Consider the following 115,343-nt stretch of genomic DNA (forward strand, 5'->3'; position numbering starts at 1 on the left):
GGGCTCGCCCGGGTCCAGCACCACGTTGTCGAAGCGCCAGTCGTTGTGGATGACGCAGGTGGCGATGTCGTCGGGGATGTGGTCCTTGAGCCAGTCGCGCACGTACTTGAAGCTCGGCACGTTCCACGTGCGCGCCTTCTCGTAGCGGTCCGACCAGCCCTCCACCTGGCGGCGGGGATAGCCCGCGCCCTTGCCGAGCGATGACAGGCCGACGGCCTGGGCATCCACCGCGTGCAGCTCCAGCAGCTTGTCGATGACGTTGACGCACAGCTTGCGCGTCTCGCCGGCGCTCAGGTTCATCCCGCGCGGCATGTTGGCGCGGGGGATGATGCCCTCGATGCGCTCCATGACGTAGAAGTCCGCGCCGATGACGGACGCGTCCTGGCACAGCGCCACCATCTCCGGCACGAACGGGTAGGCGGGCCGGAGCGCCTTCTGCACGCGGTACTCGCGCGACATGTCGTGCGCGGACTTCGCCTTGGTGCCCGCGGGAGGGCGGCGGAGGATGAGGTCGCGCTTGGGGTACTTGAGCCGGTAGGTCCAGTTGGACGCGCCGCCGGAGAACTGCGTCACGGTGGGCAGGCCCTCGAGCGTCGGTACCTGCTTCTTGAGCCAGGCATCGACGGCGGGGACGTTCAGCTCCTCACCGGCGCGGACGGAGCTGGGTGAATCCAGGGTGGATTTCGGGGCGGCGTGGGTGGCCATGGTGCGTCACCTCTTGGAGAAGCCGCGCTTGGCCAGCTCGATGCGGGCGATGACGCCCTTGTGCACCTCGTCCGGGCCGTCCGCGAGCCGCAGCGTGCGCGCCTGGCCGAAGAAGCCCGCGAGCACCGTGTCGTTGGACACGCCCGCGCCGCCGTGAATCTGGATGGCGTCGTCGACGATGCGCTGGAGCACGCTGGGGGCCACGACCTTGATGGCGGAGATTTCGGTCATCGCGCCGAGGGCGCCCACCTGGTCCATCTTCCACGCCGCGTAGAGCGTGAGCAGGCGGGCCTGGTCGATGGCGATGCGGGCCTCGGCCACGCGCTCGCGGTTGCCGCCCAGGTTGAGCAGGGGCTTGCCGAAGGCGGTGCGGTTCATGCCGCGGTCGATCATCAGCTCCAGCGCCCGCTCGGAGGCGCCGATGCAGCGCATGCAGTGGTGGATGCGGCCGGGGCCCAGGCGCCCCTGGGCGATCTCGAAGCCCATGCCGGGGCCGCCGATGATGTTGGAGACGGGGACGCGGACGTTGGTGAAGTGCACCTCGCCGTGGCCGTGGGGGGCGTCGTACTCGCCGAAGACGGGGAGCATGCGCTTGATGGACACGCCCGGCGAGTCCAGGGGCACGAGCACCATGGAGTGCTGGTGGTGGCGGTCTCCGCCGGTGTCGGGCGTGCGCGCCATGAAGATGGCGATCTTCGCCTTGGGGTGACCCAGGCCGGTGGTCCACCACTTGGAGCCGTTGAGGACGACCTCGTCCTTCTCGACGACGGCGGTGGCCTCCATGTTGGTGGCGTCGGAGGAGGCGACGCCGGGCTCGGTCATGCAGAAGACGGAGCGGATTTCGCCGGCGAGCAGTGGGGTGAGCCACTGCTTCTGCTGGGCGGGGGTGCCGTACTTCCAGAGCACCTCCATGTTGCCGGTGTCGGGGGCGTTGCAGTTGAAGACCTCGGGGGCCATGAGGCTGCGCCCGGTCTCCTCGGCGATGGGGGCGTACTCGAGCGTGGACAGGCCCGGGGCGAGCTTCTCGTCGGGGAGGAAGAGGTTCCAGAGCCCGGCCGCGCGGGCCTTGGCCTTGAGGTCCTCCATGACGGAGGACACGGGCCAGGTCTTCCAGTCACCGCCGCGCGAGGCCTCCATGACCTCCTGGTAGTAGCGGGCCTCGTTGGGCTCGATGTGCTCGCGCATGAACTGCTTCACGCGCTCCAGGTAGTCCTTGCCTCTGGCGCTCGGCTCGAAGTCCACGGTGCTGCCTCCTCTCACGAGAGGCGCTCATCCTTGGCACCCGGCCCTTGTTGAATCCACTGAATGTTGGTCATGTGTCGTCATGAGCCCAGTTCAGGATTCCACTCGGCGCCCCGGGCCTCCGGACCTCAACCTCTTCCGGGTGTTCGACGTGGTCTATCGGGAGCGGAATCTGACGCGCGCGGCGGAGGTGCTGTTCCTGAGTCAGTCGGCGGTGAGCCACGCGCTGGCGAGGCTGCGCGAGCAGTTGGGGGCGCCCCTGTTCGTCCGGCAGGGGAGGGGCGTGGCGCCGACGCCGTTGGCGGAGCGGGTGGCGCCGGAGATTCGGGAGGCGCTGGCGCTGCTCCAGCAGGCGGTGCACCACACGCGAGGTTTCGAGCCGGCGCGGGACGTGGGGACCTTCACCCTGGCGATGAGCGACATGCTGGAGCCGTCGATCGTGCCCCGACTGGTGGCGCGGCTTCAGGAGCGGAGTCCGGAGGCGCGCATCAGCAGCGTGCGGTTGGAGCGGACGCGGCTGGAGCGGGACCTGGCTTCGGGGCGGTTGGACCTGGCCATCGACGTGGAGCAGCCGACGAGCGCGGAGCTGCGGCATACGGCCTTCACGCGGGATGCGTTCTGCGTGGTGAGTCGCAAGCGCAGGCGGTTGGACGTGGCGGCGTACATGGCGGCGAAGCACGTCACGGTGTCCTCGCGGCGCACGGGGCTGGCGGTGGAGGACCTGGTGCTCAGCCGGCTGGGGTATCAGCGGGAGGTCACGGTGCGATGTCGGCACTACGAGACGGCGTGCCGCATCGTATCGGGCTCGGATTTGTTGCTGACGATGCCCCGGCGGAGAGCGGAGGAGATCAACGGGGTGCTTGACGATGACCTGCACCTGCTGCCCATGCCGCTCGCGCTGCCGCGACTGGAGCTGCATTTGTACTGGCACCGCTCCGAAGACAGCGAGCCTCGGAGTCAGTGGTTGCGTTCGGAACTGCAGTCCCTGGCGAAGGTGCTGATGGGGCCGCGGCGTGGCGCGTGATGGAAGTGAAGGTCTCTTCAGTTCACGCAGTCCAGGTTGCAGTCCGCGAAATCGCCCGCGCAGGCGTTGAAACAGATCATGAGTGGGAGTGGGTCGGTCAGCGTGAGCTTGCAGTCCGCGATGCACTGGATGGACTCTTCTCGACATTCATTGGTGCAGTTCACCAGCCCGGTCGCGTGGACGGTTCCGTCCGCGACGGGGGCGTCGTCCAGGACGGGCACCTCGGCGCGTTCATCCTCGATGGGGCCGCAGCCCATCGCGAGCAGCAATGCGCCCACTCCAGCCAACCACGACATGCGATTCGACATGGTGATTCCTCCCTGCGCGAGTGAAGAGAGGATCGTCGCAGTCGCATCGGTGGGATATTGTACGCAGGTTCACTCGTCGGAGGACGCTGCCGTGGGTGCGAGCTTTGGGGGTGCGGAGGCAGGTGTCCGGCGGTTCTTGCATCGATGACGCGGTGAGGGAGGGGGCGGGCAATGCCTCCAGGCAGCACGATGGAACAGTTCTTCACGGCATCAGGCGTTCGGCTCCGGCGACGAGGTGCCCGTCCGGGGGCCTTCAACTGGCTGTTCCTCCCGGGCGGGCCAGGGATTGGCGCGGAGAGCCTGTTCGGACTGGCGGACGCGCTGGATGTCCCGGGGACGTGCTGGATGGTGGACCTGCCAGGAGACGGGTCCAATGTCTCGCCTCCGGGGGCGCCAGCGAATCCCCATGACGTGTGGCCCAGGGTGCTCATCGAGGCTGCCCAGGCGCTTCCGAACTGTGTCTATCTGGGGCACTCCACGGGAGGTATGTATCTGCTGTCCGTGCCGGAGCTGGAGTCGCTCCTGGTGGGGCTCGTGCTCGTGAGCACGGCGCCGGACGCGGGCTGGCGTGCGCCGTTCTTCGAGATGACCCAGCGGCATCCGCTGCCCGAGGTCGACGCGGCGACCCAACGCTACGAATCCGAGCGCACGGATGAGCGGCTGCGAGACATCGCGGTGGCGTCGGCGGAGTGGAACTTCACGCCGGAGGGCGTGACGGAGGGGCGAGAGCTGCTGCGACGGATGCCCTACAACCGCGCGGCGGTGGACTGGTCGGACCGGAACTTCGACGAGACGTATGTCCACACGTGGTGGCCGCGCACGCTGCCCACGCTCATCATCAGCGGCGCCGAGGACCGCATCGTCCAGCAGACACCGTGGTCACGGGCCGCTTTCCAGGGACCGCACATCCTCCACAGGACCGTGGCAGGAGCCGCGCACTTCCCCTGGATTGAACGTCCGGAAGCCGTGGCCTCTGCGATGCGAGAATGGGTGCCGAGGATGACTCCGCGCCAGTGACACCCCCAAGCTGCTTCGCTGGGGTTGTCGGACCCTGCTGCTAGTTCTCCCCCTGCTCTTGTCGTGAGAACTCGATTGCGGGAGCGAGAAGATGCTGCGTTGGGTCTCGGTGTTGCTGGCGTGCCTCTCGTTCGGCTGTGCGACCTCTCGAGTGGTTCGCTTGGATACAGGGGAGGGTGAGCCCCTCCTCTACGCACCTCCTGAGCGGGTCAGTCCCATTGATGTAGACCCTGGCGACTTCCAGCGTGCGATGACCCGCCTCGTCCTGGAGATGCGCTTCTCGGTACGTCCCGAAGAAGCGAGCCGTTCACGACTCCAGCGGGCTACGTGGGCGGCGGAATCCCCCTCGCGTGGAAGGGACTACGGTGCCTGGTGCTCTCGTCAGGATGATCCTGGCGAATGCCTCACGTTGTTGGAGGACGGCTTTACCTTCCTGGATGCCGATGTGCGCCGGAAGATGGCTTTGTCCTTTGCCTGGGACGGGGTCTGGGATGGGGTTCAGCAGGCAGTGCAGGAGTTTGTCAACCCACTGGTGCTCAAGGCGATGATCACCTCGGCCATGGCTGCCTACATGCTCCTTGTTGTGGCGCCCGAGCCGGTGACGAAGCTCGTGGCCCTCGCCTTGACGACCTATGTCATCGCGTACATCGGCTTGGACGCATTCACGAACCTCGTGATGGGCTGGCAGCGGTTGTCCGCCGATTCAGCGCGTGCGACGTCTTTTCGGGGACTGGAGGATGCAGGGCGTGATTTTGGAGAGGTGATGGGCGCGAATGGCGCACGTGTCCTCATCATGGCCCTCACCGCGGCTTTGGGCGGCGGTGCGGCGAACCTGGCATCGAAAGGCCCCCTGCTTCCTGGCTTCGCACGTGCGGTGCTGGCGACGGAGGTCAATGCGGGTTTCCTGTGGTCCGCGGTGATGTCTGGGGGAGTCCGCTCCATTGCTGTCGCGGAGGGCGTCCTGACGGTGGGGCTCGCCCCCAACGCGGTCGCGATGTCTGCTCGGACACGGGGCGGCCAGGACGAAGCGAGTCCTGGCAGGCCGTCCCAGGAGCCGCTCCATGAGAATCAGATGCCAGAGCAGCTCGCCTCGGAATTGGAGATGGCCGAGCAATTGGGTGTCCGGCCTGTCCGCGTCGATTCTCCAGACTTCATGCGCTACGCGAGCGAGGAGCGCATCAAGTGGGTGGTCACTGCGGACAATCAGCTCCAGGTCATCCCGTACAGATGGCAGGGCGTCGAAATCTCGCATGCTGTCGCGAGTGGTGGGCGGCCCGTGTTGGCTGCCGGCGAAGCCGAACTCGCGGTCCATGGCACGACCCGTTTCGGGATCCGGATTGAGCCTTTGAGCGGGCATTTCCTGAACGGGGTGTCGAAGGCCGTGAGTGACAGCGCCCTCGAAATCGGACGGAGGGCATTTGCGCGGCACGGGATTACATTCCCCCCGTGAGGACGACCATGGAACCGAAGACCTCCCAACTTCAAACCGTCCTGGGGTGGCCGCTTCCCCAGGTTCGGACATGGCTCGACGGGCTGGTCATCGGCGCGCCCGTGCAGGGCGAGAGCTTCAACTGGGTGGGCTTCGCGTTCACTGCGGCTGCTCGGGCCAGGGAAGAGCGGAGCCTGGACTGGGCACACGTCGCCCTGCACATCTATGGCGTCCTCGCAGGACTGGAGGCTGGTGACAACGCCCACTCCGTCCGACTCTCGGAGATGAGCCTGCGAGCGTGGATGATTGGAGAACTCGGTGCACGGGCGGGAGATGCCGTCCTGGACCCGGACGTCATCTACAGATGGTTCCAAGGACTCATCGTCATGTCGATGGACGAGGCGGCCAAGCTCCTGGCCACCCCAGACTGGCGCACCATCCCGACGCAGACACTCCTCAAGCTGCGGTACATGAAGAGCGCGCTCAATACACTGGCGCACATCTCTGAGTCCGGAGTGGTGGAGAAGCACCCCGAGCTGAAGGACTGGCTCCAGTTCAGGAGCCGCTTGCCCTGACCGAAGTCCGTTACACCTCGATATCGAACGCGAGCGACAGTCGCTCATCGGGCTGCACGTGCAGCAGCCCCTCGCCCGTCGCGAGCGCACCCGCCGCGGCGGTCCACGGCTCCACGCAGACGAAGTCCTTCCCCTTCAGCGTCCACACCACCATCACCTTGAACTCAGGGCTCCACGACAGGTGGATGGGGCGCAGCCCCGGCCCACGCGACAGCCGCGTCTCCTGCTTCGAGTGGTCTCGCAGGTGCAAGTCCACCTCGTCCGCCGTCAAATCCCACCCGGTGAACGGCACCTCGCGCTTGGTCCGGTTGTCCCAGCCGTGTGTCGCGTCCGTCTCCACCGTCGTCACCGACTTCGCCGCGTCCGGCACCCGGAAGTAAGGATGGAAGCCCAGGTGCACGGGCAGCGGCTCCATCCCGGGATTCTGGATGTCGAAGTCGATGGTCAGCCTCCGCCCCACGAGCGAGAACGTGAGCTGCGCGTCGAACTCCCACGGATAGACCCGCAGCGTCTCCTCGTTGGACTTCAGCCCCAGCACCAACAACGAGTCCTCCGCCTGCCGCACCGCCCACGCCATCTTCCGGGCGAAGCCGTGCTGCGACAGGCTGAAGGACTTGCCATGCGCCGGATACGTGTCCCCAGGCAGCGGACCCGCGTTGGGGAACAACACGGGGATGCCCCCGCGCACGTTCTTCGTCGGGTCCGCCACGGTGGCTTCATCCAGGTAGAGGATGTCCTCGTCCCCCACCATGAAGCTCGTGACGAGCGCGCCGCGTGAAGGGATGACCTCCACGCAGCAGTCGTCACCCTTCAGCGAGTACGTCTCCAGCCCCGCGATGCCCGGGAATGCTCGGCTCATGCGAGCCTAGATACCCCCATCGTGGGGGTCGCTGTCCATGAACGGATACGGCACCTTCGTCGGCGGGGCGAAGTTCTCCTTCACCGTCCGAGGACTCGTCCAGCGGATGAGGTTGAGCAGCGAGCCCGCCTTGTCGTTCGTCCCCGACGCACGCGAGCCTCCGAAGGGCTGCTGTCCCACCACCGCGCCCGTGGGCTTGTCGTTGATGTAGATGTTGCCCGCCGCGTGCCGCAGCTCGCTCATCGCCGTGTCGATGGCCTTCCGGTCCCGCCCGAAGATGGCCCCCGTCAGCGCGTACGCCGCGCTCTGGTCCACCTCGCGCAGCGTCTCCACGTACTTCGAATCCGGATACACGTGCACGCCGACCAGCGGCGCGAAGACCTCCTCGCGCATGATGCGGTGACGCGGGTCCTGCAACTGCACCAGCGTGGGCTTCACGAACCAGCCCTCCTTCCGGTCCGTCTCGCCACCCGCGACGATGCTCGCGTCCTTGTCCTGCTTCGCCAGCTCGATGTACGAGGAGACCTTCTTGAAGGACTTCTCGTCGATGACCGCGCCCATGAAGTTGCGGAAGTCCGTCACGTCGCCCATGCGGATGTCGCCGATGAGCGCCTGCAGCCGCGGCTTGAGCTTCGTCCACAGCGATTCCGGCACGTACACGCGGCTGGCCGCCGAGCACTTCTGGCCCTGGTACTCGTAGCCACCGCGCACGATGGCCACCGCGAGCGCCTCCACGTCGTCCGCCGCGGACGCGTGCGCCACGATGAAGTCCTTGCCACCCGTCTCACCCACCAGCCGGGGGTACTGCTTGTACTTGCCGATGTTCTCTCCCACCGTCTTCCACATGGTGTTGAACGTCGGCGTGGAGCCGGTGAAGTGGATGCCGCCCAGATGGGGGCTGGCCAGCGTGGGGTTGCCCACCGTGGGCCCGTCGCCGTTGAGCATGTTGATGACGCCGTCGGGCAGGCCCGCCTCGCGCAGCATCTCCATGAAGTACCAGGCGCTCAGCGCCGACGTGGACGACGGCTTGAACAGCACCACGTTGCCCATCAGCGCGGGCGCCGTGCACAGGTTCATCGCGATGGACGTGAAGTTGAACGGCGCCACCGCGAACACGAAGCCGTCCAGCGGGCGGTAGTCCAACATGTTCCACGTCTGCGGCGAGGACTCCGGCTGGATGGCGAGAATCTGCTCGGCGAAGTGGACGTTGTAGCGCAGGAAGTCGATGGCCTCACACGCGGCGTCGATCTCCGCCTGGTGGGCCGTCTTCGACTGCCCCAGCATGGTGGACGCGTTGATGATGGGGCGGTAGCGCGTGGCGAGCAGCTCGGCTGCGCGCAGGAAGATGGCCGCGCGCGAGGCGAACGGCATCCGCGCCCAGTCCTCCTTTACCGCGAGGCCCGCCTGGATGGCCTGCTCCACGTGGCTCGCGTCCGCCTCGTGCAGGGTGGCCAGCACGTGCGAGTGCCGGTGAGGCATGCGCACCGTGTCCGTCTTGCCGCTGCGCACCTGCTTGCCGCCGATGATGAGCGGGATGTCGATCTGCTCGCCGCTCATGCGCTTGAGCGTCGCCTGCAGCTCGCGGCGCTCGGGCGAACCGGGCGAGTAGGGGAGGATGGGCTCGTTGCGGGGAGCCGGGACGCGGGGGAAGGCGTTGATCACGCGAATGACCTCGGGACGGAGCGAAAAGGGCGGGGGAGCATAACCAACCGGCTCCTCCGGGGAAGCGTCGAAGCGGGCCGTCGTCAGCGCTCGGACACCCGCTGTCAACCCCTGACGCGCCCGGCTATTTCCCTCGGGAGCCCCTTGTCAGCCCACACCCAGGGAGGGGGGCACATTGACCGGGCGACATAGCGCGCGGTTACGATGGAGGCATGCGCATCCCGCCTCCGAGCCCCGCGATGCCGCCTCCTTCCGGCCTCCCCGCCCTGGAGGACGCGCTCCGCAGGGACCTGGAGCGGCTGGAGTACCCGAAGCGCTCCTGGGTGCTCCCGCGACACACCCGTGACGGCAAGGCCGTGCTGGACGTGCTCATCATCGGAGGCGGGCAGAGCGGCCTCACCGCGGCCTTCGGGCTCTTGCGCGAGAAGGTGACGAACCTGCTCGTGGTGGACGACGGCGAGCAGGACCTCGCGGGGCCGTGGAAGACGTTCGCGCGCATGCACACGCTGCGCACGCCCAAGCACCTCACCGGGCCGGACCACAACCTGCCCAACCTCAGCTTCCAGTCCTGGTTCGAGGCCCAGTACGGCGAGGCCGCCTGGGCGTCGTTGGAGCGCATCCCCAAGGAGCTGTGGGCGGACTTCCTCGGCTGGTACCGGCGCACGCTGAACATCCCCGTGCGCTGCCGCTCGCGCGCCGGAGCGCTGACCTGGAGCGCCGAGGACGACTGCTTCCACGTGCCGCTGGAGGACCTGCGCACCGGCGCCACCGAGGTCCTCTTCGTGCGCAAGGTGGTGCTCGCCACGGGCATCGACGGCTCGGGGCGCTGGGAAGTCCCATCCATCGTGGCGAACCTGCCGCGCGAACTGTACGCGCAGACACGCGAGGACATCGACTTCGAGGCCCTGCGCGGCCGCAAGGTGGGCGTGCTCGGCGCGGGGGCGTCCGCGTTCGACAACGCCTCCGTCGCGCTGGAGCACGGTGCCGGCGAGGTGCACCTGTTCTACCGGCGCAAGTCGCTGCCGTGCATCAACCCGTACCGCTGGGCGGAGTTCGTCGGCTTCCTCAAGCACCACGCGGACCTGCCGGACGCGGACAAGTGGCGCTTCATCCACCGCATCTTCGAGATGGGGCAGCTGCCCCCGGCGGACACGTACCGCCGCGCGTGCGCCTTCCCCCAGTTCCACCTGCACGCCCAGAGCCCGTGGCTGGACGCCGAGGTGGTGGACGGGCAGGCCCGCATCACCACCCCGCAGGGGCAGTACACCTTCGACAAGCTCATCGTCGGAAGCGGCACGGTGACGGACCTGTCGCTGCGGCCGGAGCTGGCGAACGTGCACACGGACATCGCGCTCTGGAAGGACCGCTTCACGCCGCCCGAGGGGCAGTCGCACGCGGACCTGCTGCGCCACCCGTACCTGGGGCCGGGCTTCGAGCTGCAGGAGAAGCAGCCGGGCCGCGCGCCGTACCTCCGCTCCATCTTCAACTACACCTTCGGGTGCCTGCTCTCGCTGGGCTTCGGCGGGGCGAGCATCTCCGGCATGAAGTACAGCCTGCCCAAGCTGACGGCGGGCGTGACGCGGCAGCTCTACCTGGATGACCGGGATGCGTTCTTCCGCTCCCTGGAATGCTTCGACGAGAGGGAATTCGAGCCATGAGCAGGGGTGAGTTCGGGCTGCGCAGTCGCCGCGTGCTGGCGGGCGGTGGGCTGCGCGAGGCGGTGGTGGTGGTGAAGGACGGCCGCGTGGAGAAGGTGGCCGGGCCCTCCGAGGCGCTCGGCGCGCTGGCGGTGACGGACGTGGGCCATCACGTGGTGATGCCCGGCGTGGTGGACTGCCACGCGCACATCAACGAGCCCGGCCGCACCGAGTGGGAGGGCTTCGAGACCGCCACGCGCGCGGCGGCGGCCGGAGGCATCACCACCGTGGTGGACATGCCGCTCAACTCGCTGCCGCCCACCACCACGCTCGACGCGCTGAAGCTCAAGGCGGACGCGGCCCGGGGCGCAAGCCAGGTGGACCATGGCTTCTGGGGCGGCGTGATTCCCGGCAACGCGGACGAGCTGGAGGCGCTCATCGACGCGGGCATCGCGGGCTTCAAGTGCTTCCTGTGCCCCTCCGGCGTGGATGAGTTCCCTCCCGCGGACCGCGCGGTGCTCGACGTGGCCATGCCGATTCTCGCGCGGCGCGGCGTGCCGCTCATCGTGCACGCGGAGCTGGAGTCACCGCTCCCGGAGGTCCGCGCAGAGGGGGCTCGCACGTACCGTGCCTATCTCGAGTCCCGGCCTCGCAGCTGGGAGCAGGACGCCATCCGGATGATGATGGAGCTGGCGCGAAAGCACCGCTGCCGCGTGCACATCGTCCACCTGTCCTCAGCGGACGCACTGCCGCTGCTCATCGATGCGCGGCGCGAGGGGTTGGACGTGTCGGTGGAGACGTGTCCGCACTACCTGAGCTTCACCGCCGAGGAGATTGAGGACGGCGCGACCCACTTCAAGTGCGCGCCGCCCATCCGCGAGGCGGAGAACCGCGAGCGGCTGTGGGAGGGGCTCGCGCGCGGAGACATCGAGCTGGTGGTGTCGGACCACTCGCCCTGCACGCCCGCGCTCAAGCTGCTGGAGCGCGGTGACTTCGGCGCGGCCTGGGGCGGCATCGCGTCGCTGCAGCTCAGCCTGTCGGCGGTGTGGACCGAGGCGCGCAGGCGGGGCCACGGTCTGGAGTCGCTCGTGCGCTGGATGTGCGAGGCGCCGGCCCGACTGGTGGGCCTGAGCGGGACGAAGGGCTCGCTCGTGCCGGGCGCGGACGCGGACCTCGTGGTGTTCGACCCCGAGGCCACCTTCACCGTCGAGCCGTCACGGCTCCAGCACCGTCATCCCCTGACGCCGTACGCGGGCAGGACGCTCGCGGGCGTGGTGGAGCGCACGCTGCTGCGCGGAGAGACCATCTACGAGCGCGGGCAGCCCTTCCCGCGTCCCACGGGAAGCTGGGTGCGCCGGCCGTCCTCGGCGCGCATCGCCGCCTGACATCATTCCATCGGGAGAACACACGAAAATGCATGCACCCGAAGAGGGGAAGCTGCGCGTCGGCTTCACGGAGCTCATCGACCTGGCCGCCGAGAAGGTCGGCGGACAGGCCCTGCTGGCCAGTGACGAGTTCTTCGCCGGCAAGGAGAACCTGCTCAAGCCCGGCCGAGGCGTCTTCATCCCGGACAAGTACACCGAGCAGGGCAAGTGGATGGACGGCTGGGAGTCGCGCCGCAAGCGCGTGCCCGGCCACGACTGGTGCATCCTGAAGCTCGGCCTGCCCGGCGTGATTCGCGGCGTGGACATCGACACGAACCACTTCCTGGGCAACTTCCCCGAGTACGCCTCGGTGGACGCGCTGGAGGTCGAAGGCTCGCCGTCGCCCGAGTCGCTGGTGGACGCGGCGTGGACGCGCATCCTCCCGCAGCTCAAGCTGCAGGGTGGCACGCGCAACCTCTTCGCCATTGCCGACGAGCGGCGCTGGACGCACCTGCGCCTCAACATCTACCCGGACGGCGGCGTGGCGCGCTTGCGCGTGCACGGCGAGGTGCGGCCGGACCTGGCGCGGCTGACGCGCGAGAAGGGCGCGGTGGACCTGGCGGCGGCGGAGAACGGCGGCACGGTGGTGGCGTGCAACGACGCGTTCTTCGGCACCAAGGACAACCTCATCCTGCCCGGCCGCGCGGCCAACATGGGCGAGGGCTGGGAGACGCGCCGCAAGCGCCTGCTGCCGGGCTTCGACTGGATTGTCGTGAAGCTGGCCGTGCCCGGCACCATCGAGCGCGTGGAGGTGGACACCGCCTTCTACAAGGGCAACTTCCCGGAGAGCGCGTCGCTCGAAGGCCTCTACCTGCGCGAGCCGCTGGTGGACTTCGCCAACGCGCACGACCTGGCGTGGACGGAGCTGCTGCCGCGCACGAAGCTCCAGGCGGACCACCGTCACCACTTCGAGGCCGAGCTGAAGGCGAAGGGCCCCTTCACCCACGTGCGCCTCAAAATCTTCCCCGACGGCGGAGTCAGCCGGCTGCTCGTCCACGGACGTCCGGCGTGAGCGCGCTCGAGCGACTCAACACGCTGCCCCCCGACGAGGCCCGCGCGGAGCTGAAGCGCTGCTGCGGTGCCTCGCGTTGGGCGGAGGCGATGACGAAGGCGCGGCCCTTCCGTGACGCCGAGCACCTGTTCTCCGAGGCCTCCCAGCAGTGGAGCCGCACGGGCCCGGAGGACTGGCGCGAGGCCTTCACGCACCACCCGCGCATCGGCGACGTGGCCTCGCTGCGCGCGAAGTTCGCCGCCACGGCGAGCTGGTCCTCGCAGGAGCAGGGCGGGGTGAGCGGCGCGGGAGAGGAGGTGCTCCAGGGCCTGGCCGATGGCAACCAGGCCTACGAGGAGCGCTTCGGCTTCATCTTCCTCGTGTGCGCGACGGGCAAGAGCGCCCAGGAGATGCTCGGCCTGCTGCGCGCGCGCCTGGGCAACGCCCCGGACGAGGAGCTGCGCATCGCCGCCGGTGAGCAGGCGAAAATCACCCGCATCCGATTGGAGAAGCTGCTGGCGTCATGAGCACCCTGTCCACCCATGTCCTCGACACGCACCGCGGCCGCCCGGCCTCCGGTGTTCCCATCACCCTGGAGCTGCAGGGGGCCCACGGCGACTGGAAGGAGCTGGCCCGGGGCGTCACCAACGACGACGGGCGCGTGCGCGACTTCCTGCCCGCGGGCGCCCGCGTGGAGACAGGCGTCTACCGGATGTCCTTCGACACGGGCGCGTACTTCCGCTCGCTCGGTGTGAAGGGCTTCTATCCGTCGGTGTCCGTCGTCTTCGAGCTGGGGGCGCCCGACGAGCACTACCACGTACCGCTGTTGCTCAGCCCCTTCGGCTACTCCACCTACCGGGGGAGCTGACCTCAGGCCTTGGTGACGACCTGCGCGGTGGGGGCCGCCGCCGACACGGGCGCGCTCCCCCGCTGCAGCAGCGCGTGGATTTCGGCGATGAGCAGCGCGGGCTTCACGGGCTTGACCAGGTAGGCATCCGGCACGGGCAGGCTCGCGTCGCTGTCCGAGCGGGGCGCGAAGCCGCTGACGAAGACGACGGGGATGTGCTGGAGCGAGGGCTCCTGACGGAAGCGGCGGCACAGCTCGTACCCGTCCATGCCCTCCATGTTCACGTCGGACAGGAGCAGGTCTGGCGGCTGGGCCAGGGCCTTCTCCAGGCCCTCCTCGCCGCTCGACGCCGCCGTGCAGTCGAAGTCCCCGGACAACAGCAGGCGCAGTGTCTCGCGCATCGTCCACGAGTTCTCGACGATGAGGACCTTGGGCTTCACGGTGCTCGGGCTCCTCCGGTGCCGGCGGCGCGCCGTGGGGCGACGACCGTCCGAAACCACGAGCATCACCGCACCGCGCCCGCCGTCGCAAGGGGTCTGCCCCCACCCCTGGACGGAGGTACAAGGCCGAGCGGGCGTGGGAGGCCTACTCCTCGGGCGGGGGATTCTCCAGGCCGCGCCGGGACACCTCCGAGTCGGGCTCCTCGTCGCCGCGGGCCTCGCGCTCGGGGACCTGCTCGTTTGTCCACTCCTCCCCGCGCTCCACGCGGGCCTCCCAGTCCGTGTCACGCGTGGGGTCCACGTCCCCGGCGTCTTCGTCCGCGAGCCGACGGCTCACGTCGCGCGCGCCCTCATCCTGCGCGTCCTCCACCTCGCCGCGATTCCTCGGCTGGAAGTCCCCGCGCGTCGGCCGCGTGTCGTTGGGTCCTCGAGGAGTGCCCGCCATGTTGCACCTGCCTGGGTGTGGGTGTTGCCTGCCCGACTCAACCTCCGAAGTCCCGATGCGCGGGACAAGTGCTGGCAGATATCAGGCCGCCTGCCTGGGCGGTGGGGGGCAGGGGTTTCTTCCGTGTCGTCGGAGCGTGTCCCGATACATGGAAACGTGATATTCCATCGACTTCTGGATTCTGCCGACCTTCCGGTCCCGCCTTCGTGAGCGACGAAGAGAAGACAACCGTCCTGGACGAGCGCAGCCGTCCTCCGAGCAGCACGTGGGGGGAGCGCATCCGCACGCCCGTCACCCTGCCGGGGGACGCCGCGGGCGTGCGACGCTCGTTGGAGCTCGGAATGGTGGTGACGGGCCGCTACCGGGTGGAGGGCCTCTTGGGCGAGGGCGGCATGGGCCGCATCTGGCTGGCGGAGGACCTGCACGAGCGGCGCAAGGTCGCGCTCAAGGAGATGCAGGTCCCCGCGGGGCTGACGGCGGCGAAGACGGAGGAGCTGGTGCTGATGTTCCGGCACGAGTTCTTCGCGATGAAGAAGCTGCAGCACCCCGGCACGCTGAAGGTGTTCGACTGGGGGATGACGGAGGCCGGCAACCGCTTCATCACCATGGAGGTGGTGGACGGGCAGGACCTGAGCACCCTGGCGCGCGAGTCCCCGCTGGACACGCGCACGCTGTACCGGGTGCTCCTCCAGATGGCGCAGGTGCTGGCGTTCATCCACTCGCGCCTGTACGTGCACTGCGACATCAAGGCGAGCAACGTGCGCATCACCCGCTCCGGCGCGGTGAAGCTGATGGACTTCGGGGTGATGCACCAGCTGGGCACCCCGAGCCCCGGCAAGCTCAAGGGCACGCTGGAGTACCTGGCCCCCGAGTGGCAGCGCGGCGCGAGCATCGACGGGCGCGCCGACCTCTACTCGCTGGGCGTCATGGCGTACTACCTGGTGACGGGGAAGCTGCCCTTCAAGCGCAACACGCCCGCGGCGCTGCTCGCCGAGCACCTGACGCGGCCGCCGCCCAAGCCGTCCTCGCTGGGGCCGGTGGACCCGCAGCTGGAGGAGATCATCCTCCTGCTGTTGGCGAAGGACCCGCGCGAGCGCTTCCAGGACGCCGCCGAGCTGATGGAGGCGCTGTGCCACGCCAGCGGCGAGCCGATGCCGGAGGAGCCCCTGTCGGCGCGCTCCAGCTACCTGCACGTGCCGGAGGTGGTGGGGCGCGCGGCGGAGCTGGAGTCGCTGATGAACGGCCTGGCGGAGGCGGACTGGGGCCAGTCGCGCGCGGTGCTGCTGGGCGCTCCGGCGGGTGTGGGCAAGACGCGGCTGCTGCAGGAGTTCGAGCTGCAGGCGAAGCTGGCGGAGCTGCCGTTCGGACGGGGGCAGTGTCGCGCGGAGGGGCAGGCGCCGCTGACGCCCATCGCGCAGGCGCTGCGCGCGCTGATTCCGCACACGCCCACGGAGGTGATGGAGCGGCTGTCGCCGAGGCTCGCGAGGCTCCTGCCCGCGATGTCGGCGGAGGGCTCGGGCGTCGCGCAGGTGCCGGGCGAGGAGAAGCTGGGGTTCTTCGGCGCGCTGGCGGAGTGGGTGCAGGGGCTGGGCAAGCGGATGACGTTCGTCCTGTGCTTCGAGGACCTGCACTGGGCGGACACCGCGTCGCTGGAGGTGCTCAACGTGCTCATCCGCGCGCTGCACGGCACGCGCGGCATGGTGGTGTGCACGTTCCGCTCGGGGGAGCTGAGCCGGCTGAGCCTGGCGTTCCAGACGGTGGACGAGAAGCTCACCTGGCGCATGGACCTGGAGCCGCTCGGGGCCGAGCACGTGGGCACGCTGGTGGGGCTGGCGCTGCCGGGGCTGGAGGTGCCGGAGAGCTTCGTCGCGCGGCTGCACGAGACGACGGGGGGCAACGCGTTCTTCGCCACGGAGTGTCTGCGCGCGCTGGTGGAGGAGGGCGCGCTGACGCGCGTGGGTGGACGCTGGACGGCGGAGGAGGGGCTGGACACGCGGCCCTTGCCCGCGAGCATCCAGGCGGCGGTGCTGGAGCGACTGTCCTCCGCGCCGGTGGAGCAGGTGTCGCTCTTGAGGCGTCTGGCGCCGGCGGGGCGCAGCCTGGAGCTGCCCATGGTGCGGGCGCTGGCGGACCTGCCGGAGTCGGAGCTGTTCGCGGTGCTGGATGGAATCGTGGAGCGGCAGTTCCTCCAGGAAGAGGAGGGCCGGTACGTCTTCACGCACGACACCGTGCACCAGGCCGTCTACGACAGCATGTCGGAGGACGAGCGGCGCGCGGCGCACGCGCGGGTGGCGCTGGCGCTGCAGACGCTCTACTCGCAGCGGCCGGACCTGACGCGCACGGTGGGGTGGCACTACCTGCGCTCGTCGGAGCCGGAGCTGGCGATCGGTCCGTTGCTGGACGCGGGGCGCGCGGCGATGGAGGCGCAGGCGTTGCTGGAGGCGACGCTGCTCTTGAAGGAGGCCTCCACGCTGCTGGAGTCCGCGCCGGACTTCCCGGGGCGCGACAGGCTGCTGTTGCGCATCTGGGTGACGCTGGTGGAGGTGGGCTACGCGAGTGACCCGCCCAGCTCGCTGGCCTTCGCGGAGAAGCTCTTCGCGCACTGGGCGTCGACGGTGGACCTGGAGGAGGGGCGGCGGGTCGCGCTCGCGCAGCTCGACGGGGCGTGCTCGGCGCCCGAGGACGAGCGGCCGGCACGCCTGAGGGAATTGTTCCGCGAGCGCGAGGCGGACGCGCAGGTGGCGCCGGCGGACATCTTCTGGAAGCAGGCGGAGCTGCGCATCCTCCAGGCGATGGCGCTGGCCATCGTCGGGCGCACGAAGGATTTGGACGCGTTGCTGGAGCGGGTGCGGCGCGAGCAGCCGGAGGTGTCGCCGTACCGGGCCGCGACGTTGTTGGCGCCGGCGGTGCTCAGCGCGTACACGGGCCGCTCGGCGGGGGTGGTGGAGGCGCAGTTCGAGCAGCTCACGCGGCTGCGCGGGCTGCGCGAGGTGATGGGCCGGCTGCCTCGGCGCCTGGCGTGGGCGTTGGGGATGGGCGGCTACATGATGAACATGAACCTGGCGCTGCGCGGCGAGCCGCTGGACGCGCAGGCGACGCGGGATGGCTACGCGGTGGCGGAGGCGCACGGCTTCACGGACGTGCGGGCCTTCCACCTGTTCACGGTGGTGACGCGCGCGGCGTTCACGGGGGATGCGGCGGCCTTCGTGCCGGCGTTCACGGAGAAGAGTGATTTGGTGCGCCGGCTGGGCAACCCCCGGTTGATGGAGCGCAACCTGGCCATCTTCACGCCGCCCTACTACCTGGAGCGCGGCGAGCACGAGCACGTGGCGGCGGTGGTGGCGCGCGGCGAGGCGCTGGCGCGGGTGCTGCCGGAGGACCGCTGGTTGCAGTGCCACGTGCAGACGTACCAGGCGTGCCGGGACGTGCTGTTCGAGGACGCGGCGGCGGTGCGCCAGTCGCTGCCCCGGGCGCTGGCGGCGGCGCGTGAGAGTGGCCTCCGGATGGAGACGCTCTTGCGTGTCTACCAGTCGCGCTTCGAGCGCGAGCAGGGCCACCTGGAGGCGGCGCGCGAGGCGGCGCAGACGGCGCTGTCGCGGTCGATGGACCCGGTGCTGGCGAATCCCTGGGACGAGGTGCTGGCGCGCCGGGCGATGGCCGCGCTGCTGCCGGGCGAGGACGGGCTGACGCACCTCAAGCGTGCGCTCGCGCTGGCGGAGCTGACAGGCAACGTGCTGCAGGTGGGGCACGTGCGCCTGGCGCTCGCGGAGCGGGCGATGACGATGGACGCGGCGGTGGCGGAGTTGACGGCGGCGGAGACGGCCTTCACCGAGGCGCGGGCGTCGAACCTGCTGGCCCAGGCGACGTCGCTGCGTGGCGCGCTCCAGCGCAGCGCGGAGTCCCGACGGAGCGCTTGAGACGGCTCGCGTGAAGTGACCGCATCATGGACGGAACGCTCCGGCGACGTGCGGGCGCGCGAGCCCACGTGAAACGCAGCACCGCTGAGGGAGCACTGCGCGCTCTGGCAACGCACGGGACGCGATGCTCTCTTGGAGGGGTGTGGTGCCGCGCTGCGCGGGAGCCGGAAGGTACGCCGCCTCACGTCACGCGCAGGTGTCACGGCGAACAGCCGGCGCCAGGAGGGTAGAGTGCGCGGCATGGCCCTCCCGCCCCTGCGCTTCTGTTTCGACTATCTCTCCCCCTACGCCTACCTCGCGTGGACGCGCATGCCCGCCCTCGCCGCGCGCCATGGCCGCGTGCTGGAGCCCGTCCCCGTGCTGCTCGCGGGCGTGCTCAACGCCACCGGCAACATCGGCCCCGCCGAGGTCCCCGCCAAGCGCGGCTATATCTTCAAGCACACCTTCCGCATCGCCCACGAGCTGGGCGTGCCCTTCGACCCTCCTCCCTCGCATCCCTTCGTCCCGCTGCTCCCGTTGCGCGTGACGGCCGCCGTGGATGACCTGGAGGCCCGCGCCCGATTGGTGTCGGCCCTCTACGCGGAGGCCTGGGGCGGCGGGAAGGGCGTGGAGTCGCCCGAGCAGGTCACCGTGGCCCTCCGCGCCGCGGGCCTGGATGCCCCCGCGCTGCTCGAGGCCGCCGGCCGCCAGGACATCAAGGACCGCCTGCGCCGCAACACCGAGGAGGCCATCGCCGCGGGCGCCTTCGGCGTGCCCACCGTGCTCGTGGGCGACGAGCTGTTCTTCGGCGTCGACTCGCTGGGGCACCTGGAGCGCTTCCTCGAGGGCAAGGATCCGCTCAAGGGCGTCGACCTGGAGCGCTGGCGCTCCCTGCCGTCGACCGCCTCCCGACGCTGAACGCGGGTGGTGCGAAAGCACCTGGAGTTTGGGCTAGGGTGCCCCGCTGGCCCAAGCCCCAGGGGCGGGCCACGTCTCCAGGTGCTCACCGAATGAACGTCCTCGCCGAGCTGGGCATCGTCGTCGCGGGTCTCGTGCTCGCCATCGTCCTCCTGGCGCTCAACTTCTGGCGCGCCGTGCTGTTCCTCTTCCCCCACACGGTCCGCGTGGAGCCCGAGGCGCCCGCCGACCAGATGGACCTGCCCCTGGAGCTGGCGCAGGTCTCCATCCACCTGCAGGCCCTGGGCTTCGTGGCGCTCGGCAGCCACGAGGAGAAGCCGCCGCTCCAGAAGGCCACGCGCTCCTACGACTGGGCCCACCCCACCGAGCGCGTCTTCGCCACCGTGTACCAGACGGCGGACGGCGAGCCCCGCCTCTACTTCCTCACCCCCCTGGCCCCGGAAGGCTTCGTCATCACCGCCGGTTATCGCCGGCCCGCGCTCGACGTGCCCGGCGTCTACCGGAGCGGTTCACTGGCGGACGCTCCGCCCGAACGCCTGCTGCGCGCCCACCTGCGCCGCATGGAGGGCCTGACGCCCGCCAGCGACTTCTCGTGGGAAGGTCGGGTGGAGGCCGGACGTTCCTGGTATCGCGGGCTCGGCCGGAAGGAGATCCGCCGGCAGAACCTGCAAGGGCTGTTGTGGACGGTGATGGCGCTTGCCATCGTCGCCAGCGCCTTCCTGGGACGGCGCGCGGCCTGAAACCCCGCCAGGACCATCACTGCGCGCGTGCACCGCGCGCCCCTTGGGAGTAGGTAGACGAGCACCATGAAGAGCGTGTCCAAGACCGAGGAAATCTTCTTTCTTTCCGGCAAGCGCACCCCGTTCGGCACCTATGGCGGCAGCCTGAAGGACCTGAGCGCCACCGACCTGGCCGTGGAGTCCGCGAAGGCCGCTTTCGCCCAGTCGAAGGTGTCCCCGGAGCTGGTGCAGCACGTCGTGTACGGCAACGTGGTGCAGACGAGCGCGGATGCCATCTACCTGCCCCGCCACGTGGGCCTGAAGACGGGCGTGCCCGTCCCCGTGCCGGCCCTGGGGGTCAACCGCCTGTGCGGCTCCGGCTTCCAGGCGTTCGTCACCGCGGCGGAGCTGATGCTCACCGAGCAGGCGAGCTGCGTGCTGGCCGGCGGCACCGAGTCCATGAGCCAGGCGCCCCACGTCATCCGCGGCGCGCGCTGGGGCCTGCCGCTGGGCAAGGGCAGCCTGGAGGACATGCTGTGGACGGCGCTGACGGACAGCTACACCGGCCAGCCGATGGCGCTCACCGCCGAGCAGCTCGCGGTGGACTACGCGCTCACCCAGGACCAGGTGGACGAGTACGCGGTGCTCACGCAGAAGCGCTTCGCCGCCGCGCAGGAGGCGGGCCGCTTCCAGGATGAAATCGCGCCCATCACCCTCAAGGGGAAGAAGGGCGACGTCGTCGTCTCCAAGGACGAGCACAACCGCCCGGAGACCACGGTGGAGGGCCTGCGCAAGCTGCCCAAGGTCTTCAAGAAGGACGGCGTGGTGCACGCGGGCGCGGCCAGCGGCATCTGCGACGGCGCCGGCAGCATGGTGATGGCGACGGGCAGCTTCGTGCAGAAGCACGGCCTGAAGCCCATCGCCCGGCTGGTGAACTGGGGCGTGTCCGGGTGTGACCCGAAGGTGATGGGCATCGGCCCGGCGCCCGCCATCCGCCAATTGCTGGAGCGCGCGCAGGCGAAGCTCTCCGATGTGGACCTGTTCGAGGTGAACGAGGCCTTCGCGCCCCAGTACCTGGCGGTGGAGAAGGAGCTGGGGCTGCCGCGCGAGCAGACCAACGTCAACGGCGGCGCCATCGCGGTGGGCCACCCGCTGGGCGCGTCCGGCGCGCGCATCACCACGACGCTCGTCTATGAGCTCAAGCGTCGCGGTGGACGCTATGGTATCGGCTCCGCCTGCATCGGGGGCGGTCAGGGCATCGCCGTGTTGGTCGAGGCGCTCTGATGCCCGAACACGACTTCCAACCGGGACGCGAGATGACGAACGAGGTGGATGCGAAGACGGCCCGCGAGCGGGCCAAGGCCATCGCCGAGCAGCGTCGGGCGGAGCGCCGCAACCGCAAGCGCAAGTGCGTCGTGTGCGGCGTGGAGGAGAGCGACAAGACGCCCCTCACCGCCCACCCGGAGGGCATCGGCCCGGCCTGCAAGGACGAGGTCTCCTGCCAGAACCGCCGGGCCGCCGCCTCGCGCCCGTGACCCGACACGGGGCCTGGCGGGGCGTCCACCCGCGCGAGGCCCTCGCCCGCAGCGCCGCCACCCGTTGTCGACTGCGTGACGGTGGGAGCCCTGGCGCCACGCGGGGTCGGGGTGGGGCCGCCAGGACCGCTCAAGGCCGGTAAATCGGGCCCGTTTCTTGATAGCGGAATCGTCTCGGGGTAAACGTCCAGAATCTCAGCTTGAGACGAGGGTCGGAATGGGCGTTACGAGCTTCACGGGAGTCAAGGTGTTCTCCACCACGCTCGCGCGTGATCGCGAGAACATGGGTGAGAACATCACCAAGTGGCTCAAGGAGAATCTGGTCAACATCGAGGTGGTGGACAAGGTGGTGACCCAGTCCTCGGACAAGGAGTTCCACTGTCTGACCATCACGATTTTCTACCGCGCGAAGACGGCCTGATTCGGCGGTTCTCGACGCTGGACGTCGACGTACGAGGGCGCTCTCCCGGGACCGGGTGGGGCGCCCTTCGTCGTTTGGGGTTGCGAAGCCGGCGGGGTTCCACCACCTTTGGTCGACTTGTCGAGCCCGTAGTGGAGGAATGAATGCGACCGATGCGCAGCTTCGGCGGCCGGGGTGGCGGTGGTGGGGTCCCCGGCCTGGAGACCACGGCGTCCAAGCTGGCGGTGGGCCTGGTGGCGGGCTCCGTGCTCTTCCTGGTGCTGCGCTACCAGGGCGCGGGCAACAGCCTGCTCCTGCTGCTGTCGCCCAATACCGTCTTCGGCAACCTCTTCCTCTGGCAGCCCTTCACCTACGCCTTCATCGAGAGCGAGCCGTTCAGCATCCTCTTCGGCGCGCTGCTCTTGTGGTCCATCGGCGGGTGGCTGGAGAGCTACTGGGGCTCGAAGCGGCTGTTGATGGTGGCGGTGGGCTGCACGGCGCTCGCCGGCTTCGTGCTGGGCGTGGTGGGGCTCTTCATGCCGCTGCCGGCGGGCTACCAGGGCGGCTGGGTGATGGGCTCGGTGCTGTGGGTCGCCTACGGCCTGGTCATCGGCAAGGGGCAGACGAACTTCTGGGGCATCCCCCTGTCGGGCAACGCGTTCGCCGGCATCGGCGCGGGCTTCGTGGTGCTGCGCGTGCTGACGGCGGGCTTCTTGAGCCAGCTGCCGCACGTCGTCGCGCTGCTGCTGGTGTTCGCCTACGTCAAGGGCGCCAGCCCCAAGCGGTTCATGCTGCAGCTGCAGCACTGGCGGCTGCAGCGACAGCTGAAGGACCGCTCCAAGCACCTGCACGTGGTGGGCAGGAACAAGGACAAGCCGGACCGCGACCAGTACCTGAACTGAGCCGAAGGGCTCAGTGGGCCGCCTCCGGGTGGCCGTACTGCTTGAGCTTGCGGTAGAGCGTGGCCACGCCGATGTCGAGCTGCTCGGCGGTGCGCGCCCGGTTGCCCGCGTTCTGCGCCAGCACCGCGAGGATGTACTCCTTCTCCATGTCCTCGAGCCTGCGCGGGTTGCCGCTGGGCATGAGGCTGGGCGGCGCGGCGCGGACCTCCTCCGGCAGGTCCTCGCGCTCCACGCGGCTGCCCTCGCATAGGGCCACCGCGCGCTCCAGGGCGTTGCCCAGCTCGCGCACGTTGCCGGGCCACTCGTAGCGCAGGAGCTGGTCGGCCGCGTCCGGTGACAGGCCCGACACCTTGCGGCCCAGCCGCTCCGCGGCCTCGGCGAGCAGCAGCCGGGCCAGGGGCAGGATGTCCTCGCGCCGCTCGCGCAAGGGGGGGATGCGCAGCTCGATGACGCGCAGGCGGTAGTAGAGGTCCTGGCGGAAGCGACCGGACTTCACCTCCTCGCTCAGGTCGCGGTTGGTGGCGGCCACCACGCGCACGTCCACCTTGCGGCTGGTGTTCTCTCCCACGCGCCGCACCTCCTTCTCCTGCAGCGCGCGCAAGAGCTTGGCCTGCATGGAGGCCGGCACCTCGCCCACTTCATCCAGGAAGAGGGTGCCGCCGTGCGCGGCCTCGAAGAGGCCCGGCCTGTCGTGGGTCGCGCCGGTGAAGGCGCCCTTCACGTGGCCGAACAGCTCGCTCTCCAGGAGGCTCTCGGTGACGGCCGCGCAGTTGACGGCCACGAAGGCCTTGTGCGCGCGCGTGGACTCGTCGTGGATGAGGCGGGCGATTCTCTCCTTGCCCACGCCGCTCTCGCCGGTGACGAGCACCGTGGAGTCCACCTTCGCCGCGCGGCGGCCCAGGTTGATGACCCGCTGCATGGCCTCCGCGCGCGCCACCATGCCGGCCGGGTCCTCCGTCACGCCCACGCGCGCGAGCGACTGGCGCTTGGCGCGCAGCTTGCGCTCCGCCTGCTTCAGCGCGTCCGTCACCTGCGCGAGCACGCCCTCCATGCACTGCGTCTCGTAGAAGCGCAGCACCTCCTTGCACTCGGTGGTCCACTCCTCCGAGGGGCGGCCGACGATGTGGCACGCCGCGTCCCCCTGGCCCACGCAGCGCAGCTCCGTGCAGTAGATTTCCCGGCCGTTGACGTAGCTCATGTACCCGGACGCGAAGCCGGTGAGGCTCCAGCACACCGGGTGGTCCGCGCGGCCCAGGTGCAACAGGTGCTGCTCGGCCTCGTACGAGTCGCGCCACTGCGCCTCGGCGAAGGGCTCCGGGCCCTCCTCGGGCTTGCGCTCCATCCGCTCCACCCGCACCTGGCCCTGCAGCGTGTGCAGCCGCCCGCCCGCGCGGCGCCACAGGGACTCATCCGTCCAGGGCACCGCCCCCTTCATCGCCTCCGCCGTGCGCCAGCCGTGCGCGTAGCCCAGCCGCGTGAAGATGCCCCGCGCGGCCGTCATGCCCATCAGGTTCACCAGCTCCTTGCGGAGCAGTCCCAGCGCCACCGGGTCCATGAGCAGCACCCGCTGCCCCGCGAAGTGGATGAGCCCGCCCCCCGGTTCGAAGGACAAGAGCTCGCCCAGCCCCAGCTCGAATTGACCCGCCACGGTGTCCCGCTCCTTCCAAAGTGATGCCTCTCTCTATCGTTTTGAGATGTTTCCTGCACGACAGGTTGTGGGGTGGGAGTCATTTCAGGGGGTTGGAATCCCGGGGACGTTGGTCCTGGGGTTGCAGTAGAAGGCGCCATCATGGGAGGCGGCTTGGACAGGCGAGGAGTGCTGCAGGGCATGGCGGCGGCCGGGGTGGCGGGCGCCCTGGGCACGGGCTCCGCGAGCGGGCAGGCGAAGGCCCCCGCGCTCTTCGTCTCCCATGGCTCGCCGATGGTGGCGCTGGACACGGACGCGTACCCGCGGGCGCTCAAGAGCTTCGGTGAGGGCGTGTCCACGGCGAAGGCGCTCGTCGTCGTCTCCGCGCACTGGGAGACGCCCGGCGAGGTGCGCGTCACCGCCAGCGAGCGGCCGCCGCTCGTCTATGACTTCCACGGTTTTCCGAGCGCGCTGTACCAGCTTCGCTACGCGGCGCCGGGCGCGCCCGCGCTGGCCACGGACGTGGTGGGCCGGCTGAAGTCCGCGGGCCTCGAGGCCGTCGCGGACGGCGAACGCGGGTTGGACCATGGCGCGTGGGTACCGCTGCTCCACACGTTTCCACGCGCGACGTTGCCGGTGGTGCAGGTGTCGATGCCGCTGGGCGCGCGCGCGGCGGACATCGCGAGGATGGGCGAGGTGCTGCGGCCGCTGCGTGAAGAAGGCGTGCTGCTGATGGGCAGTGGTGGCATCGTCCACAACCTGCGCCGGGTGAATTTCCGAGAGAAGGATGCGTCCCCGGAGCCGTGGGCGCAGTCGTTCGACACGTGGGTCGCGAACAAGTTGGAGGCGCGCGACTTCACGGGGCTTCAATCATGGTTGGATGCACCCAATGCGACGCTCGCGCATCCAAGGGCCGAGCATTTGTTGCCGCTGTACTTCGTCCTCGGAGCCGCCCTCCCCGAAGACCGCATCACCCCCGTGTTCGAGGGCTTCCATCACGGAACCTTGTCCATGCGCAGCTTCGCGCTGCGCGCCTGAACCCGCAGTTCATCATTCGAGGAGCACACCCCTATGAAGACGACCCTGAAGAGCGCGATTGCCCTGCTGGTGGCCCTGCCGTCCCTCGCCTTTGCCGCCACGTGGGACGTGGACCCGGCCCACTCCAGCGCGGGCTTCACCGTGAAGCACATGATGGTGTCGAACGTGACGGGCTCGTTCAACATCAAGCAGGGCGCGGTGAACCTGGACGACAAGGACATCACCAAGTCCACCGTGGAGGCCACGCTCGACGCGGCGACGGTGAACACGGGCAACGCCAAGCGTGACGAGCACCTGAAGGCGCCGGACTTCTTCGACACGGCGAAGTACCCCACCATCACCTTCAAGTCGACGAAGGTGGAGAAGGCGGGCGAGGGCAAGCTGAAGGTCACCGGCAACCTGACCATGCACGGCGTCACCAAGCCGGTCGTCCTGGACGTCACGGGCCCGTCGAAGGAGTCGAAGGACCCCTGGGGCAACACCCGCACGGGCGTGTCCGCCACGACGAAGCTGAACCGCAAGGACTTCGGCCTGACCTACAACACGGCGCTGGAGACGGGCGGCGTGGCGGTGGGTGAGGAAGTCACCGTGAACCTGGACCTGTCCCTGACGAAGAAGGCGGACGCCGCCGCCCCCGCGAAGAAGTAGTCCGCGGGTCGCTCGACAGCGACTGAAGTGAATGAAGGGCCTCCACGGTGTGGGGGCCCTTCTTCGTTTCGTGCGTGGGCGCCTCGTGTCGGCGCGCGCGCGGAAATGAAAGAGGGGCCGCCACGGTGGTGGGGCCCCTCGGGTGTGGCTTGCGTGGAGGGCTTCAGCCCTCGGCGACGGCCTGCACGCTGGCGCGGTAGATGAAGATGCGCGCGGTGTTGGTGCGCTGGTCGGCGGGGACGACGAAGAAGCCCGGGGTGGTGCTCTTGAAGTCCTGGGAGAAGCCCGCGACCTGGCGCCCGTCGTTGAAGGTGACGCGAATCTTCTGGCCCTCGGCCTGGGGCTGACGCGCGCCGGCGGGGAGCATGAAGAAGATGGCCTTCACGCGCTTGCCGGGAATCTGCTCCGGGGCGAAGCCGCTCTGCTGCTCCAGGCAGATGACCTCGTCGAGCAGGTCCGCGTCGCGGATGGTGCCGCGCTTCACCTGGCCTTCCACGGTGTGGATGATGACGCGGTGTTCGCCCTCGATGAACGAGGTGATGGAGTCGGCGTGCAGGGGCACGGCGGCGGCGAAGAGCGGCTCCCTCACGGCGGCGAGCGGCTGCGGGCTCGAGGCCAGGGAGGGCGTGGCTCGCGCGGGAGGCGCGGGGTAGGGCGAGCGCAGGGCCGCGCTCATCGCCGCGGCGGCCACGGCGGTGGCGGGCGTCGGCGTGGGCTCGGGGGCCTCTTCCACCAGCTCGATTTCGGCGAGCTCCTGCTCTTGTTCCTGCTCGAGCTCGACGGGGACCTCCTCCTCGATGGAGGCGGAGAGGTCCGTCGCGGGGGCGCCGAACGCGTGGCCGTTCTGAGCCTGCCAGGAAGAGGCGGGCGCGGCGGGCTGCTCCTCGGCCCAGGAGACCTCCTCGGCCTGGATGGGCTCGGCTGGGCGCTGCTCGGTGGCGGAGAGCTCGACCATCGGCTCCACGTCGACCGGGGCCTCGCTCCACTCGGCCTGCGCGTTGGACGGCTCCTCCGTGGCGGTGTTGTTCCAGGTCGACGAGTCCTGGGCGGAGGACCACTCGGACTGGACGGCGTCGGCCGGGAGCTCTTCGGTGGTGGACCACTCGGGCTGAGCCGTGTGGGGCGCGTCGGTCGAGGACCACTCGGCCTGGACGGCGTCGGCAGGGAGCTCTTCGGTGGCGGACCACTCGGGCTGAGCCGTGGGGGGCTCGGTCGAAGCAGTGGGCTCTTCAGAGAGGACGGCGTCGGCGGGGAGCTCTTCGGTGGCGGACCACTCGGGCTGAGCGGTGGGGGACTCTGCGGCCGACGCGGACCAATCGGTCTGCACGGCGTCCGCCGCAATCTCCGGCGTCGCGGACCACTGGGACTGTTCGAAGGGGGCCGCCGTGGCGTTGGCGGACCACTCGGCCTGGACGGCGTCTGCGGGAAGCTCTTCCGTCGTGGAGGCCCACTCCGGTTGCGCGGCAGTTGACGAGGCAGACCAGTCGGTCTGCACCGCGTCTGGGGCAATCTCCGGCGTGGAAGCCCACTCGGGCTGCGCCGCGTCCACGGGAATCTCTTCGGTGGCGGACCAGTGGGGCTGAGCGGCAGGAGCCTCCGTCGAGGCTGCGGACCAATCGGACTGCACGGCGTCCGCAGGGAGCTCTTCCGTGGCGGACCACTCGGGCTGCACCGCATCCGCGGGAAGCTCTTCGGCGGCGGCCCACTCGGGCTGCGCGGCAGGCGCCTCCGTCGAGGATGCGGACCAATCGGTCTGCACGGCGTCCGCGGGAAGCTCTTCTGTCGCCGCCCACTCGGGCTGCGCGGCGGGAGTTTCCGCGGAGGTCTCGGACCACTCGGGCTGCACCGCATCCGCGGGAAGCTCTTCGGTGGCGGCCCATTCGGGCTGCGCGGCGGTCGACGAGGCAGACCAGTCGGTCTGCACCGCGTCTGGAGCAAGCTCCGACGTGGCCGCCCACTCGGGCTGCGCGGCTGGAGTCTCCGCGGAGGTCGCGGACCAGTCAGTCTGCACCGCATCCGCGGGAAGCTCTTCGGCGGCAGCCCACTCGGGCTGAGCGGCGGGAGTCTCCGTCGAGGTGGCGGACCACTCGGCTTGCACTGCATCCGCGGGAAGCTCTTCCGTGGCGGCCCATTCAGGCTGCGCCGCAGGGGGCTCCGCCGTGGACGAAGACCACTCGGCCTGCACCGCGTCCGCGGGAAGCTCTTCCGCGGCAGACCAGTCAGTCTGCGCGGCAGGCGTCTCCGTTGATGACGCAGTCCACTCCGTCTGAACGGCGTCCGGGGCAATCTCCGGCGTGGTCGCCCACTCGGGCTGCGCGGCAATTACATCTGTCGAGGAGGATGACTCTGCCTGCACGGCGTCCGGGGCAATTTCCGGCGTCGCCTCCCACTCGGGCTGCGGAGCGCTCGCCTCTGTCGCGGACCACTCGGACTGCACGGCGTCGGCGGGAAGCTCTTCCGTGGCGGCCCACTCGGGCTGGGCGGCGGGCGTCTCCGTCGAGGTGGCGGCCCACTCGGCTTGCACCGCATCGGCGGGAAGCTCTTCCGTGGTGGCCCACTCGGACTGCGCGGTAGGCGTCTCCGTCGAGGACGAAGACCATTCGGCCTGCACCGCATCCGCAGGGAGTTCTTCGGCGGCGGCCCAGTCGGGCTGGGCGGCGGGCGTCTCTGTCGACGTGGCGGACCACTCGGACTGCACGGCGTCGGCGGGAAGCTCTTCGGTGGCGGCCCACTCGGGCTGGGCGGCGGGCGTCTCCGTCGAGGTGGCGGCCCACTCGGCTTGCACCGCATCGGCGGGAAGCTCTTCCGTGGCGGACCACTCGGCCTGCACGGCGTCGGCGGGAAGTCCTTCGGCGGCGGTCCACTCGGGCTGAGCGGCAGGTGCCTCCGTCGTGGACGAAGACCACTCGGCCTGCACGGCGTCGGCGGGAAGCTCTTCGGTAGCAGCCCACTCCGGCTGAGCGGTAGGTGCCTCCGTCGTGGACGAAGACCACTCGGACTGCACGGCGTCGGCGGGAAGCTCTTCCGTGGCGGCCCACTCGGGCTGCGCGGCGGGAGTCTCCGTCGTGGACGAGGACCACTCGGCCTGCACCGCGTCGGCGGGAAGCTCTTCCGTGGTGGCCCACTCGGGCTGCGCGGCGGGAGTCTCCGTCGACGTGGCAGACCACTCGGCCTGCACCGCGTCGGCGGGAAGCTCTTCCGTGGTGGCCCACTCGGGCTGCGCGGCGGGAGTCTCCGTCGACGTGGCAGACCACTCGGCCTGCACGGCATCGGCGGGAAGCTCTTCCGTAGCGGCCCACTCGGGCTGCGCAGCGGGCGTCTCCGTCGACGTGGCCGACCACTCGGACTGCACGGCGTCGGCGGGAAGCTCTTCCGTGGCGGCCCACTCGGGCTGAGCGGCAGGCGTCTCCGTCGACGTGGCCGACCACTCGGACTGCACGGCATCGGCGGGAAGCTCTTCCGTGGCGGCCCACTCGGGCTGAGCGGCGGGAGTCTCCGTCGTGGACGAGGACCACTCGGCCTGCACCGCGTCGGCGGGAAGCTCTTCCGTAGCGGCCCACTCGGGCTGCGCGGCGGGAGTCTCCGTCGACGTGGCCGACCACTCAGCCTGCACGGCATCGGCGGGAAGCTCTTCCGTGGTGGCCCACTCGGGCTGCGCGGCAGGCGTCTCCGTCGACGAGGCAGACCCGTCGGTCTGCACCGCGTCCGGAGCAATCTCCGGCGTGGCCGCCCACTCAGCCTGCGTATCAGGCGTCTGCGCGGAGGACGCAGACCACTCCGACTGCACGGTGTCCGCGGGAAGCTCCTCGGCCGCCATCCATTCGGGCTGCGCTCCAGGCGACTCCGTCACGGGCGCGGACTCATCCGTCTGCACGGCGTCAGCAGGAAGCTCTTCCGTGGCGGCCCACTCGGACTGCGCGGCGGTGTTCTCCGACGTGTCGTGTGCCTGCTCCGTCTCGGACGCGCTCCACGCGGCCGAGGTCGCGTCCGCCGCGGCGTCGGTCGCCGGGGCCTCTGCTCCCGCCTCACCCGTCGACCACTCCGATGACGTGGTCGCCGCGAGTTCGCCCGCCGAAGCGCCTTCGCTCGTCGCGCTCCACTCGGGCTGTGCCTCGGACGTCGACCACTCGGTCGATGCGGCCTCCGCCGTCTGCTCTCCCGTCGCGTCCCAGGTGGGCTGCGCGGCCTCGGCGTTGGCCGAAGCCCATTCCGGCTGCAGCTCGATGACCTCCGAGCCCTGCGCCGCCGCGCTCCACTCCGCGGAACCACCCTCGGCCGGCGCCTCGCTGGAGGACCACTCCGCGCCGCCCGTCGTCTGTGACGCCATGCCCGCGCTGCTGGCCAGCGGCTCCAGCTCGCTCGACTGCGTGCTCCAGTCCTCCTCCGCGCCGCCGTAGGCCGGAAGGTCCAGGCTGCGCTCCGCCGAGGCGGTGAACTGCCCGGGCTCCAGGAAGTCTCCCGCGGTCGCGAGGGGAACGGCCTCCTCGGGGCTGCCGCTCAGGTCGAACGCATCCTGCGACGCGGGCGCGGCCTCCGTGTCGACCTCGATGGTGTCCGCCTGGAGGTCGGGTCCCACCTGCACGGAGCGAAGCTCCAACGAGGGAACCGTGCTCGAGCTGAAGGGCAGCGGCGTCGTCGAGACCGCCTCCGCTCCAACCTCCGCGACGTCGAGCGTGGGCGACTCGCCCGCGGATGCGCCGTCCTCGCCCGAGGTCGCCTGCGTGGCCGTGGAGGCCATCCACACCTCGGCGTCCGTCGCCTCCTGCGTGGGCTCAGGCTGCGTCGAGGCAGCCGTGTCATCCGTGGACGCGGACACCTCGCTGACGTCGGAGGCGTCGAGCGAGATCTCCTCGGCCGTGCCCGCATCGACGTCCCCAGCCGAGAGCTCCACGGTGGAGGACGACGCGTCGCTCACCTCCGAGGCCTCGAGCACCAACTCCTCCGCCACATCACCCGCGTCGAGCGCGATGGGCTCGGCGGACTCCATGGCGCCGACATCGATGATGTCGTTCGCGTCGGCGACCTCCGTCGGCGAGGACTCGAGTGGATCCACCGCCAGCGGAGCCGAGGCCCACGCCTCGTCCACGGGGGCCGACGAGAGGTCCTCCGCGAGCACCGGCTCGCTCTCCGCCGAGGCATCGAGCAGCTCGACCTCGGACGAGGGAACCTCCACATCGGAGGACTCGAGCGAGGTCTCCTCGACGGGCTGCGCCTCCAGCACCGGCGTCTCGGCGACGTCCGGCGTCGTCTCGACCTCCAGGGAGAGGTCAGCGAAGGACGACTCGAGCGAAGACTCGGGCACCTGCGCGGCGGCCGCGGGCTCCTCCGCGCCACCCAGCGCGCTGAAGTCATCCTCGGCGCTCGTCGGAACCTCCACGGGCGTCGCCGCCTCGGACCCCGACGCGACCTCCGCCTCGGAGACCTCCAGCACGTCCTCGAAAGAGGTGGCGTCAGAGGCGGGCGCGCTGACCTCGGGCGTCGCGGCGGGCGCCATCCACGGCGCGGGCTCGCTCAGCGCCGGGATGTCGATGTCGTCCGAGCTGAGGTGCAGGTTCTCCGGCTCGGCGGCGGGCTGCGGCGCGTAGGCGCTCGGGTCCTGCCCAGCCCAGCCCTGCTGCTGCGCATAGGCCTGGTTCGGATCGTACCCCTGCTGCGCATACGCCTGGTTCGGATCATACCCCTGCTGCTGCGCGTAGGCCTGGTTCGGGTCGTAGCCCTGCTGCGCATAGGCCTGGTTCGGGTCGTAGCCCTGCTGCGCGTAGGCCTGATTCGGGTCGTAGCCCTGCTGCGGGTAGCCCGCGTAGGCCTGGTTCGGATCGTACGGCTGCTGGGCGTAGGCCTGGTTCGGGTCGTACCCCTGCTGGGCGTAGGCCTGGTTGGGGTCGTAGCCGGCGGGGTAGGCGTACCACTGGCCATCGGCGCCGTAGTAGCCCTGGGCCTGGTTGGGGTCGTAGCCGGCGGGGTAGGCGTACCACTGGCCGTCGGCGCCGTAGTAGCCCTGGGCCTGCTGGGCATAGGCCTGGTTGGGGTCGTAGCCGGCGGGGTAGGCGTACCACTGGCCATCGGCGCCGTAGTAGCCCTGGGGCGCGGCCTCCGGCTGCTGCCACGCGGAGGCGTCGGCGGGCGCATCCTGGATGCCGAGGAGACCACGCAGCTCACCCCAGCGAGCCTCCTCCACGGGAGACAGGCTTCCCAGCTTTCGCTTCTCGTCGAGGAAGCGAAACTCTCTCATTGCCGCGCGCGTGTCCGACATCCGTCACCTTGCTGCGGACGGCGGACTGCCCGGTTACCGTCGCAGCGCAAATGGGGGGGCTGCGAGTGTAGGTGACTCCCGGGGAGGGGTAAACCAAATGGACCGAGCTTGCCCGGCCGCTACCTCTTCTGGACCGACTCCTCGACCTCTTTTTCGAGGTCATCCATGGTCATCCCATAGTGGGTCAGTAACGCCTTCTCGAAGGAGGGCTGCCCCCGGCCCCTGCATACGGCTCGGGTGAGGGTCATCAGGCGGTAGGCCCCCTCACGGCGCATCAGCTCCTTAACCCCCAGTCCGGAGATGTCGTACGCCATCCCCGCGTTCCCCATCCGGATAGGGGGGATCTTCGTCATCGACCGGAGGCTCATGACGCGAACGTCCGACGTGGAGAGGAGGGCGTGAATCTGCTCCATCATGTCCGGGGTGGGGCCCGGGATGTCCAGGTACTTCCACTCCACGAACATGGCCACGCCCTCGCTGAACCACATGGGGAGGAAGGCCGTGTCGAGGTCACCACTGCCGCAGATCTCCGCCATGACGGCATGGACGTACTCATGGACGATGGTCGCCTTGTTCTGGCTGTTCAGTTCGGCGGCGTTGTTGATGTGGATGGCGTTGGTCTTGTAGATGCCCGCGACGCTGTTGGCGACCCTGTCACCGAACACGACGCGGAACTCCGCCGACGTGTAGAGGACGACCGTCACGGGCTGCTCACGCGTCTCGCCCAGGACCTTCTGGACGAAGTGGTGCGCCGTATCGAGTATCTCGACGATGCGGCCCTCGTACTCGGCGCGCTGGGCGAAGTCCCGGTCGTTGTTGAAGTAGGTGATGACGTACCGGCTGTTGGCGCGCACGCGCATGCCCAGGGAGTTCACGCCGGACTCGAAGCCGACGCGCGGCGTGCGCACGCTCATCCCTGGCCGCGTCTCCAGGGCCACGACGGTGGAGTCGTCGCCCGCCTGGGCGCTCGCCGGCCGTGTCTCAGCGCCCCGGGAGGGGGAGCCCCCGAGCTTCTTCTCGATGCGCGACGCCTCCGCCCGCGCCGAGTCCTCCTGCAGCGTCTGCTGCCGCGCCTGCTGGAGCAGCTTCTTCGCCTCCGCGGCCTCGCGGCTGCGCGGGGGCACCTTCTCCAGCGCCGCCTGGGCGCCCGCCGAGTCCTGCTCCTCCAGCAGCAGCTTGCCCAACTCCAGCGGGAAGGCGCCGTCCTTGGGGAAGAGCGTCACGCCCTTGACCAGGGTCGCCTCGGCCGCGGCGCGCTGCTCGGTCTTCCGGGCCGCGCTCGCCAGGCAGCGCAGCGCGGGAGCGGACTCCTGGAACACCACGGCGCGCTCGCCCAGCGAGTACGCCATCACCGCGTCGTCCTTCAGCAGGGCCTGGCAGCCCTTCACGAGCGCGCCGGACACCCCGGCGCGCTGCTCGGGGGGCACCGCCGTCGCGTCACCGGAGGAGAAGGCCAGGTACAGCTCCTCCCAGGCCTTCTGTCCGGAGAGCTCCTTCGCCTTCTGGGCGGGGGTTTGCGGAGTGGCGGCGACCAGCAGCGCGACGAGCAGGGAACGCATGGGCCCAGTATGGCCGACCCCCTCGGGCCGCGTGCAAGGCCCCCTCCCTTTACTTCCGGGCCACCTGCCAGCCCAGCTCCTCCAGGGCCTGCTCCAGCTCGCGGATGTGAGAGGGGCCCGTGGTCTCCAGCGTCACCTCCACCATGGCCTCGCCCAGCCCCGCCTTGGAGAAGGCGCGCTCGTGGTGCAGGTCCACCACGTTGGCCCTCAGGTCCGCGATGCGCGTCGTCAGCCGCGCGAGCATGCCGGGCCGGTCCGGCAGCCGCACCTCGAGCTGCACCAGGCGGCCCGCCTTCACCAGGCCCCGCTCGATGATGCGGCTGATGACGTTCATGTCGATGTTGCCGCCGCTCAGGATGATGGCGGTGCGCTTGCCCTTCGCCTGGGGCACGTGCCCGTTGAGCACCGCGGCCACGCCCACCGCGCCCGCGCCCTCCACCACGCTCTTCTCCTGCTCGAGCAGCGTGAGGATGGCGGCGGCGATCTCCTCCTCGTCCACCGACACGATGGTGTCCACGTACTTGCGCACCATCTCGAAGGTGAGCTCGCCCACCCGCTTCACCGCGATGCCGTCCGCGATGGTGGTCCCCGCCGCCGGCAGCTCCATCAGCTTCCCCGCCGCGACGGAGGCCTTCATGCTGTCGATGGTGGACGTCTGCACGCCGATGACCTGGATGCCGGGCTTCTTCTCCTTCAGCGCGCAGGCGATGCCGGAGATGAGCCCGCCGCCGCCGATGGGCACCAGCACCACCTCCACGTCCGGCCACTGCTCGAGCAGCTCCAGGCCGATGGTGCCCTGGCCCGCGATGACGTGCGGGTCGTTGAAGGGGTGCACGAAGACCAGCCCCTCGGCCTGCTGGATGCGCAGCGCCTCCGCGTAGGCCTCGTCGTAGTTGGTGCCCTTGAGCACCACGCGCGCGCCGTAGTCGTCGCGCGTGCGAGACACCTTGATGAGCGGCGTGCGCTCCGGCATGACGATGGTGGCCTTCACCCCCAGCCGGCGCGCGTGGTACGCGACGCCCTGCGCGTGGTTGCCGGCGGACGCGGCGATGACGCCCCGCTGGCGCTCCTCCGGCGACAGCGTCAAGAGCTTGTTGAGCGCGCCGCGCTCCTTGAAGGCGCCGGTGCGCTGGAGGTTCTCCAGCTTGAAGTACACCGCGCCGCACTCGGTGCGCTCGGTGAAGTAGTCCGAGGCGGGGCAGGGCGTGGGTCGGATGGCGTCGCGCAGACGCTCCCGCGCGGTGAGGATGTCCTGGAGGGTGACCATGAGCGTGCGCGTCTAGCGGAAGCGCGCCCCGGGCGGAAGGGACAGCCTGCACCGGACCTGGGGCCCCGACGCGTTGCCGCGATGCGGCAGGCTCGCCCGCCCGGGGGACGGACGGGCGCCCGGAGTATCAGATGCCGCGCAGCACGGTGGCCTTGCCCACCCGGCCGATGGCGAGGATGTAGGCCGCCGTCCGCATGGAGACCTTGCGCGAGCGGGCAATCTGCGCCACGCGCTCGTAGGCCTCCTTCATCGTCTTCTCCAGCTCCGCGTTGACGCGGTCCTCTTCCCAGGACAGGTGCTGGAGGTTCTGCACCCACTCGAAGTAGCTCACCGTGACGCCGCCGGAGCTGGCGAGCACGTCCGGCACCACGAAGATGCCGCGCTTCTCGAAGATTTCGTCCGCCTCCGGCTGGGTGGGGCCGTTGGCGCCCTCGATGATGAGCCGCGCGCGGACATGGTTGGCGTTGTCGCGGGTGAGCACGTGGCCCAGCGCCGCGGGGATGAGCACCTCGCAGTCGGCCGCGAGCACCTCCTCGTTGGTGCACGCCGTGCCGCCCGTGAAGCCCGTCACCGTGCCGGTGCGCTTGACGTGCTCGAAGAGCGACGGGATGTCCAGGCCCGCGGGGTTGCGGATGCCGCCCAGCACGTCCGCCACGGCCACCACCACGCCGCCGTCCTCCCACAACAGCTGCGCGGTGTGGCTGCCCACGTTGCCGAAGCCCTGCACCGCGAAGCGCGTGCCCTTCACCGGCAGGCCCAAATCCCTCAGGATTTCACGGCACACGTACAACAGGCCGCGCCCGGTGGCCGCCTCGCGGCCCTTGGAGCCGTAGAGTTCCAGCGGCTTGCCCGTGACGACGGCGGGCGAGTGGCCGTGGTAGCGCGAGTACTGGTCCATGATCCACGCCATCACCTGGGGGTTGGTGTTGACGTCGGGGGCGGGGATGTCCCGCGTGGGACCGATGACGTCCTGGATCTGGTCGACGAACTTGCGCGTCAGCCGCTCCAGCTCCTTGAGGCTCAGCTGCGACGGGTCGCACGCGATGCCGCCCTTGGCGCCGCCGTAGGGCACGTTCACCACGGCCGTCTTCCACGTCATCAGCGACGCGAGCGACGAGGACTCGTCCTGGTTCAGCGCGGGGTGGTAGCGCAGGCCGCCCTTCATGGGGCCGCGGCTGTTGTCGTGCTGGATGCGGTAGCCGAGGAAGGTGCGAATCTCCCCGGAGTCCATCTCGATGGAGACCTGGACCTTCACCTCGCGCAGGGGCGTGGCGAGCAGCGTTTCGATGGGGGTTCCCACGTCCATGATCCGCGCGGCCTTGCGGAAGTAGTAGTTGGTACCCTCGACGGCGCTCATGATTCGCAGGGCTCCTGGTGGCGGTGGACCCGGGTGGGCCCGCACCGCGCGCGAGACCTTAACAGAAGGGGTGCGCTACCATAGGAAACTGCCATGTCACCCGGTCCCCCGGATGCTTCCACGGTGAACGGACACCTGCAGGGCCTGGCCCGACGGATTCGCGCGCTGAGGGAGCGCCGGGGCCTCACCCAGGAGGACTTCGCCGTCCGGTGCGGCATCTCCGTGTCCTTCGCGTCGCTGCTGGAGCGCGGGGAGCGCAGCCCCAGCTACGAGACGCTCCTCCAGGTGGCCTCCGCGCTGGAGATGCCCCTGTGGGAGCTGCTCCGGGTGGAGGACGTGGACGACGCCGGGGGCCACCGGCTGGAGGGCTTCGCGCGCACCCGTCACCTCTCCCGTCCGGACGTGGACCGGCTGCTCGAGGTGGCGGAGGTGATGTTCAGCGGCGGCCCGTCGGCGACGCGGCCCGCGCGGCCCGAGCCCGTCCCGTGCTCGCAAGCGGGCTGCGAGCGGCCCGTGCTGGCCCGGGGCCTGTGCACCGCGCACTACCACCGGGAGCGGCGCAGGAAGGCCGCCGCGTCCGAGGAACCCTGAGAGGAGGGCTTGGGCACGGCCCGCCTGGGACTGACGCGCGGCACGCCTCGCGCGGGGCCCTTGTCCGAGCCCTCCGCGCCCATGGCGTCCGGCATGGCCCGAAGGCCCGCCGGACGCCCATGCGGTGCGACTACTTCTTGCGAGCGCGCTCGACCTTCAGCGTGCGCTCACCGTGCTGCTTGCCGTGCGTCGCCTCGAAGCCCGCGGCGTCCTCGTCCGCGACGAACACGTACGCGTACGTGGGGCGCAGGTCCATGCGCACCACCTTGCCGGCCGGAGCCCCGGCGGCCTCGAGCGCGCTGGTGACGCCCGCCTCGTCCAGGCCGTCCTGCTTGCCCAGGCCCACCCACAGGCGCACCTGGCCCGGCAGGTCCGGCAGCGCCTCGTGACGCGGGCGACGCTCCTCGCGTGAACCGCGCGGACGGTGCCGTTCAATCTTCAGCACCTTCTCGCCGTGCTGCTTGCCGTTGAGCGCCTCGAAGCCCGCCGCGTCCGCCTCGGCCACGTACGCGTAGCCGTAGGTGGGGCGCAGCAGCGCCTTGAGCACCTTGCCGGCGGGAGCCCCCGCGGCCTCCAGGGCGGCGGGCAGCTTCGCCTCGTCCATCCCGTCGTCCATGCCCAGGTTGGTCCACAGCTTCACCTCGCCGGGGCCCGCGTCCGGGGACGGGGGCGGACGGGTGCCGGGCTCACGCTCGGTGCGCGGCTTGCTCTTCTCCACGCGCAGCGTCTTCGTCCCGTGCTGCTTGCCGTTGAGCGTCTCGAACGCCGCGCTGTCCTCCTCCGCGACGAAGACGTACGCGAACGTGGGGCGCAGCTCCGCGCGCACCACCTTCCCCAGGGGCGCGCCCGCGTCCTCCAGCGCCGTGGCGATGCTGCCCGGCCCCAGGCCATCCGCGGTCCCCAGGTTCACCCACAGCTTCGCCTCGCCGGGGCCCGCCTCCAGCGCGGCGGCGCCGCCACGGCCGGAGTCACGCTCCCGCCGGGGCTCGTCGCGGCGCGGACGGCGCTCGCGGTCCGGATGCTCCGGACGCGCCATGGGCTTCTCACCGCGCTCGCGACGGTCCTCGCGCTCACGACGCTCGCCCCGGCCACCGCGCTCCTCGCGGTCCCGACGACGGCCCTCGCCGCCGCTGGACTTGCGCTCGGGCGCGGGCTCGCGGCGCTCCGTCTCCTGGGCCGCCTGCAGCTTCTCCATGCGCAGGTGGCTGAAGAAGTACTTGAGCAGGAACGCGACCAGGTCATCCGCGTTGGGGCGGTTCTTCAACTGCGCGGCCAGGGGCAGGAAGCCCTCGAAAATCGAGCCGCCGGCGGCCTCCTGGATTTCGCGCACGTGGCGCTCGGTCCAAAGGCGCATCGCCTCCTCGGGGGCGGGCATCTCCTGCTTGTCGAACTTGATGCCGTACTTCTTCTCCAGCGCGGTGTACGTGGCCAGCTCGCGCCCGGAGAAGAGGTTGATGGCCGTGCCCTTGTTGCCGATGCGGCCGGTGCGGCCCACGCGATGCAGGTAGACGGCCGGGTCCTCGGGCAGCGAGTAGTTGATGACGTACTCCAGCCCGGAGATGTCGATGCCGCGCGCCGCGATGTCCGTGGCGACCATGAAGGCCACCTCGCCGCGCTTCACCTTGCCCATCACCCGCTCGCGCTCCTTCTGCGGCAGGTCTCCGTTGAGCAGCTCCGCGTCGAAGCCGTTGCGGTTGAGCACCGCCGTCACCAGCGCCGTGTCATCCCGCGTGTTGCAGAAGATGATGGCGTTGGGCGGCTCCTCCTTCTCCAGGATGTAGATGAGGTTGCGCGGCTTGGGGAAGGCGTCCGACACGTCGTAGCGGACGTGGTGGATGTGCTCCACGGTGAAGACGTCGCCGGAGAGCAAGAGCGTCTCCGCGTTCGTCGTGTACCGGGCGATGAGGTTCTGGATGTCCGTGGGGACGGTGGCGCTGAAGAGCAGCACCTGGCGCGACTTCGGAAGGCGGTCGAGGATGCGGGTGACCTCCTCGTAGAAGCCCTGGTTGAGCATCTCGTCGGCTTCGTCCAGCACCGCGTGGTCGCACCCGTCCAGCTTCAGGTTGCCGCGGTTGATGTGGTCGAACACGCGGCCGGGCGTGCCCACGATGATGGGCGTGCCCTCCTCGAGCGCGTCCTCCTGCTGCTTCATGGAGGCGCCGCCGTAGATGGCCGCCACCTTCACGCCCTTGTACTTGGCCAGGAGCGTCAGCTCCTCCGCCACCTGCAGCGCCAGCTCGCGCGTGGGGCAGAGGATGAGCGCGCGCACGCGCTTCTCATCCGCGGGAATCTTCTCCAGCAGCGGCAGGCCGAACGCGGCCGTCTTCCCCGTGCCCGTCTTGCTGCGGACAATCAGGTCCTTTCCCTCGATGGCGGGCCGGAAGGCGCGCGCCTGGACAGGGGTGGGGTGGGTGTAGCCGCGCTCCGCCAGCGCGCGGCGGAGGGGCTCGGACAGATTCATGTCGTCGAAGCCGATGTCCGCGATGTATTCGGCGGGACGCGTCGGGGCTTCGTCAGTGGCCGGGCTGCCCGGCGCGGTGGGCTCTTGGATGTCGCTCATCAAGCAGGGGCATAGCCCCTGCATTACCCTCTGGCAACAATCGCGGCACTTTGGGGTATGGAGAGCCGATGGCGAGTGGAGGGAAGAGAACCAAAGGAACGTCGCCCGGACGCCGGGCGAAGCGGGCGCCCGCGAGCGCCCCCGCCAGGGCGGATACCGTCGACGCCGAGGTCGAGGACACCGGGGTGGAGGCCTCCCCAGACCCGGATTCCCTGGAGCCGGACGAGGCCGAGCTGACCGACGTGGAGCCCGAGGAGGAGGCCGCTCCCCGGCCCGCGCCCCCCCAGGCCCTGGTCCGGGCGAGCGAGTCGGGGCTGTCCAACCGGGACCCGCTGCAGGCCTACATGGCCGAGGTGACGCGCCACCCCCTTTTGACGCGCGAGGAGGAGCTGGCCCTGTCGCGGCACTACCGCGAGACGGGGGACGTCAGGACGGCGTACCGGCTGGTGGCCTCCAACCTGCGGCTGGTGGTGAAGCTGGCCCACGAGTACCACCGCAACCCCCTGTCCCTGCTGGATCTGGTGCAGGAGGGGAACATCGGGCTGATGCAGGCGGTGAAGAAGTACGACCCGGAGCGGGGCGTGAAGCTCTCCAGCTACGCGGCCTGGTGGATACGGGCGTACATCCTCCGCTACATCATGGACAACTGGAAGATGGTGAAGCTGGGGACCACCGAGGCCCAGCGCAAGCTCTTCTTCAAGCTGCGCCAGGAGCAGGAGAAGCTCATCGCCCAGGGCTTCGAGGCGAGCCCCAAGCTGCTGGCGGAGCGGCTCAACGTCTCCGAGCAGGACGTGATGGAGATGGACCAGCGGCTGGGGCACGACGAGGTGTCCATCGACGCGCCGCTGGGCGGGGACGACGAGGGCTCGCGGGCCACGCGCGCGGACCGCTACCTGCCGTCGGGCGCGGTGCCCGCCGACGAGCGGCTGGGCGCCGAGCAGCTCAAGGCCCTGTTCCGCGAGAAGCTCGCCGAGTTCTCCCGGACGCTGGAGGGCAAGGAGCGCTTCATCTTCGAGAACCGCCTCACCTCCGACGAGCCCCTGACGCTGCAGGACATCGGCGACAAGTACGGCGTCAGCCGCGAGCGCGCCCGCCAGATTGAAGCCGCCCTGATTGCGCGGATGCGGGAGTTCATGCGCGAACACATCCCGGACTTCGACCTGGTGGCCACGCCCAAGAGCTGACGGACCGGCCCGGGCGGGGGGCTGCCCGGTGGAGAGGTGGGGGCGTTATGCTGGGCGCCCCCGTCTCCGCGGGTCGGAGGTTGCTCCATGCGCAGTCTGCTCGTCGTCGTGCTGTGCCTGCTGGCGGGGTGCTCCCGCTCGCTCCGGGAGAACTACCAGCGCGACAAGGCGGCCAGCCATGTCTACCAGCGCACGCTGCCGGACCTGTGGCCGGAGGTGAAGGCGCACCTCCAGAAGGAGGGCTACTCCTGGAAGGAGATGCCGGGCCGCTACGTGCTGGAGACGGAGTGGCGCGACGCGGGGGGCGGCACGCTGGGGCCCACGTCGTCCTCGCGCTTCCTGATTGAGGGCCACACGCTGCCCAACGGCGGCAGCATCCTCCGGGTGATGCGCGGCAACCGGATGTCGCAGGCCATCGGCGGGGGCAACGTGGAGCAGCGAATCGCCCAGGGAGGCTCCGCCCGCGCGCAGGAGGAGCAGGCCGTGGCGCGCGCCAACGCCAACACCACCGGCGTGCTGCCCACGCAGCAGAGCTACGCGAGGGACCTGGAGCTGGAGCTGGAGCTCTTGCGGCGCATCGAGCCCGACGCGGCCGGCCGGCTGGCGCAGCAGGCGGCGCTCGAGTACCCCTGAACCAGGGGCCCTCCCAGCGCCGCCCGGCGCGTCACTTCTTCCAGGGGCGGGAGATGACGCAGGCGTTGATGCCGCCCACGCCCATGGACAGCTTGCCCGCGCAGCCTTCGGGCGCGGCCTGGGCCTCGTCGAAGACGAAGCGGCCGTGGACGCGCGAAATCTGCTGGTTGAGCTCCGTCTTCTTCAGCGGCGTGGGGAACACCTGCCCGCGCCCGTAGCCCAGGTACTGCGCCGTCAGCTCCCAGCCGCCGCCCGCGGACATGCCGTGGCCGAAGGTGCCCTTGCGCGCGGTGATGAGCACCGACTCCGGCATCACGTCGCGCAGGTTCTGGACCTCCAGGTAGTCCCCCGGCGTCGCGGTGGCGTGCAGGTCCCAGCTGCCCACGTCGGCGGGGCCGCAGCCCGCCTGGGCCAGCGCCTCGCGGATGGCCAGCGTGGGGCCCTCCTTGGACGGGGTGATGATGTGGTCCGCGTCCGCGGTGACGCCCACGGAGACGGGCTCCATGCCCAGGGGCTTGAAGCCCTTGGCCGTGAAGTAGTCGTAGTCGCCCAGCACCCAGACCACCGCGCCGCCCGCGATGTGCGTGCCGCGCAGGGCGGTGAGGGGCTTGGAGATGGCCGCGTCCGCGGAGATGACGCGCGCGTTGTAGAAGCCGCCCACGACGAGCGGGTTGGGCGCCGCGTCCGTCATGCCCATGACGACGGCCTTCGCCTCACCCAGCTGCAGGGCGTTCATCGCCAGCTTCAGCCCGTAGCCGAACGACGAGCACGCGGCCACCGGCGCGAACGTCATGCCGGTGATGCGGCCGAGCATCGAAATCTGCGAGGCGGGCGTGTTGTGGATGTTCCACAGCACGTTGGAGGACACGGCGTTCCAGGGCGGCTCGGGCGCGTTCCACTTCTTCTGCAGCCGGCCGTTGCGCGTGCGCTTCTCCTTGATGACGGCCAGCTTCGCGGACTCCACGTCCGCGCCGTCCGGCACGCCGATGGCCTCGATGTCGCGCAGCTCCGCCAGGTACTCGCGCAGCTCCGTGGAGCGGCCCGTCCAGTAGTGCCACCACGCGTCCTCGGCCTCGTCGCGCACGCCCTCGTCCACCGTGGACGGCTCGGGCGGCACGCCCTCGGTGGGCTCGCGCGTCTCCAGCCACTGGCGCAGCACCGCGTTGCGCTCGGGGGCCGCCCAGAAGCGGTCCCACCGGCGCTGGGCGCGGTACAGGTCCAATGAGATGGACTGGATGGTGGGCAGGTCGCCCAGGCCCGTGCCCACGTAGACGTGCGCGCGGGGCCCCAGCGCCTGCAGCTCCTGCTCCAGACCCGGGTTCTGCGCGAGCGACTGGATGAACGCGCCGATGGCGAACTGCGTCGGCTGCCCCATCTTCCGCTCCAGCTGGGAGAAGCGGTTGGCGGGGAAGCGCTCGTCGATCCACGGCTTGTAGTCCGCCAGCTGGAAGTCCGGCGTACCGACCAGGAAGTTGTCCGGCCCGAAGCCGTTGAAGGGGGACAGCCAGCTCTCGGAGGACGCGAGGTTCCTCTCGAACGCCTCGATGTTCCTGGACCGGGGGGCGACGACGCCCCAGCCGAAGATGCCAACTCTGCGCACGGTGTGACTTTCCTTGGGCCGCTAGGGGGCGAGCGGCTCAATCTTCAAATTGTCGAAGTGGACGCGGGTCTGCCAGCCCGAGAACCCGAAGTACTGGTTGCGCGAGCCCTCGAGGGGCGTGGCGTCTTTGAGGGTCAGGAACGGCTGGCCGTCCAGCTCCCAGGCGAGGGTGTCACCGCGGCGGGTCAGCTTGAAGTGGTGGCGCTTGCCCGGCACCACCGCGGCCCCATCCCGCGTGACGCGGTCGGGCGTGTGCTCGCTCCTGCGGGCGATGGCGGACTGGGTGTTCTTCCAGCCGCCGAAGATGAACACGTAGCCGGTGGCGGTGTACTGCAGCCGCAAATCACCCGCGTAGAACGAGCGGCCGTCGCCCCAGGCCTCCACCTTGATGTCGCCCTGCGGGCTGTCCGTCCACGCGTCGAACTCGATGACCGCGTCGCGGGGCAAAGGGCGCTTGAGCCACACGGGGCGGTTGTGGAGCTGCTCCACCACCAGCGCGCCGTCGACGATGCGCGTCGCGGTGGGGTTGGTGACGTTCCACGCGTCGCCGAGCGTGTCGCGCTCGAAGTCGTCCGCGTACGGACCCGGGGGGATGGCCGGCGTGGCGGCCGCGACCTTGGCGGGCAGCCGGTCCGGCGTGTCCACGCGCAGGTTGTCCCAGAAGATCTGCGACTCGAAGCCGGACAGGCCCAGCCTGTCGTTTCCCGGCCCCTTGAGCGGGCGCGGGTCATCCAGCTCCAGGAACAGCTCCCCGTCGATGGACCAGCGCAACAGCGTGCCCCGGCGCTCGATGCGCCAGTGGTACGTGCGGCCCGCCTGCACCGGCGTGCCCCGCGCCTCCACCTTCACCCGGGTGTCGTCCTTGAACACGGAAGCCAGGTCCGCGGCGGCGCCCGACGACTCCGCCTTGCGCTGCGCGCGGCGCTGGAGCGCGTCCAGCGTGGGCGCGTTCAAGTCCAGCCGGGCGATGGCCGACACGGAGTTGTTCTGGCCGCCCTGCATCAGCACGTAGCCGGAAGCCGGGTCCACGCCGTTGCCGAAGAGCTCCACCCGGATGTCGCCCTCGGGCAGCTCCGAGCGCACGTCCAGCTCCACCGCCACGTCGTCCGGCAGGGGCGCCTGCAGCCACAGCGGGTTGTTCTTCACCCCCGGCGCCAGCAGCTCGCCCTGAATCACCCGCCAGTAGCCGCCCGTGGTGAAGAAGTCGCGCTTCACCACGCCCGGGTCGCTGAAGTCCTGGGTGTAGGGGATTGTCGCCGTCACCTCCGCGTCACCGCGGAAGAGGACGTAGTGGATGAGGGGGAACTGGATGACGAGGATGAGGCCGACGAGCACGGCCCAGCCCCGGCGCGACAGTCCCTCGGGCTTCACCCAGGCTCCCTGAGCCAGGGGCTCCTGACCGGGGGATGGCTCCGGGGGGGACTCCTGCTTCTCCTTCTCCTTGCGCCTGGCCTGGCCCATCAATCCTTTGGGGGTTTTCCGGGGGGAAAGGCGGCGGAATCTACGCGCCACCCGGGTGGAGGTAAAGCACGGCCGACGACCGGGGGAGGCCGGCTACTTGACCCCCCAACGTTTCTCGAGCGCCCGTTGCTCCGCCTGCCGCAGCTTCACGCGCTCCTTCTCCGCGCGCTGCTTGTCGGCCTCCTCGGGGGAGGGGCGCATGGCCAGCTGGTAGACGGAGCCCGCGATGGCGAACATGCCCGCCGCGACGATGACGCCCCAGGGACGGCTCGCCACCGCCTCCACCAGGCTGCCGAACTGGTGCAGCGCCGCCAGCGCGCCGATGACGAGCACCCACCCGCCCGCCGCGGAGGCGACGAGCGCGCTGACCACCCGGTGCAGGAGCGCGCCCACCAGCCCGCCGATGATGAACCCCGGCGCGAAGCCGAGCAGGAAGTCCTGCGGGCCGGCGATCTGCCCGGCCACCAGGCCCAGCGGCACGCCCAGGCCCACGAAGGTGATGGCGGGCGGGAAGAGGAAGCCCAGCACCAGCAGCACTCCCGCGGCGATGGACGGCGCCCGGGGGTCCAGGTCCGGCAGGCCCAGCTTCACGGCCACCGCGCCCGTCCACACCAGGCCCAGCAGCGCGCCGATGGGGCCGGCGAGCACCCGGAACACCCGGGGGCCTCCGCCGACCAGGAGCAGCGTCACCCCGAGGACACAGCAGACGATGCCCGCCCACATCGGCAGCAGCCGGTAGATGGCGACCCAGCCCGACGGATTGAACTCCTGATAGGCCCTGAGTGCCTGGAGGAGGCCTTCCATGACTTCCGACTCCTTCGCATTGCGGCGCGGCTCGAGCCGCCCCCGAGGGGCGCGAGCGCCGACGATGTAGCTTAAGCGTAGCGCTTCAGCGCCAACAGCAGCAGCACCACGAAGACGGCGGCCCCCAGCGCCGCGAAGCCGTAGAGGGCACGAGGCGTGGACGTGCGGCGCAAGAGCTCCTCGGCCTGGGCGCGGTCCTGGGGGGCCGGATTGCTCGCCAACAGACGCTCGGCCTGGCGTCGGGCCCCGGCGACGTCACCGGCCTCCTTGAGGGCCCAGGCCGCGCGGACCTCGGGGGCGCCGGGCGGCTCGGGCGTCTGTCCGCCTTTCGCCATGGGCCCGCTGTATACCGGGGAATGCGAGCACCCGTCGACGGTATATAGATGCGCTCTATGTCCGCGCGGCGCCTGACCCGACGAAACCTCCTGCTCGGCACCTCCGCGCTCGTCCCGCTGCTGTCTGGGCGTGCGCGCGCCTTCGGTGAGAAGAACCGCTTCATCCCCGCGGTGGCGAAGCACGGCGGCCGCTGGGACGGGCGGCTGTCGGGCCTGCGTCGGATTGCGTGGGAGCTGCAGCGGCGCACCTCGGTGGAGGTGGTGCCGGACGCGCGCCCGTTCGCGCTGAGCAGCCCCGACCTCTTCGAGTACCCCTTCCTGTACTTCGGCGGCGACGGCGCGTTCCCCGCGCTCAGCGAGGCGGAGGTGACCAACCTGCGCCGCTACCTGACGTACGGCGGCTTCATGCTGGCGGACGCCAACGACGGCAGCGACGGGGACGGCTTCGACGCCAGCTTCCGCCGGGAGATGCGGCGCGTGCTGCCGCAGAGCCCGCTCACCGAGGTGCCCTCCACGCACGTGGTGTTCAAGTCCTTCTTCATGCTGGACGCGGCGCCCGGGCGGCTGCTCAACAAGCCGCAGCTCCTGGCGGCCAACCTGGGCAAGCGCGCCGCGGTGCTGTACTCGCAGAACGACGTGGCGGGGGCGTGGAGCCGCAACGAGACGGGCGACTACGAGTTCGACGTGAGCCCCGGCGGCGAGCCGCAGCGCGAGCTGGCGGTGCGCCTGGGCATCAACGTCTGCATGTACGCGCTCTGCCTGGACTACAAGGACGACGCGGTCCACCTGCAGCTCATCCTCAACAAGCGGCGCTGACGCGAAGGGCCTCACCTCAAGAGCCTGGATGAACTCCCCCACCTTCAACGCCTGGAAGCTCGTCAGCCTCTCTCCGCTGCCCTCGTGGGCGCTGGTGTTCCTCGCGCTCGGGCTGCTGTTGGGCGTGGGGCTGGCGGCCTGGGGCGTGCGCCGCGAGCCCGCGCGTGGCCGTCGCATCCTCTTGTGGGCCCTGCGCGTGGGCGCGGGCGTGGCCGCGCTCTTCTTCCTGCTGGAGCCGGGCATCCGTCACCTCCAGGTGGCGCGGATGAAGAACCGGGTGGCGGTGCTGGTGGACCGCTCGGCGTCCATGGGCTTTCCCACCGAGCCGGGCGGGCCCACGCGCAACGCGCAGGTGGCCGCGTTCCTGGAGAAGGCGGGCCCGGCGTTCGCGGGGCTGCAGGACCGCTTCACGGTGGAGATGTACGGCGTGGACCCGGAGCTTTCGCCGGTGACGCCCGCGTCGCTCGCCAAGGAGCCGCCCCGGGCGGGCACCACGGACCTGCTCGCCGCGCTGCGTGCGTCGGCGGGGGCGGGGCAGGGCGCTCGCAAGCTGTCCGGCGTGCTGCTGTTCAGCGACGGCGCGGACAACGCGGAGCTGAAGGCGGGCGTGGTGGGCCGCGCGCGCGCGGCGCTCGCGGACCTGGGCGTGCCGGTGTCCACCTTCACCGTGGGCCAGGAGGCGCTCAAGGACCTGGCGATTGAAGGCCTCAAGGTCGATGACTTCGCCTTCGTGCGCAACTCGCTCACGGTGGAGGCGGAGATCCACGGCAAGGGCTTCCGGGGCAAGGAGATTCCCGTCGTCCTCAGCCAGGAGGGCAAGACGGTGGCCACCAAGACGGTGCGCCTGGAGACGAACGACGACGTGAAGCCGGTGTCCTTCACCTTCACGCCGGACCAGACGGGCCGCTTCGTCTACACGGTGTCGGTGCCCACCTTCCCGGACGAGGCGGTGGCGGACAACAACAGCCGCTCCTTCACGCTGAAGGTCATCCGGGACCGGGTGCGCGTGCTGCTGGTGGTGGGCCGCCCCTCGTGGGACGAGCGCTACCTGCGCGGGCTGCTCAAGCAGGACGCGAACGTGGACCTCATCTCGTTCTACATCCTGCGCACGCTGTCGGACGACCCGGGGACGTCGAACGACCGGGAGCTGTCGCTCATCCCGTTCCCCATGGAGGAGATCTTCGACACGAAGCTGGACACCTTCGACGTCGTCATCTTCCAGAACTTCGGGCACTCGGACCCGTCGCTGTCCATCGCCGAGTACGAGCGCAACCTGGAGCGCTACATCCACAACGGCGGCGCCTTCGTGATGATTGGCGGCGACAGCGTGCTGGGCGAGGGGCGCGCCACCATGCCCACGCTGATGGACGCGCTGCCCGTGGCCGCCGCGGGCCCCGCCAACCTGGACGCGTTCACCGCGCGCCTGACGCCGGAGGGCCTGCGCCACCCGGTGACGGCCATCGGCACCGGCGCCTCCAGCACCGAGGCCGCGTGGGGCGAGCTGCCGCCCATCCCCGGCATCAACCTGACGCGCGCGCGGCAGGGCGCCACCGTGTTGCTGGAGCATCCGCATCTCACCTCGGACGGGAAGAACGCGCCGCTCGTCGCGGTGTGGGATTACGGCCGGGGGCGCGCGCTGGTGATGGCCACGGATGCGTCGTGGTACTGGGCCTTCGCGGCGCACCGGGATGGCTCGCCCAGCCGCGCGTATGACCGCTTCTGGGGCAACGCGCTGCGCTGGCTGGTGCGGGACCCGGACCTGACGACGCTGAAGGTGACGGCGGACCCGCCCTCGGTGGAGCCGGGGCGTCCGGTGGCGGTGGTGGTGCAGGCGCGCAGCGCGGACTACCAGCCGGCGCAGGACGCGCAGGTGCGCGTGGAGCTGTTCTCCGTGGCCGCGCAGAAGCCGGTGGCGGTGCAGACGGGGGCGACGGGGCCGGACGGCGTGGTGCGGCTGGAGTTCGCGCCGCCGGAGCCGGGCCCCTACAAGCTCCTCGCCACGGCGAAGAAGGGCGACACGGAGCTGGGCCAGGGCGAGGACGCGGTGGCGGTGCGCGCCGTGGGCCCGGAGCTGTCGGACGCGTCGGTGCGGCCGGAGCTGATGGAGCAGGTGGCCAAGGTGACGGGCGGCAAGGCCTACAAGCTGCCCCAGGACAGCCTGCCGGATGTGCCGCTGTTGGACCCGCCCGTGGTGGAGGTGGGCCGCGCCAAGGACCAGCCGCTGTGGGACCGCTGGTACTACCTGGTGGCCCTCATCGGGCTGCTCGGCGCGGAGTGGTTCGCGCGGCGCCGCTTCGGCTACGTCTGACGCACGGGCCCGGAACAAGGGCGGCTGGGGCGTGTTCGCCAGGTGCGGTAGAGAGGGGACCTTCGAGCCCCTTCCTGGAGCCCTTCGTGCGTCACGTCCTCGCGCTACTCCTCGTCGTCCTTCCGCTGTCCCCGGCCTTCGCGCAGTCGCTGCCCGCCGACTTCGACGCCACCCTCGAGAAGGCGATGAAGACCTTCGACGTGCCCGGCATCGCCGTGGCCGTGGTGAAGGACGGCAAGGTGGTGCTGTCCAAGGGCTATGGCGTGCGCAAGCTCGGGGACAAGACGCCGGTGACGGCGGACACGCTGTTCGGCATCGCGTCCAACAGCAAGGCCTTCACGGCGGCGGCGCTGGCCATGCTCGTCGAGGAGGGCAAGCTGCAGTGGGATGACCGCGTGGTGGACCACCTGCCGTCGTTCCAGATGCACGATGCGTACGTCACGCGCGAGCTGACGATTCGCGACCTGCTCGTGCACCGCAGCGGGCTGGGGCTGGGCGCGGGGGACTTGCTCTACTTCCCGCAGTCGACGTTCACCGAGGACGAGATTGTCTCGAAGCTGCGCCACCTCCCCCCGGCGTCGAGCTTCCGCAGCAAGTACGCGTACGACAACATCCTCTACCTCGTGGCGGGCAAGGTCATCGAGAAGGTGAGCGGCCGTCACTGGCGCGACTTCGTGCGTGAGCGCATCTTCGTGCCGGTGGGCATGCGCGACAGCAGCACGCTCTTCAAGGCGTTGCGCGTGAGCGGCAACGTGGCCACGCCGCACGCGAAGGCGGACGGGGTGCTCAAGGCCATCTCGCCCATGGGCTTCGAGAACAACGCGCCCGCGGCGGCCATCAACTCCAGCGTCAACGACCTGTCCAAGTGGATGATGACGCAGCTGGCCTTGGGCGTGATTCCGGGGACGGACGGCAAGAAGCGGCTGTTCAGCGAGGCGCAGTCGAAGGAGATGTGGGCGGCGCAGACGGTGATGAACGTCACCGAGCCGTCCAAGCCGCTCGCCGGGCTGCGCGCGAACTTCGCCGCGTACGCGCTGGGCTGGTCCTTGCGCGACTACAAGGGCCACAAGCTGGTGGGCCACGGCGGCGCGCTGCCGGGCTACTACTCCCGGGTGATGCTGGTGCCGGAGCTGAACCTGGGCGTCGCGGTGCTGACGAACCAGGAGGAGCGCGGGGCCATCGAGGCGCCGATGTGGACGGTGCTGGACGCGTTCATGGGCGGGCCCGCCACGGACTGGGTGGCCGCGTTCAAGGCGGATGACGACGCGAAGCGCGCCAAGGCGGAGGCCCAGGTGGCGGGGCTCCGCGGCAGCCGCAACGCCCAGAGCAAGCCGTCGCTCCCGCTCGACGCGTACACCGGCACGTTCCGCGACGCTTGGTACGGCGACGTGACGCTGACGCGGGAGGCGGACAAGCTGGTGCTGCGCTTCAGCCGGACGCCGGGCCTCGTGGGTGAGGTGGAGCACTGGCAATACGACACCTTCGTCGCGCGCTGGAAGGACCGCTCGCTCAACGCGGACGCGTTCGTGTCCTTCTCGCTCAAGCCCGACGGCGCGGTGGGCGAGATGCGCATGCAGCCCGTCTCACCGCTCACCGACTTCAGCTTCGACTTCCAGGACCTGCGCTTCACGCCCGTGAAGAAGGCGCCTGACGCCGTCGCGAAGCCCGTGCACTGAAGAGGGGCCGCTCTGGGACTCGCCCGTCCGGCCAGCAATGCCAGACGGGCGCGTCACCGGGTGAATCGGGCCGCTACTGCTTCTCCACCACGCCGCACGCCAGGCGACCGCCGGCGTCACCGGTCGGGTCCGTGGCGTAGTCGTCCTCCTTGACGTGGACGACGACGGCCGAGCCGTCCTTGTCGAACAGCGACTTCACCGTCAGCCCGCCCTGGGCGAACGTGTCGAACTGCACCTTGCCGTCCTGGCCCACGTAGAGGTTGGGCAGGTCGCCCAGGTGCTTGCCCTTGTGGGCCATCATCCCGTGCGCCTTCTTCGTCGGGTTGAAGTGCGCGCCGGCCGTCTTGAACTCCGGCGCCTCGCACTTGCCCGTCTCGTGGATGTGGAAGGCGTGCTGGCCGGGGGGCAGGTCGTGCAGCGTGCCCTTGATGAGGACGCCCTGCTTGGCCTGCTCGAAGGTGATTTCGCCCACGTCCTTGCCCTGCGCGTCCTTCACCGTCGCCTTCGCCGTCTCGCCCTTGGGCGCCTCCTTCTTCGCCGGCGCCGCGGCGGCGGGGGCGGCCTGGGCGGGCGCGGGGGGCGTCGCCGCGGGGGCCTGGGCCAGCGCGGGCGCGGCGGCGGTGAGAACGGTGGCGGTCAGCAGCGCGCGAATCTTCATGGGTCGGGGTCCTCCTCCAGAGGGGAAATGCTGCTCAGCGAAGGTGGACACTAGCGGTTGTCCGCGCAGCCCGCAGGGAAACCATGCGGGCCGCCCACCGCCTCCTCACTCCTGTCCGATGGGTGGCACTACCAGCGGCACCGGCACCACGCGTGAAGCGCCGAAGGCCGGTGCCCAGGTGCGCTGCACCTCGGGGCCGTTGAGGAATCGCACGATGGCCTTGAAGGCCTCCTCAGGACCTCCCAGCGTCTCCGCCCACTCGAGGCCTCGCGGCGACAGGTTGGGCACCAGCGGCCCCAGCTCCTCGGCGGACGCGGACGAGCGCGTCACGCGCAGGCCCTCGTCGCGCAGCCGCTTGGGAACGAACAGCGGCGCGAAGCGCGCGTGCCGGTGGTCGTGGACGCAGCCCTCCTCCTGCAGCAGCGCCGCGGACAGGGGCAGCTCTCGCACGTTGAAGAGCAGCTTCACCGCGCCCACGTGCGGGTCGTACGGCCCGCGCAGCCGGTGGTCTCCGCGCGGAATCAGCCGCCGGTCCAGGTAGCAGTACGCCCGCGTCTCCGGAGGCAGCGTGCCCCGGTGCCGGGCGCCGCCATACCGGAAGAAGGGCCGCAGGTGCCTGGCGTCCACCTCCAGCGCGGGGCCCACCTTCAGCGCGCGCAGCTTCGGGAGCAGCTCCTCGGACAGCCCATGCACCCGCGCGAAGTCCGGCAGGTCGTCCAGCGAGGACGCCGCGAAGGCGCGGATGCGCGCGAGCAGCCGCTCCGGGTCCGCGTCCACCAGGAGCTCGTCGAAGCGCGTCTTCACCCCGGGCAGGCTCACGGGGACGAGCGTGGTGAGCGGCTCGCCCTCCGCGCTCCACCGCGCGTCCAGCGCGCTCGCCTCCGGCGTCGTGGGTGCCAGCCGCCACTCGGGCGCCTCGGGGGTGAAGTGCTGCCACGCCCCCCGGCGCTCGAAGCGCGGCGGGTCCACGTGGCCCGGCAGCGAGGACCACACGGTGATGCACGTGCGCACCTGCGTGCCGGCGAAGGCGCCCGGCCCCAGGTCCACCACCTCGCGCAGCGTCAGCATGCGCAAGAGCGACTGGCGCAGGGGGGCGTAGAGGAACGCGTCCAGCAGGCTCGCGGGCGTGATGAAGGCGAGCACGCCGGGCCGCGTGGACAGCCGGTGCGCGGCGACGAGCAGGAAGAAGGCGAAGTCGTCGCGCAGGCTCGTGCCCGGCGGCAGTGCCAGCGGCAACAAGGCACGCAGCTTCGCGTACGCGCCCGCGTCCTTCAGCACCGGCGAGGTGCCGTTGTAGGGCGGATTGCCCACCCACAGCTCGCGGTGCTCGGGCGGCGTGGCGGCGAGCATGGGCTCCAGCCCGCCTCGCAGCGTGTCGCCCTCCTTCACGTCCGCCTCGGGGACGCGGGCCTGACACAGCCGGGCCACGGCCGGGTCCAGCTCCAGGCCGCACAGGCGGGCTCCGGGCCAGAGCTTCGAGGCCGCCGACAGGAAGGCCCCGGCTCCACAAGCCGGGTCAATCACCGTGAGCGGCCCTGCTCCCAGGTGCGCCATCGCGAGCGATAGCGTGCGTTCCACCAGGGGCGCGGGCGTGAAGAACGCCCCCACCGCCTTGCGGTCGATTCCGGGGAACTGGTGGACGAGCTTCTCTTCGTCGACGTCCAGCAACCTATTCGCGGCGCGTGGCATTGAGGAGTCATCCTAGCCACCCCCGCCCCTCGCGGTGATCCACTCAAAGCTTTGCAAACGCACTCAAATGTCCGGATGTGATGTCCCAATCACTTCACATGCCCGGAAGTCTGAGATTTGGCGCCCCGCAATGCGTGACTTCAGCCCGCACCGTACACCCGTGGGGGTTGTGTGTGATGGGCCTGCTCACCCAGGTTGCTTCACCAGGGCGCGGAACACGCCCATACCGGCCACCATCCCCACCACGAAGAGCGCCACCGTCAGTCCGCCCACCGGCAACACCACCAGGGCCGGTCCCGGGCAGTAGCCCGACAGGCCCCAGCCCACGCCGAAGAGCACCGCGCCCGCCACCAGGCGTCCATCCACCGAGGCGGAGGGCGCCTTCGGGAAGGCGTCCGCCAGCACAGGGGCCGCGCGGCGGAGGATGAGCCCGCGCGCCAGCGCGTACGCGCCCAGCGCGCCCGCCATGACGAAGGCGAGGCTGGGGTCCCAAGCGCCCGCCACGTCGAGGAAACCCACCACCTTCGCCGGGTCCGTCATGCCGCCCAAGCCCAGCCCCAGCGCGAAGAGCAGCCCCGCGGCGCCCGCCGTGAGGGCCTGCTTCATGACGCACCTCCCACGAGATGCCGGGTGACGAAGACGGTGGCCGCGCCCGCCGCCATGAACGTCAGCGTGGCCACCAGCGAGCGCTTGGAGCCCCGCGCCAGGCCACACACGCCGTGGCCGCTGGTGCAGCCGCTGCCCAGCCGCGTGCCGAAGCCCACGCACAGCCCGGCGATGAGCGGGGTGGCCACCCCAGTGAGCACCGGCGCCCCGAGCACCTCCGGCCGCACGGCCGCGAGCACCAAGCCGCCCAGCATCAGCCCGCCGATGAAGGCTACGCGCCACCCGGTGTCACCCGACGCGGGCGCCCAGAGCCCACCGGCGATGCCGCTGATGCCGGCGATGTGGCCGTTGAAGAGGAGCAGGAGGGCCGCGCCCAGGCCCAGCAGGACACCGCCCAGGAGCGGCAGGAGGAACGTGTTCATCGATGCAGGCACCTGACGAGGAAGAGAATCGAGGCAAGCGGTGCGACCGGCTCAGGAGCGTGGCACGCCGCCGGTCAGGATGTGAGAGCCCGCCCCCGGGAAAAGCACCCAGGGGCCCGTGTTGAGGCGGGTGGGTTCTCCCAGGCCGGCGGGCATGGCGCGCGGGCTCCCTCGGGGCCTCGACGCGCGGAGAGGACAGGGCCGCGGTGGTGAGACGAAGGGCGAAGGGGCGCGGCGACGCGGTGCTCGTCTCCGCGGCGACGCGGGGGGACCGGGAGGCGCTGCTCGCCCGATGAGCCTCCCCTCGGTGCACGGCTTCGGGCTGCTGCGCCTGTGCGGCTCCAGGGACCTGCTCCAGGAAACGCTGGTGACGGCGTTCCGGGAGCAGGCGCGGCTGTCGACATGGCTCTACCCGGTGGCGCGCGCTGACTGCTCACGGGAGCGCCGGAAGGAGGCGCGCGGAAGGGGCTCGCGTGTCGCTCGATGCGCCCGTGGCGCGGCAGGTGGTCTCCCTGAGCCGGCGCTCGACGACGTGGCGCACGCGCGTGAATCAGGCTCGGCCGATGGTCTCCCTGAGCCGGCGCTCGACGACGTGGCGCACGCGTGTGACTCAGGGGTGGCCGGTGGTCTCCCCGAGCCCGTGCTCGACGACGTGGCGCACGCGCGAATCGGGGGCGGCCGGTGGTCTCCCCGAGCCCGCGCTCGACGACGTGGCGCACGCGTGAATCGGGGGCGGCCGGTGGTCTCCTCCGAGCCCGCGCTCGACGGCGTGGCGCACGCGCGTGACTCAGGGGCGGCCGGTGGTCTCCTCCGGGCCCGTGCTCGACGACGTGGCGCACGCGCGAATCGGGGGCGGCCGGTGGTCTCCCCGAGCCCGCGCTCGACGACGTGGCGCACGCGTGAATCAGGGGCGGCCGGTGGTCTCCTCCGGGCCTGTGCTCGACGGCGTGGCGCACGCGCATGAATCAGGGGCGGCCGGTGGTCTCCTCCGAGCCCGCGCTCGACGACGTGGCGCACGCGCGTGAGTCGGGGGCGGTGCTTTGGGATGCGCCCGGGACACTGTCCACGTCGGACCGGGAGTCGCTGCGCCCCTGGGACGTGGAGGGCTTGTCCGCGGAGGAGGCCGCGCGCCCGTCGGGCATCGACGCGCCCGCGCACAAGCGCCGTCTGCACCGCGCGCACGCGCCAGCGGGAGCAGCGCTCCAGCGTGTCTGCTGTCAGGGATTGAGCAAGAGGGGCGGGCCCCGGGCCCCTTGGAGGCCCGGCGCCCACCCCCGCCCTCCTCCCCAGGAGCAGTGACGGAGGAGGGCTATCTCGATGGCATCAAGCCTTGCTGGGCGTGGGAGTCGGTGTCCGACCTGTGTGTTCCACCGAGGCCGCCGCGGCCTCGGGCGCCACCGAAGGCCTGCCCGCGCCCATGTGCATGCGGTGCTTCACCTCGGCGAAGCGCTCGCTGGACTCGCGCTCCGGGAACATCAGCGACACGAGCACCCCCACGATGAAAGCCAATGGCATGGTGATGATGCCTGGATTCTTCAGCGGGAACAGGGCGCTCGTGTTCTTGAGCAGGTCCACTTGTACGGTGGGCGACAGGAAGATGAGCACCACCGCGCTGAACGAGCCCGTCAACATGCTCGCCACCGCGCCGTAGGTGGTGAACTTCTTCCACGCCATGGACAACAGCAGCGCGGGGAAGTTGGCGCTCGCGGCAATCGCGAACGCCAGCCCCACCATGAAGGCCACGTTCTGTCCCTTGAAGGCCACGCCCAGGATGATGGCGAGCACGCCCAGCAACAGGCTCGCCAGCCGCGCCACCTTGAGCTGCTCGTGCTCGGGGGCCTGGCCCTTGCGCACCACGCTGGACCACAAGTCATGGGACAGCGCCGCCGCGCCGGACAGCGTCAGGCCCGCGACCACCGCGAGGATGGTGGCGAAGGCCACCGCGGAGATGAAGCCCAGGAAGCCCGTGCCCCCCACAACTTCGGCGAGCATGGGCGCCGCCATGTTGCCGCCCTTGTCCACGCTCGTGATCGCCTGCCGGCCCACCAGCACCGACGCGCCGAAGCCGAGGATGAACGTCACCAGGTAGAAGTACCCGATGAGGCCCGTGGCATAGAACACGCTGCTGCGCGCGGCCTTCGCGTCCGGCACCGTGTAGAAGCGCATCAGGATGTGCGGCAGGCCCGCGGTGCCGAACATCAGCGCCAGGCCCAGCGAAATCGTCTCCAGCGGGTTGCTCACCAGCGTGCCCGGCGCCAGCGTCTTCTCCCCGTACTGGCGGGTGGCCTCGCTGAAGAGCGCCAGCGGGCTGAAGCCGAACTTGTAGAGCACCGCCAGCGCCAGCGCGGACGCGCCCGCCAGCAGCAGCACCGCCTTCACGATCTGCACCCACGTGGTGGCGATCATCCCGCCGAAGAGCACGTAGAGGATCATCACCGCGCCGACGATGACGACGGCGACCTCGTAGGACAGCCCGAAGAGCAGGTGGATGAGGTTGCCGGCGCCCACCATCTGCGCAATCAGGTAGAAGCTCACCACCGTGAGCGTGCCCAGCGCCGCGGCCAGCCGCACCGGCGTCTGCTTGAGCCGGTACGCCACGACGTCCGCGAAGGTGTACTTGCCCAGGTTGCGCAGGGGCTCGGCGATGAGGAACGTCACCACCGGCCAGCCCACCAGCCAGCCCACCGAGTAGATGAGGCCGTCGAAGCCCGACATGGCGACCAGGCCCGCGATGCCCAGGAAGCTGGCGGCGCTCATGTAGTCGCCCGCCAGCGCGAAGCCGTTCTGCAGCGCGCTCACCCCTCCGCCCGCCGCGAAGAACTCGGACGTCGTCTTCGTCTTGCGCGCCGCCCAGTACGTGATTGCCAGGGTGACGCCCACGAAGAGCAGGAAGAAGAGGATGGCCGTGGAGTTGGGCTGGCCCAGCTGCGTGCCCGTTGCCGAAGGGGGATTCATGCGGATTCTCCTCTCAACGACGCAGTTCGCGCAGGGCCCGGTCGTACTTGCCGTTCGCCCAGATCATGTAGATGCCCGTCAGTGCCCAGGCCGTCACGATGACGAGCGCGCCCAGGAGGATGCCCACCGACAGACCGGGGACGAGCTGCTGGCCCATCAACGGCTTGTTGAAGGCCACCAGCAGGATGAAGCCGAAGTAGGCCACCAGCGTGGCCACGGTGAGGACGGCGGCCACCCGCCAGCGCGCGGCCGCGAGTCTTTCCAACGCCTCTTCTTGGGATGGGGAGGACATCGCTTGAGCTCCGGGTAGGGGTGGGAATCAGCGCCGCGCCTGCACGGGCGTGGCCTTGGTGAGCAATTCGTCCAGCACCGTCGGGTCCGCCAGGGTGGTGGAGTCACCCAGGTTCTCCGTCTCGCCCGACGCAATCTTGCGCAACATGCGCCGCAGGATCTTGCCCGAGCGCGTCTTGGGCAGGCCGTTGACCACCACGACGCGGTCCGGCGTGGCGATGGGGCCGATGACGTGACGCACCTGCTCCTTGAGCGCGCCCACCATCTGCTCGCTGGAGGTCTCCTGCCAGTCGGGCTTCACGGTGACGAAGGCGCACACGCCGGTGCCCTTGATGTCGTGGGGGAAGCCCACCACGGCGGCCTCGGCCACGGCCTCGTGCGCCACCAGCGCGCTCTCCACCTCCGCCGTCCCCAGCCGGTGGCCGGACACGTTGAGCACGTCGTCCACGCGGCCCGTAATCCAGTAGTAGCCGTCCTCGTCGCGCCGGCAGCCGTCGCCGGTGAAGTACAGGTTGGGGAAGCGCGAGTAGTACGTCTCCACGAAGCGCTGGTGGTGGCCGTACAGCGTGCGCGCCTGCCCCGGCCACGAGCGCGCCAGGCACAGGTTGCCGCTGACGCCGTTGCCCTCGATGACGCGGCCCTCGTCGTCCAGCAGCACCGGCTCCACACCGAAGAAGGGCAGGGTGGCGCTCCCCGGCTTGCACGGCGTCGCGCCCGGCAGCGGGGAGATGAGGATGCCGCCCGTCTCCGTCTGCCACCACGTGTCGATGATGGGGCAGCGGCCCTCGCCCACCACGTCGTGGTACCAGCGCCATACCTCCGGGTTGATGGGCTCGCCCACGCTGCCGAGCAGCCGCAGCGACCTGCGCGAGGACCTCTTCACGAAGCCGTCGCCCTCCTTGATGAGCGCGCGCAGCGCGGTGGGCGCGGTGTAGAGGACGGTGGCCTTCACGTCGTCCACCACCTGCCAGAGCCGGCCGGAGTCCGGATAGGACGGCGTGGACTCGAAGAGCACGGTGGTGGTGCCGTTGGTGAGCGGGCCGTACAGGAGGTAGCTGTGGCCCGTCACCCAGCCCAGGTCCGCGGTGCAGAAGTGTACGTCGTCGGGGCGCACGTCGAAGACGTAGTGGTGCGTCGTCGCCGCGTACACCAGGTAGCCGCCCGTGGTGTGCAGCACCCCCTTGGGCTTCCCGGTGGAGCCGGAGGTGTAGAGGATGAAGAGTGGGTCCTCCGCGTCCATCCACTCGGCCGGACACACGCCGCGGTGGCGCGACATCTCCTGGTCCAGCCATGAATCACGGCCCTCCACCATGGGCACCTCGCGCGAGGTGCGGCGCACCACCAGCACGGAGGACACCTGGGTGAGCCCCTCCACCGCCTCGTCGGCGATGGCCTTGGTGGGCACGCTCTTGGGACCGCGAGGCCCCTCGTTCGCGGTGACCAGCACCCTCGCGCCCGAGTCCAGGATGCGCTCGCGCAAGGACTCCGACGAGAAGCCCGCGAACACCACCGAGTGCACCGCGCCGATGCGCGCGCACGCCAGCATGGTGTACGCCAGCTCCGGAATCATCGGCAGGTAGATGCAGACGCGGTCGCCCTTCTTCACGCCGTGGGCCTTGAGCACGTTGGCCACGCGTCCCACGTGGTGCTGCAGGTCGCGGAAGGTGATGGTCTCGTACTCGCCCGGCTCGTTCTTCGCCCAGATGATGGCGGCCTTGCCGGGGCGCTCGCGCGCGTGGCGGTCCACGCAGTTGTAGGCCACGTTGAGCTTGCCGCCGCTGAACCAGGAGAAGTCCACCTGCTCCGCGTCCACCTCGCGGATGGCCTCCGGCGGGTGGAACCAGGTGAGCCTTTGGGCCTGCTCGCCCCAGAACGCCTCGGGCTCGCGCAGGCTCTTCTCGTGGAGGGCGCGGTACTCGTCGATGCTCTTCACGTGCGCCTGGCGGGAGAAGTGCTCCTTGGGCGCGACGAACGAATCCTTCTGGGCAGTCATCGGGGGTCCTCGACGGGCAGGGGGTCAGTAGAAGAACTGGAGCTGCGCGGTGCCGGTGACGCCGGTGTCCGCGTTGGACAGGTCGCCCACGCGCGCGATGGCGACCTCGGTCCTCAGGTTGAACGTGTGCTTCTGGAACCAGACGTTGAAGCCGGGCCGGAAGATGAGCGAGTCCTGGTTCGTGACGCGCGAGTTGAAGTACTCGACGGACACCAGGGGCTCCACCTTGGCGATGCGGTAGCCCAGCTCCGCCTGGACGCCCGTGCCGCTCTGCGGGTTGTCCATGCCCTGGCGGTAGTGGAACACGCCCGTCTGGAACACCAGCTCCTGGTCATGGCCCATGGGCCAGTCCAGGAAGGTGTCCGCGGAGAAGGCCACCGAGTCGTGCACGCCCGACGCGGTGGCGATGGCGGAGGGCTGGTAGTCCGCGCCCACGCCCACGGACAGGTGCGGCTTGTCGGTGAAGTAGATGCCCTGGAAGAAGAGGTCCTCCTCGCGGGTGAGGAAGTTCCAGCGCACCATCGCCACGCCGCGCGGCAGGTCATCCGGGTTGACGGCGGGCGCGTCCTCGCGCTTGGTGCCCTCGGCGCCGTTCATGATGGCGGCGCGAAAGCCCACCGGCCCCGCGAAGCCGCGCAGCTGCACGCCCATGTCCCGCCATATCTTCCCCACCCCCGCGGTGAAGCGGATGACGCTCGAGTGGTAGTCCACCGAGTTGAGCGCGATGGCGCCCTGGAGGTTGTGGCGCGAGAACGGGGCGATGAGCATGCCCACGTCCACCCAGAGCTTGTCCGCGAACTCGTAGGACACGAACGCGTCCTGGACGAAGAAGTCGACGTTGTAGTTGTTGTCCTTGCCGAAGTTGGGCTGGTCCGTCTCCATGAAGAAGGACAGGCGCTTCGTCACGTTGCCATAGACGAGCAGCCGCACCCGGCGGATGAAGAAGTCCGTGCCCACGCCCCCGCTGGGCGCCCCGTCCTTGATGACCTGTGCCTGCGATTGGAGCAGCAGGTTGATGTTGAGGTTCGCTTCGTCGTTGATGGTTATCTTGCCTGCGATTGCGGAGCCCAGCGGGAGGAGGACCACGGCGAGCGCGACCAGGAGCGGCGACGAGCGCAGGGGGGAGGGGGGCATGCACCCTCCTTGAGCAACACTCCGGCCAACCCCGCCTCCGACAAGATTCGGGACGTTGCAGGTTGGCTCGGCGCGTCAGGGTGTTACGGAAGGTGACGTGTGCGTTACCTCGGTAACGAATCGCGCAATGCGTCGTAACGAATCGTGCACAAGCGACCTGTCGCGTCGAGGACGGTGCGGCGGTGCGTCATGCGCGGGTTCGGGGGAGGCCGAGCTTCTGGCGCTTCTCCCACAGGGCCTTGCGGCTGATGCCCAGGCGCCTGGCCAGCTCCGTCTCGCCCATGTGCTCCTGGTGCTCGAGCACGAAGCGGCGGAAGTACTCCTCCATGGAGCCGCCGCCCGTCTCCTCGGGCTCCGGCTCGGCGGGCTCGGCGGCGTCGAGCGGCTCGCCACCGGGTGGCTCCAGCGCGAGCAGGTCCGGGGTGATGACGGGGCCCTCGGAGAGGATGACGGCGCGCTCCAGGGCGTTCTCCAATTCGCGCACATTGCCGGGCCACGGGTGCGTCATCAGGGCCTGGAGGGACTCGGGGGACAGCGTCGCGGGTGGGCGGCCGATTCGCCGGCACGCCTTCTCCAGGAGGTACTTCGCCAGCACGGGCAGGTCCTCGCCGCGCTCGCGCAGGGGCGGCAGGCGGATCTCCACCACGCGCAGCCGGAAGTAGAGGTCCTGGCGAAATGCGCCCTCCTGCACGCGGCGGGGCAAGTCCCGATGTGTGGCGGCGACGATGCGCACGTCCACCTTGCGAGGCCGCGTGGAGCCCACCCGCCGCACCTCTCCGTCCTGGAGCATGCGCAACAGACGCGCCTGCGCGGGCGCGGGCAGTTCGCCCACCTCGTCCAGGAAGAGGGTGCCGCCGTGCGCGGCCTCCACCAGGCCCGCGTGCGCGGTGAGCGCGCCGGTGAAGGCTCCCTTCTCGTGGCCGAACAGCTCGCTCTCCAGGAGGCCCTCGGGGATGGCCGCGCAGTTGACGGAGATGAGGGGGCCGTCCGCGCGAGGGCTCTGCGCGTGGAGGGCGCGCGCCACCAGCTCCTTGCCCGTGCCGGACTCCCCGAGCACCAGCACGGTGGCGGGGGAGGGGGCCACCTTGCGCAGGCGCTCGAAGACGTCGCGCATCGCCGCGGAGCCGCCCACCATCCCGCTCACCGAGTAGGACTGCTCCACCTCGCGCTTGAGGGCCGCGTTCTGCCGCGTGAGCTTGCCCTCGCGCAGCACGCGCTCCACCTGGAGGAGCAGCTCGTCGTGGTCGAACGGCTTGGCGATGTAGTCCACCGCGCCCAGCTTCATCGCGTCCACCGCGGACTTCACCGTGGCGTAGCTGGTCATGATGAGCACCGGCACCCCGGGACACAGCGCGATGACGTCCGTGCCCGGCGCGCCCGGCAGCCGCAGGTCCGACAGCACCAGGTCGAAGGAGTCGAGCGCGTAGTCGCTCGCGGCCTCCTGCACCGCGCCCGCCTCGGACACGTCGTGCCCGGCGCGCACGAGCAGCCGGCGCAGCTCCGTGCGGATGATGGGCTCGTCCTCGATGACCAGGATGCGGCTCACAGGGTGGCTCCCGGGACGGGACGCGCGGGGGGCGGGTGGCTTCGCGCGTCGGGCAGGCTCACCGTCACGCTAGTCCCTCCCCCGGGCCGGTTGTCCACCTGGATGGTGCCGCCGTGCTCGCGCACGATGCCCGCCACCAACGCGAGCCCGAGGCCCGTGCCCTCGCCCGGCTGCTTCGTCGTGAAGAAGGGCTCGAAGACGCGCTGGGTGAGCTCCGAGGAGATGCCGTGTCCCCGGTCCAGCACGCGCAGGTGCACGCGGCCCTCCTGGGCCTGCGCCTCCAGCTCCACGCGCCCACCCTCGGGCGAGGCATCCACCGCGTTGGTGAGCAGGTTGACGAGCACCTGCTCCAGCCGCTGCGCGTCGCCCAGCACCACCAGCCCCTCGGCGCCGCGGTGCTCGAAGCTCACCCCGCGGGAGCGCGTCGCCGAGCGCGCCATCCGCGCGAGCTGGAGCGCCTCCGCCAGGAGCGGCCCCACCTCCACGCGCGCGAAGGGGCGAGCCTCGCCGCCCACGGTGCCGGCGTGGCTGAAGCCCACCAGCGCGCGGACGATGGCGTCGATGCGTCGGCACTGCTGGAGGATGAGCCCGGTGCGCTCCTTCACCGCCTCCGCGTCGTCCAGCTCGTACTTGAGGTTCTGCGTGAGGCTGGCGATGGCCGTGAGGGGATTGCCAATCTCGTGCGCCACGCCCGCCGCCACGCGGCCCAGTGAGGCGAGCCGGTCCTGGTGCGCGAGCTTCGCGTCCACGGCCTTCTTCTCCGTCAGGTCCTCCACGAGCAGCGCCATGCCCTCGGACGTGCCGCCGCCCTCCTCGTCGGGTGTCAGTCGGGAGCGGTGCAGCCGCAGCGTGCGCTCGGCGCCGGCCACGACGACGCGCGTCTCGGTGTCGGCCTCCGCGCCGGCCGAGAAGGCGGACAACAGCGAGCCCCAGGGCGCGGGGAGGTCCCCCAGCGGGTGGCCTCGCGAGGCGTGCTCGCGCACCCCGGACAGCCGCTCCAGCGCGGCGTTCCAGATGACCACCTCACCGTCGGGCCCCACGGTGCACACGCCCAGGGGCAGGTCCTCGAGGATGCGATTGAGGTAGCGCCGCACCGCCTCCACCGCGCGCACCGGGCCCTGCATGCCGCGCGCGTCGCGCAGGCGCTCCTCCACGAAGCGCAGCTGCTCGGCCAGCGCCGCGCGGGTGCCGGGCTCCAGCCGCAGCGCCTCCGCCACCGTGAGCCTCGCGAGCACCGGACCCAGCAGGCCGGAGAGGTTCCGCTCCACGCCGTCGCGCAGGCGGCGCAGCTCGGAGGGGCGCCGCTCGTCCGGGGACATGTCGAGCGACTCCAGCGCGCGGTCCACCTCCGCCGACGCGGCCTCCTCGCCGAGCAGGGGTGCCAGTCGCTCGCGGAACTCACGCGGCGAGCCGGCCTCCACGCCGCCGGACACGAGCCCGGGGCCTTCCCGCGTGCACGCCCGCGCGGCCTCGGTCTCCGCCTGCGATTGTCGGGTGACCAGGGACACGCCCACGAAGGCGAGTGTGTTGAGCGTCAGCGACGCGAAGGTGGAGAAGCCCCACGGCTCGTCGCTCGGAAAGCCGAGCAGCGCCGAGACGCGGTGGGTCCACGCCACCACGCCCGGCGAGGCCCACAGCGGCACCACCAGCGTCACCATCCACAGCGCCGCGCCCGCGCCCAGGCCCGCGAGCAGCCCCGCGCGCGTGGCCCGCTTCCAGAAGAGCAGCCCCAGCACGCCGGGCGCGAACTGCGCCACCGCGACGAAGGACACGAGGCCCAGGTCCACCAGCCCCATCCCCCGCGTGTCGAGCAGGCGGTAGAAGCCGTAGCCCGCCAGGATGATGAGCGCGATGAGCAGCCGCCGCGCCCAGAGCAGCCAGCCGTACAGGTGCGGCTGTCCGCGCGCGTAGCCCAGGGGCAGCACCAGGTGCGTCAGGCACATGGGCGCCAGGGCCAGCGTGGTGACGATGACCATGGCGCTGGAGGCGGACACGCCGCCCAGGAAGGCCACCAGCGCCAGGCCCGTCGCGCCGCGCGAGGCGGGCACCGCGAGCAGGTGGAAGTCCGCGGGCCAGGGCAGCCCCAGCGCCTCGCCGCTCCACAGCACCACGGGGACCGCGAGGTTCATCACCAGCAGCACCAGCGGGAAGGCCCACGTCGCGGTGGACAGCGCGTCCTTCTCGGGCGCCTCGGTGAAGGCGACGTGGTAGCTGCGCGGGGTGAGGAACGCCGCCGCGCACGAGAGCACCAGCAGGGGCGCCCACGACGCCTCCCGCGCGGGGCGCTGCAATTGCTCCACCGCCTCCGGATGCGCCTCCAGCCACGTCCACAATCCGTCCACGCCGCCGAACACCTGCGACACCGCCCACGCGCCCACGGCGACGAGCGCCACCACCTTCACGGCGGACTCGAAGGCGATGGCCAGCATCAGCCCCTCGTGTCGCTCGCGCGGGGTGAGGTGGCGCGCGCCGAAGAGGACGGAGAAGACGACGAGCACCGCGCAGAAGCCCATGCCGACGAGCGTGGGCGAGGCCGACGGGCTGAGCACCTTCGCGGACTCCACCACCGCGCGCACCTGGAGTGCGAGATAGGGGAGGCTGCCGGCCAGCATGAACAGCGTCACCGCCGTGCCCGTCGTCTGTCCCGGGTAGCGGAAGGCGAGCAGGTCCGCGAGCGAGGTGAGCTGCAGCTCACGCGTCAGTCGCAGGAGCGGGCGCCACAGCACGGGCACGAGCAGGCACGCCAGGGTGACGCCCAGGTAGATGCCCAGGTAGCGGTAGCCGTGCCGGGCCGCGTAGCCCACGCTGCCGAAGTAGGACCAGGACGTGGCGTAGACACCCAGGGCGAGCGCGTACACCAGCGGGTGCTGGGTGATGCGCGAGGAGATGAGGCCCCGCTCCGCCGCGTAGGCGACGAGGAACAGCACGAGCAGGTAGACGACGGACGCGGCGACGAGCGAGCCCAGCTCAAGCGTCATGGCCACCGCCCCGGTACGCGGCCCAACCGCCCAGGGCGATGACGCCCAGCCAGACGACGAAGGGCAGGTAGCCGGGCGCGTCCTCCGCCAACCACAGCCGCCGGAGCGGCGAGCCGAAGAGCAGCACCGCGATGGCGAAGACGAGCAGCGACGGCATCGCGGGCGCGTCCGGCTCCGTGGGGCGCTTCATGGCGGCCGAGGATAGCAGCGCGACGGCGGGTGGGTGACAATGCGGTGACACGCTTTCCTCACGAGGCCCGAGTGCCTGAGGAGGCAGCGCGTGCTCGTCGCGCATCGAGGGGGAAGCACAGGATGGCCGAAGCGAGGGCGGTACCGGTCTGGCAGACGCGACTGAAGGCGGACCCTCAGCGTCGCGCGCTCCATGGCGTCATGCTGCTGGTCTGGTGCGCGGTGGGGCTGGGGGGCCTGAAGCTGGGGCTGGACCTCCTCGTCGAGGTGCTTCGGGTGTCGTTCGACCCCGCGCCGATGGGCCTCCGTTCGGACATGCGCAACGTCCAGGCGGTGGGGCTGGTGCTCGGAGGCCTGGCGCTCATCGCCTTCCTCACGGTGTGGCTGGTGGTGGGCGTCCGCGTGGGGCGCTTCTTCCTGCGCTCGCTCTGGGGCGAGGACCAGGTCTCGATGGACACCCGAGGGGTGACGTGGAGGCGGTGGAACGGCCCTGGCAGCGAGCGGTGCTACCTGCCGTTCACCGAGGTGGCGGCCGTGCCGAAGCCCATCGGCGGCGTCGAGCTGCAACTGCACTCGGGCCGCGTGGTCCGGCTGGCTTCACTGGGGCTGTCGTCGGAGCACGATGCGCTGTGGAAGATGCTGTGCACGCTCTCGGAGCTGGGGCCCACGCCGCTGGAGCCCGAGAAGAGCGTGCCCCGGGGGAAGGAGACCCTGACGCTCCCGGATGGCGTCGTGGTGCTGCGCGACGACCGGGGGGATGTGGCACGCAAGGCCTGGGTCCGCGGCGGGGTGGCGCTCCTGCTGATGTCCTCGGCGGCGATGGTGGGCTGGCGTCAGTCCATCGATGGGCTCACGGTGGAGGACACGCTGCTCGCGGTGGTGCTCGTGGCCGCGGCAATCTGGGCGGGGCTGAACGCGCTGCCCACGCTCCAGGCGCGATGGGAGTGGGAGCTGCGCCCGGGTTCACTGGAGCGTGTCTGGCATGGCCTGGGGACTCCCGAGCGCGTGCGTCATCAGGTGAAGTGGCTCGAGCTGCGACGGACCGAGAGCGAACATGACGGGAGCACGTGGGAGGTGTTCTCGCTGTGGATTCGCACGGGCTCGGGCCAGATGGAGCTGTCCCAGGCCGGCTCGCAGCGCTCGCGCATGGAGCACCTGGGCGATTGGCTGGCGCCGCGCCTCGGCGTGCGGTTCAAGCGAGAGCTCGAGGAGTAGGGACGCCAGAGGATGGCGCTCCCCGGGACGAGGCTGCTAAGCCGGACGGGACATGGCCGAGGACACCCCCTCTCAGTTCGCCGAGCTCGCGCAGTTCACCCTGGACCGTGCCTCGCTCCGCCGGCTGCCCGAGTCCTTCTGTCGTCGCAACCAGGTCGCGGTGCTGGACAAGGTGGACCCCCAGGCTGACGGCGCGCCGGTGACGGTGGGCATGACGAACCCCGACCAGCCCTCCGTCCTGGAGCTCATCACCGAGTTCCTGCGCAGGCCGCTGCGCGTGGTGCGGCTCAACCCGTATGAAATCGAGTCCGCGCTGGAGGTGGGCTTCGGCGCGGGGCCGCGTGTCACCGCGGACGTGGTGCTGACGCCCGGCACGCGCATGTCGAGTCCGCCCACCACGGTGGAGCTGGTGGAGCACGTGCTGGTGAGCGCCGTGGAGTTGAAGGCCTCCGACATCCACGTGGAGAGCTACTTCGACGACGTGGACCTGCGCTATCGCATCGACGGCATCCTCCACCAGTCGTACACGGACATCGACCCGCGCTCGCTGCCGGGCGTCGTCAGCCGGGTGAAGGTGCTGGCGGGACTGGACATCACGGAGCGCCGGCGCCCCCAGGATGGGCGGCTGCGCGCGCTCGTCGAGCGGCCCGAGGGGCGCAAGGTGGTGGATTTCCGCGTCAGCGTGGTGCCGAGCCCCGCGGGGGAGGACGTCGTCATCCGCATCCTCGACGCGAGCGTGGGGCTGGTGCCGGTGGCGCAGCTGGGCATGTCTCCCGCGATGCAGGCCGTCTTCCTGCAACTGCTGGCGAATCCGGAGGGACTGGTGCTCGTCACCGGGCCCACGGGCAGCGGGAAGACGACGACGTTGTACTCGGCGCTGGCGCAGCTGAACGACGGGCTGAAGAAGATCGTCACCGCCGAGGACCCCATCGAGTACTACGTCCCCAAGGTGAACCAGAAGCAGGTGACGCCGCAGATGCCGTACGCGACGTTGCTGCGCGCGCTCTTGCGCCAGGACCCCAACGTGATGCTGGTGGGCGAGGTGCGTGATCTGGAGACGGGCAGCATGGCGCTGACGGCCGCGGCCACGGGGCACGTGGTGCTGGGCACGCTGCACACGGCGGACGCGGTGGGCGCGGTGGCGCGCCTGCGCGGCCTGGGGCTCGACGACGTGGACGTGGCGGACTCGCTCCTGGCGGTGCTGACGCAGCGACTGGTGCGGCGCATCTGCGCGCAGTGCACCGTGGACATGCGGCCCACGGACGAGCAGTCGAAGCTGCTGGGGCGGCTGTTGAACGGCGTGCGCACGCAGGTGGGGCAGGGCTGCGCCGCGTGCAACCACACGGGCTACAAGGGGCGTCTGGGCATCTTCGAGCTCCTGGTGGTGGACCCGGACCTGCAGGACCTCATCGCCCGGGGGGAGCCCACGGTGCACCTGCGTCGGCACGCGCGGTCCCATGGGCTGCGCACGCTGGTGGAGGACGCGCTGGACAAGGTGGACGCGGGCATCACCACGGTGGCGGAGCTGGTGCGCGTGGTGCCCTATCGCCACATCCTCACCACGCGGGACGAGCGCTACGGCCAGGAGTCCGACGAGGAGGCATGAGCGCGCTTCGTCGTCGCGGACGTGACAGCGGGGTGACAGACTTTTCATCGTGGGCACGGGCCTTTGTGACCGGGGCACACGGAGGCTCATCAGGAGGCATCGCGTGACGTGGCTCACCCAGGAAGGCGAGGTCTGGCGGGCGAGGTTCGGGCCCTCCGCGCACTCACGGGTGATGATGGGGCTCGGCTGGGTGTTCTGGACGGTGGGGTGGTTGGCGGGGGTGGTGGTGCCCGGCGCGGCGCTCGGGAAGCTGGTGCTCGCGCTGCTGAGGTCCGTCCCGCTGGCGGTCGATGCGCCGCAAGGCTTCACGTCGAGCTGGGGCGCGGTGCTGGCGGTGCTGTTCCTCGCGCTGTGGTTGTGCGTCTGGGTTCCGGTGGGCCTCGTGGCGCAGGTGGGGCTGCTGTGGGCGATGTTCGTGCGGGAGGAGGTGACGGTGGACCCGCGAGGGGTGACGCGCCGCTCGATGGTCGGTCCGTGGGGGCGGTCCACGCGGATCGACTTCTCCGGGCTCGTGGATGTGTATCTCCGACGTGAAGGCCAGGCGGTGATGGGGCTGCGGCACACGGGCGAAGAGGTGGCTTTGTCCCAGGGGGGAACGGCGGAGCAGCATCAAGCGCTGTGGGCGCGGATGCGGGAGGTGTCGGGGGTGGGGGGGCCCGTCTCGGAGCTGAAGCACGTCGCGCCGATGGGGCGGGAGGTGGTGGCCGTGGAGGGAGGTGTCTGGGTCCTGCCGGCTCGGACGACCCGGGTCCGCTGGGCCTGGGTGCAGGGGGTGTTGGGGATGGTGTTGCTGCTGTCGATGCTGCTCCTGGCCTGGCGGCAGCTCTTCGACGGGACGAGCGTCGTGGCCTTGTTGCTGATGGGGGTGCTGGGAGGGCTGGCGGCGTGGATGCTGCGGTTCGCGTTGTGGACGCTGCGAGGCGTCAATGCCTGGGAGGTGCGTCCGGGGGCGCTGGTCCGCAGGTCGCGAGGGCTGGGACGCATTCACGCGGTGCGCTATCCGGTGGAGCGGCTCGAGGTGACGCGGCGCCGTCAGGATTCGGAGGACGGAGGGGACATCGTGTTCTCGCTGTGGCTGCGGTCGGCCGAGGGCTCGTTCGAGTTGATGCGGGACACGGTGGACCGGAGGCCGGTGGAGCACCTGGGGCACTGGCTCGCGCATCGGCTGGACGTTCCCCTGCGACTCAAGGCGTTGGGGGCGGGGTGGGAGGATTCGGTGACGAGAAGACTCGACGCGTGACGGGGGTGCCCGCAGAATCGCGCGCGTGAGAGCGCTGGGGGAGTCGCGATGATGACGGTTCAGGAGTTGCGTGCGTTGAGCTCGCGGCTGACCGAGGCCTTCTTCTGCAAGCAGGTGGGGCCGTTCGTGTTGGTGCAGAAGCCGCCCAGTCCGGTGATGGCGCAGCTGGCGCTGAAGATGGGCGCGGCGCGCACGACGATGGCGCGGGACATCCCCAGCCTGGAGCGACAGCAGGTGGCGCTGTGGCTGCACTTCGACGCGCTCACGGTGGCGACGCTGCCGCCGGTGGGCGGACAGGACGTGCTCACGGTGGGGCGGCAGCCGGACTGCGACCTGGTGGTCAACGAGCCCTCGGTGTCCAAGCGTCACGCGAAGCTGTGCTGGTGGGGGCCGTCCGCGGGTTGCACGGTGGTGGACCTCAAGTCGAGCAACGGCACGTTCGTGAACGCCCAGGAGGTGGAGTCCGGGGGGGAGATGCACCTGCGGGACGGAGACCTGCTGGGGTTCGGCGACGCGACGTTCGCGTACCTGCTGGCGCCGTCCTTCTACGCGAAGATGAAGCGCGTCGGGACGTGAGACGGAGTCAGCGTGACACGCGTCCGCCTATCTCCGGGAAGCGCTCGTAGGTTCGCAGGAGCGTCTCCAGGTGGGCGGGGTTGTCGTAATCGAGGGGTGTGTCCGTCAAGCGCACCACCCACCCGCCCGAGGCCGTGCGCCGTGCGCGTGTGAGCAGCGCGGCATCGTAGCGAGGGTCTGGGAACCCAAGCATGCTCGCGGTTGCCGCGGACCAGTAGTTCACCCATCCGAGGTAATGCGGGAGCTCGGGGGCGCGGAGGTGCCAGGGCAGGTGGAGCATGGGGAGCCCACGGCGCGAGCGCTCAGGCCCATCGGGTGAGCGACGGAACTGTTCGGAGATTTCCAGGCCGTAGTCATCCGGTGACGCATGTCCCCAGTAGGCCTGGGCACCTTCCGCCACGGCTTCGAGCACGTCCGTCGCTGCCTGGGGTCCCGCGACATCCAGTGGCAGATTGGCATGCACCTCGAAGCTTGCCTGACCACCAGGACCAAGGCGTGCTGATTTCTGGCGACCCGAAATCATGACCGGGTGACGCTCGTCCCCGTTGCACAAGAAGGGGAGCGGCTCCTCTTTCGTCGCTTCCGAGAGCCATTCGTCGCGACGCGGCAACAGGGACATCTGGCGCGTCTTGGTGACGGTCTGCTCCAGCCGGAGCCCAGACAACGCGCGCTCCATCCCGCGGACCACGGCGAGTGCACGGCCGTCGGTTCGCTCGAAGGTCGTTCCATGCGTGATGAGGACGAGTTGCTTGTTCTGGGTCATCGTGGGCACCCCGTGACGACGATTTCGAGGGCGGGGTCCTTGCTGAGCAGGGCCCGCCGGTGCTCCGGGGTGCTCACGCCAACGATGAATCCGTATCCGCAGGCATTCGCGGTATCGAGTTCCTTTTGCAGTTGCACGAGCTCCTTCGCGAGTTCCTGCTCCTGGATGAAGCCATTGTACGTGTCGAAGCGGTGGGTCTTGATTTCCCACAGCACGCGCGCGCCGACTTGCAGTGCATCGAAGCGAATCCCGTTCACGCTCACGTCCATGCCGGGGTACCGATTGGGTGGGAAGCTGTCGGCACAGGCATTGTGGGCCACATCCTTGGAGGCACGTGGCACGGGAACGGGCTCGCAGTGGGGATGGCGCGAGCGGCCCACGGGCAGAGGTGGCACAGGCGGTGGTGCGCCCTGCTCCTCGGGATCCCACTCAGGCTTCCGGTTGCCTTCTGCTGCTCCGAGCGTCTGCGTCGTTCCGGAGGTATCTCCCGCTTCCTCGGCGTAGCCGTGTCGTAGCTCATGCACCTCCAGTGCATCGTGAATGGCCGCGGCGACCACCACGACACCCAGGACGATGATGGTGCCCACGATGATTTCGGGGGCCGCCAGGACACAGAGCCCGAGCGCCACGGCGGCGGCGCCAGTGGAGGCCACCGAGCATCTCCCCGTGGTGTCACGGAACTCGAGCCGGTCATGGTCAAGGGCCCGATAGCACCGCTCCGCGAGCAGGGGCCACGGCTGGGAGGCTTCGCGAACGGCGCACCGGCCCTGGTCCATCCACGGCAGCGAGGCCGCTCGCTGGAGATTGGCGAGCCGTGGGCTCCGGGACGTGCGCTCCCGAGGCTCAGGTGCCGACGTCGCGCAGGCCGACAGGAGCAGCACAACCACGGCGCAGGCGCCGAATCGCAAGGCGACGTCCTTTCGGGGGGGGAACCCCATGCTACCGCCAGCGTCAGCCGCCTCGCGCCAGTTTCGTGAGCAGGAGGTGGACCGCCGGTAGGATGCCGCGTGGGCTCGCGGATGTGCCCGGCAGGAGGACATCAGACGTGGAAGCGACGTCGGACGACTTTGGACCGCCGAGAGACGAGCAGGAAATCTCCGCCGTGTCGGACATCTTGATGCATGCCTATGCCATGACGCCCGCGGACTGCGCCGCGTGGCGACAGCGCCTGGACTCCAACGACCTCCGACTGCTGCGCGAAGGTGGCAAGGTCGCCGGCACCCTGGTCTCCATCCGCAAGGGACAGTGGTTCGGCGGACGCAGCGTGCCCGTCGTCGGCGTGGGCGGCGTGGGTGTATCCCCTGTCCACCGCGGACAGGGCACCGCCAGTCGCCTGATGACCCGGCTGGTCCAGGAGGCCCGTGCCTCCGGTGCCGCGCTGTCCATCCTGTACCCCGCCACCCAGCCGCTCTACCGGCGCGCCGGCTACGAACAGGCTGGAGCCCGCTATGAGATCCGCGTGCAGATGGCCGCGCTCGAGATGGGCGAGCGCACGCTGTCACTCCGCGCCATCGAGCCGCGCGATGAGGCCGCCATCTCCGCCTGCTACAACCGCGAGGCGAGCCTCCGCCCGGGCTGGTTGGACCGCAGCGAGTTCTCGTGGACCCGCGTGCGAAACCCCCGCTCCGAGCAGGTCCACGGCTATCTCGTCGAGGGCGCCTCCGGCATCGAGGGCTATGTCTACCTCGCGCGCAGGCCCCTCAAGGATTTGCGCCAGGAACTGGCCCTGACCGACCTGGTCGCCAGCACCCCGGCGGCGGCGCGCCGGCTCCTGCGCTTCCTCGGTGACCACCACTCCCTGGGCACGGAGGTCGTCTGGTACGGCGGCCCGGACGACCCGTTCCTCCTGCTCCTTCGCGAGCAGTCGTACACCGTGAAGGTCTACATGCACTGGATGGCGCGCGTGCTCGACGTGCGGCGCGCGCTCGAGTCGCGAGGCTGGACGCCGGGGCTGTCCGGCTCGCTGCACCTCGAGGTGGCCGACGAGCTGTTCGAGGAGAACCGCGGTCGCTTCGTGCTCGACGTCCAGGACGGCGTGGGCCGCGTGACGCGCGGAGGCGAGGGCCGGCTGAAGCTGGACATCCGCCAGCTCGCGACGCTGTACACGGGCTTCCAGTCCGCGGCCGCGCTGCGCTCGGTGGGGCTCGTGGAGGCGGATGACGCCTCGGTGCGCTCGGCGATGGCCCTGTTCGGCGGCCCCCAGCCGTCCCTGCGCGACATGTTCTGACACGGCAGGCCCGCCAGGGGCCCGGGTGGCTACCGCCCCGAGGGCAGGAGGTGGTAGGAGCCCGGGACCTCATTCGTGGAGGAGCGGTCCATGCGGGCGTTCGTCACCGGCGGTTCCGGTTTCGTGGGCAGGTATCTCCTGGCGGCGCTCAAGTCGCGCGGCGAGCCGGCGCGTGCCCTGGCGCGCTCGCCCGTCGCCATGTCCACCGTGGCGGCCGCCGGAGGCGAGCCCTTCGAGGGCGACCTGTCCGACGTGGACGTCCTCGCGCGCGGCATGCAGGGCTGCGACACCGTCTTCCACTCGGCCGCGCTGGTGAAGTCGTGGGCCCCTCGCGCGGAGTACTACGAGGCCAACGTGCGCGGCACGGAGCGTGTCCTCGAGGCCGCGCGCGCAGCAGGGGTGCGGCGCTTCGTGCACGTCAGCACGGAGGCGGTGCTCGCGGACGGCACGCCCCTGGTGAAGGCCAACGAGTCCTGGCCGCTCCCCGAGCGCCCCATCGGCGACTACCCGTCCACCAAGAACGAGTCCGAGCGCCGGGTGCTGAGCGTGAACTCGGCGGACTTCACCACCGTGGCGGTGCGGCCCCGGTTGGTGTGGGGGCTCGGCGACACGTCGGTGCTGCCGCAGATGGTGGACGCGGTGCGCACCAAACGCTTCAAGTGGGTGGGAGACGGGCGCTACCTGAGCTCCACCTGCCACGTGGTCAACTGCGTGGAGGGCATGCTGCTGGCCGCGGAGAAGGGGCGGGGCGGCGAGGCGTACTTCCTCACGGACGGGGAGCCCGTGGTGTTCCGGGACTTCGTCACCGCGATGCTCAAGACGCAGGGCGTGGACCCGGGCACGAGCACGATTCCGTATGGCCTGGCGGCGGTGGTGGCCACGGTGGCGGACCTCGTGTGGGGGACCTTCGGGCTTCCGGGCCGGCCGCCGCTCAGCCGCACCGAGGTGCTGCTCATCGGCCGCGAGGTGACGGTGAGCGACGAGAAGGCCCGCCAGGAGCTGGGCTACGAGGGGCGGATGCCGCGCGCCATGGGACTGAAGGAGATGGAGGCGGCGTTCCAGGAGAAATCGTCACAGGCCGCCTGAGGCGCGCCGGGTGCGTGTGCGGTAGCCTTGTGGGCGGCCAGTGCACCGGGAGGATGGGCCATGCGTAGGTTCGAGTTCGTCGAGGGAACCAGCTCCAAGTTCTGGCAGCCGGAGGTTCAGGGCAACGTCTTCATCGTCACCTTCGGCCGCATCGGCACCGCCGGGCAGCGCAAGGAGAAGGCCTTCGCCGACGCCGCGAGCGCGCAGAAGGAGTACGACAAGAAGGTCGCAGAGAAGGTGCGCGAGGGCTACCAGGAGGTGACGGAAGGGGGCGCTCCCGCCGTCGCCGTGGCCGCGCCTCCCGCCGCGCCGAAGCAGACGCCGCTGCCGCGCCGCGTGCCCGTGGCCACGCCGACGCAGGCGACGCTGGACGCCGCCGCCGAGGCGCTCGCGGGGCTCCGGGCCCGCCTGGGCTGGCGCAGCTGGGAGGTCACCTCTCGCGCCCGTCGCGCGCGCAGGGCGCTCAGGGCCCTGGGCGGCGTGGACCCGGCCGCGCACGCGCAGCTGGCCCCCGTCTTCGAGGCGCTGATGAAGCGCGTGGTGGCGACTCCGAAGGAGGGGCGCTTGCCGCTGCGCCACGCGCTGGGGTTGTTGAGCGAGCTGGACGTGGCCGCCTTCAGCCGCGCGGTGGCGCTGTGGAAGTCCGCGCCGGAGTCGGGCGAGCTGGGCATGGTGCGCCGCGCGGACTCGCTGGGCGAGCCGGAGCTGGCGCTGCGGCTGGGGCTGCTGTTGGCGGAGCGCCCCGGGTTCAAGGGCAGCGCCTCCGAGGAGGGCTGGGCGAAGCGCTGGAATCAGTTGCGGCCGCACGTGGAGAAGAAGCTGTCCGAGTCCGGCGGCTCGCTGTCCGAGTGGGTCAAGGGCGTGAGTGCGGGAAGCGAGACGCCGCTGGCGGGACGACTCTCCCGGCTGGAGGCCTGAGGCGCGACATGCTGGATGGGGGACGCGGCGGCACATGACACCCAGGGTTCTCATCGTCGTCGGCTTCATCGCCGCGCTGGGTGGGGTTCTGTACCTGACCTCGGAGCGGGGGCCCCGGTCGACGGAGGTCCCGGAGGCGGGGACGCCGCTGCCCACCTCGGTGTCCCGGCCCTCGAGGCCGGGCAAGGTGGTGGACGTCACCTTCCTCTACAGCACGGAGAAGAAGGACTGGGTGGAGGCGGCGGCGCGGGACTTCGAGCGCGCGAACCCGTCCATCCGTCTGACGTTGGTGGGGCGAGGCTCGCTGGAGGCCGCGCAGGCCATCCTGGAGGGCCGCGAGCAGCCCACGGTGTGGAGCCCGGCGGACAGCGCGGTGTTGCGGATGCTCGCGTCGGACTGGGCGACGGACGCCACGCGTCGGCCGTTGTTCGCGGAGGCCGGTGAGCAGGCGCCGCGTCCGCTGGTGATAACGCCGTTGGTGTTCGTGGTGTGGGCGGACCGGGCGGAGGTGCTGCGCAAGGCGAGTGGTGGCGGCGCGGTGTCGTGGAAGGTCCTCCAGAAGGCGGTGACGAGCCCTCGGGGCTGGCCGGCGATTGGGGGCAAGGGGGAGTGGGGGTTGGTGAAGCTGGGCCACACGGACCCGACGCGCTCGAACTCGGGGCTGCAGGCGTTGCTGCTCGCGACGCTGGAGTACTACGGCAAGCGGGGTGGGCTCACGGTGGAAGACCTGCTGGACCCGGGGTACCAGGATTGGATGAAGGCGTTGGAGCGGGGGGTGACGCGCTTCGAGGCCTCGACGGGGACCTTCATGGCGGACATGGTCCGCTTCGGGCCTTCGCGCTACGACATCGCGGTGGTGTACGAGAACCTGGCGATTGCGCAGGTGTCGCAGGCGCAGGGGCGGTGGGGTGAGCTGAAGGTGTCGTATCCCGCGCTCACGTTGTGGAGCGACCACCCGGCGGCGGTGCTGCAGGGGGACTGGGTGACGCCCGCGCAGAAGGACGCGGCGCTGGAGTGGCTGCGCTATCTGCACAGCCGGCCGGTGCAGGAGCGGGCGCTCCAGTTCGGCTTCCGGCCGGCGGACCCGGCGGTGCCGTTGAAGACCGAGGACCCGGACAATCCGTTCACGCGGCTGGCGTCCCACGGAGTTCAAGTGGACGTGCCGCCCGTGGCGGAGGTGCCCGAGGGCCCCGTGGTCAGGGATTTGTTGATGCTCTGGTCGCGCGTGCTGACGTCGGGCCGGTAGGGACAGCGTCTACCGCGTCGGCAGCGCGCGGAAGGTGAGGCCCTCCAGGGCGAGTTGGCTCACTGCATCGCGAAACCGCTCCGTGCAGATGACCATCGTGGCGAAGTCGCCCAACCGGAACAGGTCCGCCTCGGTGGGGAGGGTGGCTGCCTCCAGGATGGGCGCATCGGGCCAGCGGAAGGACTGGCGTCCGCAGGTTGCGCAGGCCGGAGGCGTGTCCGCGGGGAGGCTGCTCGGGTGCAGCCGGCCTGTCGGTCGAAGCTGAAGCTCCAGCAGCTCGGGGGGGTTCTTCTGCCGGTGTCGGAGCTCGGTGCGGCAGCCGACGAGTCCACGGACTCCGGCGGCGCGAAGTTGTTCCAGGACCTCCGACCGGAGGAGGAGTCTGATTCCTCCGACCCAGGCCAGTGGACCGAAGGCGCCGAAGGCCTGACCCACCAGCGGGCCGAAGTGCGTGCCGGGTGGAAGCTCCGCTTGGGGAGGTAACAAGGGACGCACCAGCTCGCGCAGTCGGTTGAGCTCGGCGAGAGGTTCCGGTCGAGGTCGCTCGAATGCGCGGTGCTCGGCGAGGCCCGAGAGGTCGACGGAGGGATGGTCATGCCCCACGTCGCTCCAGGTGGCGCCGCACGCAGGGCACTTCACTCCGGGAAGTCGCCACCGATGCGTCGCATCGACTTCCCCGCCGTGCTTGGCGGTGGCCGCCCTGTCCTCGCCCAACAAGAAGTAACGGCTCATGCGTGCCTAGGCTCCTGGGCGGGAATAGTAGGGCTGGATGGGACCTCCGATGAGGTCGAATCGATGAATCAGCTCTCCCGCATGCCGGAAGATCTCCTCGGGACTTGCCCTGGGAGAGGTTCGGATGAAGTCACGCCACGCATCGTTCCAGGCTCCACCTCGCCCCGTGCCGTCATGGATTCGCCTGTGCACGTGAAGGGGAATGGGCATCGTGTAGCTGTGAATCTTGACGCCTTGTTGCTCGAACCAGTCGGCGAGGTCTCGGGCCTGGGGGAAGATGTGGTGTTTCTCCCATCGCCCCGGAGTGAGCTGGCGTGAAGGCGGGATGACCGTCGCTGGAGCGCCATTCCAGTTCGGGAAGACCATGACCGCGCCTGGTGGGAGTTGTTGGGCTCCGCCCCAGTTCCGCCTGGGCCCTCTGCCTGGAGCCGCGCTCGCCGCAGGTGGACGCGCCGGAGGGAAGCGCGCCAGCTCGATGTCTCCGGGAGCGCGTTCGCAGGGGTAGAAGCCGCAGGCTTCGCCCAGACACAGGAGGGAGACGCATTGGTCTTCCTCGGGTGTGTGGCATTCCACCTCGGCTGCGTCCCAGGCCTGCTGCATGGGTGGCTTGCCGAGGGTGGTGCAGCCTGAGAAGGACGCGAGGACCAACGCAACCAGAGGGGCGTGCAGGGTTCGCATGGGTTGGCATGGTACGAGGGGCATCTGTCATGCCCTCGAGAAGGAGGGCGGCGCACGACGCTTCACAGTCCCATCGTCGAGCAGTGCGCCCCGTGCTGGACGCCCTGGCTTCTGGATGCACTCGAGACCACCTTGGCCGCGAGTGAGGGGAGGGGGCATGAGGGCGTTGGCATCCTGGACATGGAAGGTGTTGGGGTTGGTGTTGCTCCTGGGCGGAAGTGGGGCCCGTGCGTTCAATGACGCGGACGCGCTGAAGGTGGTGGGGTTCGCGCGGACGCAGCTTCGGAAGTCCGCGTCCGCCATGCCGAACGAGACGCGCTCTCCGAAGGCCTCACGCGCGGATGGGACGTGGACGACGGTGGCCAACACGGACGAGGTCGCGTGGACGCAGGGCTTCTTCCCAGGCGGCCTGTGGCAGCTCTACCAGGTGGGGCTTGAGCCCTCGTGGCAGAGCAAGGCCGACCGATGGACGCGGCCCCTGGAGGTGCAGAAGACGAACCGGAAGACGCATGACCTGGGCTTCAAGATGTTCCTCAGCTTCGGCAATGCCTACCGGCTCACCGGAGACGCCTACTACCGCAACGTGCTGCTGACCTCCGCCGAGTCCCTGGCGGCCCGCTACAACACGCGCATCGGCATCATCGATTGTTGTGACTGGAACTCCGCGTGGGACGTGCCGCTCGTCACGGACACGATGATGAACCTGGAGCTGCTCCTGTGGGCCTCGGCGAACGGCGGGCGCGCGGAGCTGCGCACCATGGCCGTCAACCATGCGCTCACCACGCTGCGAGACGCGGTGCGCCCGGATGGCAGCTCGTTCCACTATGTGGACTACAACGCCGCCACCGGCGCCATCCGCTCCAAGGGCACCTTCCAGGGGTACTCCACCAACTCCACCTGGGCCCGAGGCCACGCGTGGCTCATCCATGGGTACACCATGGTGTACCGATACACGGGGGACTCTCGGATGCTTGCCGCCGCGCGGAAGGTGACGGACTGGTACCTGTCGCGCGTGCCGACGGACATGGTGCCCAAGTGGGACTTCGATGCGCCAGGCACGCAGAAGGACTCCTCCGCAGCGGCCATCGTCGCCTCGGCGCTGCTGGAGCTGAGTCAGCTGGAGACGGATGCCGCGCGCAAGACGCGCTACCGCGACGCCGCCCTGCGCACGCTCGACACCCTGGTGTCTCCCGCGTACTTCGCGCAGGGCACCAACAGCCCGGGACTGCTGCTGCATGGCGTGGGGCACCTGCCCGCGAACCAGGAGGTCGACGTCAGCCTCATCTACGGCGACTACTACTTCCTGGAGGCGGTGCTGCGCTTCAATCCCAACCCTCCGTACCCCTGGTACTCGAAGCTCTCCTTCTTCGAGAGCCAGCACCGGCTGGGCAGCGGCAACACCGGCGTGCGCACCATCGAGTTCGACGTGACGCCGCTCGCCTCCCGGCAGGATGGAACCATCGGCTACACGGACAGCTCCACCTCGGTGACGGACTACGCCTCGCTGAACATGACGGTGCGCATGAACCTGGAGGGGCACTTCGACGTGCGCAATGCGGGCGCGTATGCGTCACTCACCCGGGTTCCGTACGTCAATGGCCGCACGTACCACGTGCGCATCCTCGCGGACCTGCCCGCGCGTCGCTACAGCGTCTGGGTGCGGCCTCCTGGAGGCAGTGAGGTGCAGATTGCGAACCGGTTTGTCTTCCGCACGGGCGCGCCGCCCATCGACGACCTCGGCCGCGCCTCCGTCCGGACCCTCATCGCGGACAGTGACTTCCGCGTCCTGAATCACCAGGTGCGGGCCGGCGTCACGGCGTCCGTGAGCGAAGAGAGAACCGAGATGCTGAGCGATGCCGAGGAGTCCCTCGGCTGTGGTTCGACCCACGGCGCGTCCACGTCCTCCGGTGTGCTGACCGTGCTCGGCGTCATGGCCCTGCTTCAGCGGAGCCTCTCGACGAGACGGCGACGCTGACCGGTGACAGGGGCAAGGCCCCTCAAATCACCCCGTCCCATCCCACGTCATGGCGGCGGAACACCTCGCGCAGTCCGGCGACCTGTGACTCGGCAAGCGGCCCCCTGGACAGGATGTCCAGGTTGCGCCGCAGCCGTGACGCCTGGGTGGTGCCGACGATGCACGCGCTCACCCCGGGTGCATGGGCCGCGAAGCGCAGCGCCAGCTCATCCCACTCGAGCCCGCCCAGGTCCGCCTGCATCGCCCGCATCCTGTCCCAGTACTGCCCCACGTCGTGCGCCTGGGGCCGCGTGTCGTGGCGCCACGCCGCGTTGCCCAGGGGCCGCTTGGCGATGACGCCCACGCCCATCCCCGCCGCGCGCGGCACCGCCCCCTCCAGCGCCCGCTGGTCGAACACATTCACGGAGGTCTGCACGCAGCCGAAGGCCCCGTTGGCCAGCGCCACCTGGAGCGCGGCGTTGTCCCCCGAGTACGCCGCCACGCGCACCTTGCCCTGCGCCACCGCGCGCCGCAGGGCATCCACCAGCTCCGTGCGCCGCAGCACCTCCTCGGGACACGAGTGAAGGTGCATCACGTCGACGTAATCCGTCCGCAGCCGCCGCAGCGCCTGGTCCACGCCTCGCGTGATGCACTCGGGCGTCCAGTCCTCCACCCCCGGCACGCCGTAGCCACACTTGGTGGACAGGACGACGTCGCCCCGGCGCGCACCGAGGAACCGGCCGATGCGCTCCTCGGACGCGCCGTAGCTCGGCGCCGTGTCGATGAGGTTCACCCCCGCGTCCAGCGCGCCGAGCAGCAGTGCCTCCACCGCCCGGTCCTCCAGCTCCGCGCTCCCCAAGGGCCCCGCGCCCAGCCCCAGCGCGGACACCTTCAGGCCCGTCATCCCCAGCGGACGGCGCTCCAGACGTTGCACGGTGACAGCCTCCTCGCGCGACCCGCAGGGAACGGACCGGCGGGTCAGCATGTCACGCCGCACGTCGCGTCGGTCAGCGCTCCTTGCGCGCGGCCAGGTCGATGAAGCCCCGGATCCAGGCCAGGTTCACCTGGTGGCACGCGTCCAGGCTCGTGGGCGTGGTGGTCTCCAGCGCCGCCGTGTACGGCACGCCCTGGCGCATGTACCAGTCCGTCACGCTGCCGTCGTGGTACCAGATGAGGCCCGCGTCATCGGTGAAGTTGTTCTCGTCCACCTTCTGGTTGCGAATCACCGTGGCGTGCTTCGACGCGGCGTCGACGAGCGGCAGGTACGCGGCCTTGTCCCCGAAGACGTACGCATATGTCGCGGCGCCGCCCAGGTAGTTGTCCTGGTGGATGTCCAGCGCGGCGTTCGGCGCGGGCCAGCGCGCCAGGTCCGCGCGCACCGCCCGCGTCTCCTTGGGCCCGCCGTCGTAGAGCGCCCAGCGCAGGTGCGCCTGGCCGGAGTTCAGCTCTCCTCGCCACTCGCCCGGCGCCACCTCGTAGCGCATGAAGTCGTTGTTCGGCTTCTCCCCGCTGCGGTTGTAGCGGGTGCCGTCCTCGAAGCCGGAGGGGTTGATGCACGGATACACGCGCAGCCCCACGCCGCGCTCCTTCGCGTAGGCCACCACCTCCGGCAGGCGCTCGGCCAGCGTGAGCGGACCCGCGGGCTCCTCACCATGGAAGCCGGAGGTGATGACCAGCCAACGCTCACCGGGCACGGTGATGCGGAAGAGCGGGTAGGTCTGCCCGCCCTCGATGACGTGTCCGTATTCGGCCACTTCACCGAGGTTCTCGAAGGAGCGGATGCGTTGCGCGTAGTCGGTGTACCGGTATCTCACGCTCCCAACCTATGCGCGGCGCGCCTCGTCGCCTACCCATTCCTACCCGCGGGCAGACGAAGGCCGTTGAGTGGGGGACGCGGCTCCTCACTCCAGGCCGGTGCGCTCGCGGAACTCCGTGGCCAGCGCCTTGCGCTGCTCGGGCGTGAGCGTGCCGTGCACCTCCAGCGCGGCGTCCGTCGCCTGGTGGGCGAACGCGCGCAGGGCCTCGATGCGCTCGTCCACCAGCGCGTGCAGCCGCTTCGCGTCGGGCGTGGCGGACTCCAGCTGGCCCACCACTTCCGAGCGCACCCCGCGCTGCTCCTCGGCCAGCTTCGCGCCCTGCTCGAGCAGGCGGTCCTTCACGGCGTGGATGGACTGGCGCTGGGCCTCCGTCGCGTCCAGGTCATCCAGCTTGTCGTTGAGCTTCCACGTCACCACCTGCTTGATGCGCTCGGGGTTGTGGCCCCAGCCGTGGTGCCCTCCGCGAAAGGCGAAGCCGCTGAGCAGCACGACGGCGACGACGGCGGAACTGGCGATGGCGAGCTTCTTCATCATGGTCTTCTCTCCGGCAAAGGGGCGCGCCGAAAGCGGCCCCGGGTGGCTGCGCCGTACTGGCGACGCTGTCCAATGTGCCGGCCGGGTTTTGGGCGCGCTTGTACCGGGCGTGAAGAAACATGAAGGCCCGTGCGCCCCCGGAGTTCCGCCCCGGACGTGCTCGCCTGGACGCCGGGTGGGGAGGCGCGCGGAGTCAAGTTCTCCGAGGGCCCCGGGCCGCCATTTTCCGACGGGGACACGACGGCGCAAGAGGCCGATTTTCCGGCCTCCAGGGCCCCTCGCGCGCGGGGCGCACACTGGACTGGCGAGCAGGGGGCGAGGGCCATACTGTTCGCCTCACCATGTCCTTTACCCACCTGCACCTTCACACCCTGTACTCACTGCTCGATGGGGCCATCCGGATGAAGGACCTCATCAAGACGGTGAAGGAGAAGGGGATGACGAGTGTCGCCGTGACGGACCACGGCAACATGTTCGGCGCCATCGACTTCTACAAGAAGGCGAAGGACGCGGGCATCAAGCCCATCCTCGGCATGGAGGCGTACGTCGCCGGCCCCAAGGGGCGTGAGGACCGCTCGGAGAAGGTCTCCCACCACCTCATCCTCGTGGCGAAGAACGCGGAGGGCTACGCCAACCTGCGCTACCTGTCGTCCACGGCGTACATGCAGGGCTTCTACTACCACCCGCGCATCGACAAGAAGGTGCTCGCCGACCACAGCAAGGGCCTGTTCGCGCTGACGGCGTGCCTGGGCGGTGAGGTGACGAGCGCGTGCTTCCGCGGGGACATGGACCACGCCCGCCGCGCGGCCCAGGAGTACAAGGACATCTTCGAGCCCGGGCACTTCTTCCTGGAGGTGCAGTCCAACGGGATGCCCGAGCAGGACAAGGCCAACGAGAACCTGATGCAGCTGTCGAGGGACCTGGACATCCCTCTGTGCGCCACCGCGGACGCGCACTACATCAAGCGCGAGGACGCGCGCGCGCACGAGCTGCTCATGTGCATCGCCAGCGGCAAGACGCTGGCGGACAACAAGCGCCTGAAGCACGCCACCGACAAGCTCTACGTCACCAGCCCCACGGAGATGCTGGAGTTCTTCAAGGACACGCCCGAGGCGGTCCACAACACCCAGCGCATCGCCGAGCAGTGCAACCTGGAGCTGAAGCTGGGCAAGCCCATGCTGCCCACCTTCAAGGTGCCCGACAGCCACACGCCCGACAGCTTCATGGCGGAGCTGGCCTACGAGGGCCTGCGCGAGCGCTTCAACGAGCTGGCGGCCACCGTGACGTACCCCATCGACCGCGAGCAGTACCAGGCGCGCCTGTCGCTGGAGATCGGCGTCATCCAGAAGATGGGGTTCAGCGGCTACTTCCTCATCGTCCAGGACTTCATCAACTGGGCGAAGAAGATGGGCATCCCGGTGGGCCCGGGCCGTGGCTCCGGCGCCGGCAGCCTGGTGGCGTACGCGCTGCGAATCACCGACGTGGACCCCATCCCGTACAACCTCCTGTTCGAGCGCTTCCTGAATCCGGAGCGCGTGTCGATGCCCGACTTCGATATCGACTTCTGCCAGGACCGGCGCGACGAGGTCATCCAGTACGTCGGCCGCAAGTACGGCGAGATGAACGTGGGGCAGATCATCACCTTCGGCTCCTTGAAGGCCAAGAGCGTGCTGCGCGACGTGTGCCGCGTGTTCGCGCTGCCGTTCAGCGAGGGTGACCGCATCGCGAAGCTGGTGCCGGAGGTGCTCAACATCACCTTGAAGGAGGCCATCGAGATGGAGCCTCGCCTCAAGGAGATGATGGAGAAGCCCAGCAACATCGGCGAGGTGGAGGGCAAGCCCGTCACGACGAAGGACGTGCTGGAAATCGCGCTCGCGCTGGAGGGCCTGCACCGCCAGCCCGGCATGCACGCGGCCGGCGTGGTCATCGCCGACAAGCCCTTGTGGGAGTTCGTGCCCGTCTACCAGCCGCCGGGTGAGAAGACGCTCATCACCCAGTTCGCCAAGGACGAGGTGGAGGCGGCGGGGCTGGTGAAGTTCGACTTCCTCGGCCTGAAGACGCTCACGGTGATTCAGCACGCGCTGGACCTGGTCAAGCGCAACCACGGCAAGGACATCCCCCGGCACGAGATTCCGCTCAACGACGACAAGGTCTGGGAGCTGATGGCCAAGGGCGACACGGCCGGCGTCTTCCAGATGGAGTCCAGCGGCTTCACGGAAATGGTGGTGAAGCTCAAGCCGTCCTGCTTCGAAGACGTCATCGCCGCCGGCGCCCTCTACCGCCCGGGTCCGCTGGACTCCGGCATGGTGGACGTCTTCATCAACCGCAAGCACGGCCGGGAGAAGGTGTCGTATCCGCATCCCGCGCTGGAGCCGGTGCTCAAGGACACGTACGGCGTCATCGTGTACCAGGAGCAGGTGATGCAGATCTCGCAGGTCCTGGGTGGCTACACCCTGGGCCGCGCGGACCTGCTTCGCCGCGCGATGGGCAAGAAGAAGGCCGAGGTCATGCAGGCCGAGCGCGCCGGCTTCCTCGAGGGGTGCGCGAAGAACAACGTCGACCTGAAGGTCGCGGGTGAAATCTTCGACCTGATGGAGAAGTTCGCCGAGTACGGCTTCAACAAGAGCCACTCGGCGGCGTACGGCCTCGTCACCATCCACACGGCGTGGCTGAAGGCGCATTACCCGTGCGAGTTCATGGCGGCCCTTCTCTCCAGCGAGAAGGACAACACGGACAAGGTGGTGAAGCACATCGGCGAGGCGCGCGAGTCGGGCCTGCAGGTGTTGCCGCCGGACGTGAACCAGTCGGACCTGCAGTTCGGCGCGGTGGAGGGGAAGATCCGCTTCGGGCTGGGCGCCATCAAGGGCGTGGGCGAGGGCGCCATCGAGTCCATCCTGGACGCGCGCAAGGACGGGCACTTCAAGAGCCTGTTCGACTTCTGCGAGCGCGTGGACAGCCGCAAGGTGAACCGCAAGGTGCTCGAGGCGCTGGTGAAGGCGGGCTCGTTCGACTTCGAGAAGCGGCCGCGTCGGCAGATCTTCGACACCATCGAGAAGGCGATGAACCGGGGCTCGGCCAGCCAGAAGGACAAGGCGGCGGGGCAGAGTTCGTTGTTCGGGATGCTGGCGGGGCCGGCGTCGGGTGGGGCGGGGCTGAAGGACGACTACGTGGTGGTGGAGGAGTGGTCGGAGAAGGAGCGGCTGGCGCTGGAGAAGGAGGCCATCGGCTTCTACGTGTCGGGCCATCCGCTGCATCAGTACGACAAGGAGCTCAAGCGCTACGCGAAGCCGATCACGGCGGTGCAGCGCGCGCGCAAGGACGACAAGCTCACGGTGGCGGGCGTCGTGACGGTGCTGCGCGAGCGGCCCACGAAGACGGGCAAGCGCATGGCGTGGGTGACGATTGAAGACCTGTCGGGCTCCATCGAGCTGGTGTGCTTCCCGGGCAAGGAGGGGACGCGCAGCGTGATGGGGAGCAACGGCAAGTGGACGAAGCAGGGGCCCAAGCCGGGGTTCGAGAACTGGGAGCACCTGCTGAAGTCGGACGACCCGATCCTGGTGACGGGGACGGTGCAGATCAGCCAGCGTGACGAGGACTCGCCCACGCCGGAGCTCATCGTCGACAACATCCAGAGCCTGAAGGAGGTCCGGGAGAAGCGCACCAAGCGGCTGGAGCTGCGGGTGCCGGCGGACCTGCTGACGGAGGACCGGGTGGCGAAGCTCAACGACCTGGCGAAGAAGTACGCGGGAGCCACGCCCGTGGCCGTCAGCGTGCTGTTCCCGGGTGAGGGCGAGGCGCTCATCGGGAACACGTCCCTGAAGGTCCAGGTGCATGACGACCTGCTGCTCGCCGTGGACCGACTGTTCGGGATGAAGGTGGTCGAGTTCGGGTGATGGGCTGCGTCCTCCGGCCCTGCTGGGGCCGGGGGGACCTCGCCTGGAGTGCCGCGAAAGGGGTTCTTTCGTGACTACAGTCCGCGGAATGTGGCTGCTCCGCGGATGTGTCCTTGGATTCCTGCTGTGGGTCGGTGCGGCTTGTGGCCCTTCGACGGTTCACGCTCGAGGGGTAGCCGCAGCGGTAGGGGCGTGCTCGCGCGCTCATGAGGAAGAGTGCGTGGTGCTTGCTTGTGATGGGGGCGCCTGCGGCCTGTTCGGCTGTGAGGACGTCGACACCGAGACTCCTCGGGTGGAGCCGGCGCTGGCGATGCGCCCACCGCCTCGGGCCCCTCCGGCCTTCCGCAATCTCCGAAGCCTGGGGCTCCGCGCGGGTGCGCGGCCGAGGATGACGTTCCACTTCCGTTACCGCGAGGGCTTCGTTCCCGCGCTACCTCGCGAGCCGGGGAAGCTCGTGCATCATCACTTGTTCCCGCAGCAGCCGGAGCTCGCGCGATGGTTCCGGGCGAATGGCATCGACATCCACAAGTTCACCCTCTTGATTCCCGAGCACATCCACCGGCAACTGCACAGCGGGACGGGGAGGGGCGGACAGTGGAACCAGGCGTGGCGAGACTATCGGGACAGCAAGCAGGGTGGCTTCGTGACGCGCGAGGAGCTGCATCGCAAGGCCGTCGAGCTCATCTTCCGCTTCGAGCTGACGGGGCCGGTGGTGCCCTACAATGCGCCCCTGGCGCCGTTCAATTCGATGCCTCAGCTCCGTGCTCCCTAGAGGTCCCGTGAAGTTCTACAAGGTCGAAGAGGACACGTCGCTCGGCTTCACCGGACGCCTGGATGCGGTGAACAAGTGGTGCTTGCCGGGCGTGGAGCCTTGCCCGAAGTGTCGCCTCGGCGGAGGCGTGCCGTGGCTTGCGTATCCTTGTGTGGACCTGTCCGGGTTGCCTCCTCAAGTGCTGCGGAAGCTGAAGGACCCGTGGCCCGTCCCGTTCGAGGAGTTCTCGCGGCTGCGTGAGCTGGTTCGCCCGTTGGCGCCATCATGGGCGCTGCTGGAGCCAGGGGCCCAGTTCGGGCCATACACCGGAAAGGGCTCGGGGAGTTTTGGTGGGTTGTTCATGCAAGACCCATTTGCGCTCTTCCTCCGACGCGGGGCGCTGGATGAGCTGCGTGCAGAGGGAGTTCGAGGCCTCGACGCCTGTCCCGTCGAGATTCGATTCAGAGGTGCGAACCCACCTGAGTTGCTCCAGCTCCAGCTCCAACTGCAGGGTCGGCTTCATGTCGATGTGCGCCCGTCCTCATGGGATTCGCCCTGCGCGAGCTGTGGCCGCGTTTCCGCAAGTTGGCCGAAGGACATCCTCCTGGATTCAGCCTCGCTTCCAGAAGATGTCGACGTGTTCCGTCATCGAGAAGGTTGGGCCACGCTCATCGTCACCGAGCGATTCGTGGAGGCCGTGCGGCGGCTGGACCTGGGAGGCGTCATCTTCCGCGAACTGGCGGTTCGCTGAGAACCCGCAAGCTCGCGCCGCTTTCGCGTGGGTGAGGTACGGTGCGCCCACTCTCGCGGGAGGCCGTGATGGACGCCACGTACAAGTCGCTGCGCATCGAGAAGGCGGATGGAGTCGCCGAGGTGGTTCTGCTGGGCCCGGGGCGTGGCAACGCCATGGGCCCGGACTTCTGGCGGGAGATGCCGGAGGCCATCCGCGCACTCGATGACGATGACTCCGTCCGCGTGGTGCTCGTCCGTGGCAACGGCGACCACTTCACCTACGGCCTGGACCTCATGGGCATGATGGAGTCCCTGGGGCCGCTGCTCACCGGCGACAACAACCTCGCCCTGGAGCGCACCCGGCTGCTCAAGCTCATTGGCGACATGCAGCAGGCCACCGAGGGCCTCGCCCGCTGTCGCAAGCCCTTCATCGCCGCCGTGCATGGCTGGTGCATCGGCGGAGGCATGGACCTCATCGCCGCGTGTGACTTCCGCTACTGCTCGCGCGACGCGAAGTTCTCCCTGCGCGAGGTGAAGGTCGGCATCGTCGCGGACCTGGGCGCCCTCCAGCGTCTGCCCCGCATCATCGGCGAGGGCCACACGCGCGAGCTCGCCTATACCGGCGGCGACGTGGACGCCGAGCGCGCCCTGCGCATGGGCCTCGTCAATGAGGTGTTCTCCTCCGCCGAGGAACTGCTCACCCAGGCTCGCGCCACCGCGCGCCGCATCGCCGAGAATCCTCCCCTCGTCGTCCAGGGCGCCAAGCAGGTCATGGAGTACTGCGCCGACAAGTCCACCGCCGACGGCCTGCGCTACGTCGCCGTGTGGAACTCCGCGTTCCTCCAGTCCCACGACCTCGCCGAGGCCTTCTCCGCCTTCGCCGAGCGCCGCCCCGCCAGGTTCCTGGGCCGCTGATTCCACCGACGTTCCTGGCCTGGGCGTCCCATGGAATGGCGGAGCGGGTTGGCTGGCCGGACCGTGGGCGCCTCAATCGTGGTGGCGAGGCGCTCAGCTCCTGCATGGCAGGAGCGCGCACTCCCGCGCCTGGCCTTCCGCGCGGAAGGGTGCGCATCTCTCCACCGCCGCTATTGCCTCGTGCCTCCTTCCAGGTTCGTCGGAAGCAACCTCCCGGCTACACATTGAATCAAAGCCTGTCTGGCTCTTCGGGTGGGTGTCTGCCTTTCTTGCCGGGCAATGCCTTTAATATCCTGCGTGGAACCGGGGGCTGTCCTCCAGTGAGCGGGCCCGGCCAGCAAGACCTGCCGGCCTGCCCGCCGAATGCGCTCGGGAGTCATGAAGGCGCCAGGGAGGTCCTTGAAGACTCCTCGCCTCATCCTCTCCCCGCAATGTCAACCATTCGCTGTGCTGTCTTGTCTGTGGCGCAATTCCCTTTCCTGTGCGCTATATGGCGGCCTGGGTTTGATTGGCGCGGGCTCGCGACCCTCGGGTTGTGAGTCCTCTCTTTGTGGAAAGGTCCTTTCTGTATGTATTTCTTGGCGGGGTTCCGTCCGACGGGGGCGCTTGTCAAGCTGCTCCCGATGCTGTTCGGAGCATTTCTTGCGGCAGGTTGTGGTGTTGCGGAAACGCCCCACCAGGAAGCTCCGGTGGCGCTTGCGAACCAGGGCATGACCCAGGCTGCCAGCCGCGCACCTCCGGCGCGAATGGCTGCCGGACAGGAGCATTCCCTGGTCATCCGTCCTGATGGGACGGTCTGGGCCGCGGGGTCCAACGTCTATGGCCAGCTTGGGGACGGGACCTATATCGACCGGGCTCAGTTCGTCCGGGTCCAGGGGCTGACCCATGTGGTCGCCGTCGCAGCCGGGCTCTCCCACTCGTTGGCGTTGCGCGCGGACGGTTCGGTGTGGGCCTGGGGCTCCAATTCCTCGGGACAGTTGGGTAACGGCTCCGGCGAAGACAGCGCCCTTCCCACGCAGGTTCCAGGGCTGACTGGCATCACCACCGTTGGCGCGGGCACGGAACACTCCCTGGCCGCACGCACGGACGGGACGCTCTGGGCATGGGGCTTCAACGGAGATGGGCAGTTGGGCAACGGCTCCGTGGCCTCGCGCACGACGCCAGTCAAGGTGGGGACGACCCTCGGCAACGTGGTTGCGCTGGCGGGAGGCAGTGCCCACTCGATGGCGCTGCGCGCGGATGGAACCGTCCATGCGTGGGGTGCTGGTGCCAGCGGACAGCTCGGTAATGGCTCGACGGCCCGTCGCCTCACCCCAACCCAGGTCCCCGGGCTGACCCACGTCAACGCCATTGCCGCGGGAGACAGTCATTCTCTCGCGCTGCAGGCGAATGGTGCTGTCAAGGCCTGGGGCAACAACGCCTATGGTCAGTTGGGAGACGGGACCCTCACGAACCGACTGACTCCAGTTCAAGCGGCGGGGCAGGGGACCTGGACAGCCATTGCTTCGGGGTTGTCTTCCTCCATCGCTGTACGGTCGGATGGAACCATCTGGGCCTGGGGCTTCAATGCCTATGGGCAGCTCGGCGATGGGACGCAGGTGGACCGTACCAGTCCCGTCCAGGTCAGCGGCTTGTCTCAGGGCCGGATGGTGGCCATGGGGAGCACGCACACGCTGGTGCTCTTGTCCTCGGGACTGGTCAAGTCATGGGGAGGGAACTTCCTGGGACAACTCGGCAACGGAACGTTGCAGGACCGTGCGACTCCGGGCTCCACGAATGTCCGATCGGGATGGAGCAAGGTCGCCCCAGGCGGCGCGAGCAGCTACCGTGCCTTCACCTTGTTCTTGAGGCCGGATGGAACGCTCTTGGCTTCTGGCGACAACAGCGAAGGTCAGTTGGGCAATGGAACCACCAATGACAGCGCCATTCCCGTGCCGGTCGCGGGCTTGGGTTACGTCGTGGATGTTGCCGCGACGGACCACTCTCCTGTCGCGGTCCTGGCGGACGGGACCGTGTGGACCTGGGGTGGTTCCAGCGATTCCCTTCTTCCCCAGAAGCTCAGCGGAATTGCCAACGTGATCGCCGTCGCCGCTGAGTCGTGGACAGTGCATGCCCTCAGAGGGGATGGAACCGTGTGGGCTTGGTCCACCTTGGGGTCGAACACAACGCCCATTCAAGTGCCCGGCCTCTCCAGCGTGGTGGCCATCGCGAGCGGTGACTACCATACCCTCGCATTGCGTGCGGACGGCAGTGTCTGGACATGGGGCAGCAACACCTACGGACAGTTGGGCGACGGGACGACGACATCACGTACCGTTCCCATGCAGATTGGAGGCGTGAGCAACATCGTGGCCGTCGCGGGTGGCTCATACCACTCTTTCGCGCTTCGTGCAGATGGCACCGGTTGGACTTGGGGCTCGAACGCCTCTGGCGCGCTTGGGGACGGCACTCGGATTGATCGCCATTTACCGGTTCAAATCACGGGGCTGGCGGGGGTGACGGAGATCTCCGCGGGCTATTCCCAGTCCATGGCTCTGGCCGGTGATGGCTCCGTCTGGATCTGGGGAGGAGGGCTGCTTGGAGACGGGGCGGAGGGCTCCGTCAGCCAGCCCATGCGACTGGCGGGTGTGAGCGAAATCACCGCGGTCACGGCGGGCAGTGGGTACTCATTTGCGCAGCGCGCGGACGGAACGCTCCTGGCGTGGGGGGCCAATCGCCACGGCCAACTCGGCAACGGGGTTTCCGACCGGCGAGAGGTCCCTTACCGGCTTCCTGGCTTGACGGACATCGTGGGTGTCGCCGCGGCACACATGACCTCCGTGGCGCTCCGTTCCGACGGAACTGTCTGGGCATGGGGGTCTGGCAATGGCTGGTCCCATGTACCGAAGCAGATTCCTGGCGTGAGTCAGGTCGTGGAGGTCGCCGCTGGCTATTGCCACTTCATGGCTTTGCGTTCGGATGGGACGGTGTGGACCTGGAGCGCGACCCCCTGTGGTCTCGACTTCGAGAACCATGGGCAGATGGGCGATGGAACCCGAATCTACCACTCCGCGCCGGCGCCCGTTCCAGGATTGAATCGCGTGATTGCGATTGCCGCGGGGAAGTATCATTCACTCGCAGTTCGCTCGGATGGCACGGTCTGGGGGTGGGGCTACAACGCCACGGGCGCCCTGGGGGACGGAACGATTGCAGATCGCCTCAGTCCTGTTCGGGTTTCCGGGTTGACTGGGGTCGTCTCCGTGTCGGCGGCCTACACGAGTTCGATGGCGCTGGACGTCGCCGGCAGGGTTTGGGCTTGGGGGGATAATCAGGGAGGCATTCTGGGAACCGGGCAGAGCGCTTCCAATTTGCTCTACCCTGTGCAGATCCCCTCTTTGACGGGAGTGGTGGAGATTGCGTCGGGGGACTTTCATTCCCTGGCTCGACGTTCGGATGGTTCCCTTTGGGCGTGGGGCTCCAATGGCCGTGGCTCCGTAGGCAACAGCCCTCTTCGAACTGTCAGCACCCCCATCCAGGTCCTGAGTTCAGTGAGGAGCTTGGGGGCTGGTGACTATTCTTCATATGCGACTCGCAACGATGGGACGCTGTGGGCCTGGGGAGACAACGATTTCGGCCAGCTTGGAGACGCCAGCACGACGAACCGGTTTGCTCCTGTGCGTGTCTCCGGGGTGTTCGACGCAGTGACCTCGGCGGGGGGGAGCTACCACTCCCTGCACCAGTCCAGCGATGGCTCTGTCTGGGTCTCCGGGGACAACATCTTCGGACAGTTGGGGGACGGTGCCCCAGCCGCGCAAGAGTTCTGGCCGGTGCCGGTCCTCTTGCCTCAGTAACCGAGATGCAGAAGGACTTCCTCCTTTCGAGTCCGTGATGCGAGGATTCCCAGGGCATTCAGTCCTGGGAGTCCCTCGGAATGACGGAGACGGTTGGCTTGCTGGGCTATGGGCGCTTCGGCCGCGCCCTCTCGGGACTGCTCGCGGACGCGGGCATCCCCCATCGTGTCCACGACCCGAAGCTCGATGAGGTCCCTCCCAAGCTCCAGGCGGGTTCCCTCGAGGACCTCGCCGCGCGCTCCACGATGCTCGTGCTGGCGATGCCCGTCACCGCCATGCACGACGCGCTGACCGCGCTCCGGCCCCTGCTGTCATCCACCCAGCTCGTCATCGACGTGGGCAGCGTGAAGGTGAGCCCCGTGCAGGCGCTCGCCTCCGTGTTGGGACGCGACATTCCTTGGGTCGGGACGCATCCGCTCTTCGGGCCCGCGAGCCTCGCGCGTGGCGATGCCAGGCGCACCGTGGTGTGTCCCAACTCGCTGCATCCCGAGACCGCCCAGCGGGCCCGCGCGCTGTTCGAGCGGCTCGGCTGTGAAGTGACGGAGATGACTCCCGAGGCACACGACGCGCTGATGGCCCGCACGCATGTGCTCACGTTCTTCCTCGCGCACGGACTCGTGAAGGCCGGAGTGGGGAAGGGCATTCCCTTCGCGCCGCCCAGCTTCCAGCCCGTGGCCCGCCTGGAGGAGTACGCACGCACCGAGGTGCCCCACCTCTTCAACGTCGTGCAGTCGGAGAACCCCTACGCCCGCGAGGCTCGCGCGGAGCTGCTCGCGGCCCTCACCGAACTCCACCAGGGACTCGAGGCCTCCGCGAAGGCCGTGCGCAGCCCCACCGCGCCTCCCGCCCTGCTCGACGTGCGTCAGCGCATCGACCAGGTCGACCGTGAGCTGGTCTCACTGCTCGCGCGCCGTGCCCGACTCGTCCAGGACGCGGCCCGCGTGAAGTCCGAACACGGACTCCCATTCCCCGACGCCGAGCGGGAAGCCTCCATGCTCGACACCCGACGCGCGTGGGCCGAGCACGACGGACTCCACACCGGCTCCATCGACGAGGTCTTCCACGCCGTGCTGCGGCTGTGCCGCGACACCGTCACCAGGCCCGACGAAGGGCCCTGAGCCTCAGCGCTGCACGGTGAACGTGGGGTTCAACACCTTCATCGTCCCCTTCGTCACCCCGAACTGCTCGTGCACGGCCGCGCGGCGCACCGTCTCCGCCGGGGAGATTCTCCCCGCGAGCAGCTCCTGATACGCGCCCAGCACCCGCGTGGCCTCCTCGCGCGACTCACGCACGAACTCCACGCGGAAGCGCCGCACCCCACGGGCCAGCAGCGACGGCACCAGCGACGCCGCGCTCTGCGCCTGCGCGTTGAACACCGTGTTCCGGCACCCCACGTCCACCACCACCGGGTGCTCCAGGCCCTTGTGGTCGCGCAGCGACAGCCGGTGCTTCTCACACGGCCGTCCACAGCTGCGGTAGTCACGCCCGTGCGACAGCGTGTGCGAATACACGCAGTGCTCCGTGTGGAACGTCGAGATGTGGTGGTGCACCGTCACCGCGAAGCGCTCGGCGGGCAGGTGCTCCAGCATCGCCCCCAGCTGCACCGCGTCCAGGTCGTGCGCGAACGTCAGCGTGTCCAACCCCAACCCCAACAGGTGCAGCGCCGTCACGGAGTTGGTCACGTTGAGCGAGAAGTCCCCATGCAGCGCCGGCCGCGTCTCGCCCGGCGCGAACGGACGCTCCAGGAAGTGCATCATCGCGCCCCAGTGCCGCGCCAGCACCGCGTCCGGCTTGAGCTTCGCGATGCGCGCGTCGTAGCCCTCCTCGCCGGGCTTCTGCACCCGCACCGTCGCAATCGTCACCTTCAGCCCCGCCGCCTTCGCCCGCTCCACCGCGCGCTGGAGCCCCACCAGCTCCATCCAGTCCAGCTCCACCTCGGGCAGCCCCGCGGCAATCACCGCCTCCAACTGCTCGTCCGTCCGGCACAGCGGCAACAGCCGCGCGCCCTCGACGACCGACCGGGCGACGACCCGCGCTCGCGCCGAGCCCCGCACCTCGTCCAGCACGGACGACTCGCGCACCGTGCGCGGAAGGCCCCGGGACACCGACTCCGTCAGCTCCGTCACCAGCGAGCGCCGCAGCGCCTTGATTTCCGACACCGGCAGATGCAGCCCCGGCGCCAGCGCCGACACCTCCAGCTCTGCCAGATGGAACGGCGTCCCACCCAGCGCCGCCAGCTTGTCCTTCAGCAGCGCCGCGTCCAGTCCGCCCGCCCGGGCCTGCGCGAGCGGCGTCGTGCTCGACGCCGTGGCCACATGCCCACCGCGCGCCGTGCCCGTCACCACCAGCGGCGTCCCCGCCGAGCCCGACACCGTGAGCGTCAGCGGCACACGCCCCTCGGGCTCCCCCTGCGCGAGCAGCTCCTCCGTCTGCTTCACCAGCGCGGGATCACTCGTCACCCAGACGCGCTGCCCCACCGCGACGCGCGACATGTCCGGCCCGGGGTTGCCGAAGCCCAGCACCCACCCGTGCCCCTTGCGCTCCACGCGGAACAGCGGCCCACCGGCCTCGTGCTTGTCCTCGGGATGCCCGTCGTCGAACACCACGCCCATGCCCGGCCGCGGTGACAGCTCGGCGGCCACCGGCGCCTCCGTCTCCAGCGGTGACGACACCTTGCCCTGCGGCGCTCCAGCTCGCGTGTCCGCGCCCAGCCCGCCCGTCCACGGCCGCCCCTTCGGGTCCTCCACGACGCGCACGTCCCGGCCGTGCACCGACTCCACCACGCCGAGGAACGCACCGCGGTGCTTGGGGAAGCGCCCCTCCACCAGCGTCTGATGGTCCGAGCCCGCGAAGAACCCGTGCGAGAAGCCCCGGCTGTACGACAGCGTCATGTCGGCCAAATCCCTGCGCAGCGCGCCCGTGTCGCCCTGGCCCGCCGAGACACCGTCCACCCAGCGCCGATAGCCCCGCACCGCCGTGGCCACGTACTGCGGCCCCTTCTGCCGACCTTCAATCTTCAGCGAGTGCACGCCGACCTCGACCAGCTTCGGCACCGCCATGACGCCCGCGAGGTCCTTGGGGCTGAGCAGGTAGCGCACGTCGCCCAGGTCCTTCGTCTCCCCATCCACCACCAGGTCGTACGGCAGCCGGCACGACTGCGCGCACTGTCCCCGGTTCGCCGAGCGTCCACCCCACGCCTCGCTGGTGAGGCACTGGCCGCTCCACGACATGCACAGCGCGCCGTGGATGAAGACCTCCAGCTCGATGTCCGTCTCCGACGCCAGCCGGGCAATCTCCGCCACCGACAGCTCGCGCGGCACCACCACGCGCGTGGCGCCCAGCCCCCGGGCGAAGCGCGCGCCCTCCGCGCTCGAAATCGTCATCTGGGTGGAGGCATGCACCTCCATCTGCGGACACACCGCGCGCGCCACCAGCGCCACCGCCGGGTCCTGCACGATGAGCGCGTCCACGCCCGCCGCGGCCACGCGCCGCAGGATGTCCTCCACCACCGGCAGCTCCGGCTCGAACACCAGCGTGTTCAACGTGAGGTACGCCCGGGCGCCCGCGCGGTGCACCAGCGCCAGCGTCTCCGGCAGGCGGGCGAGCGAGAAGTTCTCCGCTCGGGCGCGGGCGTTGAAGCCCTCGTCCAGGCCGAAATAGATGGCGTCCGCGCCGCTGGCCAGCGCGGCCTTCATGGAGTCGAGGTCACCAGCGGGGGCGAGGATTTCAGGACGACGGCGCATGTCGGGACCTCTAACACAGAGGGCAAGCGCCCGCGTCCGTCCTCAATCGCTCGTGGACGCGGTGCGGCAGGTTCTGGTCAAGTCGCCGCCCGGTTGCTTCCACAGGAGACGAGTCATGGCGGATGGCGTTTTCAAGGACGGGCTGCTCGCGGGCAAGGTGGCCTTCATCTCGGGCGGCAGCAGCGGCATCAACCTCGGCATCGCCGAGGCGTTCGTGAAGGCCGGGGCCAAGGTGGCCATCAACGGCCGCAACGTGGAGAAGCTCGAGGGCGCGGTGAAGGGCCTGCAGGCCCACGGCACCGCGATGGGCGTGCCCGCGGACGTGCGTGACTACGCCTCCGTGGAGAAGGCGCTCCAGACGGTGCGCGACGCGTACGGCGAGCTGGACATCCTCATCTGTGGCGCCGCCGGCAACTTCCCCGCGCCCGCGCTGGGCATGTCCTCCAACGGCTTCAAGGCCGTGATGGACATCGACGTGCTGGGCACCTTCAACCTGTGCCGGGCGGGCTTCGAGCACCTGCGCAAGCCCGGCGCCTCCGTCATCAACATCTCCGCGCCCCAGGCCTACCTGCCCATGGCCATGCAGGCCCACGTCTGCGCCGCCAAGGCGGGCGTGGACATGCTCACCCGCGTGCTGGCGCTCGAGTGGGGCGGCGCCGGCGTGCGCGTCAACGCCATCACCCCCGGCCCCATCGAGGACACCGAGGGCATGCGGCGCCTCGCCCCCAGCGAGGAAGGCACCCAGAAGCTCTCCCAGCTGCTGCCGCTGCAGCGCTTCGGCACCAAGGCGGACATCGCTCGCCTGGCGCTCTTCCTGTCCTCGGATGCCGCGTCCTATATCACCGGCTCCATCATGGTCTGTGACGGCGGCCAGTCCCTCTTGGGCGGCGCCGCGCTGATGGGCGCCCTGGGCATGTAGGCCACGCGGGTACGTCTTCCGGGGGAGGTCTGATAGAAGGCGACACGAGCGGCCTCTTCCCTGGGGGAGCCGCTCGCATCCCGGAGAACCGCATGTCCGTCAGCCTTCGTCCGTCAACCCGGCTCCTCGGGTGGGTCCTGCTGTGCGCGGGTCTGTTGCTCGGTTGTGGCGAGGACTCACCGCCCCAGCAGTTCGCGCCTCCGCCGCTCATGCCCGACGCCGTCGCCTCCAGCGTCGTGCTGACGCCGGCGCGGCAGCTCGTCGCGAACGGCGAGGACCGGGGCGAAATCGCCGTCTACGTGAGGGACGCGGATGGCGCGCCCATGGCCGGCCGTACGGTCGCCGTGGCGGTGTCGGGCGAGGGCAACGTGGTGGCGCAGCCGGCCCGGACGGATGCCGCGGGCCTGGCGGTGGGCTCCGTGGTCTCCACGCGCGGCGGCGTCAAGCGGGTGACGGTCTCCGTCGCGGCCGAGGGCGGCTCGGTGGTGCTCGTGTCCCAGCCCACGTTCACCTTCGTCTCGCCCGTGGCCACCCGGCTCGTGTTCTCCACGTCGGTGGTGGATGGCTCGGCGGGCGCGCGGCTTCCGACGTTGTCCGTTCGCTTCGCGGACGAGGACGGACGGCTGGTCGCGGATGCCACGTCTCCCGTGACGCTGTCGCTCCCGGTCAATCCGGAGGGCGCTGTCCTGGAGGGGACGCTCACCGTGACGCCGGTGAACGGCCTCGCGCAGTTCGACGACCTGCTCGTCCGCAAGGCCGTGGTGGGACGCAAGCTGGTGGCGAGCGCGCCGGGCGTGGCGGACGGCACCCTGGATTCGTTCAACGTGCTCCCGGGCGCGCCCGCCTCCCTGGAGGTCGAGGGGCTCGAGGCCGTCGCCGTCGCGGGCACGCCGCGCTCCGCGCAGGTGACGGTGCGTGACGCCTCCGGCAACGTGGTCACGACCTACCGGGGCACGCTCGGGCTGCTCGCCACGGATGCCTCGGCCGCGCTGCCTGCGCCCCATGCCTTCACCCCGCAGGACATGGGCCGCTTCACCTTCACCGGCATCACGCTGAACCGCGCCGGCAGCCACCAGCTCACCGTGCGCGACGTGGACGTGGCGGTGCTCAGCACGCGGCGGACGGTGGGCGTGGTGGCCGGCGCCGCGTCGGTGCTCGCCATCACCCGCGCGCCTCCCGCGGCCTCCGTGCGCGGCGAGCTGTCGCAAGTGACGGTGGAGCTCCACGATGCCCACGGCAACGTCGCGCTGGTGGGCGCGCCCCAGGTGACGCTGGCGCTGGAGGAGGGCATCCCGCTCGTGGGCGTCACCCAGCTGGCGCCGGTGGACGGCGTGGCCCGCTTCACCGGCCTGCGCGTGGACTCGGATGGCGACCATCACCTGCTCGCCACGGCGAGCGGGCTCGCGCAGGCCCGGAGCCAGACGCTCTCCATCATCGATGACCTCCCGCCGGCGCAGCCCACGCTCGCGCTCGGGACGCCGGGCACCGACTCGGTGACGCTGACGTGGACCGCCGTCGGAGACGATGGCCTCCTGGGCCGGGCCACGGCGCAGTCGCTGCGCTACTCGGTGTCTCCCATCGTCACCGCCGCGGACTTCGACGGGGCCACGCCCGTGGGCGGTGTGGGAACTCCCGCGGAGCCTGGAACCGCCGAGTCCGCCACCATCGGGGACCTGACGCCGCAGCAGACCTACCACGCGGCGCTGCGCGTGACGGACAACCGGGGCAACACCGCGCTCTCCAACAGCCTGGCCTTCCAGACGCAGAGCAACGACGTGACGCAGGTGGCCTTCACCCCGCAGCCCGCGTCGGGCACCGCGGGGCAGCCGCTGGCGGAGGTGGTCGTCTCCCTCCTGAATCCGCAGGGCGACGTCGTCACCGCGTCCACGCTGCCCGTCACGCTGTCGCTCGTCGGCGGCGCGGACTTCGAGCCGGTGCAGGTCTCCGCGGTGGCCGGCGTGGCGCGCTTCACGAACCTGGTCCTCGAGGAGGCGGGCACGTACCGCTTCGTCGCCACCGCGAACGGGCTGACCGTGCAGAGCGAGGAGTTCGACATCGACGCGGCCGCGCCCGCCGAGCTGGTGCTCACGGGGCTCGCCTCCACCGTCACCGCGGGAGACGAGTCCACGGTGACGATGACGGTGGTGGACGCGTTCGGCAACCCCGTGCGGAACTTCACGGGCGCCGTGGCGCTCACCTCCACGGACCCGGACGCGGTGCTCCCCGCGAGCCACACCTTCACGACACAGGACGAGGGCATGCACGTCTTCGGCAGTCCGGTGGTGCTGGTCACCACGGGCCTGCAGCGCGTGACGGCCACGGGCCCCTCGCAGCTCACCGGCTCGGTCGAGGCGCAGGTCACAAGCGGGGTACCCCACCACTTGACGCTCGAGGGGCTCCCCGCCGAGGTGGAGGCGGGCTCCGAGCACGTGCTCACCCTCAGCATGAGGGATGCGTTCGACAACGTCGTCACCGACTACATGGGCATCGTGGAGCTCGAGTCGAGTGATGCGCAGGCTGAGTTCCCCTTGACGCTCGACTTCGCGGCCCCGAACGCGGGGCAGCTCACCTTCACCGCGGCCCTGAAGAGCACGGGCACGCACACCCTCACCGTGTCGGAGGCGGGGGGCGGGCTGTCGGTCGAGGTCCAGGCGGAGGTGACGCCAGGGCCGGCGGTGTCGATGCTCCTGTCGGTCGCGACACCGATGCCCACGGTAGGTCAGCCGGTCGACGTCACGGTGACGCTCCAGGATGCGTACGAGAACCCGGCCTCGGGCTACCGGGGCACCGTGGAGGTGCGAGTGGCCCAGGACCCGGGGGCCACCCTCCCGGCCCCCTTCACCTTCACCGAGGCCAGCGCGGGCGTGCACGTCTTCAGCGTGACGTTCTCCGAGTCGGACACCATGACCGTCCTGGCCGAGGACACCGAGGCCCCGGCGCTGACCGCGTCCCAGGAGGTGAACGTGCTGGACGCCCCGCCGTCTCCGGCGCTGCCGGTCCGGACGCCCCCTCGTCGGTAGTCCAGCCGACAGCCGGGGAGGGCCCACGTGCCCTCCGGGGGTGGGGTGGGGGCGGCCCACTGTCGGCCAGCGTGCCGTCCGGCCGTGAAAGGCTGCTGCTCGTGAGCGGCGGGCGGATTACCTTTGCCCCGCATCCTTCCGTCGCTCCTCGGAAGAACGCGAGGAGCGTGGGTGAAACCCGTCAGCACGCTCAGGAGAGCAGCCCGTGTCTGAAACGCCCGTCACCGACGCTGTCCGCCTCATCACCTGTCCGCCCGCCGAGTTCCGGCGCTCCGGAGAGGCCGCCATGGAGGCCACGCGCGCCGGCATCGCCCGCCTCAAGGGCCTCAAGGCCCCCTACGACGTGGTCCAGGTGCTGGAGCTCTACGACGAGGCCATGGCCTCGCTCGACGACGCGGCTGCCCGCGCGAGCGTCGCCCGGCACTCTCACCCGGAGGCCGCCATGCGCGACGCCGCCGAGGCCGCGGAGCAGGAGCTGGAGACGCTCGCCACCGACATCCGCATGGACCGGGGCGTCTATGACGTCCTCGCCTCGCTGGATGTGTCCGGCCAGGACGCGCAGACGCGCAAGTGGGTGGAGAAGGTGCTGCGCGACTTCCGCCGCTCCGGCGTGGACCGCGACGACGCCACCCGCGCGCGCGTGAAGGCGCTCAACGACGAGCTGGTGAAGATTGGCCAGGAGTTCAGCCGCAACATGCTCCAGGACACGCGCACCGTGTCCCTGCCGCCCGCGGCGCTGGACGGCCTGCCGGAGGACTACGTCCGCGCGCACCCGCCGGGCGCCGACGGACAGGTGGTCATCACCACCGACTACCCGGACATCATCCCGTTCATGACGTACTCGCGCGACGCCAAGGCCCGCGAGCAGATGTGGCGCGCCTTCCGGCTGCGCGGCCACCCGAGCAACACCGACGTGCTCGAGCGCATGGTGGCCCGCCGCCACGAGCTGGCGACGCTCCTGGGCTTCCGCAACTGGGCGGCCTTCGCGACCGAGGACAAGATGATTCGCGACGAGCAGGCCGCCGCGGACTTCATCGAGCGGATTTCCCAGGCGTCCGGCGCGCGGATGCAGCGGGACTACGCGCTGCTGCTCGAGCGCAAGCGCCGCGACGTGCCGGACGCGGCGCGCGTGGACCCGTGGGACCAGGCCTACCTGGAGGACCGCATCAAGGCGGAGCAGTACGCGTTCGACTCGCAGGCGGTGCGTCCGTACTTCGAGTACTCGCGCGTGAAGCAGGGCATGTTGGATTTGACGGCGAAGATGTTCGGCGTCACCTACCGGCGCATCACCGACGCCACGGTGTGGCACCCGGACGTGGAGGCCTACGACGTGCTGGAGGACGGCGCCGTCAAGGGGCGCTTCTACCTGGACATGCACCCGCGCGCGGACAAGTACAAGCACGCGGCCCAGTTCACCCTCACCAGCGGCAAGGCCGGACGCCGGCTGCCCGAGGGCGTGCTGATGTGCAACTTCCCCAAGCCCGGCGCCGAGCCCGCGCTGCTCCAGCATGACGACGTGGAGACGTTCCTCCACGAGTTCGGCCACCTCTTGCACCACATCTTCGGTGGCCACACGCGCTGGGCCGGCGTGTCGGGCGTGCGCACGGAGTGGGACTTCGTGGAGGCGCCGTCGCAGATGCTGGAGGAGTGGGCGCGCGACGCGCCGAGCCTGCAGACCTTCGCGAAGCACTATCAGACGGGCGAGCCGCTGCCCGCGGAGCTGGTGACGCGGATGCGCCGCGCGGAGGAGTTCGGCAAGGGCCTGTGGGTGCGCCAGCAGATGTTCTACGCGGCGCTCAGCCTGGAGATTTACCGGCGGGAGCCGAAGGGCCTGGACGCCACCGCGCTCGTGCGCGAGCTGCAGGGCAAGTACACGCCGTTCCCCTACGTGGAGGGGACGTACTTCCACCTGTCCTTCGGGCACCTGGAGGGGTACTCGTCGAACTACTACACGTATATGTGGTCGCTGGTCATCGCGAAGGACCTCTTCACGGTGTTCCAGAAGCAGGGCCTGCTGTCTCCGGAGCCCGCGAAGGCCTACCGCCGCGCGGTGCTGGAGCCGGGTGGCTCCGACGACGCGGCCCGGCTGGTCCATGCCTTCCTGGGCCGCGACTACGACTACACCGCCTACGAGGCCTGGCTGAACAAGGCCGCGTGAGCGTGACGCCGGGCTGACGGGTGGGGTGCTCCGCTGATGGGGCACCCCATTCTCGTTTCCGCGCACGCACCCCTCGCCGGAGCTTCGTTTGACGCGTTGTGTGCGATAATGATAATGAGTCGCACAATCAAATAGTGCGACTTCACGCCCAGGCTGGTATGTGGGGCCGCGCTTCCCGAGCGACCTCTTGCGTTCGCATGCGAGCGCACCGGCTGGATGAAACCGTGAGCACTTCTGACAAGCGTTCGTTCCTTCCCTTCGCGATTCTCGGTGTCGTGGCCATGCTGGCCGTCATCGGCGTGGTGGTGAAGCTCCAGCAGCCCCCGGCGGAGGTCGTCACGGCGCCGGCGGTGGAGCCCGCGTCCGGCGCGAAGGCGGCCACCGTCACCATCCAGCATGCGCGAGGGGAGTCGGTGGTCCCCTTGAATCCGCGGCGGGTGGTGGTGTTCGACCTGGCGGCCCTGGACATCCTCCAGGCGCTGGGCGTGGACGCGGTGGTGGGCGTGGCGGGGGACCAGTTCCCGCTGCACCTGGCCCCGTTCGCGGACGCGAAGTACCCGCGCATCGGCACGCTGTTCGAGCCGAACTACGAGGCCATCAACGCCGTGCGCCCGGAGCTCATCATCACCGGCGGCCGCTCCAGCGCGAAGTACGACAGCCTGTCGCGCATCGCCCCCACGGTGGACGTGCCCATGGGCGGCGCGCGCTACATCGACACCGTGGTCGCCAACACCGAGCTGCTCGCGCGCATCTTCGGCAAGGAGGAGAAGGCGCGCGAGCTGGTGGATGGCCTGCGCCAGTCGCTCGCGAAGCTGAAGGAGACGACGGCCAGCCGGGGCAAGGGCCTGGTGGTGCTCGTCACCGGTGGCCGCATCAGCGCCTATGGGCCGGGCTCGCGCTTCGGCGTGGTGCACGAGGACTTCGGCGTGCCCGTGGCCGCGGACGGGCTCAAGGCGTCGCTGCACGGCGAGGCCATCGGCTCGGAGTTCATCCGCGAGAAGAACCCGGACTGGCTCTTCGTCATCGACCGCGACGCGAGCATGGGGCAGCAGGGCGGGGCGAAGCAGGTGCTCGACAACGAGCTGGTGCGCCAGACGACGGCCTGGACGAAGGGGCAGGTCGTCTACCTGGACCCGCTCAACGCGTACCTCATCGGCGGTGGCATCCAGGCGGTGGGCCTGCTGCGAGACCAGGTGGCCCAGGCGTACGCCACGCCCGCTCCCTGATGCGCCTCTTCGTCGCCGGCATCGTCATCCTCCTCCTGGCGCTGGGCAGCCTGCTCATCGGCGTCGGCGACGTGTCGTGGCATGCGCTCGTGACGCCGAGCCCCGATGAACAGGCGCTCCAACTGCTGGTCATCAGCCGCATCCCCCGGCTGCTGGCGGTGATGCTGGTGGGCACGTCGCTGGGCGTGGCGGGGCTGCTGTTGCAGATGCTCGTGCGCAACCGCTTCGTGGAGCCCTCCACCGCCGGCTCCGCCGAGTCCGCCAGCCTGGGGTTGATGGTCGCCGCCGTCCTGGCGCCGCAGCTCCCCGTGGTGGGCAAGATGCTGGTGGCGGCCCTGTTCGCGCTGGGGGGCACCGCGCTGTTCCTGCTCATCCTGCGCCGGATTCCGCTGCGCTCGGTGCTCATCGTCCCGCTGGTGGGGCTGGTGCTGGGCAGCGTCTTCGACTCCGTCACGACCTTCTATGCGTACCGGTTGGACCTGCTCCAGTCGGTCAACGCGTGGAAGACGGGGGACTTCTCCACCATCCTGCGCGGGCGCTACGAATTGCTCTGGCTGACCTTGGGGCTGACGTGCTGCGCGTATGTCGCGGCGGACCGCTTCACCGTCGCGGGCATGGGCGAGTCGTTCACCACCAACCTGGGCATGAACTACACGCGCATCATGGGGCTGGGGCTGCTCATCGTCTCGCTCGTCACCGCCATGGTGGTCGTCACGGTGGGCATGGTGCCGTTCCTGGGCCTGCTGGTCCCCAACCTGGTCAGCATGTTCACGGGGGACAACGCGCGGAAGGCGATTCCCTGGGTGGCGGTGGGAGGCGCGGGCTTCGTGCTCCTGTGCGACATCCTCGGCCGGGTGGTGCGCTTCCCGTATGAAATCCCGGGGGCGACCATCGCGGGGGTGCTGGGCAGCGTGCTCTTCCTCTCCGTGCTGTTGAGGCGGGACGCCCGTGTCGGTTGAGAGCCTGATGGTGGAGCGGCGCCCGGAGCGCACGCTGTTCATCCTGGGCGGGGTGATGGTGGGCGTGGCCGTGCTGTTCCTGCTCTTCGGCGCGAGCGGCCAGTGGGACTTCGTGCTGCCCTTCCGCGGGCGCAAGCTGGCGACGGCGCTGCTGGTGGGCTACGCCATCGCGGTCTCCACGGTGCTGTTCCAGACGGTGTCGGGCAACCGGGTGCTGACGCCCGCCATCCTCGGGTTCGACAACCTCTACGTCTTCATCCAGACGTGCCTGCTCTACTTCCTGGGCTCGGGCAAGGCGTCGAGCCTGGACCCGAGGCTGCGGTTCGGCGTGGAGGTCCTCATCATGGTGGCCTTCTCGGCCGTCCTGTTCTGGGGGCTCTTCGGTGGGGGAGGGCGCAGCCTGCACCTGGTGCTGCTGACGGGCGTGGTGCTGGGCGTGCTCTTCCGCAGCCTCGCGTCCTTCCTGCAGCGGCTCATCGACCCCAACGAGTTCATCTTCCTCCAGGACCGCTTCTTCGCGAGCTTCAACAACCCGGACCAGGAGCTGCTCGTCGTCGCCTTCGTGCTGACGCTGGGCGTGTCCGTGGTGGGCTTGCGGATGCTCAAGACGTTCGACGTGCTGGTGCTGGGGCGGGAGACGGCCATCAACCTGGGCGTGGACCACCAGCGCACGGCGGCCATCATCCTGGTGCTGGTGGCCATCCTGGTGTCGGTGTCGAGCGCGCTCGTGGGGCCCGTCACGTTCTTCGGCCTGCTGGTCTCCAACCTGGCCCACACGCTGGTGCGCACGTACCGTCACGCGCTGGTGCTGCCCGCCGCGGCGCTCATCGCGGGGGTGTGTCTGGTCGCGGGGCAGTTCGTCCTGGAGCAGGTCTTCGCGTTCAACACCAGCCCCCGCGTCATCATCGACTTCGTGGGCGGGCTGGTGTTCATCGGGATGCTGATGAGGAGGGCGCCGGTATGATCGAGGCCAGGAACGTCACCAAGCGCTACGGCGGCTCGCTCGTGGTCGACGACGTCACGCTGACGCTGCCCGTGGGCGGAATCACCTCCATCATCGGGCCCAACGGCGCGGGCAAGTCCACGCTGCTGTCGATGATCAGCCGGGTGATGCCCATGTCCTCGGGCGTGGTGCTGGTGGACGGGCTGGATGTGCGCACCACGCCGGGGGACGTGCTCGCCCGGAAGCTGGCCATCCTGCGCCAGGACAATCACCTGACGTCGCGGCTCACGGTGCGGGAGCTGGTGACGTTCGGCCGCTATCCACACTCGAAGGGGCGGCCCACGGTGGTGGACCGCGAGCACGTGGAGCGGGCCATCCAGCACATGGGCCTGGAGGCGCTCTCCGAGCGGTTCCTGGACGAGCTGTCCGGTGGCCAGCGCCAGCGCGCCTTCGTGGCCATGGTGCTCTGTCAGGACACGGACCACGTGCTGCTGGACGAGCCGCTCAACGGCCTGGACCTGAAGCACTCGGTGGCGATGATGAAGCAGCTTCGCACCGCGGTGGACTCGCTGAAGAAGAGCATCGTCATGGTGCTGCACGACCTCAACTTCGCGTCCTGCTACTCGGACCACCTCATCGCCATGCGCGATGGCAAGGTGGCCTTCCAGGGACGCCCCCAGGACATCATGCGGCCCGACATCCTGCGGGCCGTATATGACCTGGACATCTCCATCCAGTGCATCGACGGCGACTGGATTGCCACGCACTACCGCTGACGCCCGCTGCCCCTGCCCGTGGAGCCCCCCGTGGCGGGCGTCGGTGGCGAGACTCCGCTCTGACCCTCAGTTGCGTCCCCACCGACGAGGGCGCTCGAAGCGGAAGAAGCCGCTGGCCTCCTCCTGGCCGATGCTCTCCGCCTCGGCGCCGAAGTAGCGCGAGCGGATTTCGACGAGGCGCGCCTCCAGCTCCTCACCGGAGAGCTCCTTCGCGAGCGCCTGACGCTCGGCCATGTACCGCAGGCCCGCGTCCCACCGCGCATCACGACTCTGGTCCAGCGTGTCCCAGCGCTTCAGCGCCTCGTCGTCCAACCCCAGCTCCCGGCGGATGGCGCGCAGGTTTCGCGAGCGCTCCTCCGCGGACATGGCGCCCAAATCGGTCTGCACCGAGGACACGTCGAGGAAGCGGTTCATCAGCTCCTGCTGGTGCCGCTCGAGCACGGCCCCGAGCTGCTCCCCGTGCACCTCCTGGAGCCGCTGCTTGAAGGTGGAGATCTTCTCCTCCACGCTCTTGCCCTGGAGCGAGTCGAGCGAGCGCAGCGTGTCGCCGATGGCCTGGTTCTTCAGCTCCGCCGCCCAGATGCGGTCCGCCACGTCCTTGCCGAACAGCCGGTTGCGCGCGTCGCGGATGGCCGCCCGTCGCTCCTGCTCGCTCAAGCCCTTGAGGTAGTGGTCATTGTCGCGGACCCACTTCTCGTAGTCCTCGCGGTTGCGCAGCATCGCCGCCAGCGTGTCGTAGTGCTCCGGGAAGTGCGCCTTCAGGAAGGCCAGCAGCTCCTCCCGCCAGCGGTCCGGATAGCGCTGCTGGAAGAAGCGCATCAGGTCCTCGACGAGGCGTATCTGCGCGTGCGGCTCGCTCAGGTTCTTCCCGTAGCGCCCCTTGAGCGACGCGGCCAGCTCCTCCAGCTCCGTGTCCGTGGGCTCCGGGACCGGGGCAGGGGAGGGCCGCGCGCCGCTCGTCGTCACAGGGGGCACCGCGCCGCCCGGCACCGTCGGCGCCACGGCCGCTACGGGCACACCCGGCGGCTGCACGGGCGTCACCTCCGGCGCGTCCTCCCGCAGGAGCGTCACCCCGAGCCCCGCGAGGAGCAGCACCCCCGCGCCCACCAGCAAGACCTTCAAGCTCCGTCGCATGGCCATGTCTCCGGGCAGGGCGTGGGGAACCGGGAGGCCCTGCACCGCGGCCTCCCGGTGTGCGGCGCGTCAGTCGACCTTGGCGATGTAGTCGATGATGGCCGCGTAGAACTCCATCTCGCTGAACGTGTCGGGGCCGATGCCGATGACGTCCACGTGGTCCTGGTTGATGACGCTGGACATGGAGGTCTGCTGGAGCGCGCTGGGGGCGTTGATGTTGCTGACGTAGCCCAGCGCCGAGTCCTGCGCGACCAGGTCCGCGCCCAGGCGCTCCGTGTAGCGCAGGCGGTAGCCCATCTGCTGCGAGTTGATGCCGACCAGGCCGTCGTCGTCCTGCTCGTTGCGGATGCCGTCACCCTTGCCGGCGGCGCCGTCGTTGTCGCAGTCGTCCGCGCACGCGCCGTCCCCGTCGATGTCGAAGAAGAACTGACGCACCAGCCACAGCGCCGGGTTGACGCTCAGGCCGCTCTGCGCCGTCACCAGCGAGGCGTAGTGCGCCGCGTACGAGGCGTTGATGGGGTTGGCCACGTTGAAGGCCTTGGCGCCCGTCGTCTTGCCGTCGTTCGCGTCCGCGTCGTTGTAGATGAGCGCCTTGAGCGCCGCGTAGCCGTCATTGCCCGGCCCGTAGACGACGTCACCGTAGATGCGGAACAGCGCGTCCAGCACACTGGTGACGCCCGGGCCCAGTTCCAGGACGTACTTCGCCACCGGCGAGCCCCGGTGCGGCGAGGACACGCTCACCAGCGCCTTCACCGCCGTGTAGCCCTTGCGCTCGCGCAGCACCTTCGCCGCCTTGCGCGCGTCGATGCCGCCCTGCGAGTGGCCCACCAGGTTCACGTAGGCCGAGCCCGTGGAGGCCATGTAGCCCTCCACGTCGTTGGCCAGGTCCAGGCCGCGCACGTCGGAGCTCTGCAGCGGCTGCACCGCGGCGGCGAACGCCTTCTGCTTGCTGTTCAGGTCCCCGTTGCAGCTCACCTCCAGGAACTCGTCGCACGGGTCGCCCACGAACACGCCGTAGTCGTCACCCCAGTAGTCGTACCCGAGGATGTCGTCGAACCCGCCCAGCCCGTGCGCGAACACCACGGGGTACGTCGTCTTCTCCGCGGCGAGGGCGGGTGCGGCCACGCCCAGTACACCCACGGCCAGGACTGCCAGGAACAGCGGCGGCTGTTGCTTCATGGGGACTCCTTGCTGGTGAGGATTGCCTGCTGCAACCGATGCACGTCGGACCCGGAACCGGGACGCCAGCCTTCGGACACTGCGAAGGCCCCCACCGGTACGGCCCAGACCTTCCCCACGACCAGGCGAGTCCCGAACTCCGGGCGTATCAGTGCACCAGGGTTGATTCGCGAGTCAATACATCGCGCCGCGTCAGCCCCGCCGGACGAGGCGGACGTTCTGTGGTGCACTGCGTTGTCTGTGATTGCGCGACGCGTCGTCCTGGTGCGTTGACTTCTGTCGCGCCGTGTCGACGCCGGAGCCGTCCCGCTCGCCCCTCCCAGGATGGAGGGGGAGCGCGGGGCCCCGTCCCGTCACTCGAGCGACGGGGCGGGGCGGACACCCGTGACTACGGCTCGACGGGGGTCTGCTGGATGCGCCAGATCTCCTCCGCGTACTGCTTGATGGTGCGGTCGGAGGAGAAGATGCCGGCGCGGGCGACGTTGATGATGCACTTGCGCGCCCAGGTGTCCGCGTCCTGGTAGGCGCGCACCACCTCGTCCTGCTTGGCCGCGTAGGACGCGAAGTCCGCCAGCACCAGGTAGCGGTCCTCCTCCAGGAGGCTGTCCACCAGGGGCTTGTAGAGGCCGCGGTCCTCCGGGGAGAAGAAGCCGGTGGAGATGAGGTCCAGCGCCTCGCGCAGCTCCAGGTTCTTCTCGTACTCGTCGCGCGGCCGGTAGCCGGCGCGCTTCCTGGCGATGACCTCGTCCGCGGTGAGGCCGAAGAGGAAGAAGTTCTCGTCGCCCACCGCCTCGCGGATCTCCACGTTGGCGCCGTCCAGCGTGCCCAGCGTCAGCGCGCCGTTGAGCATCAGCTTCATGTTGCCCGTGCCGGACGCCTCCATGCCCGCCGTCGAAATCTGCTCGGACACGTCCGCGGCCGGGATGATGCGCTCGGCCAGGCTCACCCGGTAGTTGGGCGCGAAGACGACCTGCAGCCCCGTCGTGCCCGCGTCGCTGTTGACCACCTCGGCGATGCCGTTGATGAGCCGGATGGTCAGCTTGGCCAGGTGGTAGCCCGGCGCCGCCTTGGCGCCGAACAGGAACGCGCGCGGGTGGATGATGGTGCCCGGGTCCCTGCGCGCCCGCATCCACAGCGCGACGATGTGCACCGCGTCCAACAGCTGGCGCTTGTACTCGTGCAGGCGCTTGATCTGCACGTCGAAGATGGCCTCCGGGTTGAGCCGCACCGAGCGGAGGTCCTGGATGTGCCGCGACAGGTCCTCCTTGTTGGCGCGCTTCACCTCGCGGAACGCCTTGCGGAACGCGGGGTCCTCCGCGTGCGGCTCCAGCTCGCGCAGCTTGTCCAGGTTGGTGGCCCAGCCCTCGCCGATGCGGGAGGTGATGAGCTTGGACAGCCGCGGGTTGCACCACGCCAGCCACCGGCGCGGCGTCACGCCGTTGGTCTTGTTGTTGAAGCGCTCCGGGTACATCGCCGCGAAGTCCGGCAGCACGTCCCGGCGCAACAGGTCCGTGTGCAGCGCCGCCACGCCGTTGATGCTGTGGCTGCCCACCACCGCCAGGTGGGCCATGCGAATCTTCTTCTCCGGCCCCTCCTCCACCAGGCTCATCCGCCGCAGCTTCTCCTGGTCATAGGGGTAGCGGATCTGCACCTGGCGCAGGAAGCGCTGGTTGATTTCGTAGATGAGCTCCAGGTGGCGCGGCAGCAGCCGCTCGAACAGCGTCGCCGGCCACTTCTCCATCGCCTCCGCCAGCAGCGTGTGGTTGGTGTAGCCGAACACCGCCTGCGTAATCGACCAGGCCTCCTCCCAGCCCAGCCGCTTCTCGTCCACCAGCACGCGCATCAGCTCCGCCACGCCGATGGCCGGGTGCGTGTCGTTGAGCTGGATGGCCGCCTTCTTCGGGAAGTCCCTGAAGTCGGTGTGGTTCTTCAGGTAGCGCCGGACGATGTCCGCGATGGAGCACGCGACGAAGAAGTACTGCTGCTTGAGCCGCAGCTCCTTGCCCGCCTGGAACGCGTCGTTGGGGTAGAGGACCTTGGAGATGACCTCCGAGTCGTTCTTCTCCACCACGGAGCGCTCGTAGTCGCCCGCGTTGAAGAGCAGCAGGTCGAACTCCTCGGACGCCCGCGCCTGCCACAGTCGCAGCGTGTTCACCGTGTCGTTGTGGTAGCCCGCGATGGGCGTGTCGTACGGCACGCCCACCACCGTCTTGCCGCCCACCCAGCGCGCCACCGGCTTGCCGTCCGGCCCCTGGTGGTGCTCCACGCGCCCGAAGAAGCGCACCGGCACCGCCTTCTCCGGCCGCACGATCTCCCACGGGTTGCCGAACTTCAGCCACTCGTCGGCGCGCTCCACCTGGTAGCCGTCCACGATGTCCTGCGTGAAGATGCCGAACTCGTAGCGGATGCCGTACCCCATGCCGGGGTAGCCGAGCGTCGCCAGCGAGTCCAGGAAGCACGCCGCCAGCCGCCCCAGGCCGCCGTTGCCCAGGCCCGCGTCCGGCTCCATCTCCAGCAGGTTGGTGAGGTCCACCCCCACCTCCCGCATGGCCTCGGCGGCCGCGTCGTGCATGCCCAGGTTCAGCAGGTTGTTGCCCAGCGCCCGACCCAGCAGGTACTCCGCGGACAGGTAGTAGGCGCGCTTGGCGTCCTTCTCGTAGTACGTGCGGGCCGTGCGCACCCAGCGGTCCGCCAGCCTGTCACGCACCGCCAGCGACAGCGCCATGAAGCGGTCATGCGCGGTGGACGTCTCGTAGTTCTTCCCGCGCGAGTAGCGCACGTGGTCCAGGAACGAGCGGCGCATGGACGAAGCGTCGCGCCCGGTGCGGCCCCCATCGTCCGCCGTGGACGTGGACGGGGCGGCGGGGCGCTGCGAGGAGGAAGAGGCGGGAGAGGCCATGTCGCGAGAGGTCTCCATCCGAGGTGTGTCGTCGAGTGGGATGCAACGAACGCAGAGGGCGGTCAGGGTAGCGCAGCCGGAAGGCCCGGCACATGCGGAAAGCGCGGAGCCAGGGAGGGGGAGGATGCTCCCTGGCAAGGACCTGGGACGTCCAGGGACGATGTGACACGCGCGCCCATCCGCTCGCTTTCCCACACGGCCCTCGTGGAAGGGCCGCCCTCCGGGGCGCCGTTTGATGTAGAAATCAACGCTCATGGCCTTCCCGAAGAATGACTTGGACCAGCGCCTGGCGCTGGTGCGGCCGGAAGACACGGTCCGCGGCCTCATCTTCAACGCGGTGTTGATGCTCGCCGAGCGGCAGCTGGGCCCGGACTCCGCCGCGCGCCTGCGCGAGCCGCTCTTCAAGCGCTCACCGGTGGACTTCTTCTCCTACTCCGCGGTGGACGCCATCCGGTTGCTGTACGCCACGTCGGAGGCGCTGGAGCGGGCGGGGCGCTACCCCACGCAGGAGGACGCGGTGCGCGCGTGCGGCGCCGCGGCCGTCACCGGGTTCTTCTCCTCCACGGTGGGCCAGACGCTCACGCGGCTGATTGGCAAGGGGGACCCCAAGCGCCTGTTGTCCAACGCGCCCACGGCCTACTCCACCCTGGTCAGCTACGGGCGCCGGGAATACAGCGTGTTGCACGAGCGCCACGTGCGCCTGTCCTTCCAGGGCGACATGCAGCCGGTGCAGTTCCACGAGGGCGTGCTGCAGGAGGCCCTCAAGGCCATCCAGTGCAACGGCCGCGTCGTGGGCACGCCCCACGGCTACTTCGCGGCGGACTACGACATCACCTGGGAGTCGTAGCCCGCCGGTACCGCCTCAGGGCGCGGCCGGGGCCTGCCCCGCGACGGCGGCCACGGAGACGGCCTCCATCTGCGAGGCCAGCTCCTGCGCCTTGGCGAGGAAGTCCGGGAGCAGCTGCTTGGGCAGCGGGTCCGCGCGGGGGAACTGCTGGTTGAGCGGGTTGGTGTAGCTGCCGCCGCGCTTCATGCCGAAGTGCAGGTGCGGCCCGGTGGAGCGGCCGGTGTTGCCCGAGTAGGCGATGACCTGCTTCTGGCTGACGCGGGCCCCCACGCGCACGCCCTCGCCCAGCTTGGACAGGTGCATGTACTGGGTCTCGAAGCCGTTGGCGTGGCGCAGCACCACCATGTTGCCCGCGGCGCCGGCCCACCCGGCCTGCGTCACGGTGCCGTCCGCCACCGCCCACACCGGCGTGCCGATGGGCGTGCCGTAGTCCACGCCGTTGTGGTTCTTCAGGTACTGGAGCACCGGGTGGAAGCGCGAGCCGAACTTGCTGGTGACATGCGCGTACTTCAGCGGGCTCTTGAGGAAGGTCTTCTTCGCGCTGGCGCCGTCCTCCTGGAAGTAGTTGGGCTGGCCGTCCGGCAGCACGTACCGGTAGACCTTCTTGGGGCCGACCAGGCCCCCCTGGTACTGCGCGGCGAGCACCTCGCCGTAGCGCAGCACGCGGCCCTTGGAGACGAACTTCTCCACCAGCGCGCGGGCCGTGTCGCCCTTGCGCACGTCGCGGTAGAAGTCGATGTCCCAGGCGAACACGTCCGCCAGCACCATGCCGATGGCCGGGTCCTCGCCCGAGTCCACCGCCGCCTCGTAGAGCGACGTCTGGATTTCGAGCGACACCACCGACACCTGCTTCTCCACCTCAATCGCGCGCTTGCTGCCGACGAACTTCTCGCCGTCGCGGCGCACCTGCCACTCGTCCACGAGGCTCTGGCGGTAGTCGAAGAAGTCCAGCTCCCCGTCGCGCAGGACGATGCGGAACTGGTCCCCCACGCGGGAGCGGCGGAAGTCGAACACGCCCTCGAGCGCGGAGATGACGGCCGTCACCTGCGCGTCCGGCAACTGCGCCTCGTGCAGCGCGCCCGCCAGCGTCTGGCGCGGTTCGATGCGGCGGTTCTTGATTTCATACCGGACAGCGGCCTCCGAGGAGGTCACCGCCAGCAGGGCGGCCAGGGCACAGAGGGGGGAGAATCGCATGGGGCGGGCGCGAGTCTAGTGGACACCCCCGCCCCTGCCCAATCGACGGCTCGGGAAATCCCGCGCTCGGCTGCTCGGCTGCTTCGGGAAGCGGGGCCTCAGGCCGGCCGTCGGCGACGGGCCGCGAGGAGCATCAGCGCGCCCACGAGGCCCAGGGGCGCGCCGCCTCCTGTCGAGGCGCAGCTGTGCATCCCGGGGCGCTGGGGCGGCTCGAAGGGGGGGCCCCCATCCGGCTCCTCACCCGCGTCGGGTGGGGGAGGACCGGCATCCGGCGTGCCCGCGTCCGGGGTGCCCGCGTCCGGGGTGCCCGCGTCCGGAGTGCCCGCGTCCGGGTCCGTCGGCTTGGGCCTCACGGTGACGGTCACCCTGTCAGTGGCGGCGACATCGGCCACGCGGACGGTCAGCTCGAAGTCGAGCTGGAGCTCCTGCTCCGGTCCCACGTCCGGGGCGGTGAAGCTGGGGGCCGCCGTGTCCGCGTCGCGCAGCGCCACGGCGGCGCCGCCCACCTGCCGCCAGGAGAACGCGAGCGGCACCGAGCCCCGGTCCGAGCTGCCCGAGCCATCGAGTGTCACCGTGGCGTCGGCAATCACGCGCTGGTCCACGCCCGCCTCGGCGAGCGGACGGCAGGGGGCGGTGGACTCCGCGACGCGCTCGAGGAAGGGGGGCGTGGCCGTGCCCTGCACGGTGATGTTGTCGACCTCCCAGCCGTGGGCCCGGAAGACGAGCGACGAGGCCGCGCGGAAGCGCAGCTTCACCGTCTTGCCCTGCAGCGCGGTGCCGAAGTCCAGCGTGACGCGCTCCCGCTGCGGCCAGCGCGGGTTCCTCGCGGCGTAGGCGGGACGGCCACCCAGACTGTTCCCGGTCCGGGTGTCGAGCGTGCCGGTGTAGCCCGGCGTCACCCAGGCGGTGACGTCCTTCCAGTCGTCCGGCTGGTTCGCCACCACCTCGGTGAGCTCGATGACGCCGCCGTTCCAGTAGTCGAAGGTGTTCGGCCCCGGGTTGTGCCGGAAGTCGAACCCATGCCGATGGTCGAACGACAGGACGAACGTGTTCCCCGAGGGGATGCTCAGCACGGGCGTCTGCAGCGCCGTGTCGGAGAACTCGTAGACGTCCGGCGCGAACCAGACCTGGTCCCGGGCGTCGAGCGGTGAGGGGACGACGCGCCAGCGCTGCTCCTCGGTGCCGCCCAGCACGGTGGAGGTCCACGTCGTGCGCAGGCCCTCGACCGTGTCGGTCATGGCGGGCGCCAGGTCATAGTGGAGCAGCACGGAGTGGGCCTGCTCGACGCTTCGCTGACACGCCTCGCTGCTCTCCAGGGTGACGCGGTAGCTGGCGCTTCGCGCCGACGACAGCGACGCGGCGAGCGCGATGGGGACCTCGACCACGCCCGTGCCGAAGGCCGCGACCTCGGCCACGGTGAAGGAGGCCCCCCGGGGGAACGTCAGCAGCGCGTCGTCGCTGACCACCCGCACCGTCGCGCGCTGCGCGGGGAGGGGCCCGTGGTTCTGGACCTCCACGCGAACGAGCCCCTCTTCCGAGGCGTCGAGCACGCCGTCCGCGTCGCACGAGCGCCGCCCGTCCACGATGCGCACGGCCGCCAACCGGAGGTCCGAGTGGGCCTCGCCGTCCTCCACCACCGCGTTGTGCTCGGTGGAGTCCCGGGGCGGGGAGACCGCGCACGTGCCAGCGCCCCGTCGCGCGAAGGCCCGGGCCATCGCCTCCAGGTCGTCCCGCCGCCCACGGGCCCGGGCCGCCATCAGCAGCGCGTCCCGCTGCTCGGTGAAGGTGGCGTCCGCGGGCGCGAGCTGCAGCGCGTCCACGACGTAGTCCGCCATGCGACGCCGCGTCTCCGCGAAGGGGCGGGCGTTCTTGCGCCCCTCGTCGAGCAGCGCCTGGTAGGCCTCGAAGAGCAGGGTGGCCCAGACCTCGCCCGCGTTGTGCATCTGCGCGTTCTCCAGGCCGTTGTCGCGCAGATAGTCCTGGTCGGGCAGGCCCGCGTCGTTGGCGATGTGGCGCAGCCGCAGCCCGTTGAGGTCGAGGTTCGTGGAGTAGGGCGTGCGACGCACCCCGAAGTACGTGCTCTGGCCGAAGGCCTGCGCCGCATGGGCGCCCACCGCGTACGTGCCCTGGGGCGCGTCCGTCTCCCGCACCATCATGAGCAGGGCCAGGAAGTCGCTCCAGCCCTCGCCCATGGCCCGGCACTGCGGCTCCGCGCAGAGCGTCAGGCGGCGGGACAGGATGTGCCCCCACTCGTGGGCGACGATGGTGTTGTCCAGCGAGGCGTCGCGCAGGGGCACAGGCGCGCGCGTCATGGCGCCGGTCAGCGAGCCGCGCGACAGCAGCTCCTTGAGCGCCAGGCCGTCCTCGAGCGTGATGGAGAGCGTGGCCAGGCCCGTGGTGAGCGTCGCGTCCACGTCGAGCATCTCCGGAGGCGGCTCGCCGGGGACATGGTTGATGACGACCAGCCCGGCGGCCCCCGC

The 115,343-nt window shown here is 69.9% G+C and carries 89 protein-coding genes (2 of these 89 running past the window's edge); 48 read left to right on the forward strand and 41 right to left on the reverse strand.

Features of this window, described 5'->3' with window-relative positions:
- Both VZQ01_RS28990 and VZQ01_RS28995 read right to left on the reverse strand, forming a co-directional pair.
- A protein-coding gene (locus VZQ01_RS28990) for a phosphotransferase family protein (RefSeq protein WP_141323568.1) crosses the window boundary here: on the reverse strand, positions 1-705 show its 5' portion. The gene continues 381 nt to the left of window position 1, outside the view; 705 of the gene's 1,086 nt are visible here — the first part of the coding sequence; it begins with the start codon at positions 703-705; the stop codon falls past the left edge of the window.
- A gap of 6 nt (positions 706-711) precedes the next feature.
- Positions 712-1,947 (reverse strand): acyl-CoA dehydrogenase family protein, encoded by a 1,236-nt coding sequence (locus VZQ01_RS28995; protein WP_426745260.1) that lies wholly within the window; start codon positions 1,945-1,947, stop codon positions 712-714.
- Positions 1,948-2,029: 82 nt separating this feature from the next.
- Here VZQ01_RS28995 and VZQ01_RS29000 point away from each other — a divergent pair, with 82 nt between their 5' ends.
- Positions 2,030-2,971, forward strand: coding sequence for a LysR family transcriptional regulator (locus VZQ01_RS29000; RefSeq protein WP_426745261.1), 942 nt, complete (start codon positions 2,030-2,032; stop codon positions 2,969-2,971).
- Between the two features lie 17 nt (positions 2,972-2,988).
- Here the strand turns inward: VZQ01_RS29000 and VZQ01_RS29005 are convergent, their stop codons facing one another.
- Complete coding sequence (locus tag VZQ01_RS29005) at positions 2,989-3,279, reverse strand: hypothetical protein (protein ID WP_426745262.1); 291 nt, start codon at positions 3,277-3,279, stop codon at positions 2,989-2,991.
- A gap of 189 nt (positions 3,280-3,468) precedes the next feature.
- On the opposite strand from VZQ01_RS29005, the gene VZQ01_RS29010 reads away from it, so the two are divergent.
- The 3 genes from VZQ01_RS29010 (at position 3,469) to VZQ01_RS29020 (ending at position 6,300) form a co-directional block, all read left to right on the forward strand.
- The gene (locus VZQ01_RS29010; RefSeq protein WP_426745263.1) at positions 3,469-4,296 is read left to right on the forward strand and encodes an alpha/beta fold hydrolase; all 828 of its coding nucleotides are present in this window, start codon (positions 3,469-3,471) and stop codon (positions 4,294-4,296) included.
- A 91-nt stretch (positions 4,297-4,387) separates the two neighbouring features.
- Positions 4,388-5,746: a SitA5 family polymorphic toxin gene (sitA5, locus tag VZQ01_RS29015; protein WP_434223583.1), complete on the forward strand. Its 1,359-nt coding sequence runs from the start codon at positions 4,388-4,390 to the stop codon at positions 5,744-5,746.
- 8 nt (positions 5,747-5,754) lie between these two features.
- Positions 5,755-6,300, forward strand: a complete 546-nt coding sequence (locus VZQ01_RS29020; protein WP_426745265.1) for a hypothetical protein — start codon at positions 5,755-5,757, stop codon at positions 6,298-6,300.
- 10 nt (positions 6,301-6,310) lie between these two features.
- On the opposite strand, the gene VZQ01_RS29025 is transcribed toward VZQ01_RS29020, so the two are convergent.
- Both VZQ01_RS29025 and pruA read right to left on the reverse strand, forming a co-directional pair.
- On the reverse strand, positions 6,311-7,159 hold the full coding sequence (locus tag VZQ01_RS29025; protein WP_426745266.1) for an aldose epimerase family protein: 849 nt from the start codon (positions 7,157-7,159) through the stop codon (positions 6,311-6,313).
- A 6-nt stretch (positions 7,160-7,165) separates the two neighbouring features.
- The gene (gene pruA, locus VZQ01_RS29030; protein WP_426745267.1) at positions 7,166-8,821 is read right to left on the reverse strand and encodes an L-glutamate gamma-semialdehyde dehydrogenase; all 1,656 of its coding nucleotides are present in this window, start codon (positions 8,819-8,821) and stop codon (positions 7,166-7,168) included.
- A 212-nt stretch (positions 8,822-9,033) separates the two neighbouring features.
- On the opposite strand from pruA, the gene VZQ01_RS29035 reads away from it, so the two are divergent.
- The 5 genes from VZQ01_RS29035 to uraH are packed head-to-tail and all read left to right on the forward strand — an operon-like array spanning position 9,034 to position 13,741.
- On the forward strand, positions 9,034-10,479 hold the full coding sequence (locus VZQ01_RS29035; protein WP_426745268.1) for an FAD/NAD(P)-binding protein: 1,446 nt from the start codon (positions 9,034-9,036) through the stop codon (positions 10,477-10,479).
- Entirely contained in the window at positions 10,476-11,843 is a 1,368-nt protein-coding gene (gene allB / locus VZQ01_RS29040) for an allantoinase AllB (RefSeq protein ID WP_426745269.1), read from the forward strand. Before VZQ01_RS29035 ends, allB begins: the two co-directional genes overlap by 4 nt.
- A 28-nt stretch (positions 11,844-11,871) precedes the next feature.
- On the forward strand, positions 11,872-12,894 hold the full coding sequence (gene alc / locus VZQ01_RS29045; protein WP_408889385.1) for an allantoicase: 1,023 nt from the start codon (positions 11,872-11,874) through the stop codon (positions 12,892-12,894).
- A complete protein-coding gene (gene uraD / locus VZQ01_RS29050) occupies positions 12,891-13,400 on the forward strand; it encodes a 2-oxo-4-hydroxy-4-carboxy-5-ureidoimidazoline decarboxylase (protein ID WP_223748535.1) in 510 nt (169 codons plus the stop codon). The genes alc and uraD overlap by 4 nt, the downstream gene beginning before the upstream one ends.
- Complete coding sequence (gene uraH / locus VZQ01_RS29055) at positions 13,397-13,741, forward strand: hydroxyisourate hydrolase (protein ID WP_223748536.1); 345 nt, start codon at positions 13,397-13,399, stop codon at positions 13,739-13,741. The genes uraD and uraH overlap by 4 nt, the downstream gene beginning before the upstream one ends.
- A 2-nt stretch (positions 13,742-13,743) precedes the next feature.
- Here uraH and VZQ01_RS29060 read toward each other — a convergent pair whose 3' ends face one another.
- On the reverse strand, positions 13,744-14,160 hold the full coding sequence (locus tag VZQ01_RS29060; RefSeq protein ID WP_223748537.1) for a response regulator: 417 nt from the start codon (positions 14,158-14,160) through the stop codon (positions 13,744-13,746).
- 145 nt (positions 14,161-14,305) lie between these two features.
- Positions 14,306-14,605 (reverse strand): hypothetical protein, encoded by a 300-nt coding sequence (locus VZQ01_RS29065; RefSeq protein WP_426745270.1) that lies wholly within the window; start codon positions 14,603-14,605, stop codon positions 14,306-14,308.
- Between the two features lie 341 nt (positions 14,606-14,946).
- On the opposite strand from VZQ01_RS29065, the gene VZQ01_RS29070 reads away from it, so the two are divergent.
- The 7 genes from VZQ01_RS29070 (at position 14,947) to VZQ01_RS29100 (ending at position 22,975) form a co-directional block, all read left to right on the forward strand.
- A complete protein-coding gene (locus tag VZQ01_RS29070; protein WP_408891816.1) occupies positions 14,947-18,522 on the forward strand; it encodes a protein kinase domain-containing protein in 3,576 nt (1,191 codons plus the stop codon).
- Between the two features lie 240 nt (positions 18,523-18,762).
- Entirely contained in the window at positions 18,763-19,419 is a 657-nt protein-coding gene (locus tag VZQ01_RS29075; protein WP_426745271.1) for a 2-hydroxychromene-2-carboxylate isomerase, read from the forward strand.
- Positions 19,420-19,511: 92 nt separating this feature from the next.
- Complete coding sequence (locus VZQ01_RS29080; protein ID WP_223748540.1) at positions 19,512-20,159, forward strand: hypothetical protein; 648 nt, start codon at positions 19,512-19,514, stop codon at positions 20,157-20,159.
- Between the two features lie 66 nt (positions 20,160-20,225).
- The gene (locus tag VZQ01_RS29085; protein ID WP_223748541.1) at positions 20,226-21,422 is read left to right on the forward strand and encodes an acetyl-CoA C-acetyltransferase; all 1,197 of its coding nucleotides are present in this window, start codon (positions 20,226-20,228) and stop codon (positions 21,420-21,422) included.
- 32 nt (positions 21,423-21,454) lie between these two features.
- Positions 21,455-21,673 carry a hypothetical protein gene (locus VZQ01_RS29090; RefSeq protein WP_141323581.1) on the forward strand — a complete coding sequence of 73 codons (219 nt, stop codon included), beginning with the start codon at positions 21,455-21,457 and terminating at the stop codon, positions 21,671-21,673.
- A 217-nt stretch (positions 21,674-21,890) separates the two neighbouring features.
- The gene (locus VZQ01_RS29095; protein WP_046715756.1) at positions 21,891-22,094 is read left to right on the forward strand and encodes a hypothetical protein; all 204 of its coding nucleotides are present in this window, start codon (positions 21,891-21,893) and stop codon (positions 22,092-22,094) included.
- 143 nt (positions 22,095-22,237) lie between these two features.
- Positions 22,238-22,975, forward strand: a complete 738-nt coding sequence (locus VZQ01_RS29100) for a DUF1751 domain-containing protein (RefSeq protein WP_223748542.1) — start codon at positions 22,238-22,240, stop codon at positions 22,973-22,975.
- Between the two features lie 10 nt (positions 22,976-22,985).
- Here VZQ01_RS29100 and VZQ01_RS29105 read toward each other — a convergent pair whose 3' ends face one another.
- The gene (locus VZQ01_RS29105) at positions 22,986-24,623 is read right to left on the reverse strand and encodes a sigma-54-dependent Fis family transcriptional regulator (RefSeq protein ID WP_141323539.1); all 1,638 of its coding nucleotides are present in this window, start codon (positions 24,621-24,623) and stop codon (positions 22,986-22,988) included.
- Positions 24,624-24,764: 141 nt separating this feature from the next.
- Here VZQ01_RS29105 and VZQ01_RS29110 point away from each other — a divergent pair, with 141 nt between their 5' ends.
- Both VZQ01_RS29110 and VZQ01_RS29115 read left to right on the forward strand, forming a co-directional pair.
- Positions 24,765-25,640 (forward strand): dioxygenase family protein, encoded by an 876-nt coding sequence (locus tag VZQ01_RS29110; protein WP_223748543.1) that lies wholly within the window; start codon positions 24,765-24,767, stop codon positions 25,638-25,640.
- A gap of 33 nt (positions 25,641-25,673) precedes the next feature.
- On the forward strand, positions 25,674-26,288 hold the full coding sequence (locus tag VZQ01_RS29115; protein WP_223748544.1) for a YceI family protein: 615 nt from the start codon (positions 25,674-25,676) through the stop codon (positions 26,286-26,288).
- Between the two features lie 163 nt (positions 26,289-26,451).
- Here VZQ01_RS29115 and VZQ01_RS29120 read toward each other — a convergent pair whose 3' ends face one another.
- From VZQ01_RS29120 to VZQ01_RS29135, 4 genes are all read right to left on the reverse strand, one after another.
- Complete coding sequence (locus tag VZQ01_RS29120) at positions 26,452-32,541, reverse strand: DUF6982 domain-containing protein (protein ID WP_426745272.1); 6,090 nt, start codon at positions 32,539-32,541, stop codon at positions 26,452-26,454.
- A gap of 119 nt (positions 32,542-32,660) precedes the next feature.
- Positions 32,661-34,100: a peptidase MA family metallohydrolase gene (locus tag VZQ01_RS29125; RefSeq protein ID WP_141323531.1), complete on the reverse strand. Its 1,440-nt coding sequence runs from the start codon at positions 34,098-34,100 to the stop codon at positions 32,661-32,663.
- A gap of 49 nt (positions 34,101-34,149) precedes the next feature.
- On the reverse strand, positions 34,150-35,367 hold the full coding sequence (ilvA, locus tag VZQ01_RS29130) for a threonine ammonia-lyase (protein WP_426745273.1): 1,218 nt from the start codon (positions 35,365-35,367) through the stop codon (positions 34,150-34,152).
- 127 nt (positions 35,368-35,494) lie between these two features.
- Entirely contained in the window at positions 35,495-36,724 is a 1,230-nt protein-coding gene (locus VZQ01_RS29135; protein ID WP_223748035.1) for a Glu/Leu/Phe/Val family dehydrogenase, read from the reverse strand.
- Between the two features lie 93 nt (positions 36,725-36,817).
- Here VZQ01_RS29135 and VZQ01_RS29140 point away from each other — a divergent pair, with 93 nt between their 5' ends.
- The gene (locus VZQ01_RS29140; RefSeq protein ID WP_223748036.1) at positions 36,818-37,315 is read left to right on the forward strand and encodes a helix-turn-helix domain-containing protein; all 498 of its coding nucleotides are present in this window, start codon (positions 36,818-36,820) and stop codon (positions 37,313-37,315) included.
- Positions 37,316-37,445: 130 nt separating this feature from the next.
- Here VZQ01_RS29140 and VZQ01_RS29145 read toward each other — a convergent pair whose 3' ends face one another.
- Positions 37,446-39,875, reverse strand: a complete 2,430-nt coding sequence (locus VZQ01_RS29145) for a DEAD/DEAH box helicase (protein ID WP_223748037.1) — start codon at positions 39,873-39,875, stop codon at positions 37,446-37,448.
- Between the two features lie 68 nt (positions 39,876-39,943).
- Between VZQ01_RS29145 and VZQ01_RS29150 the strand changes: the two genes are divergently transcribed.
- Together VZQ01_RS29150 and VZQ01_RS29155 are read left to right on the forward strand one after the other, a co-directional pair.
- The gene (locus tag VZQ01_RS29150) at positions 39,944-41,059 is read left to right on the forward strand and encodes an RNA polymerase factor sigma-32 (protein WP_426745274.1); all 1,116 of its coding nucleotides are present in this window, start codon (positions 39,944-39,946) and stop codon (positions 41,057-41,059) included.
- An 87-nt stretch (positions 41,060-41,146) separates the two neighbouring features.
- Complete coding sequence (locus tag VZQ01_RS29155) at positions 41,147-41,692, forward strand: hypothetical protein (protein WP_223748039.1); 546 nt, start codon at positions 41,147-41,149, stop codon at positions 41,690-41,692.
- Between the two features lie 31 nt (positions 41,693-41,723).
- On the opposite strand, the gene VZQ01_RS29160 is transcribed toward VZQ01_RS29155, so the two are convergent.
- From VZQ01_RS29160 to VZQ01_RS29175, 4 genes are all read right to left on the reverse strand, one after another.
- Positions 41,724-43,292: a beta-ketoacyl synthase N-terminal-like domain-containing protein gene (locus VZQ01_RS29160; RefSeq protein ID WP_408889390.1), complete on the reverse strand. Its 1,569-nt coding sequence runs from the start codon at positions 43,290-43,292 to the stop codon at positions 41,724-41,726.
- Between the two features lie 21 nt (positions 43,293-43,313).
- The gene (locus tag VZQ01_RS29165) at positions 43,314-44,753 is read right to left on the reverse strand and encodes a DUF6250 domain-containing protein (protein ID WP_426745275.1); all 1,440 of its coding nucleotides are present in this window, start codon (positions 44,751-44,753) and stop codon (positions 43,314-43,316) included.
- A 93-nt stretch (positions 44,754-44,846) separates the two neighbouring features.
- The gene (locus tag VZQ01_RS29170; protein ID WP_223748042.1) at positions 44,847-45,557 is read right to left on the reverse strand and encodes a hypothetical protein; all 711 of its coding nucleotides are present in this window, start codon (positions 45,555-45,557) and stop codon (positions 44,847-44,849) included.
- 71 nt (positions 45,558-45,628) lie between these two features.
- Entirely contained in the window at positions 45,629-45,892 is a 264-nt protein-coding gene (locus VZQ01_RS29175; protein WP_223748043.1) for a DUF2379 family protein, read from the reverse strand.
- Between the two features lie 57 nt (positions 45,893-45,949).
- On the opposite strand from VZQ01_RS29175, the gene VZQ01_RS29180 reads away from it, so the two are divergent.
- The 3 genes from VZQ01_RS29180 (at position 45,950) to VZQ01_RS29190 (ending at position 50,692) form a co-directional block, all read left to right on the forward strand.
- Entirely contained in the window at positions 45,950-46,708 is a 759-nt protein-coding gene (locus VZQ01_RS29180; protein WP_223748044.1) for a DUF4159 domain-containing protein, read from the forward strand.
- Between the two features lie 28 nt (positions 46,709-46,736).
- Positions 46,737-49,016, forward strand: a complete 2,280-nt coding sequence (locus VZQ01_RS29185; RefSeq protein ID WP_426745276.1) for a glutamine amidotransferase — start codon at positions 46,737-46,739, stop codon at positions 49,014-49,016.
- 86 nt (positions 49,017-49,102) lie between these two features.
- Positions 49,103-50,692 (forward strand): serine hydrolase, encoded by a 1,590-nt coding sequence (locus tag VZQ01_RS29190; protein ID WP_426745277.1) that lies wholly within the window; start codon positions 49,103-49,105, stop codon positions 50,690-50,692.
- Between the two features lie 73 nt (positions 50,693-50,765).
- On the opposite strand, the gene VZQ01_RS29195 is transcribed toward VZQ01_RS29190, so the two are convergent.
- From VZQ01_RS29195 to VZQ01_RS29210, 4 genes are all read right to left on the reverse strand, one after another.
- Complete coding sequence (locus VZQ01_RS29195) at positions 50,766-51,350, reverse strand: superoxide dismutase family protein (RefSeq protein WP_223781703.1); 585 nt, start codon at positions 51,348-51,350, stop codon at positions 50,766-50,768.
- A 105-nt stretch (positions 51,351-51,455) separates the two neighbouring features.
- The gene (locus VZQ01_RS29200) at positions 51,456-53,039 is read right to left on the reverse strand and encodes an HsdM family class I SAM-dependent methyltransferase (protein ID WP_141333196.1); all 1,584 of its coding nucleotides are present in this window, start codon (positions 53,037-53,039) and stop codon (positions 51,456-51,458) included.
- Between the two features lie 186 nt (positions 53,040-53,225).
- Positions 53,226-53,645, reverse strand: coding sequence for a DUF6691 family protein (locus tag VZQ01_RS29205; RefSeq protein ID WP_223781704.1), 420 nt, complete (start codon positions 53,643-53,645; stop codon positions 53,226-53,228).
- Positions 53,642-54,067 carry a YeeE/YedE family protein gene (locus tag VZQ01_RS29210; RefSeq protein ID WP_426745278.1) on the reverse strand — a complete coding sequence of 142 codons (426 nt, stop codon included), beginning with the start codon at positions 54,065-54,067 and terminating at the stop codon, positions 53,642-53,644. The genes VZQ01_RS29205 and VZQ01_RS29210 overlap by 4 nt, the downstream gene beginning before the upstream one ends.
- Before the next feature lie 960 nt (positions 54,068-55,027).
- Between VZQ01_RS29210 and VZQ01_RS29215 the strand changes: the two genes are divergently transcribed.
- A complete protein-coding gene (locus VZQ01_RS29215) occupies positions 55,028-55,366 on the forward strand; it encodes a sigma-70 RNA polymerase sigma factor region 4 domain-containing protein (RefSeq protein ID WP_426745279.1) in 339 nt (112 codons plus the stop codon).
- 24 nt (positions 55,367-55,390) lie between these two features.
- Here VZQ01_RS29215 and VZQ01_RS29220 read toward each other — a convergent pair whose 3' ends face one another.
- The 7 genes from VZQ01_RS29220 to VZQ01_RS29250 form a co-directional block, all read right to left on the reverse strand.
- Positions 55,391-57,022, reverse strand: coding sequence for a sodium:solute symporter family transporter (locus VZQ01_RS29220; protein WP_426745280.1), 1,632 nt, complete (start codon positions 57,020-57,022; stop codon positions 55,391-55,393).
- Positions 57,023-57,035: 13 nt separating this feature from the next.
- On the reverse strand, positions 57,036-57,314 hold the full coding sequence (locus VZQ01_RS29225) for a DUF485 domain-containing protein (protein WP_046715732.1): 279 nt from the start codon (positions 57,312-57,314) through the stop codon (positions 57,036-57,038).
- A gap of 27 nt (positions 57,315-57,341) precedes the next feature.
- A complete protein-coding gene (acs, locus tag VZQ01_RS29230) occupies positions 57,342-59,306 on the reverse strand; it encodes an acetate--CoA ligase (protein ID WP_223781707.1) in 1,965 nt (654 codons plus the stop codon).
- Between the two features lie 24 nt (positions 59,307-59,330).
- Positions 59,331-60,263: a porin gene (locus tag VZQ01_RS29235; protein WP_426745281.1), complete on the reverse strand. Its 933-nt coding sequence runs from the start codon at positions 60,261-60,263 to the stop codon at positions 59,331-59,333.
- Between the two features lie 364 nt (positions 60,264-60,627).
- On the reverse strand, positions 60,628-61,986 hold the full coding sequence (locus tag VZQ01_RS29240) for a sigma-54-dependent transcriptional regulator (protein ID WP_426745282.1): 1,359 nt from the start codon (positions 61,984-61,986) through the stop codon (positions 60,628-60,630).
- Complete coding sequence (locus tag VZQ01_RS29245; protein ID WP_426745283.1) at positions 61,983-64,964, reverse strand: ATP-binding protein; 2,982 nt, start codon at positions 64,962-64,964, stop codon at positions 61,983-61,985. The genes VZQ01_RS29240 and VZQ01_RS29245 overlap by 4 nt, the downstream gene beginning before the upstream one ends.
- The gene (locus VZQ01_RS29250; RefSeq protein ID WP_046715727.1) at positions 64,954-65,154 is read right to left on the reverse strand and encodes a hypothetical protein; all 201 of its coding nucleotides are present in this window, start codon (positions 65,152-65,154) and stop codon (positions 64,954-64,956) included. The genes VZQ01_RS29245 and VZQ01_RS29250 overlap by 11 nt, the downstream gene beginning before the upstream one ends.
- A 122-nt stretch (positions 65,155-65,276) precedes the next feature.
- Between VZQ01_RS29250 and VZQ01_RS29255 the strand changes: the two genes are divergently transcribed.
- From VZQ01_RS29255 to VZQ01_RS29270, 4 genes are all read left to right on the forward strand, one after another.
- Complete coding sequence (locus tag VZQ01_RS29255) at positions 65,277-66,368, forward strand: hypothetical protein (protein ID WP_426745284.1); 1,092 nt, start codon at positions 65,277-65,279, stop codon at positions 66,366-66,368.
- Between the two features lie 52 nt (positions 66,369-66,420).
- Complete coding sequence (locus VZQ01_RS29260) at positions 66,421-67,974, forward strand: GspE/PulE family protein (RefSeq protein ID WP_426745285.1); 1,554 nt, start codon at positions 66,421-66,423, stop codon at positions 67,972-67,974.
- Positions 67,975-68,077: 103 nt separating this feature from the next.
- Positions 68,078-69,214 carry a hypothetical protein gene (locus VZQ01_RS29265; RefSeq protein ID WP_426745286.1) on the forward strand — a complete coding sequence of 379 codons (1,137 nt, stop codon included), beginning with the start codon at positions 68,078-68,080 and terminating at the stop codon, positions 69,212-69,214.
- 48 nt (positions 69,215-69,262) lie between these two features.
- A complete protein-coding gene (locus VZQ01_RS29270; RefSeq protein ID WP_141332062.1) occupies positions 69,263-69,790 on the forward strand; it encodes an FHA domain-containing protein in 528 nt (175 codons plus the stop codon).
- Positions 69,791-69,797: 7 nt separating this feature from the next.
- On the opposite strand, the gene VZQ01_RS29275 is transcribed toward VZQ01_RS29270, so the two are convergent.
- Together VZQ01_RS29275 and VZQ01_RS29280 are read right to left on the reverse strand one after the other, a co-directional pair.
- Entirely contained in the window at positions 69,798-70,553 is a 756-nt protein-coding gene (locus VZQ01_RS29275; RefSeq protein ID WP_426745287.1) for a DUF5953 family protein, read from the reverse strand.
- On the reverse strand, positions 70,550-71,206 hold the full coding sequence (locus VZQ01_RS29280; protein WP_426745288.1) for a DUF6310 domain-containing protein: 657 nt from the start codon (positions 71,204-71,206) through the stop codon (positions 70,550-70,552). Before VZQ01_RS29280 ends, VZQ01_RS29275 begins: the two co-directional genes overlap by 4 nt.
- A 392-nt stretch (positions 71,207-71,598) precedes the next feature.
- Between VZQ01_RS29280 and VZQ01_RS29285 the strand changes: the two genes are divergently transcribed.
- The 4 genes from VZQ01_RS29285 to VZQ01_RS29300 all read left to right on the forward strand — a co-directional run bounded on the left by VZQ01_RS29285 (position 71,599) and on the right by VZQ01_RS29300 (position 76,030).
- Complete coding sequence (locus VZQ01_RS29285) at positions 71,599-72,780, forward strand: GNAT family N-acetyltransferase (RefSeq protein ID WP_223781715.1); 1,182 nt, start codon at positions 71,599-71,601, stop codon at positions 72,778-72,780.
- A 90-nt stretch (positions 72,781-72,870) separates the two neighbouring features.
- Positions 72,871-73,866, forward strand: a complete 996-nt coding sequence (locus tag VZQ01_RS29290; protein WP_267699778.1) for an NAD-dependent epimerase/dehydratase family protein — start codon at positions 72,871-72,873, stop codon at positions 73,864-73,866.
- Between the two features lie 60 nt (positions 73,867-73,926).
- Positions 73,927-74,784 carry a WGR domain-containing protein gene (locus VZQ01_RS29295; RefSeq protein ID WP_223748063.1) on the forward strand — a complete coding sequence of 286 codons (858 nt, stop codon included), beginning with the start codon at positions 73,927-73,929 and terminating at the stop codon, positions 74,782-74,784.
- Between the two features lie 34 nt (positions 74,785-74,818).
- Entirely contained in the window at positions 74,819-76,030 is a 1,212-nt protein-coding gene (locus VZQ01_RS29300) for a substrate-binding domain-containing protein (protein WP_223781718.1), read from the forward strand.
- A 9-nt stretch (positions 76,031-76,039) separates the two neighbouring features.
- Here the strand turns inward: VZQ01_RS29300 and sitI6 (VZQ01_RS29305) are convergent, their stop codons facing one another.
- Both sitI6 (VZQ01_RS29305) and sitA6 (VZQ01_RS29310) read right to left on the reverse strand, forming a co-directional pair.
- Entirely contained in the window at positions 76,040-76,762 is a 723-nt protein-coding gene (gene sitI6, locus VZQ01_RS29305) for a SitI6 family double-CXXCG motif immunity protein (protein ID WP_223781719.1), read from the reverse strand.
- A gap of 6 nt (positions 76,763-76,768) precedes the next feature.
- A complete protein-coding gene (gene sitA6, locus VZQ01_RS29310) occupies positions 76,769-77,440 on the reverse strand; it encodes a SitA6 family polymorphic toxin lipoprotein (RefSeq protein WP_426745289.1) in 672 nt (223 codons plus the stop codon).
- A gap of 157 nt (positions 77,441-77,597) precedes the next feature.
- Between sitA6 (VZQ01_RS29310) and VZQ01_RS29315 the strand changes: the two genes are divergently transcribed.
- Positions 77,598-79,415 (forward strand): glycoside hydrolase family protein, encoded by a 1,818-nt coding sequence (locus VZQ01_RS29315; protein ID WP_426745290.1) that lies wholly within the window; start codon positions 77,598-77,600, stop codon positions 79,413-79,415.
- Between the two features lie 22 nt (positions 79,416-79,437).
- Here VZQ01_RS29315 and VZQ01_RS29320 read toward each other — a convergent pair whose 3' ends face one another.
- The 3 genes from VZQ01_RS29320 to VZQ01_RS29330 form a co-directional block, all read right to left on the reverse strand.
- Positions 79,438-80,328, reverse strand: a complete 891-nt coding sequence (locus VZQ01_RS29320; protein ID WP_426745291.1) for an aldo/keto reductase — start codon at positions 80,326-80,328, stop codon at positions 79,438-79,440.
- A 73-nt stretch (positions 80,329-80,401) separates the two neighbouring features.
- Positions 80,402-81,208 carry a M14 family metallopeptidase gene (locus VZQ01_RS29325; RefSeq protein ID WP_426745292.1) on the reverse strand — a complete coding sequence of 269 codons (807 nt, stop codon included), beginning with the start codon at positions 81,206-81,208 and terminating at the stop codon, positions 80,402-80,404.
- An 87-nt stretch (positions 81,209-81,295) separates the two neighbouring features.
- Positions 81,296-81,745, reverse strand: coding sequence for a Spy/CpxP family protein refolding chaperone (locus tag VZQ01_RS29330; protein ID WP_426745293.1), 450 nt, complete (start codon positions 81,743-81,745; stop codon positions 81,296-81,298).
- Between the two features lie 341 nt (positions 81,746-82,086).
- On the opposite strand from VZQ01_RS29330, the gene dnaE reads away from it, so the two are divergent.
- From dnaE to VZQ01_RS29360, 6 genes are all read left to right on the forward strand, one after another.
- Positions 82,087-85,638, forward strand: a complete 3,552-nt coding sequence (gene dnaE / locus VZQ01_RS29335) for a DNA polymerase III subunit alpha (RefSeq protein ID WP_426736328.1) — start codon at positions 82,087-82,089, stop codon at positions 85,636-85,638.
- A gap of 88 nt (positions 85,639-85,726) precedes the next feature.
- Positions 85,727-86,410 (forward strand): SitA6 family polymorphic toxin lipoprotein, encoded by a 684-nt coding sequence (gene sitA6 / locus VZQ01_RS29340; RefSeq protein ID WP_426745294.1) that lies wholly within the window; start codon positions 85,727-85,729, stop codon positions 86,408-86,410.
- A gap of 7 nt (positions 86,411-86,417) precedes the next feature.
- Entirely contained in the window at positions 86,418-87,140 is a 723-nt protein-coding gene (gene sitI6 / locus VZQ01_RS29345; RefSeq protein ID WP_426745295.1) for a SitI6 family double-CXXCG motif immunity protein, read from the forward strand.
- Between the two features lie 68 nt (positions 87,141-87,208).
- Positions 87,209-88,036, forward strand: coding sequence for a crotonase/enoyl-CoA hydratase family protein (locus tag VZQ01_RS29350; RefSeq protein WP_141325784.1), 828 nt, complete (start codon positions 87,209-87,211; stop codon positions 88,034-88,036).
- 569 nt (positions 88,037-88,605) lie between these two features.
- Positions 88,606-91,866 (forward strand): RCC1 domain-containing protein, encoded by a 3,261-nt coding sequence (locus tag VZQ01_RS29355; RefSeq protein WP_426745296.1) that lies wholly within the window; start codon positions 88,606-88,608, stop codon positions 91,864-91,866.
- Between the two features lie 80 nt (positions 91,867-91,946).
- Entirely contained in the window at positions 91,947-92,984 is a 1,038-nt protein-coding gene (locus VZQ01_RS29360) for a prephenate dehydrogenase/arogenate dehydrogenase family protein (RefSeq protein ID WP_426745297.1), read from the forward strand.
- 3 nt (positions 92,985-92,987) lie between these two features.
- Here VZQ01_RS29360 and VZQ01_RS29365 read toward each other — a convergent pair whose 3' ends face one another.
- Positions 92,988-95,609 carry a U32 family peptidase gene (locus VZQ01_RS29365; protein ID WP_426745298.1) on the reverse strand — a complete coding sequence of 874 codons (2,622 nt, stop codon included), beginning with the start codon at positions 95,607-95,609 and terminating at the stop codon, positions 92,988-92,990.
- Between the two features lie 115 nt (positions 95,610-95,724).
- Here VZQ01_RS29365 and VZQ01_RS29370 point away from each other — a divergent pair, with 115 nt between their 5' ends.
- From VZQ01_RS29370 to VZQ01_RS29400, 7 genes are all read left to right on the forward strand, one after another.
- On the forward strand, positions 95,725-96,528 hold the full coding sequence (locus VZQ01_RS29370) for an SDR family oxidoreductase (RefSeq protein ID WP_421541779.1): 804 nt from the start codon (positions 95,725-95,727) through the stop codon (positions 96,526-96,528).
- Between the two features lie 92 nt (positions 96,529-96,620).
- The gene (locus VZQ01_RS29375; protein ID WP_426745299.1) at positions 96,621-99,548 is read left to right on the forward strand and encodes an Ig-like domain-containing protein; all 2,928 of its coding nucleotides are present in this window, start codon (positions 96,621-96,623) and stop codon (positions 99,546-99,548) included.
- Positions 99,549-99,753: 205 nt separating this feature from the next.
- Positions 99,754-101,706, forward strand: coding sequence for a M3 family metallopeptidase (locus VZQ01_RS29380; protein WP_223748076.1), 1,953 nt, complete (start codon positions 99,754-99,756; stop codon positions 101,704-101,706).
- A 224-nt stretch (positions 101,707-101,930) separates the two neighbouring features.
- Positions 101,931-102,932 (forward strand): siderophore ABC transporter substrate-binding protein, encoded by a 1,002-nt coding sequence (locus VZQ01_RS29385; RefSeq protein ID WP_408889418.1) that lies wholly within the window; start codon positions 101,931-101,933, stop codon positions 102,930-102,932.
- Positions 102,932-103,891 (forward strand): ABC transporter permease, encoded by a 960-nt coding sequence (locus tag VZQ01_RS29390; protein ID WP_426745300.1) that lies wholly within the window; start codon positions 102,932-102,934, stop codon positions 103,889-103,891. The genes VZQ01_RS29385 and VZQ01_RS29390 overlap by 1 nt, the downstream gene beginning before the upstream one ends.
- Positions 103,881-104,855, forward strand: a complete 975-nt coding sequence (locus VZQ01_RS29395; RefSeq protein WP_223748079.1) for an iron chelate uptake ABC transporter family permease subunit — start codon at positions 103,881-103,883, stop codon at positions 104,853-104,855. The genes VZQ01_RS29390 and VZQ01_RS29395 overlap by 11 nt, the downstream gene beginning before the upstream one ends.
- Complete coding sequence (locus tag VZQ01_RS29400; protein WP_248541861.1) at positions 104,852-105,610, forward strand: iron ABC transporter ATP-binding protein; 759 nt, start codon at positions 104,852-104,854, stop codon at positions 105,608-105,610. Before VZQ01_RS29395 ends, VZQ01_RS29400 begins: the two co-directional genes overlap by 4 nt.
- 66 nt (positions 105,611-105,676) lie before the next feature.
- Here the strand turns inward: VZQ01_RS29400 and VZQ01_RS29405 are convergent, their stop codons facing one another.
- The 3 genes from VZQ01_RS29405 to VZQ01_RS29415 form a co-directional block, all read right to left on the reverse strand.
- Positions 105,677-106,744, reverse strand: coding sequence for a hypothetical protein (locus tag VZQ01_RS29405; protein ID WP_426745301.1), 1,068 nt, complete (start codon positions 106,742-106,744; stop codon positions 105,677-105,679).
- 69 nt (positions 106,745-106,813) lie between these two features.
- Entirely contained in the window at positions 106,814-107,923 is a 1,110-nt protein-coding gene (locus VZQ01_RS29410; RefSeq protein ID WP_223781729.1) for an esterase/lipase family protein, read from the reverse strand.
- A 388-nt stretch (positions 107,924-108,311) separates the two neighbouring features.
- The gene (locus VZQ01_RS29415) at positions 108,312-110,822 is read right to left on the reverse strand and encodes a glycogen/starch/alpha-glucan phosphorylase (protein WP_223748083.1); all 2,511 of its coding nucleotides are present in this window, start codon (positions 110,820-110,822) and stop codon (positions 108,312-108,314) included.
- A 253-nt stretch (positions 110,823-111,075) separates the two neighbouring features.
- Between VZQ01_RS29415 and VZQ01_RS29420 the strand changes: the two genes are divergently transcribed.
- The gene (locus tag VZQ01_RS29420; RefSeq protein WP_223748084.1) at positions 111,076-111,669 is read left to right on the forward strand and encodes a TIGR02265 family protein; all 594 of its coding nucleotides are present in this window, start codon (positions 111,076-111,078) and stop codon (positions 111,667-111,669) included.
- Positions 111,670-111,684: 15 nt separating this feature from the next.
- Here the strand turns inward: VZQ01_RS29420 and VZQ01_RS29425 are convergent, their stop codons facing one another.
- Positions 111,685-112,863 (reverse strand): M23 family metallopeptidase, encoded by a 1,179-nt coding sequence (locus VZQ01_RS29425; protein ID WP_223748085.1) that lies wholly within the window; start codon positions 112,861-112,863, stop codon positions 111,685-111,687.
- Positions 112,864-112,961: 98 nt separating this feature from the next.
- Positions 112,962-115,343, reverse strand: partial view of a M36 family metallopeptidase gene (locus VZQ01_RS29430; protein ID WP_426745302.1) — the 3' portion only. Its footprint extends 1,539 nt past the window's final position; the window shows 2,382 of its 3,921 coding nt (coding positions 1,540-3,921); its start codon lies off the right edge, out of view; it ends in the stop codon at positions 112,962-112,964.

This window comes from Myxococcus faecalis (assembly GCF_050039385.1).
GTDB classification, from domain to species: domain Bacteria; phylum Myxococcota; class Myxococcia; order Myxococcales; family Myxococcaceae; genus Myxococcus; species Myxococcus fulvus.

Coding starts and splice junctions, on each gene's coding strand:
- VZQ01_RS29275 (WP_426745287.1), bottom strand. CDS start 70,553: ATGACCCAGAACAAGCAACTCGTCCTCATCACGCATGGAACGACCTTC.
- VZQ01_RS29115 (WP_223748544.1), top strand. CDS start 25,674: ATGAAGACGACCCTGAAGAGCGCGATTGCCCTGCTGGTGGCCCTGCCG.
- VZQ01_RS29080 (WP_223748540.1), top strand. CDS start 19,512: ATGAACGTCCTCGCCGAGCTGGGCATCGTCGTCGCGGGTCTCGTGCTC.
- VZQ01_RS29245 (WP_426745283.1), bottom strand. CDS start 64,964: ATGACGCTTGAGCTGGGCTCGCTCGTCGCCGCGTCCGTCGTCTACCTG.
- VZQ01_RS29165 (WP_426745275.1), bottom strand. CDS start 44,753: ATGGGCCAGGCCAGGCGCAAGGAGAAGGAGAAGCAGGAGTCCCCCCCG.
- VZQ01_RS29365 (WP_426745298.1), bottom strand. CDS start 95,609: ATGCGCCGTCGTCCTGAAATCCTCGCCCCCGCTGGTGACCTCGACTCC.
- VZQ01_RS29075 (WP_426745271.1), top strand. CDS start 18,763: ATGGCCCTCCCGCCCCTGCGCTTCTGTTTCGACTATCTCTCCCCCTAC.
- VZQ01_RS29010 (WP_426745263.1), top strand. CDS start 3,469: ATGGAACAGTTCTTCACGGCATCAGGCGTTCGGCTCCGGCGACGAGGT.
- VZQ01_RS29090 (WP_141323581.1), top strand. CDS start 21,455: ATGACGAACGAGGTGGATGCGAAGACGGCCCGCGAGCGGGCCAAGGCC.
- VZQ01_RS29270 (WP_141332062.1), top strand. CDS start 69,263: ATGATGACGGTTCAGGAGTTGCGTGCGTTGAGCTCGCGGCTGACCGAG.
- allB (WP_426745269.1), top strand. CDS start 10,476: ATGAGCAGGGGTGAGTTCGGGCTGCGCAGTCGCCGCGTGCTGGCGGGC.
- VZQ01_RS29135 (WP_223748035.1), bottom strand. CDS start 36,724: ATGAGCGCCGTCGAGGGTACCAACTACTACTTCCGCAAGGCCGCGCGG.
- VZQ01_RS29000 (WP_426745261.1), top strand. CDS start 2,030: ATGAGCCCAGTTCAGGATTCCACTCGGCGCCCCGGGCCTCCGGACCTC.
- dnaE (WP_426736328.1), top strand. CDS start 82,087: ATGTCCTTTACCCACCTGCACCTTCACACCCTGTACTCACTGCTCGAT.
- VZQ01_RS29355 (WP_426745296.1), top strand. CDS start 88,606: ATGTATTTCTTGGCGGGGTTCCGTCCGACGGGGGCGCTTGTCAAGCTG.
- sitI6 (WP_223781719.1), bottom strand. CDS start 76,762: ATGAGCCGTTACTTCTTGTTGGGCGAGGACAGGGCGGCCACCGCCAAG.
- VZQ01_RS29215 (WP_426745279.1), top strand. CDS start 55,028: ATGAATCAGGGGCGGCCGGTGGTCTCCTCCGAGCCCGCGCTCGACGAC.
- VZQ01_RS29420 (WP_223748084.1), top strand. CDS start 111,076: ATGGCCTTCCCGAAGAATGACTTGGACCAGCGCCTGGCGCTGGTGCGG.
- VZQ01_RS29390 (WP_426745300.1), top strand. CDS start 102,932: ATGCGCCTCTTCGTCGCCGGCATCGTCATCCTCCTCCTGGCGCTGGGC.
- VZQ01_RS29125 (WP_141323531.1), bottom strand. CDS start 34,100: ATGCGTTCCCTGCTCGTCGCGCTGCTGGTCGCCGCCACTCCGCAAACC.
- VZQ01_RS29330 (WP_426745293.1), bottom strand. CDS start 81,745: ATGATGAAGAAGCTCGCCATCGCCAGTTCCGCCGTCGTCGCCGTCGTG.
- VZQ01_RS29020 (WP_426745265.1), top strand. CDS start 5,755: ATGGAACCGAAGACCTCCCAACTTCAAACCGTCCTGGGGTGGCCGCTT.
- acs (WP_223781707.1), bottom strand. CDS start 59,306: ATGACTGCCCAGAAGGATTCGTTCGTCGCGCCCAAGGAGCACTTCTCC.
- VZQ01_RS29150 (WP_426745274.1), top strand. CDS start 39,944: ATGGCGAGTGGAGGGAAGAGAACCAAAGGAACGTCGCCCGGACGCCGG.
- VZQ01_RS29350 (WP_141325784.1), top strand. CDS start 87,209: ATGGACGCCACGTACAAGTCGCTGCGCATCGAGAAGGCGGATGGAGTC.
- VZQ01_RS29360 (WP_426745297.1), top strand. CDS start 91,947: ATGACGGAGACGGTTGGCTTGCTGGGCTATGGGCGCTTCGGCCGCGCC.
- VZQ01_RS29415 (WP_223748083.1), bottom strand. CDS start 110,822: ATGGCCTCTCCCGCCTCTTCCTCCTCGCAGCGCCCCGCCGCCCCGTCC.
- VZQ01_RS29070 (WP_408891816.1), top strand. CDS start 14,947: ATGGTGGTGACGGGCCGCTACCGGGTGGAGGGCCTCTTGGGCGAGGGC.
- VZQ01_RS29175 (WP_223748043.1), bottom strand. CDS start 45,892: ATGGCGAAAGGCGGACAGACGCCCGAGCCGCCCGGCGCCCCCGAGGTC.
- sitA6 (WP_426745294.1), top strand. CDS start 85,727: ATGTGGCTGCTCCGCGGATGTGTCCTTGGATTCCTGCTGTGGGTCGGT.
- alc (WP_408889385.1), top strand. CDS start 11,872: ATGCATGCACCCGAAGAGGGGAAGCTGCGCGTCGGCTTCACGGAGCTC.
- VZQ01_RS29085 (WP_223748541.1), top strand. CDS start 20,226: ATGAAGAGCGTGTCCAAGACCGAGGAAATCTTCTTTCTTTCCGGCAAG.
- VZQ01_RS29300 (WP_223781718.1), top strand. CDS start 74,819: ATGACACCCAGGGTTCTCATCGTCGTCGGCTTCATCGCCGCGCTGGGT.
- VZQ01_RS29180 (WP_223748044.1), top strand. CDS start 45,950: ATGTCCGCGCGGCGCCTGACCCGACGAAACCTCCTGCTCGGCACCTCC.
- sitA5 (WP_434223583.1), top strand. CDS start 4,388: ATGCTGCGTTGGGTCTCGGTGTTGCTGGCGTGCCTCTCGTTCGGCTGT.
- VZQ01_RS29120 (WP_426745272.1), bottom strand. CDS start 32,541: ATGTCGGACACGCGCGCGGCAATGAGAGAGTTTCGCTTCCTCGACGAG.
- VZQ01_RS29095 (WP_046715756.1), top strand. CDS start 21,891: ATGGGCGTTACGAGCTTCACGGGAGTCAAGGTGTTCTCCACCACGCTC.
- VZQ01_RS29315 (WP_426745290.1), top strand. CDS start 77,598: ATGAGGGCGTTGGCATCCTGGACATGGAAGGTGTTGGGGTTGGTGTTG.
- VZQ01_RS29220 (WP_426745280.1), bottom strand. CDS start 57,022: ATGAATCCCCCTTCGGCAACGGGCACGCAGCTGGGCCAGCCCAACTCC.
- VZQ01_RS29250 (WP_046715727.1), bottom strand. CDS start 65,154: ATGAAGCGCCCCACGGAGCCGGACGCGCCCGCGATGCCGTCGCTGCTC.
- VZQ01_RS29200 (WP_141333196.1), bottom strand. CDS start 53,039: ATGCCACGCGCCGCGAATAGGTTGCTGGACGTCGACGAAGAGAAGCTC.
- VZQ01_RS29065 (WP_426745270.1), bottom strand. CDS start 14,605: ATGGCGGGCACTCCTCGAGGACCCAACGACACGCGGCCGACGCGCGGG.
- VZQ01_RS29110 (WP_223748543.1), top strand. CDS start 24,765: ATGGGAGGCGGCTTGGACAGGCGAGGAGTGCTGCAGGGCATGGCGGCG.
- VZQ01_RS29425 (WP_223748085.1), bottom strand. CDS start 112,863: ATGCGATTCTCCCCCCTCTGTGCCCTGGCCGCCCTGCTGGCGGTGACC.
- uraH (WP_223748536.1), top strand. CDS start 13,397: ATGAGCACCCTGTCCACCCATGTCCTCGACACGCACCGCGGCCGCCCG.
- VZQ01_RS29155 (WP_223748039.1), top strand. CDS start 41,147: ATGCGCAGTCTGCTCGTCGTCGTGCTGTGCCTGCTGGCGGGGTGCTCC.
- VZQ01_RS29225 (WP_046715732.1), bottom strand. CDS start 57,314: ATGTCCTCCCCATCCCAAGAAGAGGCGTTGGAAAGACTCGCGGCCGCG.
- VZQ01_RS29405 (WP_426745301.1), bottom strand. CDS start 106,744: ATGCGACGGAGCTTGAAGGTCTTGCTGGTGGGCGCGGGGGTGCTGCTC.
- VZQ01_RS29140 (WP_223748036.1), top strand. CDS start 36,818: ATGTCACCCGGTCCCCCGGATGCTTCCACGGTGAACGGACACCTGCAG.
- VZQ01_RS29145 (WP_223748037.1), bottom strand. CDS start 39,875: ATGAGCGACATCCAAGAGCCCACCGCGCCGGGCAGCCCGGCCACTGAC.
- VZQ01_RS29185 (WP_426745276.1), top strand. CDS start 46,737: ATGAACTCCCCCACCTTCAACGCCTGGAAGCTCGTCAGCCTCTCTCCG.
- VZQ01_RS29290 (WP_267699778.1), top strand. CDS start 72,871: ATGCGGGCGTTCGTCACCGGCGGTTCCGGTTTCGTGGGCAGGTATCTC.
- VZQ01_RS29195 (WP_223781703.1), bottom strand. CDS start 51,350: ATGAAGATTCGCGCGCTGCTGACCGCCACCGTTCTCACCGCCGCCGCG.
- sitA6 (WP_426745289.1), bottom strand. CDS start 77,440: ATGCGAACCCTGCACGCCCCTCTGGTTGCGTTGGTCCTCGCGTCCTTC.
- VZQ01_RS29375 (WP_426745299.1), top strand. CDS start 96,621: ATGTCCGTCAGCCTTCGTCCGTCAACCCGGCTCCTCGGGTGGGTCCTG.
- VZQ01_RS29100 (WP_223748542.1), top strand. CDS start 22,238: ATGCGACCGATGCGCAGCTTCGGCGGCCGGGGTGGCGGTGGTGGGGTC.
- VZQ01_RS29370 (WP_421541779.1), top strand. CDS start 95,725: ATGGCGGATGGCGTTTTCAAGGACGGGCTGCTCGCGGGCAAGGTGGCC.
- VZQ01_RS29170 (WP_223748042.1), bottom strand. CDS start 45,557: ATGGAAGGCCTCCTCCAGGCACTCAGGGCCTATCAGGAGTTCAATCCG.
- VZQ01_RS29295 (WP_223748063.1), top strand. CDS start 73,927: ATGCGTAGGTTCGAGTTCGTCGAGGGAACCAGCTCCAAGTTCTGGCAG.
- ilvA (WP_426745273.1), bottom strand. CDS start 35,367: ATGGTCACCCTCCAGGACATCCTCACCGCGCGGGAGCGTCTGCGCGAC.
- VZQ01_RS29255 (WP_426745284.1), top strand. CDS start 65,277: ATGGCCGAAGCGAGGGCGGTACCGGTCTGGCAGACGCGACTGAAGGCG.
- VZQ01_RS29210 (WP_426745278.1), bottom strand. CDS start 54,067: ATGAACACGTTCCTCCTGCCGCTCCTGGGCGGTGTCCTGCTGGGCCTG.
- VZQ01_RS29260 (WP_426745285.1), top strand. CDS start 66,421: ATGGCCGAGGACACCCCCTCTCAGTTCGCCGAGCTCGCGCAGTTCACC.
- VZQ01_RS29025 (WP_426745266.1), bottom strand. CDS start 7,159: ATGAGCCGAGCATTCCCGGGCATCGCGGGGCTGGAGACGTACTCGCTG.
- VZQ01_RS29400 (WP_248541861.1), top strand. CDS start 104,852: ATGATCGAGGCCAGGAACGTCACCAAGCGCTACGGCGGCTCGCTCGTG.
- VZQ01_RS29410 (WP_223781729.1), bottom strand. CDS start 107,923: ATGAAGCAACAGCCGCCGCTGTTCCTGGCAGTCCTGGCCGTGGGTGTA.
- VZQ01_RS29035 (WP_426745268.1), top strand. CDS start 9,034: ATGCGCATCCCGCCTCCGAGCCCCGCGATGCCGCCTCCTTCCGGCCTC.
- VZQ01_RS29205 (WP_223781704.1), bottom strand. CDS start 53,645: ATGAAGCAGGCCCTCACGGCGGGCGCCGCGGGGCTGCTCTTCGCGCTG.
- VZQ01_RS29005 (WP_426745262.1), bottom strand. CDS start 3,279: ATGTCGAATCGCATGTCGTGGTTGGCTGGAGTGGGCGCATTGCTGCTC.